Source organism: Geodermatophilus obscurus, from assembly GCF_900115395.1.
GTDB lineage: Bacteria > Actinomycetota > Actinomycetes > Mycobacteriales > Geodermatophilaceae > Geodermatophilus > Geodermatophilus obscurus_B.
Genome location: NZ_FOWE01000003.1, coordinates 287,434 through 399,301, shown reverse-complemented (window position 1 = coordinate 399,301; position 111,868 = coordinate 287,434). Strand labels below are relative to the sequence as shown.

General features: G+C 76.6%; 117 protein-coding genes, 1 tRNA gene, 1 pseudogene and 2 riboswitches (2 of these 121 running past the window's edge). Of the genes and pseudogenes, 70 read left to right on the top strand and 49 right to left on the bottom strand.

What is annotated here, in order from left to right:
- A protein-coding gene (locus BM165_RS07990) for a DEAD/DEAH box helicase (RefSeq protein ID WP_075012964.1) crosses the window boundary here: on the top strand, window positions 1-385 show its end. The gene continues 2,063 nt to the left of window position 1, outside the view; 385 of the gene's 2,448 nt are visible here — the last part of the coding sequence; its start codon lies off the left edge, out of view; it ends in the stop codon at window positions 383-385.
- Between the two features lie 48 nt (window positions 386-433).
- On the opposite strand, the pseudogene BM165_RS26290 reads toward BM165_RS07990, so the two are convergent.
- From BM165_RS26290 to BM165_RS23785, 3 genes and pseudogenes are all read right to left on the bottom strand, one after another.
- Window positions 434-763, bottom strand: a pseudogene (locus BM165_RS26290) (Rv3654c family TadE-like protein); the annotation flags it as partial.
- Window positions 760-1,092 carry a TadE family type IV pilus minor pilin gene (locus tag BM165_RS07980; RefSeq protein WP_083427158.1) on the bottom strand — a complete coding sequence of 111 codons (333 nt, stop codon included), beginning with the start codon at window positions 1,090-1,092 and terminating at the stop codon, window positions 760-762. The gene BM165_RS07980 and the pseudogene BM165_RS26290, both read right to left, overlap by 4 nt.
- Window positions 1,093-1,127: 35 nt before the next feature.
- On the bottom strand, window positions 1,128-1,397 hold the full coding sequence (locus BM165_RS23785) for a DUF4244 domain-containing protein (protein WP_083427157.1): 270 nt from the start codon (window positions 1,395-1,397) through the stop codon (window positions 1,128-1,130).
- A gap of 232 nt (window positions 1,398-1,629) precedes the next feature.
- Between BM165_RS23785 and BM165_RS07970 the strand changes: the two genes are divergently transcribed.
- The 7 genes from BM165_RS07970 (at window position 1,630) to BM165_RS07940 (ending at window position 8,795) form a co-directional block, all read left to right on the top strand.
- Window positions 1,630-3,051, top strand: a complete 1,422-nt coding sequence (locus tag BM165_RS07970) for a glycosyltransferase family 2 protein (protein WP_075012963.1) — start codon at window positions 1,630-1,632, stop codon at window positions 3,049-3,051.
- Window positions 3,048-4,292, top strand: coding sequence for an exosortase/archaeosortase family protein (locus BM165_RS26030; protein WP_075012962.1), 1,245 nt, complete (start codon window positions 3,048-3,050; stop codon window positions 4,290-4,292). The genes BM165_RS07970 and BM165_RS26030 overlap by 4 nt, the downstream gene beginning before the upstream one ends.
- A complete protein-coding gene (locus BM165_RS07960; protein WP_075012961.1) occupies window positions 4,289-5,356 on the top strand; it encodes an ATP-grasp domain-containing protein in 1,068 nt (355 codons plus the stop codon). The genes BM165_RS26030 and BM165_RS07960 overlap by 4 nt, the downstream gene beginning before the upstream one ends.
- A complete protein-coding gene (wecB, locus tag BM165_RS07955; RefSeq protein ID WP_075012960.1) occupies window positions 5,353-6,504 on the top strand; it encodes a non-hydrolyzing UDP-N-acetylglucosamine 2-epimerase in 1,152 nt (383 codons plus the stop codon). The genes BM165_RS07960 and wecB overlap by 4 nt, the downstream gene beginning before the upstream one ends.
- Window positions 6,501-7,238 (top strand): HAD family hydrolase, encoded by a 738-nt coding sequence (locus tag BM165_RS07950; protein WP_075013106.1) that lies wholly within the window; start codon window positions 6,501-6,503, stop codon window positions 7,236-7,238. The genes wecB and BM165_RS07950 overlap by 4 nt, the downstream gene beginning before the upstream one ends.
- A 168-nt stretch (window positions 7,239-7,406) precedes the next feature.
- Entirely contained in the window at window positions 7,407-7,901 is a 495-nt protein-coding gene (locus tag BM165_RS07945; protein WP_143108078.1) for a hypothetical protein, read from the top strand.
- Window positions 7,902-8,030: 129 nt separating this feature from the next.
- The gene (locus BM165_RS07940) at window positions 8,031-8,795 is read left to right on the top strand and encodes a PIG-L deacetylase family protein (RefSeq protein ID WP_075012958.1); all 765 of its coding nucleotides are present in this window, start codon (window positions 8,031-8,033) and stop codon (window positions 8,793-8,795) included.
- Between the two features lie 18 nt (window positions 8,796-8,813).
- Here the strand turns inward: BM165_RS07940 and BM165_RS07935 are convergent, their stop codons facing one another.
- The 4 genes from BM165_RS07935 to ssd are packed head-to-tail and all read right to left on the bottom strand — an operon-like array spanning window position 8,814 to window position 12,578.
- A complete protein-coding gene (locus tag BM165_RS07935; protein ID WP_075012957.1) occupies window positions 8,814-9,527 on the bottom strand; it encodes a type II secretion system F family protein in 714 nt (237 codons plus the stop codon).
- Entirely contained in the window at window positions 9,524-10,348 is an 825-nt protein-coding gene (locus BM165_RS07930) for a type II secretion system F family protein (RefSeq protein WP_075012956.1), read from the bottom strand. The genes BM165_RS07935 and BM165_RS07930 overlap by 4 nt, the downstream gene beginning before the upstream one ends.
- Window positions 10,345-11,487: a TadA family conjugal transfer-associated ATPase gene (locus BM165_RS07925; protein WP_075012955.1), complete on the bottom strand. Its 1,143-nt coding sequence runs from the start codon at window positions 11,485-11,487 to the stop codon at window positions 10,345-10,347. Before BM165_RS07925 ends, BM165_RS07930 begins: the two co-directional genes overlap by 4 nt.
- Window positions 11,484-12,578 carry a septum site-determining protein Ssd gene (gene ssd, locus BM165_RS07920; RefSeq protein WP_075012954.1) on the bottom strand — a complete coding sequence of 365 codons (1,095 nt, stop codon included), beginning with the start codon at window positions 12,576-12,578 and terminating at the stop codon, window positions 11,484-11,486. The genes BM165_RS07925 and ssd overlap by 4 nt, the downstream gene beginning before the upstream one ends.
- A 127-nt stretch (window positions 12,579-12,705) precedes the next feature.
- On the opposite strand from ssd, the gene BM165_RS07915 reads away from it, so the two are divergent.
- Window positions 12,706-13,575 carry an HAD family hydrolase gene (locus BM165_RS07915; RefSeq protein WP_075012953.1) on the top strand — a complete coding sequence of 290 codons (870 nt, stop codon included), beginning with the start codon at window positions 12,706-12,708 and terminating at the stop codon, window positions 13,573-13,575.
- Window positions 13,576-13,577: 2 nt separating this feature from the next.
- Here BM165_RS07915 and BM165_RS07910 read toward each other — a convergent pair whose 3' ends face one another.
- The gene (locus tag BM165_RS07910) at window positions 13,578-14,546 is read right to left on the bottom strand and encodes an aldo/keto reductase (RefSeq protein ID WP_075012952.1); all 969 of its coding nucleotides are present in this window, start codon (window positions 14,544-14,546) and stop codon (window positions 13,578-13,580) included.
- A gap of 42 nt (window positions 14,547-14,588) precedes the next feature.
- Window positions 14,589-15,377, bottom strand: coding sequence for a Fic family protein (locus BM165_RS07905; protein ID WP_075012951.1), 789 nt, complete (start codon window positions 15,375-15,377; stop codon window positions 14,589-14,591).
- A 64-nt stretch (window positions 15,378-15,441) separates the two neighbouring features.
- On the opposite strand from BM165_RS07905, the gene BM165_RS07900 reads away from it, so the two are divergent.
- Genes BM165_RS07900 through BM165_RS07890 form a run of 3 tightly spaced genes read left to right on the top strand, consistent with a single transcriptional unit; the run spans window position 15,442 to window position 17,301 of the window.
- Window positions 15,442-15,999, top strand: a complete 558-nt coding sequence (locus BM165_RS07900; RefSeq protein WP_075012950.1) for a histidine phosphatase family protein — start codon at window positions 15,442-15,444, stop codon at window positions 15,997-15,999.
- Window positions 15,996-16,517, top strand: a complete 522-nt coding sequence (gene cobU / locus BM165_RS07895; protein WP_075012949.1) for a bifunctional adenosylcobinamide kinase/adenosylcobinamide-phosphate guanylyltransferase — start codon at window positions 15,996-15,998, stop codon at window positions 16,515-16,517. The genes BM165_RS07900 and cobU overlap by 4 nt, the downstream gene beginning before the upstream one ends.
- Before the next feature lie 10 nt (window positions 16,518-16,527).
- Complete coding sequence (locus tag BM165_RS07890; RefSeq protein WP_075012948.1) at window positions 16,528-17,301, top strand: adenosylcobinamide-GDP ribazoletransferase; 774 nt, start codon at window positions 16,528-16,530, stop codon at window positions 17,299-17,301.
- Between the two features lie 89 nt (window positions 17,302-17,390).
- Here the strand turns inward: BM165_RS07890 and BM165_RS25585 are convergent, their stop codons facing one another.
- The 3 genes from BM165_RS25585 to BM165_RS07875 all read right to left on the bottom strand — a co-directional run bounded on the left by BM165_RS25585 (window position 17,391) and on the right by BM165_RS07875 (window position 22,087).
- Complete coding sequence (locus BM165_RS25585) at window positions 17,391-17,546, bottom strand: hypothetical protein (RefSeq protein ID WP_244274121.1); 156 nt, start codon at window positions 17,544-17,546, stop codon at window positions 17,391-17,393.
- 169 nt (window positions 17,547-17,715) lie between these two features.
- Window positions 17,716-21,345 carry a cobaltochelatase subunit CobN gene (gene cobN, locus BM165_RS07880; RefSeq protein WP_075012946.1) on the bottom strand — a complete coding sequence of 1,210 codons (3,630 nt, stop codon included), beginning with the start codon at window positions 21,343-21,345 and terminating at the stop codon, window positions 17,716-17,718.
- 52 nt (window positions 21,346-21,397) lie between these two features.
- Window positions 21,398-21,465: riboswitch (cobalamin riboswitch) on the bottom strand.
- 58 nt (window positions 21,466-21,523) lie between these two features.
- Complete coding sequence (locus tag BM165_RS07875; RefSeq protein ID WP_075012945.1) at window positions 21,524-22,087, bottom strand: FKBP-type peptidyl-prolyl cis-trans isomerase; 564 nt, start codon at window positions 22,085-22,087, stop codon at window positions 21,524-21,526.
- A gap of 153 nt (window positions 22,088-22,240) precedes the next feature.
- Between BM165_RS07875 and BM165_RS25140 the strand changes: the two genes are divergently transcribed.
- Window positions 22,241-22,678: a DUF1731 domain-containing protein gene (locus tag BM165_RS25140; protein ID WP_075012944.1), complete on the top strand. Its 438-nt coding sequence runs from the start codon at window positions 22,241-22,243 to the stop codon at window positions 22,676-22,678.
- Here BM165_RS25140 and BM165_RS07865 read toward each other — a convergent pair.
- Window positions 22,675-24,540, bottom strand: a complete 1,866-nt coding sequence (locus BM165_RS07865; protein WP_208976688.1) for an ABC transporter ATP-binding protein — start codon at window positions 24,538-24,540, stop codon at window positions 22,675-22,677. The genes BM165_RS25140 and BM165_RS07865 overlap by 4 nt on opposite strands.
- Window positions 24,541-24,624: 84 nt before the next feature.
- Entirely contained in the window at window positions 24,625-24,954 is a 330-nt protein-coding gene (locus BM165_RS07860; protein WP_075012942.1) for a tetratricopeptide repeat protein, read from the bottom strand.
- Between the two features lie 150 nt (window positions 24,955-25,104).
- Here BM165_RS07860 and BM165_RS07855 point away from each other — a divergent pair, with 150 nt between their 5' ends.
- The 3 genes from BM165_RS07855 to cobG are packed head-to-tail and all read left to right on the top strand — an operon-like array spanning window position 25,105 to window position 27,970.
- Complete coding sequence (locus BM165_RS07855) at window positions 25,105-25,839, top strand: DUF4383 domain-containing protein (RefSeq protein WP_075012941.1); 735 nt, start codon at window positions 25,105-25,107, stop codon at window positions 25,837-25,839.
- Window positions 25,840-25,863: 24 nt separating this feature from the next.
- Window positions 25,864-26,805 (top strand): pyridoxal-phosphate dependent enzyme, encoded by a 942-nt coding sequence (locus tag BM165_RS07850; protein ID WP_075012940.1) that lies wholly within the window; start codon window positions 25,864-25,866, stop codon window positions 26,803-26,805.
- A gap of 13 nt (window positions 26,806-26,818) precedes the next feature.
- Window positions 26,819-27,970 (top strand): precorrin-3B synthase, encoded by a 1,152-nt coding sequence (gene cobG, locus BM165_RS07845; protein WP_075012939.1) that lies wholly within the window; start codon window positions 26,819-26,821, stop codon window positions 27,968-27,970.
- Here the strand turns inward: cobG and BM165_RS07840 are convergent.
- Window positions 27,946-29,124: a glucose-1-phosphate adenylyltransferase family protein gene (locus BM165_RS07840; RefSeq protein ID WP_075012938.1), complete on the bottom strand. Its 1,179-nt coding sequence runs from the start codon at window positions 29,122-29,124 to the stop codon at window positions 27,946-27,948. The two genes, cobG and BM165_RS07840, sit on opposite strands and share 25 nt — an antisense overlap.
- Window positions 29,125-29,168: 44 nt before the next feature.
- Between BM165_RS07840 and BM165_RS07835 the strand changes: the two genes are divergently transcribed.
- From BM165_RS07835 to BM165_RS07815, 5 genes are all read left to right on the top strand, one after another.
- On the top strand, window positions 29,169-29,789 hold the full coding sequence (locus BM165_RS07835; RefSeq protein WP_075012937.1) for a precorrin-8X methylmutase: 621 nt from the start codon (window positions 29,169-29,171) through the stop codon (window positions 29,787-29,789).
- A complete protein-coding gene (locus BM165_RS07830) occupies window positions 29,786-31,279 on the top strand; it encodes a precorrin-2 C(20)-methyltransferase (RefSeq protein WP_075012936.1) in 1,494 nt (497 codons plus the stop codon). The genes BM165_RS07835 and BM165_RS07830 overlap by 4 nt, the downstream gene beginning before the upstream one ends.
- 37 nt (window positions 31,280-31,316) lie before the next feature.
- Entirely contained in the window at window positions 31,317-32,540 is a 1,224-nt protein-coding gene (locus BM165_RS07825; protein ID WP_244274120.1) for an MFS transporter, read from the top strand.
- 925 nt (window positions 32,541-33,465) lie between these two features.
- Window positions 33,466-34,764 (top strand): HNH endonuclease signature motif containing protein, encoded by a 1,299-nt coding sequence (locus BM165_RS07820; protein ID WP_244274119.1) that lies wholly within the window; start codon window positions 33,466-33,468, stop codon window positions 34,762-34,764.
- Between the two features lie 323 nt (window positions 34,765-35,087).
- A complete protein-coding gene (locus tag BM165_RS07815; protein ID WP_177225145.1) occupies window positions 35,088-35,573 on the top strand; it encodes a nuclear transport factor 2 family protein in 486 nt (161 codons plus the stop codon).
- Between the two features lie 169 nt (window positions 35,574-35,742).
- Here the strand turns inward: BM165_RS07815 and BM165_RS24705 are convergent, their stop codons facing one another.
- Window positions 35,743-35,979, bottom strand: a complete 237-nt coding sequence (locus BM165_RS24705) for a hypothetical protein (protein WP_177225144.1) — start codon at window positions 35,977-35,979, stop codon at window positions 35,743-35,745.
- Between the two features lie 99 nt (window positions 35,980-36,078).
- On the opposite strand from BM165_RS24705, the gene BM165_RS07805 reads away from it, so the two are divergent.
- Window positions 36,079-36,660 carry a dihydrofolate reductase family protein gene (locus BM165_RS07805; protein WP_075012933.1) on the top strand — a complete coding sequence of 194 codons (582 nt, stop codon included), beginning with the start codon at window positions 36,079-36,081 and terminating at the stop codon, window positions 36,658-36,660.
- A gap of 120 nt (window positions 36,661-36,780) precedes the next feature.
- Here BM165_RS07805 and BM165_RS07800 read toward each other — a convergent pair whose 3' ends face one another.
- From BM165_RS07800 to BM165_RS07790, 4 genes are all read right to left on the bottom strand, one after another.
- Window positions 36,781-37,146 (bottom strand): hypothetical protein, encoded by a 366-nt coding sequence (locus BM165_RS07800; RefSeq protein ID WP_075012932.1) that lies wholly within the window; start codon window positions 37,144-37,146, stop codon window positions 36,781-36,783.
- A gap of 378 nt (window positions 37,147-37,524) precedes the next feature.
- Window positions 37,525-37,653, bottom strand: a complete 129-nt coding sequence (locus tag BM165_RS26025) for a hypothetical protein (RefSeq protein WP_280140691.1) — start codon at window positions 37,651-37,653, stop codon at window positions 37,525-37,527.
- A 261-nt stretch (window positions 37,654-37,914) separates the two neighbouring features.
- Window positions 37,915-39,498 carry a YfjP family GTPase gene (locus BM165_RS07795; RefSeq protein WP_075012931.1) on the bottom strand — a complete coding sequence of 528 codons (1,584 nt, stop codon included), beginning with the start codon at window positions 39,496-39,498 and terminating at the stop codon, window positions 37,915-37,917.
- A complete protein-coding gene (locus BM165_RS07790) occupies window positions 39,495-41,195 on the bottom strand; it encodes a GTPase family protein (protein WP_075012930.1) in 1,701 nt (566 codons plus the stop codon). The genes BM165_RS07795 and BM165_RS07790 overlap by 4 nt, the downstream gene beginning before the upstream one ends.
- 402 nt (window positions 41,196-41,597) lie before the next feature.
- On the opposite strand from BM165_RS07790, the gene BM165_RS07785 reads away from it, so the two are divergent.
- The 3 genes from BM165_RS07785 to BM165_RS07775 all read left to right on the top strand — a co-directional run bounded on the left by BM165_RS07785 (window position 41,598) and on the right by BM165_RS07775 (window position 46,402).
- Entirely contained in the window at window positions 41,598-43,325 is a 1,728-nt protein-coding gene (locus BM165_RS07785; protein WP_143108076.1) for a DUF4331 domain-containing protein, read from the top strand.
- A 153-nt stretch (window positions 43,326-43,478) separates the two neighbouring features.
- Window positions 43,479-44,789, top strand: a complete 1,311-nt coding sequence (locus BM165_RS07780; protein WP_177225143.1) for a tetratricopeptide repeat protein — start codon at window positions 43,479-43,481, stop codon at window positions 44,787-44,789.
- Window positions 44,786-46,402: a nickel/cobalt transporter gene (locus BM165_RS07775; protein WP_208976679.1), complete on the top strand. Its 1,617-nt coding sequence runs from the start codon at window positions 44,786-44,788 to the stop codon at window positions 46,400-46,402. The genes BM165_RS07780 and BM165_RS07775 overlap by 4 nt, the downstream gene beginning before the upstream one ends.
- Before the next feature lie 3 nt (window positions 46,403-46,405).
- On the opposite strand, the gene BM165_RS07770 is transcribed toward BM165_RS07775, so the two are convergent.
- The 3 genes from BM165_RS07770 to BM165_RS07760 all read right to left on the bottom strand — a co-directional run bounded on the left by BM165_RS07770 (window position 46,406) and on the right by BM165_RS07760 (window position 48,338).
- Window positions 46,406-46,939 carry a hypothetical protein gene (locus BM165_RS07770; RefSeq protein WP_075012927.1) on the bottom strand — a complete coding sequence of 178 codons (534 nt, stop codon included), beginning with the start codon at window positions 46,937-46,939 and terminating at the stop codon, window positions 46,406-46,408.
- 124 nt (window positions 46,940-47,063) lie between these two features.
- Window positions 47,064-47,552 carry an FBP domain-containing protein gene (locus tag BM165_RS07765; RefSeq protein WP_244274133.1) on the bottom strand — a complete coding sequence of 163 codons (489 nt, stop codon included), beginning with the start codon at window positions 47,550-47,552 and terminating at the stop codon, window positions 47,064-47,066.
- A gap of 51 nt (window positions 47,553-47,603) precedes the next feature.
- Window positions 47,604-48,338, bottom strand: coding sequence for a cobalt-precorrin-6A reductase (locus BM165_RS07760; protein ID WP_075012925.1), 735 nt, complete (start codon window positions 48,336-48,338; stop codon window positions 47,604-47,606).
- A 26-nt stretch (window positions 48,339-48,364) separates the two neighbouring features.
- Between BM165_RS07760 and BM165_RS07755 the strand changes: the two genes are divergently transcribed.
- Window positions 48,365-49,447, top strand: coding sequence for a cobalt-precorrin-5B (C(1))-methyltransferase (locus tag BM165_RS07755; protein ID WP_075012924.1), 1,083 nt, complete (start codon window positions 48,365-48,367; stop codon window positions 49,445-49,447).
- Here the strand turns inward: BM165_RS07755 and cobM are convergent.
- The 3 genes from cobM to def are packed head-to-tail and all read right to left on the bottom strand — an operon-like array spanning window position 49,438 to window position 52,009.
- Window positions 49,438-50,184: a precorrin-4 C(11)-methyltransferase gene (cobM, locus tag BM165_RS07750; protein ID WP_075012923.1), complete on the bottom strand. Its 747-nt coding sequence runs from the start codon at window positions 50,182-50,184 to the stop codon at window positions 49,438-49,440. The two genes, BM165_RS07755 and cobM, sit on opposite strands and share 10 nt — an antisense overlap.
- 29 nt (window positions 50,185-50,213) lie before the next feature.
- Window positions 50,214-51,455 (bottom strand): precorrin-6y C5,15-methyltransferase (decarboxylating) subunit CbiE, encoded by a 1,242-nt coding sequence (cbiE, locus tag BM165_RS07745; RefSeq protein ID WP_075012922.1) that lies wholly within the window; start codon window positions 51,453-51,455, stop codon window positions 50,214-50,216.
- Window positions 51,452-52,009 carry a peptide deformylase gene (gene def, locus BM165_RS07740; protein WP_075012921.1) on the bottom strand — a complete coding sequence of 186 codons (558 nt, stop codon included), beginning with the start codon at window positions 52,007-52,009 and terminating at the stop codon, window positions 51,452-51,454. Before def ends, cbiE begins: the two co-directional genes overlap by 4 nt.
- A gap of 30 nt (window positions 52,010-52,039) precedes the next feature.
- On the opposite strand from def, the gene BM165_RS07735 reads away from it, so the two are divergent.
- The 7 genes from BM165_RS07735 (at window position 52,040) to BM165_RS07705 (ending at window position 59,444) form a co-directional block, all read left to right on the top strand.
- Window positions 52,040-53,014, top strand: coding sequence for a cobalamin biosynthesis protein (locus BM165_RS07735; protein ID WP_075012920.1), 975 nt, complete (start codon window positions 52,040-52,042; stop codon window positions 53,012-53,014).
- A gap of 259 nt (window positions 53,015-53,273) precedes the next feature.
- On the top strand, window positions 53,274-54,722 hold the full coding sequence (locus BM165_RS07730; protein ID WP_075013104.1) for a MocR-like transcription factor YczR: 1,449 nt from the start codon (window positions 53,274-53,276) through the stop codon (window positions 54,720-54,722).
- 159 nt (window positions 54,723-54,881) lie between these two features.
- Window positions 54,882-55,610 (top strand): PAS and ANTAR domain-containing protein, encoded by a 729-nt coding sequence (locus tag BM165_RS07725; RefSeq protein ID WP_075012919.1) that lies wholly within the window; start codon window positions 54,882-54,884, stop codon window positions 55,608-55,610.
- 97 nt (window positions 55,611-55,707) lie between these two features.
- A complete protein-coding gene (locus tag BM165_RS07720) occupies window positions 55,708-56,367 on the top strand; it encodes a lysophospholipid acyltransferase family protein (RefSeq protein WP_075012918.1) in 660 nt (219 codons plus the stop codon).
- Complete coding sequence (locus tag BM165_RS07715) at window positions 56,364-57,869, top strand: cobyric acid synthase (RefSeq protein ID WP_075012917.1); 1,506 nt, start codon at window positions 56,364-56,366, stop codon at window positions 57,867-57,869. The genes BM165_RS07720 and BM165_RS07715 overlap by 4 nt, the downstream gene beginning before the upstream one ends.
- Window positions 57,870-57,957: 88 nt before the next feature.
- Window positions 57,958-58,680: a class I SAM-dependent methyltransferase gene (locus BM165_RS07710; protein WP_075012916.1), complete on the top strand. Its 723-nt coding sequence runs from the start codon at window positions 57,958-57,960 to the stop codon at window positions 58,678-58,680.
- A 185-nt stretch (window positions 58,681-58,865) separates the two neighbouring features.
- Complete coding sequence (locus tag BM165_RS07705; protein ID WP_208976678.1) at window positions 58,866-59,444, top strand: P-loop nucleotide/nucleoside kinase family protein; 579 nt, start codon at window positions 58,866-58,868, stop codon at window positions 59,442-59,444.
- A gap of 52 nt (window positions 59,445-59,496) precedes the next feature.
- Here BM165_RS07705 and BM165_RS07700 read toward each other — a convergent pair whose 3' ends face one another.
- The gene (locus BM165_RS07700) at window positions 59,497-59,883 is read right to left on the bottom strand and encodes an acyl-CoA thioesterase (protein WP_075012915.1); all 387 of its coding nucleotides are present in this window, start codon (window positions 59,881-59,883) and stop codon (window positions 59,497-59,499) included.
- Window positions 59,884-59,933: 50 nt separating this feature from the next.
- Between BM165_RS07700 and BM165_RS07695 the strand changes: the two genes are divergently transcribed.
- Window positions 59,934-60,548 carry an MSMEG_1061 family FMN-dependent PPOX-type flavoprotein gene (locus BM165_RS07695; protein WP_075012914.1) on the top strand — a complete coding sequence of 205 codons (615 nt, stop codon included), beginning with the start codon at window positions 59,934-59,936 and terminating at the stop codon, window positions 60,546-60,548.
- A gap of 31 nt (window positions 60,549-60,579) precedes the next feature.
- Complete coding sequence (locus BM165_RS07690; RefSeq protein ID WP_075012913.1) at window positions 60,580-61,005, top strand: VOC family protein; 426 nt, start codon at window positions 60,580-60,582, stop codon at window positions 61,003-61,005.
- 34 nt (window positions 61,006-61,039) lie between these two features.
- Here BM165_RS07690 and BM165_RS07685 read toward each other — a convergent pair whose 3' ends face one another.
- Window positions 61,040-61,240, bottom strand: coding sequence for a hypothetical protein (locus BM165_RS07685; protein WP_075012912.1), 201 nt, complete (start codon window positions 61,238-61,240; stop codon window positions 61,040-61,042).
- Between the two features lie 151 nt (window positions 61,241-61,391).
- Between BM165_RS07685 and BM165_RS07680 the strand changes: the two genes are divergently transcribed.
- Window positions 61,392-61,892 (top strand): type II toxin-antitoxin system PemK/MazF family toxin, encoded by a 501-nt coding sequence (locus BM165_RS07680; RefSeq protein ID WP_083427154.1) that lies wholly within the window; start codon window positions 61,392-61,394, stop codon window positions 61,890-61,892.
- Between the two features lie 4 nt (window positions 61,893-61,896).
- On the opposite strand, the gene BM165_RS07675 is transcribed toward BM165_RS07680, so the two are convergent.
- The gene (locus BM165_RS07675; RefSeq protein ID WP_075012911.1) at window positions 61,897-62,328 is read right to left on the bottom strand and encodes a hypothetical protein; all 432 of its coding nucleotides are present in this window, start codon (window positions 62,326-62,328) and stop codon (window positions 61,897-61,899) included.
- Between the two features lie 69 nt (window positions 62,329-62,397).
- Window positions 62,398-62,682, bottom strand: a complete 285-nt coding sequence (locus BM165_RS07670) for an Lrp/AsnC family transcriptional regulator (protein ID WP_177225142.1) — start codon at window positions 62,680-62,682, stop codon at window positions 62,398-62,400.
- Here BM165_RS07670 and BM165_RS07665 point away from each other — a divergent pair.
- The gene (locus BM165_RS07665; protein ID WP_075012909.1) at window positions 62,645-63,688 is read left to right on the top strand and encodes an MFS transporter; all 1,044 of its coding nucleotides are present in this window, start codon (window positions 62,645-62,647) and stop codon (window positions 63,686-63,688) included. The two genes, BM165_RS07670 and BM165_RS07665, sit on opposite strands and share 38 nt — an antisense overlap.
- A 7-nt stretch (window positions 63,689-63,695) precedes the next feature.
- Here the strand turns inward: BM165_RS07665 and BM165_RS25580 are convergent, their stop codons facing one another.
- Genes BM165_RS25580 through BM165_RS07640 form a run of 5 tightly spaced genes read right to left on the bottom strand, consistent with a single transcriptional unit; the run spans window position 63,696 to window position 66,373 of the window.
- Window positions 63,696-64,070 carry a hypothetical protein gene (locus tag BM165_RS25580; protein ID WP_244274116.1) on the bottom strand — a complete coding sequence of 125 codons (375 nt, stop codon included), beginning with the start codon at window positions 64,068-64,070 and terminating at the stop codon, window positions 63,696-63,698.
- A gap of 44 nt (window positions 64,071-64,114) precedes the next feature.
- Window positions 64,115-65,179 carry an AbrB family transcriptional regulator gene (locus BM165_RS07655; protein WP_075012908.1) on the bottom strand — a complete coding sequence of 355 codons (1,065 nt, stop codon included), beginning with the start codon at window positions 65,177-65,179 and terminating at the stop codon, window positions 64,115-64,117.
- Entirely contained in the window at window positions 65,176-65,469 is a 294-nt protein-coding gene (locus tag BM165_RS07650) for a transcriptional regulator (protein ID WP_075012907.1), read from the bottom strand. Before BM165_RS07650 ends, BM165_RS07655 begins: the two co-directional genes overlap by 4 nt.
- Window positions 65,466-65,915 carry a hypothetical protein gene (locus tag BM165_RS07645; protein ID WP_075012906.1) on the bottom strand — a complete coding sequence of 150 codons (450 nt, stop codon included), beginning with the start codon at window positions 65,913-65,915 and terminating at the stop codon, window positions 65,466-65,468. Before BM165_RS07645 ends, BM165_RS07650 begins: the two co-directional genes overlap by 4 nt.
- Window positions 65,912-66,373 (bottom strand): hypothetical protein, encoded by a 462-nt coding sequence (locus BM165_RS07640; RefSeq protein WP_075012905.1) that lies wholly within the window; start codon window positions 66,371-66,373, stop codon window positions 65,912-65,914. Before BM165_RS07640 ends, BM165_RS07645 begins: the two co-directional genes overlap by 4 nt.
- A gap of 105 nt (window positions 66,374-66,478) precedes the next feature.
- Window positions 66,479-66,561: riboswitch (cobalamin riboswitch) on the top strand.
- Window positions 66,562-66,634: 73 nt separating this feature from the next.
- Here BM165_RS07640 and BM165_RS07635 point away from each other — a divergent pair.
- The 13 genes from BM165_RS07635 to BM165_RS07575 all read left to right on the top strand — a co-directional run bounded on the left by BM165_RS07635 (window position 66,635) and on the right by BM165_RS07575 (window position 78,376).
- Window positions 66,635-68,689 (top strand): putative cobaltochelatase, encoded by a 2,055-nt coding sequence (locus tag BM165_RS07635; RefSeq protein WP_075012904.1) that lies wholly within the window; start codon window positions 66,635-66,637, stop codon window positions 68,687-68,689.
- A 2-nt stretch (window positions 68,690-68,691) separates the two neighbouring features.
- Window positions 68,692-69,306: a cob(I)yrinic acid a,c-diamide adenosyltransferase gene (cobO, locus tag BM165_RS07630; protein ID WP_075012903.1), complete on the top strand. Its 615-nt coding sequence runs from the start codon at window positions 68,692-68,694 to the stop codon at window positions 69,304-69,306.
- Between the two features lie 109 nt (window positions 69,307-69,415).
- On the top strand, window positions 69,416-70,798 hold the full coding sequence (locus tag BM165_RS07625; protein WP_075013101.1) for a cobyrinic acid a,c-diamide synthase CobB: 1,383 nt from the start codon (window positions 69,416-69,418) through the stop codon (window positions 70,796-70,798).
- Window positions 70,785-71,480, top strand: a complete 696-nt coding sequence (locus tag BM165_RS07620) for an energy-coupling factor ABC transporter permease (protein ID WP_075012902.1) — start codon at window positions 70,785-70,787, stop codon at window positions 71,478-71,480. The genes BM165_RS07625 and BM165_RS07620 overlap by 14 nt, the downstream gene beginning before the upstream one ends.
- On the top strand, window positions 71,477-71,788 hold the full coding sequence (locus BM165_RS07615) for an energy-coupling factor ABC transporter substrate-binding protein (protein WP_075012901.1): 312 nt from the start codon (window positions 71,477-71,479) through the stop codon (window positions 71,786-71,788). Before BM165_RS07620 ends, BM165_RS07615 begins: the two co-directional genes overlap by 4 nt.
- Window positions 71,785-72,522, top strand: a complete 738-nt coding sequence (gene cbiQ, locus BM165_RS07610; protein WP_075012900.1) for a cobalt ECF transporter T component CbiQ — start codon at window positions 71,785-71,787, stop codon at window positions 72,520-72,522. Before BM165_RS07615 ends, cbiQ begins: the two co-directional genes overlap by 4 nt.
- The gene (locus BM165_RS07605; RefSeq protein WP_075012899.1) at window positions 72,519-73,373 is read left to right on the top strand and encodes an energy-coupling factor ABC transporter ATP-binding protein; all 855 of its coding nucleotides are present in this window, start codon (window positions 72,519-72,521) and stop codon (window positions 73,371-73,373) included. Before cbiQ ends, BM165_RS07605 begins: the two co-directional genes overlap by 4 nt.
- Complete coding sequence (locus BM165_RS07600) at window positions 73,364-73,711, top strand: cobalamin biosynthesis protein (RefSeq protein WP_244274115.1); 348 nt, start codon at window positions 73,364-73,366, stop codon at window positions 73,709-73,711. The genes BM165_RS07605 and BM165_RS07600 overlap by 10 nt, the downstream gene beginning before the upstream one ends.
- Entirely contained in the window at window positions 73,708-74,781 is a 1,074-nt protein-coding gene (gene cobC / locus BM165_RS07595) for an Rv2231c family histidinol phosphate aminotransferase CobC (RefSeq protein ID WP_075012898.1), read from the top strand. Before BM165_RS07600 ends, cobC begins: the two co-directional genes overlap by 4 nt.
- The gene (gene cobA, locus BM165_RS07590) at window positions 74,778-76,025 is read left to right on the top strand and encodes a uroporphyrinogen-III C-methyltransferase (RefSeq protein WP_075012897.1); all 1,248 of its coding nucleotides are present in this window, start codon (window positions 74,778-74,780) and stop codon (window positions 76,023-76,025) included. The genes cobC and cobA overlap by 4 nt, the downstream gene beginning before the upstream one ends.
- 243 nt (window positions 76,026-76,268) lie before the next feature.
- Window positions 76,269-77,204: an ABC transporter ATP-binding protein gene (locus BM165_RS07585; RefSeq protein ID WP_075012896.1), complete on the top strand. Its 936-nt coding sequence runs from the start codon at window positions 76,269-76,271 to the stop codon at window positions 77,202-77,204.
- On the top strand, window positions 77,201-78,055 hold the full coding sequence (locus BM165_RS07580; RefSeq protein ID WP_075012895.1) for an ABC transporter permease: 855 nt from the start codon (window positions 77,201-77,203) through the stop codon (window positions 78,053-78,055). Before BM165_RS07585 ends, BM165_RS07580 begins: the two co-directional genes overlap by 4 nt.
- Window positions 78,056-78,085: 30 nt before the next feature.
- A complete protein-coding gene (locus BM165_RS07575; protein ID WP_075012894.1) occupies window positions 78,086-78,376 on the top strand; it encodes a helix-turn-helix transcriptional regulator in 291 nt (96 codons plus the stop codon).
- 6 nt (window positions 78,377-78,382) lie between these two features.
- Here BM165_RS07575 and soxR read toward each other — a convergent pair whose 3' ends face one another.
- Window positions 78,383-78,868, bottom strand: a complete 486-nt coding sequence (gene soxR / locus BM165_RS07570; RefSeq protein WP_244274113.1) for a redox-sensitive transcriptional activator SoxR — start codon at window positions 78,866-78,868, stop codon at window positions 78,383-78,385.
- A gap of 46 nt (window positions 78,869-78,914) precedes the next feature.
- Between soxR and BM165_RS07565 the strand changes: the two genes are divergently transcribed.
- The 3 genes from BM165_RS07565 (at window position 78,915) to hflX (ending at window position 81,910) form a co-directional block, all read left to right on the top strand.
- Window positions 78,915-79,607 carry an SDR family NAD(P)-dependent oxidoreductase gene (locus BM165_RS07565; protein WP_075012892.1) on the top strand — a complete coding sequence of 231 codons (693 nt, stop codon included), beginning with the start codon at window positions 78,915-78,917 and terminating at the stop codon, window positions 79,605-79,607.
- Window positions 79,604-80,629 carry an S-adenosylmethionine:tRNA ribosyltransferase-isomerase gene (locus BM165_RS07560; RefSeq protein ID WP_075012891.1) on the top strand — a complete coding sequence of 342 codons (1,026 nt, stop codon included), beginning with the start codon at window positions 79,604-79,606 and terminating at the stop codon, window positions 80,627-80,629. Before BM165_RS07565 ends, BM165_RS07560 begins: the two co-directional genes overlap by 4 nt.
- Window positions 80,630-80,725: 96 nt before the next feature.
- Window positions 80,726-81,910, top strand: coding sequence for a GTPase HflX (gene hflX, locus BM165_RS07555; protein ID WP_075012890.1), 1,185 nt, complete (start codon window positions 80,726-80,728; stop codon window positions 81,908-81,910).
- A gap of 9 nt (window positions 81,911-81,919) precedes the next feature.
- Here the strand turns inward: hflX and BM165_RS07550 are convergent, their stop codons facing one another.
- On the bottom strand, window positions 81,920-82,621 hold the full coding sequence (locus BM165_RS07550) for a (2Fe-2S)-binding protein (protein WP_244274112.1): 702 nt from the start codon (window positions 82,619-82,621) through the stop codon (window positions 81,920-81,922).
- A 120-nt stretch (window positions 82,622-82,741) separates the two neighbouring features.
- Between BM165_RS07550 and acs the strand changes: the two genes are divergently transcribed.
- The 3 genes from acs (at window position 82,742) to BM165_RS07535 (ending at window position 86,342) form a co-directional block, all read left to right on the top strand.
- Entirely contained in the window at window positions 82,742-84,694 is a 1,953-nt protein-coding gene (acs, locus tag BM165_RS07545; protein ID WP_075012889.1) for an acetate--CoA ligase, read from the top strand.
- A gap of 191 nt (window positions 84,695-84,885) precedes the next feature.
- Complete coding sequence (locus tag BM165_RS07540) at window positions 84,886-85,389, top strand: phage holin family protein (RefSeq protein ID WP_075012888.1); 504 nt, start codon at window positions 84,886-84,888, stop codon at window positions 85,387-85,389.
- 149 nt (window positions 85,390-85,538) lie between these two features.
- Window positions 85,539-86,342 carry an alpha/beta fold hydrolase gene (locus tag BM165_RS07535; protein WP_244274111.1) on the top strand — a complete coding sequence of 268 codons (804 nt, stop codon included), beginning with the start codon at window positions 85,539-85,541 and terminating at the stop codon, window positions 86,340-86,342.
- Window positions 86,343-86,415: 73 nt separating this feature from the next.
- Here the strand turns inward: BM165_RS07535 and BM165_RS07530 are convergent, their stop codons facing one another.
- Genes BM165_RS07530 through nth form a run of 5 tightly spaced genes read right to left on the bottom strand, consistent with a single transcriptional unit; the run spans window position 86,416 to window position 90,228 of the window.
- Window positions 86,416-87,597 (bottom strand): MarP family serine protease, encoded by a 1,182-nt coding sequence (locus BM165_RS07530; RefSeq protein WP_075012886.1) that lies wholly within the window; start codon window positions 87,595-87,597, stop codon window positions 86,416-86,418.
- A 3-nt stretch (window positions 87,598-87,600) separates the two neighbouring features.
- Complete coding sequence (locus BM165_RS07525) at window positions 87,601-88,071, bottom strand: cupredoxin domain-containing protein (RefSeq protein WP_075012885.1); 471 nt, start codon at window positions 88,069-88,071, stop codon at window positions 87,601-87,603.
- Window positions 88,072-88,082: 11 nt separating this feature from the next.
- Window positions 88,083-88,865, bottom strand: a complete 783-nt coding sequence (locus BM165_RS07520) for an NUDIX hydrolase (RefSeq protein ID WP_244274110.1) — start codon at window positions 88,863-88,865, stop codon at window positions 88,083-88,085.
- Window positions 88,862-89,449 carry a TlpA family protein disulfide reductase gene (locus BM165_RS07515; protein ID WP_075012884.1) on the bottom strand — a complete coding sequence of 196 codons (588 nt, stop codon included), beginning with the start codon at window positions 89,447-89,449 and terminating at the stop codon, window positions 88,862-88,864. Before BM165_RS07515 ends, BM165_RS07520 begins: the two co-directional genes overlap by 4 nt.
- Window positions 89,446-90,228, bottom strand: a complete 783-nt coding sequence (gene nth / locus BM165_RS07510; protein ID WP_075012883.1) for an endonuclease III — start codon at window positions 90,226-90,228, stop codon at window positions 89,446-89,448. The genes BM165_RS07515 and nth overlap by 4 nt, the downstream gene beginning before the upstream one ends.
- Window positions 90,229-90,316: 88 nt before the next feature.
- Between nth and BM165_RS07505 the strand changes: the two genes are divergently transcribed.
- Window positions 90,317-90,562, top strand: coding sequence for a hypothetical protein (locus tag BM165_RS07505; protein ID WP_244274109.1), 246 nt, complete (start codon window positions 90,317-90,319; stop codon window positions 90,560-90,562).
- A gap of 150 nt (window positions 90,563-90,712) precedes the next feature.
- The gene (locus tag BM165_RS07500) at window positions 90,713-91,387 is read left to right on the top strand and encodes a Crp/Fnr family transcriptional regulator (protein ID WP_075012882.1); all 675 of its coding nucleotides are present in this window, start codon (window positions 90,713-90,715) and stop codon (window positions 91,385-91,387) included.
- 168 nt (window positions 91,388-91,555) lie between these two features.
- On the opposite strand, the gene BM165_RS07495 is transcribed toward BM165_RS07500, so the two are convergent.
- From BM165_RS07495 to BM165_RS24700, 3 genes are all read right to left on the bottom strand, one after another.
- Entirely contained in the window at window positions 91,556-92,353 is a 798-nt protein-coding gene (locus tag BM165_RS07495) for an NUDIX hydrolase (protein WP_075012881.1), read from the bottom strand.
- 124 nt (window positions 92,354-92,477) lie between these two features.
- The gene (locus BM165_RS07490) at window positions 92,478-92,960 is read right to left on the bottom strand and encodes a RidA family protein (protein ID WP_075012880.1); all 483 of its coding nucleotides are present in this window, start codon (window positions 92,958-92,960) and stop codon (window positions 92,478-92,480) included.
- 10 nt (window positions 92,961-92,970) lie between these two features.
- On the bottom strand, window positions 92,971-93,144 hold the full coding sequence (locus BM165_RS24700; RefSeq protein ID WP_177225141.1) for a Sp36 family protein: 174 nt from the start codon (window positions 93,142-93,144) through the stop codon (window positions 92,971-92,973).
- A gap of 108 nt (window positions 93,145-93,252) precedes the next feature.
- Between BM165_RS24700 and BM165_RS07485 the strand changes: the two genes are divergently transcribed.
- From BM165_RS07485 to BM165_RS07475, 3 genes are read left to right on the top strand one after another with little or no spacing between them, the layout of a single operon-like run.
- Complete coding sequence (locus BM165_RS07485) at window positions 93,253-94,242, top strand: ATPase BagA (protein WP_075013096.1); 990 nt, start codon at window positions 93,253-93,255, stop codon at window positions 94,240-94,242.
- Window positions 94,239-95,477, top strand: a complete 1,239-nt coding sequence (locus BM165_RS07480) for an ATPase BagB (protein ID WP_075012879.1) — start codon at window positions 94,239-94,241, stop codon at window positions 95,475-95,477. The genes BM165_RS07485 and BM165_RS07480 overlap by 4 nt, the downstream gene beginning before the upstream one ends.
- Window positions 95,478-95,518: 41 nt before the next feature.
- Window positions 95,519-97,684, top strand: a complete 2,166-nt coding sequence (locus tag BM165_RS07475; RefSeq protein WP_083427182.1) for a transglycosylase domain-containing protein — start codon at window positions 95,519-95,521, stop codon at window positions 97,682-97,684.
- Window positions 97,685-97,702: 18 nt separating this feature from the next.
- Here the strand turns inward: BM165_RS07475 and BM165_RS07470 are convergent, their stop codons facing one another.
- Window positions 97,703-98,155 (bottom strand): GatB/YqeY domain-containing protein, encoded by a 453-nt coding sequence (locus tag BM165_RS07470; protein WP_075012877.1) that lies wholly within the window; start codon window positions 98,153-98,155, stop codon window positions 97,703-97,705.
- A 71-nt stretch (window positions 98,156-98,226) separates the two neighbouring features.
- Here BM165_RS07470 and BM165_RS07465 point away from each other — a divergent pair, with 71 nt between their 5' ends.
- The 6 genes from BM165_RS07465 to BM165_RS07440 all read left to right on the top strand — a co-directional run bounded on the left by BM165_RS07465 (window position 98,227) and on the right by BM165_RS07440 (window position 104,655).
- A complete protein-coding gene (locus BM165_RS07465) occupies window positions 98,227-99,138 on the top strand; it encodes a metallophosphoesterase (protein WP_075012876.1) in 912 nt (303 codons plus the stop codon).
- 50 nt (window positions 99,139-99,188) lie between these two features.
- Window positions 99,189-99,262: transfer RNA gene (locus tag BM165_RS07460), tRNA-Pro, on the top strand.
- 93 nt (window positions 99,263-99,355) lie between these two features.
- A complete protein-coding gene (locus BM165_RS07455) occupies window positions 99,356-100,711 on the top strand; it encodes a hemolysin family protein (RefSeq protein WP_075012875.1) in 1,356 nt (451 codons plus the stop codon).
- Window positions 100,708-101,838: a hemolysin family protein gene (locus BM165_RS07450; protein WP_075012874.1), complete on the top strand. Its 1,131-nt coding sequence runs from the start codon at window positions 100,708-100,710 to the stop codon at window positions 101,836-101,838. The genes BM165_RS07455 and BM165_RS07450 overlap by 4 nt, the downstream gene beginning before the upstream one ends.
- A gap of 93 nt (window positions 101,839-101,931) precedes the next feature.
- A complete protein-coding gene (locus BM165_RS07445) occupies window positions 101,932-102,798 on the top strand; it encodes a phytanoyl-CoA dioxygenase family protein (protein ID WP_083427152.1) in 867 nt (288 codons plus the stop codon).
- Between the two features lie 48 nt (window positions 102,799-102,846).
- Window positions 102,847-104,655, top strand: coding sequence for a S9 family peptidase (locus tag BM165_RS07440; protein ID WP_075012873.1), 1,809 nt, complete (start codon window positions 102,847-102,849; stop codon window positions 104,653-104,655).
- Here the strand turns inward: BM165_RS07440 and BM165_RS07435 are convergent.
- The 3 genes from BM165_RS07435 to BM165_RS07425 are packed head-to-tail and all read right to left on the bottom strand — an operon-like array spanning window position 104,588 to window position 108,194.
- Window positions 104,588-105,859, bottom strand: coding sequence for a glycosyltransferase 87 family protein (locus BM165_RS07435; protein ID WP_075012872.1), 1,272 nt, complete (start codon window positions 105,857-105,859; stop codon window positions 104,588-104,590). The two genes, BM165_RS07440 and BM165_RS07435, sit on opposite strands and share 68 nt — an antisense overlap.
- A gap of 20 nt (window positions 105,860-105,879) precedes the next feature.
- Complete coding sequence (locus tag BM165_RS07430; RefSeq protein WP_075012871.1) at window positions 105,880-106,929, bottom strand: aspartate-semialdehyde dehydrogenase; 1,050 nt, start codon at window positions 106,927-106,929, stop codon at window positions 105,880-105,882.
- Complete coding sequence (locus BM165_RS07425) at window positions 106,926-108,194, bottom strand: aspartate kinase (protein WP_075012870.1); 1,269 nt, start codon at window positions 108,192-108,194, stop codon at window positions 106,926-106,928. Before BM165_RS07425 ends, BM165_RS07430 begins: the two co-directional genes overlap by 4 nt.
- Before the next feature lie 93 nt (window positions 108,195-108,287).
- On the opposite strand from BM165_RS07425, the gene BM165_RS07420 reads away from it, so the two are divergent.
- From BM165_RS07420 to leuA, 3 genes are all read left to right on the top strand, one after another.
- Complete coding sequence (locus BM165_RS07420; protein WP_075012869.1) at window positions 108,288-109,880, top strand: phospholipase D family protein; 1,593 nt, start codon at window positions 108,288-108,290, stop codon at window positions 109,878-109,880.
- A 237-nt stretch (window positions 109,881-110,117) separates the two neighbouring features.
- Window positions 110,118-110,756 carry a helix-turn-helix domain-containing protein gene (locus BM165_RS07415; protein WP_143108074.1) on the top strand — a complete coding sequence of 213 codons (639 nt, stop codon included), beginning with the start codon at window positions 110,118-110,120 and terminating at the stop codon, window positions 110,754-110,756.
- A gap of 179 nt (window positions 110,757-110,935) precedes the next feature.
- Window positions 110,936-111,868, top strand: partial view of a 2-isopropylmalate synthase gene (leuA, locus tag BM165_RS07410; RefSeq protein WP_083427151.1) — the 5' portion only. The gene runs 807 nt beyond the window's last position; only the first 933 of its 1,740 coding nucleotides appear in the window; its start codon is at window positions 110,936-110,938; its stop codon lies beyond the right edge, outside the window.

Genomic DNA, 111,868 nt, shown 5'->3' with positions numbered 1-111,868 from the left:
CGCCACGGTGTTCGTCTACGACGGGCACCCCGGTGGCGCCGGCTTCGCCGAGCGGGGCTTCGCGGCCCTGCGGCGCTGGCTGCGCGCCACCCGCGCCACCGTGGCCAGCTGCGAGTGCGAGAGCGGCTGCCCCTCGTGCGTGCAGTCGCCCAAGTGCGGCAACGGCAACGACCCGCTGGACAAGGCCGGCGCCGTGCGGGTGCTCGACGTCGTCCTGGACGAGCTGGCCGCGGCCGACGAGGCCGGGACCGGGGCGATCGAGGTGCTCCCCGCGGTGCCGGCCGAGGTCGCGCCCCGGGCCGAGGGGACCGGCGAGCCCCCCGGGGGAGCCGTCGAGGACGCCGACCGGGCGGTCCGGCCCGCCGAGGACGACCTGGTCTTCTGAGAGGGCCCCGGCGGCGGGCAGCGCGTCCGGCGGCACGGGGCCGGCGCGCGCGGTGGCCCGCGCGCTCCGGGTGCCCAGCGGCCCCAGCCGGACGCCCACCTCGGTGGTCACCTCGACGACCGCGCCCGTGACCACGGCGCAGGCGGCCAGGGAGGCCCCGTTGTCCCGCGCGACCTCGGCGGCGGCGGTGCAGGCGGCCGGGTCACCGGTCAACGCCCGGGCGGCCGCCGCCAGCGCCGCGAGGTCGGCCGCGGTGCCGGCGCGGTGGCGGGCGACGGCCGCCGCACCGACGAGCACGGCGGCGGTCCCCACGGCCGCCAGCACCGCGGCCAGGGCGACGGTCCACACGGTCGCCGACCCCCGCTCGGGCGCGGTCACCCGGCGACGCCGGGCTCGAGCCGGGCGACCGCGGTGGCCCCGACGCCGACCTCCAGGCGCACCGGCCCCAGCGGCGTGACCTCGGCGCGCACGGTCACCCGCACCTCACCGCCGCCGACGGCGACCGCGGTGGCCGCTCCCTCGGGCGCGACCTGCGCGACCATGGCCTGCACGGTGGCCGCGTCCTCGCCCCGGGCGGCGGCCCGGGCTCCCTCGCGCGCGGCGTCGACGCAGCGCAGCTGCGCCCCGACCACCACGACGGCCGCGACGACCGCCGCCAGCACGAGGAGCAGGACCGGCAGCACGACGGCCGTCTCGGCCGTGACCATGCCCGCCTCGCCGTCCCGCCGACGGGGCCGGCGGCTCAGGACAGCACCTGGAGGGCCGAGGACACCAGGTCGCCGAGGGCGGTGACGACCGACCCGCCGGTCACCACCCGGTAGAGCACGGCGGCGAACGCGCAGGCGGCCACGGTGCCGACCGCGTACTCCGCGGTGCTCATGCCGGCCTCGGGGTCGGCGTGCAGCAGCGCCCACCGGGCCGCCGGGCCGCGACGCCCCGCGCGGCCACCGGGCGGCTCGGCCCCGGTGTCGAGCGGATCGGCAGGGGTCGTCTCGGGCGGGACGGTGGTCATCGCGGGTCCTCCTCGGGTCGGTGGCCCCGGCGCGGGGCGCGGCCCGACCCTCGCCGCGCGCGCCGCACCGGCTCCACGCCCGCGACGGACCTGTGGAGGAGGCGGCCCCTGTGGAGGACGGGGTCGGCCGTGTCGGCCCGGGCGCTTCCACTTCAGGACGACAGCGCGACTGCCGATCCAGCGACGAGGGGGCGCAGCCGCACCGCCGCGCACGTCGTGGGAGGAGGGATCCGTGGCATCCGGCACCGACCGTCCCGAGGGCCGTCCGCTGGTCCTCGTCGCCTACGTCCTCGTCCTCGGTGCCGCGCTCGCGCTCTTCGGCGTCGGCCCCACCCTCGGCGTCGTCGCCGGCGCGCTCAACGTCGTCTTCGGCGTCTACTTCTGCCGGCACCTGGCCTTCGCCGTCGCCGCGGCGCGCTGGGCCGAGCGGGACCTGCTGGCCGCCGACGTCGGGCTGGACAGCTACACCCCCACGGTCGCCGTCCTCGTCGGGTGCAAGGACGAGGAGCTCGTCGTCGACGGCATGGTCGCGGCGCTGCTGGCGCTGGACTACCCCTCCGACCGGCTCACCCTCGTCGTCGTCGACGACGGCTCGGCCGACGCGACCGGCGCCAAGCTCGACGCCTGGTCGGTCCGCGACCCCCGGCTGCGCGTGCTGCACCGGCCGCCGGGCGCCGGAGGGGGCAAGTCGGGTGCCCTGAACGAGGCGCTGGCCCTCGTCGACGCCGAGGTCGTGCTGGTCTTCGACGCCGACCACGAGCCCGAGCCGACCGCGCTGCGCCGGCTGGTGCGGCACTTCCGCGACCCGGTCGTCGGTGCGGTCATGGGCCGCTGCGTCATCCGCAACGGCCAGGACAGCACCATGGCCAACACCGTCTTCGTCGACTACCTCTCCGGCTACCTCGTCAACGAGTACGGCCGACAGGCGCTCTTCGAGCTGCCCGCCTACGGCGGCGCCAACTGCGCCGTGCGGACCTCGACGCTGCGCGCGCTCGGCGGCTGGAACCCCGAGACGGTCACCGAGGACACCGACCTGACCCTGCGCATCCTGCTGATGGGCCAGCGGGTGCGCTACGACGTGTCGGCCATCGACTTCGAGGAGGCGGTGGTCAGCGCGCACCGCTTCTGGAAGCAGCGGTACCGCTGGGCCCGGGGCCACCAGAAGTGCCTGCGCGACTACTGGCGCCCGCTCATGCGCTCACCGCACCTGTCGCTGCTGGAGAAGGTCGAGACGACGCTGTTCCTCGGCGTCTACCACGTGCCGGTGCTCAGCGGCCTGGGTCTGCTGCTCACCGTGCTGCGGGCCCTGGGCGTCGGTGACCTGCCGGTCGTGGGCCTGCTGCCGCTGTCGATGCTGCTGTTCATCGGCCCGCTCGCCGAGCTGTGCGTCGGCCTGCTCGTGGGCCGCGTGGAGCGCCGCTCGGCCTGGCGGCTGCTGGGCTTCCTGCCCGCCTTCGCGCTGTCGATCTGGATCACCTCCCGCGCCTACGTCGACGGGATGCTCGGCCGTCCCTACAGCTGGGTGAAGACGTCGCGCTCGGGTGCCACGTCCACGGTGCCGCGCTCGGCCGCGCCCGCACCCGTCGGGGCCGGCACGACGGGGAGCGATCCGCGGCCGCGGTCGTTCGCGCTCCCCCCGGAGGAGGACCGGTGACCACCGCACCCGCCGTCGGCCGGCGACGGCTCTCCCGGGGGACGACGCAGCGGCTGCTCCCGGTCCTGTTCGACCTCGCGCTGGCCGCCGTCATCTGCGTCGTCGGCTTCGCCACCCTCTCGGGACCTCTGCAGGTGCTCGAGGCCCGCGCGGTCGCCCTGGTGCTCGGGTGGCTCGACCCCACGTGGTCCTCCGGCGTCCTGCCCGGTCACGTGCTGCTCTTCCGCGGCGACGACGAGATCATCGACGCGGTCGTGACGGCATCGTGCTCGTCGGTGCTGTCGGTCCTCGGCCTGGTCGCCCTGACGGCGGTCATCCTGCGTGGCCGCAAGCTGCACGCGCTCGGCGGCCTGGTGGTCGCCGTCGCCGCCGTCGTGGCGCTCAACCACGGCCGGCTGCTGCTGTCCGCGCTGGCCGGCCTGCACTGGGGCGAGGGGGCGCTGGTCCTCTTCCACGACTGGGTCGGCACCCTGTGGAACCTGGTCGCCACCCTCGGCGGCTTCCTCGTCATGGTCTGGGTGACCCTCCCGGCCGCCGAGCGCGCCGAGCAGGACGTCGACGGCCGGCACACCGCCCGCCGCCCCGACAGCTGGGCCCGGCCGGGACTGGGGTACCGCGCCACCGAGGAGGTGGAGGCCGCGGTCCGCCGGCGCCGCACGACGGTGACCGGACTGCTGCACCGCCACGTCCTGCCGCGCCGGGTCTCCGCCCGGCTGGCCGCCCGCCGGGAGGCCGCCCGCGTGGACTACCGGCTCGGGCACCTGCCGGCCCTCCGGCGGGCCGAGCGCGTCCGCCAGCTCGCCGCCGACGGCCTCGGCGCGCACAGCGCCTCGCTGGTCGCCGTGGCCACCTACGACGTGGACCCCCTCGTCCTCGACGCCCTCGCCGACGCCGTCGCCGCCCGGCAGTGGGAGCCGGTGACCGACCACCGGGTGACCGCGCTGCGGCTGTGGGCGCGGGGCTGGCTGCTGGCCCGCCCGGTTCCCCCGGCCACCCCGCACGGTCCGGTCGGGGGCGACGGCTCCGACGACGGCTCCGGGGACGACGGCTCCGGGGGCGACGGCTCGAGGGACGACGGCGCCGCGGTGGCGGTCGCCCGGATCCCGGTGCCGCCGGCACCCGGGGCCACCCGGCCGCCCGGGACCGCACCGGCGCGACGTCCTTCCGCCTCGCGTTCCACCGCGCCCCACAGCTTCGCCCGCCCGTCCACTCCTCCCCCGCCCCCGGAGACGCCCCGGTGACCTCGACCCTGCCGAACCGGCCCACCGCACCCGTGCCCCCGCTCCCCGACGATCGGTACGGGCGTCCCGGGGGGCCCGCCGTGCTCGTCACCGGCGCCGGCGGCCCGGCCGGGGTCGCCGTCGTCCGCCGCCTGGTGGCGCTGGGCCACCGCGTGGTCGGGGTGGACGCCGACGCGACCGCCGCCGGTGCGGCGCTGGCCACCGTCGGCGCCGTCGTCCCCCGCGCCGACCACGTGCGCTTCGTCGACGCCCTCGTGGCCCTGGCCACAGCGCACGGCGCCGACGCGCTCATCGGCACCGTCGCCGAGGAGCTGCCCGCGCTCGCCGCGGGTGCCGACCGGCTCGCCGCGGCCGGTGTGGCCACCTGGCTGCCCGACCCGGAAGCCGTCGAGGTCTGCTGCGACAAGGCGGCCTTCGCCCGCGCCATGCGCGTCGCCGGCGTGCCGCACCCCGCGACCACCGACACCGCCGCCGGCCTCGTCACCGTCCCCGGCCCCTGGCTGGTCAAGCCCCGCTCCGGCCGGGGCAGCCGCGGCGTGCGCGCACTCGACGCCCGGGCCGAGGTCGTCGGGGCGATGCGTGCCGACGCGTCGCTCATGGCCCAGACCCGGTTGTCGGGCCGCGAGTTCACCGCCGACGCGCTGGTGGGCCGCGACGGCGAGCTGGTCACGGTGGTGCCGCGCTGGCGGGACGACACCCGCGCCGGCATCTCGGTGAAGGGCACCACCTTCGACTCCACCGAGGTCACCGCGGTCGTGGCCGCCGCCCTCGAGGCGGTGCGGCTCACCGGCCCGGCCAACGTCCAGGGCTTCGTCGCCGACGACGGCCGGGCGACCGTCGTCGAGATCAACCCGCGCTTCTCCGGCGGGCTGCCGCTGACCCTCGCCGCCGGCGCCGACGTGGTCAGCGCCCACCTGACCGGCATCCGCGAGCCGGGCACCCGCCTGCCGCACCTGTGGTTCACGCCCGGGGTCCGGATGAGCCGCTACTTCGCCGAGACCTACAGCGGCGAGGACGGCAGCCCGGTGGCCGACCCCTGCGTCGCGACGGCGGTGCGGTCGTGACCCGCACCCGGCACGTCCTGGTGCCCTTCGGCACCCGGCCCGAGGTCGTGAAGCTGGCACCGGTGGTGCGGGCGCTGACCGCCGCGGGACACCGGGTCGACGTCGTCGACACCGGCCAGCACACCGATCCCGACCTCTCCACCCGCCTGCAGGAGACCCTCGGACTGGCACCCACCTGGCGCTTCGGGCTGCCGGCCGACGACCCGGCCGCGCGGTACGGCGCGCTGCACGCCGACGCGGCGCGCGCGGTCGCCCGGTTCCGGCCCGACGTCGTCCTGGCGCTCGGGGACACCCACACCGTCCCCGCGTACGCCCTGGCCGCGCGCGGCGCCGGGGTGCCGTTCGCGCACCTGGAGGCCGGGCTGCGCAGCCTCAACCCGCGCAGCGTCGAGGAGGTCAACCGGCGGGTCGCCGCGGCCGTCGCCGCCCTGCACCTGGCGCCCACGCGCCGGGCCGCGGCGTTCCTGGCCGCCGAGGGGGTGCCGGCCGAGCGGGTGTTCGTCGTCGGCAACCCGGTGGTCGACACCCTGGTGGCCCGGGGCGTGCGCCCGGTCCCGGTGGCCGAACGTCGCGGCGTCCTGGTGACCGCGCACCGTCCGACCAACGTCGACGACCCGGTGCGGCTGAAGCGGCTGGTGGGGATCGTCCGGGCGCTGGCCGACGACGTCGGCCCGGTGACCTTCCCGGTGCACCCGCGCACCGCCGCGCGGCTGGCCGCGACCGGCCTGGGTGGCGAGCTCGACCACCCGGCGATCACCCTGAGCGGACCGGTCGGCTACGACAGCCTGCTGGCCGCCCTGGCCTCGGCGCGGCTCGCCGTCACCGACTCCGGCGGTATCCAGGAGGAGGCGGCGTTCCTCGGGGTGCCCGTTGTCGTGCTGCGCGGCTCGACCCCGCGGTGGGAGGGCGTCGAGGCCGGCACCACCACCCTGGCCGGTCTCGCCGACGACTCCGCCGCCGACGCCGTCCTCGCCGCCGCGGTCCGCCACACCGGCGCGGAGGGACAGGCCCGCGCGGCCGCCCTCCCCTGCCCCTACGGCGACGGCACCACCGGTGTCCGGGTGGCCGCGCTGCTCGCCGACGAGGCGACCGACGCGCTCCTGGCCCTCGACGAGCCGGACTTCACCGACGGCCGGCTGCCGTGGTGACGAGCGCGCCGCCCTGGGACGGCCCGCCGCCGCTGGCGGTGGTGGTCGACCTCGACGACACGCTGTACCCGCAGGCCGCCTACCTGGCCGGCGCGGCGGCCGACGTCGGTCTCGCCGCCACCGAGGCGGGCCTGGACGGCGCCCGCGTGCACGCCGCGCTCGTCCGCGAGCTGGCGGCCGGCTCCGACCGCGGCGGCACCGTCGACCGTGCGCTGCTGGCCGCCGGCGTGCCGGCCGGGGACCTGCCCGGGCTGGTGCCGCCGCTGGTGGCCGCCTTCACCGCCCACGCGCCGTCGTCCCTCCCGCCCTACCCGGGCGCCGCGGAGGCACTGGCGGCCCTCGGCGACGTGGTCCCCGTCGGCTGCCTCACCGACGGCAACCCCGCCATCCAGGCCGCCAAGCTCGCCGCGACCGGCCTGCTGCCGCTCCTGACCGAGGTGCTGGTCACCGACACGCTCGGCGGCCGGGCGGCACGCAAGCCGTCCCCCGAGGGCCTGCGGGTGCTGGCCGGCCGCCTCGGGGTGCCCGCCGACCGGGTGCTCGTCATCGGGGACCGGCCGGGCAAGGACGTCGCCGTCGCCGCCGCCGTGGGCGCACGGGCGATCCGCGTGCGGCAGGGCGAGTACGCCGCCGCCCCCGACGACCCCGCCGCCTGGGCGGTCGCCGGCGACTTCCCCTCCGCCGCCGTCCTGGCGCTGTCCGCCGTCCGCGCAGCGGTGCCGGCGGCGGGCTGAACCGCCCCGGCCCCTCCTCCGGGTGAGGGGCCCGGAGACCGCCTGCACCCGTGCCCGCCGCGGGCCGATGGCCTCCCGGTGGGGCCGGGCGAGCCCCGATCGGGAGGCGTCGACATGGCAGGCGGGACGGGACGGCGCCGGGCGTCACGCGGGACGCGGCTGGGAGTGGTGGCCGCGATCGCGCTCGCGGTGGTCCTCGGGACCCCGGGTGCGGCGAGCGCCCACTACGGCTGGGTCAAGCCGCTGGTCACCTGCGTCACCCCGGTGCAGGACGGTTCCTGGACGGCGGCGTTCGGCTACACGAACACCACGTCGTCGGCGTTCTCGGTGGCCCGGGGCAGGAACAACGACATGGTCCCCGACTCCTTCGACGGGCAGCAGACCACGCGCTTCGAGGCGGGGACGCGGCAGGCCGTCTTCACCGTCCGCGTGCCCGCGTCGGTGAAGGAGGTGCAGTGGCAGGTCCTCGGGGTCTACGGCATCGCCCGCAGGGACACGAGCTCGCGCTGCCCGTCCTCCACTCCCCTGCCTGCCGACGGCAACGGCCTCGGGATGGTCATCGTCCTGGTGGCCTCCGGCACGGTCGCCGGCGGCTCGGCGTGGGTCGCACGCCGGCGCCGTGAGCGCGGCGCGCAGCCCGTCGCCGCGGCGGCCGCGGGCTGATCGATCGTGCACGACCGGATCTCCCCCCGACGGGGGAGGTGCCGGTCGTCGCGGTGGAGGGGGCGGCTCCGGCCGCCGATGGAGAGGCATCGGGCGGGAGGACCGCCCCGGACAGACGGGACGGCGGCGATGGACGGCGCGGGCACGCGGAGCACGGGACGCAGCGTCCTCGCCATCGGGGCGCACCCCGACGACGTCGAGCTCGGCTGCGGCGGCGCCCTGCTGGCGCACGTCGCGGCCGGTGACACGGTGACCGTGCTCGTGATGACCGGCGGCGAGAACGGCCCCGGCGACGACACCCAGGTGGTCGGCCGCCGCGCCGAGCAGGAGCGGGCCGCCGCCACCCTCGGCGCCACCCTCCTCTGGGGCGGCCTGCGCGACTGCGAGGTCGTGGCCGACGCAGCGGCGATCCGCCGGATCGAGCAGGCGCTGCGGGCCACGGCGGCCGACCTCGTCTACGTGCACGCCCCCGACGACAGCCACCAGGACCACCGCGCCGTCGCGGCGGCCACCCTGGGCGCGGCCCGCCGCCTGCCCCGGGTGCTGCACTACCAGAGCCCCTCGACGCTGACCTTCACGCCGACGGTCTACGTGGACGTCACGGCGCACCTCAGCGGCAAGCTGGCCGCCCTCGCCGCCCACGCCTCGCAGGTGGAGCGGTCGGCGATGGTCGAGCCCGACGCGATCGTCGCCTCCGCCCGGCACTGGGGTGCGCAGGCCCGCATCGGGTACGCGGAGGCCTTCCAGCCGACCCGCATGGTGCTCGACCTCGGTCCGGTCGGCGGCCCGGTGCCCTCGGCGGTGCCGGCCGCGTGGTCCCTCGCGCCCTCCTTCACCGCGCACCCGTCCTCCTCGGCCCACCCGGCGTCCGCGGTCCCCACCGGCCCGCGCTGACCCACGGGGACCGGCCGGTCACCCGAAGACCTGCCCGGCGATGCCGATGACCATCGGCGCGATCCCGAGGCAGACGAAGGCCGGCAGGAAGCAGGCGCCCAGCGGGGCGAGCACCCACACCCCGGCCCGCCGCACCGCCGCCTCCGCGTCGCTGCGGGCGGCCTGACGCGCGTCGGCCGCCAGCACGCGCAGCGCGGGGACCGCCGCCGCACCGGACTCCCCCGCGCGCACCAGCACCCGGCCCAGGCCGGCCAGCCCGGTGGGCACCCCGGTCCAGGCCGCCCGCGGCGCGGCGCCCAGGCGCATGCGTCCCGCGACCACGGCCAGGGCGTCGCCGGTCGGCCCGGGCAGCGCCGTCGCGACCGCCGCCAGCGCCCCGCCGACGGGCAGGCCGGCAGCCAGGCAGACCGCCAGCAGGTCACAGGCGACCGGCACCTCCTCTCCCGCGGCCCGCTGCGCCGCGTCCGCGGGTCGCGTCCGTCCCACCAGCCGGTCGGCGAGCACCCCGGCCAGCACCCCGAGCACCGCACCCAGCGGCCCGCCGACCAGCAGCGCGACGGCGATCCCCGCCGCCCCCGGGAGCACCAGCCGGCGGGCGCCACCCGCCGACGGCACCCGCGGTGGAGGCGTGCCGGGAGCCCCGGTGACCGACCGCACCCGCGCCGCGCGACGGGCAGCCGGGGAGGGCCAGGCCAGGAGGGCCCCGGCCAGCAGGACCAGCGCGGGACTCACGCCGCCGCGCTCCCCACCGCCCGGCGCACCAGCCGCGCCGACCAGGCCAGCCCCGCGGCCTCCAGGCAGACCCCGGCGACGAGCAGCACCTGCCCCGCCGCCGTCGTGGTGAGCACCGCCCACGGATCGGCGCCGATGCCGCTGCCCATGGCCAGGGCCAGCAGCGGCAGCCCGGCGAGCAGCGCGGCGCTGGCCCGCGGGCCGGCGGTCACCGACCGCAGCTCCTGCCGCTGCCGGCGGCGGGCCCGCAGGTCGTCCTCCACCGCCCCGACGACCGCGGCCAGCGAGCAGCCGGTGCGCCCGCTGAGCAGCACGGCCGCGGCCACCCGCCCCAGGGCGACGCCGAGGTCGGTGCCCGGCGTCGCCGATGCCGCCGCGGGTGCCCGCAGCGCCCGGGCCAGGCCCTGCGCGAGGTCGCCGTCCGGGCAGCCGGCCAGAGCCGACGTGGTGGCGGCCTCGAGCGGCCGGCCGCCCCGCAGCTCCGCGGCGACGGCGCCGAGCGCGTCGGCGAGCCCGTCGAGCCGCACCTGGTCGCGGTGGCGGGCCCGGGCGCGGGCCAGGCTGCGCGCCGCAGCGGCCGCTGCAGCAGCGGCGAGGACGCCGACGAGCGGTGTGCCCACCACGGCCCCTCCCAGCCCGGCGAGCGCCGCTGTAGGCAGCGGCCAGGCCGACGGCGGCAGCGCCGACAGGGACACGGCCGGGGTCCGGGGACCGGCGGATGGGGGCCGCCGGGTCAGCCGGCGCAGCCGACGCCGGCGTTCGGCCGCGACACCCGGCCACGCCAGCAGCGCCGCCGCCACCAGGACCAGGGCCGCGCTCACGCCGGACCGCCGCGGCCGAGGAGGGCGTGCAGCCGGGCGGCGGCCGGGCACGGGCCGCCGTCGGCACGCCAGCCCGGCTCGACGACCACCCAGTCCCCGTCGCGGCGCACCACCCCGATCTCCTCGACGCGCCGTCCCGCCGGGGTGCGGCGCAGGTGCACGACGACGGACAGCGCGGCCGCGGCCTGGCTGTGCACCGCCCGGCGGTCCAGGCCCGCGGCCACCCCGAGCGCCTCCAGCCGTGCGGGCACCTCCCCGGGCCGGTTGGCGTGCAGGGTGCCGCAGCCGCCGTCGTGGCCGGTGTTCAGTGCGGCGAGCAGGTCGGTGACCTCCGCGCCGCGCACCTCGCCGACCACCAGCCGGTCGGGCCGCATGCGCAGCGCCTGGCGCACCAGGTCGCGGAGTCCGACGCTGCCGGCACCCTCCACGTTGGCCGGCCGGGTGAGCAGCCGGACGACGTGCGGGTGCGCCGGCGCCAGCTCCGGGGCGTCCTCGCAGAGCACCAGGCGCTCCCCGGCGGGCAGCTCACCCAGCAGCGCGGCGAGGAGGGTGGTCTTGCCCGAGCCGGTGCCGCCGGTGACCAGGAAGGCCAGCCGCGCCCGCAGCACCGCCCGCAGGAGGCCGGCGCACTCCCCGGGCAGCGTGCCGCGGGCCGCGAGGTCGTCGAGGCCGAGGCGGGCCCGGCGCAGCACCCGCAGGGACAGGCAGGTGGCGCCGTCCGACACCGGCGGGAGCACGGCGTGCAGGCGGGTGCCGTCGGGCAGGCCGGCGTCGACCCACGGTGCGGCGTCGTCGAGCCGGCGGCCTGCGCTCGCCGCCAGCCGGACCGCCAGCCTGCGGACGGCGTCCTCGTCGGGGAACCGCACGGCGGCGCGCTCCAGCCCGGCACCGCGGTCGACGTAGACCGACGACGGCCCGTTCACCAGGACGTCGGTGACGCCGGGCTCGCGCAGCAGCGGCTCCAGCGGCCCGGCACCGGCCAGCTCGGCCACCGCGTCCCGCACCGCGTCGAGCACCTCGTCGTCGCCGACCAGGCCCGCCTCGTCGCGGACGAGGGCGGCCACGGCGGCGCGGCTGGGCGGGCCCGGCTCCAGGGCCAGGCGGGCCCGGACCCGCTCGACCAGCGGCAGGCCGTTCACGCCGCACGCTCCGCGAGGGCCAGCGCGCCGAGCAACCGGCCGGTGACCGCACCCAGCGGGCTGCGGGGGGTCACCGACGGCGGCTCGCCGCGCTCCCCGCGGGCCACGGCGCCGCGGTCGTGGCCCAGCGCGGCCAGGACGGGCCGGCCGGTCACCGCGGCGACCTCCGCCGCCGACAGGCCACCGGCGGTCTCGCGGACCACCAGCCGGGCGGAGCCCCACGGCGCGGGCTCCCCGGGGGTACCGGTCAGCAGCGACCGCGCCGCCGACGCCGCCCGCAGCCGGGCGGGCACGACCAGCACCGCCAGGTCGGCCTCGGCGAGCACCGCGGCCGCGGCCGCGTCGTCGGGACCGGCCGGCCGGGACAGGTCGACCACCACGGGCCGGCCACAGGCGCGGGCCGCCTCGACGACGGCCGTCAGCGCGGCGGCCGGGACCGCCACCGGGTCCTCGCGTGCGGCGGCCAGGACCCGGACGCCGCCGATCCCGGGCAGGGCGCTCAGGAGCGCCTCCCCCGCGACCCGGCCACGGACCCCGCACAGTGCCGGCCAGCGCAGCCCGTCGACGTCCTCGGCGCCCAGCAGCAGGTCCAGCCCGCCGCCCCACGGGTCGGCGTCGACGAGCAGGACCTCGTCGCCCGACCCCGCGGCGGCCAGCGCCAGCGCGGTGGCGAGGGTGCTGGCCCCCGCACCGCCGCAGCTGCCGCCGACCACGGCCAGCCACCCGCGCTCGACCGGGGCGCGCACCGCCTCGGCGGCCCGGGCGGCCAGCCACGCCTCGTCGTCGGGCAGGACGGCGACCCGCTCGGCCCCGAGCTCGACCGCCGCCGCCCAGGCCGCGGACGTCAGGGCGGCGCCGGCCACGACGACGACCCCGGGGCGACGGGGCAGCGCCCGCACCGCCGGGACGTCGAGCACGTCGGAGCCGAGCAGGACCAGGCCCGCGTCGCGGTGCGCGCGGCGCAGCGCCGGGCCGCCGGTGGCGACCTCGGGCTCGGTGCCGGCGGCGGCGAGCACGCGCAGCACGTCGTCGAGGAGGTCCTCGTCGGCACTGACGACGAGCGGACGGGGAGGGGGGACGAACGGGGGCACGCGGCCGAGCCCACCGCAGGGAGTGACCGCGGGGGCCCCGGCCGGGCGACCTGTGGACGACCCGGAAGGGTGTGGACAGGACGCGGGTCACCGTCAGACCGCCACCGTCCGCTTACAGTCGTGAACCGTGACCCGCGCTGCGGCGTTCTTCGACCTGGACAAGACGGTCATCGCCAAGTCCAGCACCCTGGCCTTCGGCCGGCCCTTCTTCGCCGGCGGGCTGATCAACCGCCGCGCCGTGCTCAAGGGCGCCTACGCGCAGTTCGTCTTCTCCCTCGCCGGCGCGGACGCACAGCAGATGGAGCGGATGCGCGCGCAGATCACCCGCATGGCCACCGGCTGGGACGTCGCGACCGTGCACGAGATCGTCCACGAGACGCTGCACGAGGTCGTCGACCCGCTGGTCTACGCCGAGGCCGCCGACCTGATCGAGTTCCACCGGGCTGCCGGCCACGAGATCGTGATCGTCTCCAGCAGCGGTGCGGAGATGGTGGAGCCGATCGGCGAGATGCTCGGGGCCGACCGCGTGGTGGCCACCCGGATGGTGCGCGCCGACGGCCGCTACACGGGGGAGATCGACTTCTACGCCTACGGCGAGAACAAGGCCGAGGCGATGCGCGAGGTGGCCGCCGAGGGCGGCTACCACCTGGCCGACTGCTACGCCTACAGCGACTCGGTCACCGACCTGCCCATGCTCGCCGCCGTCGGGCACCCGACGGCGGTCAACCCCGACCGGGCGCTGCGCAGGGCGGCCACCGAGCGTGGCTGGCCGGTGCGGGAGTTCACCCGGCCGGTGTCGATGCGCAGCCGGTTCGCGGCTCCTCCGGGGCCGGTGGTCACGGGCGCGGCGATGAGCGTGGGCGCGGCAGTGGCCGGGCTGGCCTGGTACGCGCGGCGGCGGGCGCTGCGCGTCGTCGCGGTCGTACCGATCCCCCGGGCCCCGGTGGCGGCACCGGCCGCCGTCCCTGCCGGGCGACGGCGGCGCCGCGGCGCCTGAGGTCAGACGCCGAGCCGCTCCCGCACGCCGTCGACGAGGGTGCGTGCCGCCGAGACCGGGCTGAACGCCCGCGCCGCCGCGGTCAGCGCCGCCACCTCGTCCCCGCGCAGCTCGAGGTCGCCGGCCGCCGCGTTCGCCTCCACCTGCTCCACGCTCGACGCTCCGGGGATCACCACGACCTGCGGCAGCGAGACCAGCCAGGCCAGCGCGACCGTCCCGGGGCGCACGTCGTGGGCGTCGGCGACCTCGCGGAGGACGTCGAGCAGCGGCCGGGCACGGCGCAGGTTCTCGGTGCCGAAGAGCGGGTTGGCGGCGCGCACCCGGCCGGGCCGGTTGCCGACGTCGTAGCGGCCACCCAGCAGCCCCTGCGCCAGCGGGCTGTAGGCGATGACCACCCGGCCCTCGCGCTCGGCGAAGGGCACCAGGTCCTCCAGCGCGCCGGGGTGGGCCAGGGAGAAGTGCACCTGGTTGCTGATGACCGGCCGGCCCAGCGCCGCGTCGGCCGACCGCCAGCGCGCCAGCGAGTAGTTGGAGACGCCGACCGCGCCGATCCGGTCGTCGTCGAGCAGCCGGCGCATACCGGGCATGGTCACGCTGTCGGGCACGACGGGGTTGGGCTGGTGGACCTGGTACAGCGGCACCCGGTCGAGCCCCAGCCGGCGGGCGCTACCCGCCAGCCGGGAGCGGACGACCGGCGGGAACGGCGCCACCGGGAAGACCTTCGAGGCGACGACGACCCGGGCGCGCTCGTCGCCGAGGGCCTCGCCGAGGATCCGCTCGCTGCGGCCGAAGCCGTAGACCTCGGCGGTGTCGAACAGGGTGACGCCCAGCTCGCGGGCACGGCGCACGATGTCGCGCGCGGCGCCGGAGGCGTAGCCCTCGCCGTAGCCCCACTCGCGGGAGCCGAACTGCCAGGTGCCCAGGCCGATCCGGCTGACCGGGCCGAGCCCGTCGACGTCGAGGGTGCGCATGCCGTCACTGTCCCCCGCGGCCCGGCGGGACGCAGGCGGAGGTCAGCCCCGCAGGATCGCCTCGGCGATGGCCAGGCCCTCGCGGGCGCCGAGCTCGGCGGCCCGGCAGCAGTGCACCAGCCAGGCGGCGACGCCGTCGGGACCGCCGGAGGCGTAACCGGCCAGCCGCTCGCGGTAGGCCTCGGCACCGAGCTCGAGGAAGCCGACCTCGGGCACGGAGACGGCCTTGGGGTCCAGTCCGCGGCCGATGACGGTGAGCCGCCCGGCCGCCCGGGCGACGACGCCGTCAGCGGTGCCGAAGGGCGCCAGCGCCGCCAGCTCGCCGTGGACCAGCCCGGCGACGAGCACCGCCGGCACGGTCGAGGTCCCGGTGACCACCTGGAACAGGCCGCCCAGGCGCGGGCCGGCGTGTGGCGCGGGGCGGCCGAGGTCGCCACGGTCGGCGAGGTCCGCGGCGGCCAGGACGTGCAGCCGGGCCAGCACCTGCCCGGGGGCGCGCGCCCAGGTGTCGACCATCGCGCCGAGCCCGACCGAGACCCGCAGCGACCCCTGCACCACCGGGTCCTCGACCGAGCCGGCGCGCAGGTCGGCCAACGCGACGTCGACCCCGTCGAGGGCCGCGGACGCGCGGGCGCCCCGCAGCGCCGACTCGGAGCTGACCTCCGCCGACCGGTTGCGCATCAGCCGGTGGGCGAGCAACCGGTCGATGCCGGTCCGGGCGGACTCGGCGGCCTCGCGGACACCGGGCAGGTCCAGCAGCGGGGTCAGCGGGTCGGGACCGGCGGGCCGGGCGGCCGGGCGGCCGGCGCCGGGACGGACGGGGAGGGTCACGCACCGACGGTACGAGCACCGGCGCCGGCCCCTCCCGCCGCCTGTCCTACGCTCGGCGACCACCATGGCGCGCCCGCTCACCCTCCTCCTCGTCCGCCACGGCCAGAGCGAGTGGAACGCCGCCGGGCTGATGCAGGGCCAGACCGCGCACGTGCCGCTCACCCCACTCGGGCACGAGCAGGCCGAGGGCGCCGCCCGCGAGCTGGCCGGCCTGGCTCCGGAGGCGATGCTGTCGAGTGACCTGCGCCGGGCGGTGCAGACCGCCGAGCACTGTGCCCGCGCCACCGGCCTGCCGTTCACGACGACCCCGGCGCTGCGCGAGCAGGGCTACGGCGCGCTCGAGGGGCGGCCGTCGCGGGAGCTGTGGGACGTCGTCGACTGGACCGATCCGCACTGGTCGGCCGAGGGCGGGGAGAGCCTGGCGCAGCTGCACGGCCGGGTCGCGGACCTCCTGGCGGCGCTGGCCGCGGAGCCGCCGGCCGACGTGGTCGCGCTGGTCACCCACGGCGACACGATCCGGGCCGCGCAGGCGGTCGCGGCGGGGCTGGGCCCGGCCGACATGCCTGCGGTGACGCCGCACAACGGCACGGTGACCCGCCTCGAGCTGGGAGCGACGCCGTGAGCCGGGTGCTGGTGCTCGGCGGCTCGCGGTCGGGCAAGTCCGCGCACGCCGAGTCGCTCCTGTCCGGCCGGGGCGACGTCGTCTACCTGGCGACGTCGGCACCCGCGGCGGACGACGCCGACTGGGCGCAGCGGGTCGCCGCGCACCGGGCCCGGCGGCCGGCGGGCTGGACGACCCTGGAGACGACGGCGCCCAGCGAGCTGCTGCGCGGGGGGACCCTGCTCGTCGACAGCGTCACCACGTGGGTGGCGGCCCTGATGGACGAGACCGGTGTGTGGGCGGCGGAGCCGGGGGCGCACGACCGCCTCGCCGATCGCGTGGACGCCCTCGTCAACGCCTGGGCCATGACGCCCGCGCACGTGGTGGCGGTCAGCGACGAGGTCGGGCTCGGCGTGGTGCCGGAGACCCGCGCGGGGCGGCTGTTCCGCGACACCCTCGGCGAGGTCAACCAGCGGCTGGCCGGCACCGCCGACGAGGTCTGGTTCGTCGTCGCCGGGCTGCCGCAGCGGCTGCGATGAGGCGGGCGCGGTGAGCCGCCCCCGCTGGGCCGGTCCGCTGGAGTCGGTCGCCCTGCTGACGGTGGTCCGCGTGCCCGCCGCCGGGACGACGTCGACCCGCGGGGTGCTGCCGTGGGCACCGCTGGTCGGCCTGGCGCTGGGCGGGGTGGCGGCCGGTGTCGGCGTCCTCGGTGCGGCCCTGGTCTCCCCGCTGGCGGGGTCGGTGCTGGCGCTGGCGGCGCTGGCCGCGCTGACCCGGGCGCTGCACCTCGACGGGCTGGCCGACACCGCCGACGGGCTCGGTCCGCTGCGCGGCCGGGAGCGGGCGCTGCAGGTGATGCACCAGGGCGACGTCGGCCCCTTCGGCGTGGTGGCGCTCGTGCTCGTCCTGCTGCTGCAGGCGGCGGCCGGGGCGGCACTGCTGGCGGCCGACGGCGGCTGGCTCGCGCTATGGACGGCGGTGGCGGTGGCGCGGCTGGCGATGGCCCGCGCCGGGCTGCCCGGCGTGCCGACCGCCGAGGGGTCCTCGCTGGGGCGAGCGGTCGCCGGCACGGTGTCGGCGCTCTGGCTGGCCGGGTGGGTCGTGCTGGTGCTCACCGGGGCGGCCGCCGCGGGGTGGGCCGCCGGCGGCGCGGGCACCGCGGCGACGCTGACCGGCGCAGGTGTGGCGGGACTGGCCGCCGCCGAGGCCGTGCGGGCACGCGCGAGCGCCCGCCTCGGCGGGGTTACCGGGGACGTGATGGGGGCCATGGGCGAGGCGGCGGCGACCGTCGTGCTGCTGGTCGCCGCCGCCTCGCTGCCCTAGCGCCGCCGCATCGGCAACGTGGTGGAACGGCCCCCTCGCAGGGTCCCGGCACGAGCGCAGCGAGTGGCGGGGGGCGAGGGGGTCCTTCCTCAGCGGCGGCCGGTGAGCGAGCCGAGCAGGCGGCCCAGCCCGCCGGAGGCCGCGGTGGTCGGTGCGCCACGGCCGTAGCGGCGGGTCGGGGTCCCGCTCGCCATGCGGTTGCGGCCCATGCCCCGCCCGGCCGCCATGCCCCGACCGGTCGCCATGCCCCGGCCGGTGCCTGCACGTCCAGCGGCGCGGCCACCGGCGGCGCCACGGCGAGCGGTGGTCTCAGCAGTGCCCAGGAGTCGGTTCAGGATGCCCATGCAGCGTGGAGTACCCCTTGATCCACCGCGTGAACCTGGACCTCGGCCGGCCCTGCGGGAGGGTCCTCCGTCAGGCGGGCGCCCCGGACTGGGCCGGGGTCTCCCCGCCCTCGAGGTCGCCCTCCGTGTCGAGGTAGGCCTGCCGCAGCTCGGCCAGCAGCGAGGGGTCCGGCTCGGCCCACATCCCGCGGTCGACCGCCTCGAGCAGCCGCTCGGCGATCCCGTGCAGCGCCCAGGGGTTGGACCGCTCCATGAACTCGCGGTTCTCCGGGTCGAGCACGTAGGTCTGGGTGAGCTTCTCGTACATCCAGTCGGCCACCACGCCCGTCGTGGCGTCGTAGCCGAACAGGTAGTCCACGGTCGCCGCCAGCTCGAACGCGCCCTTGTAGCCGTGCCGGCGCATCGCCTGCAGCCACTTCGGGTTGACCACCCGCGCCCGGAACACCCGCGAGGTCTCCTCGGTCAGCGACCGGGTGCGCACCGACTCCGGCCGGGTCGAGTCGCCGATGTAGGCGCGCGGCGCCGACCCGGTCAGCGCGCGGACGGTCGCCACCATCCCGCCGTGGTACTGGAAGTAGTCGTCGGAGTCGGCGATGTCGTGCTCGCGGGTGTCGACGTTCTTGGCCGCCACCGCGATCCGCCGGTAGGCCGCCTCCATGTCCGGCCGCGCCTGCACGCCGTCGAGGTCGCGGCCGTAGGCGTAGCCGCCCCACACCGCGTAGACCTCGGCGAGGTCGGCGTCGCCGCGCCAGTCGCGCGAGTCGATCAGTGACAGCAGCCCCGCCCCGTAGGCGCCGGGCTTGGACCCGAACACCCGCGTGGTCGCCCGCCGCCGGTCGCCGTGCCCGGCCACGTCGGCCTCCACGTGCGCCCGCACGAAGTTGCGGTCGGCAGGCTCGTCGAGCCCCGCCACCAGCGTCACCGCGTCGTCGAGCATGGTCACCACGTGCGGGAAGGCGTCCCGGAAGAAGCCGGAGATCCGCACGGTGACGTCGATCCGCGGCCGGCCGAGCTCCTCCAGCGGCACCGGCTCCAGCGCGGTCACCCGCCGCGACGCGTCGTCCCACACCGGCCGCACGCCGAGCAGCGCCAGCACCTCGGCGACGTCGTCCCCGGAGGTCCGCATCGCCGACGTCCCCCACACCGACAGCCCCACCGACGGCGGGTACTCCCCCGTGTCGGCCAGGTACCGCTCGAGCAGCGAGTCGGCCATCGCCTGCCCGGTCTCCCAGGCCAGCCGCGACGGCACCGCGCGGGGATCGACCGAGTAGAAGTTGCGCCCGGTGGGGAGCACGTTGACCAGCCCGCGCAGCGGCGAGCCCGACGGCCCGGCCGGCACGTAGCCGCCCTCGAGCGCGTGCAGGGTGGCGTCGAGCTCGTCGGTGGTGCGCTCCAGGCGCGGCACCACCTCGTCGACGGCGAACCGCAGCACCTCGGCGACGGCGTCGTCCTCGCGCCCCAGCACCTCCCGCACGACCGGGCCGACCGCGCCGATCGTCCAGCCGGCGTCCTCCATGCCGGACACGAGCGCCTCGGCCAGCGCCTCGACGGCGTCGGTGGCGTGCAGCCCCGCGGTGCCGTCCTCGGTCAGCCCGAGCGCCTCGCGCAGCCCGGGCAGCGCCACCGAACCGCCCCAGATCTGCCGGGCGCGCAGCATCGCCAGCACCAGGCCGACCCGGTCGGACCCGGTCGGCGGGGTCCCGAGCACGTGCAGGCCGTCGCGGATTTGGGAGTCCTTGATCTCGCAGAGCCAGCCGTCGACGTGCAGGATCATCTCGTCGAAGTGGTCGTCCTCCGGCCGCTCGGCCAGCCCGAGGTCGTGGTCGAGCTTCGCGGCCTGCAGCAGCGTCCAGATCTGCGCGCGCACCGCCGGCAGCTTGGCCGGGTCCATCGCGGCGACGTTGGCGTGCTCGTCCAGGAGCTGCTCCAGGCGGGCGATGTCGCCGTAGGTCTCCGCGCGGGCCATCGGCGGCACCATGTGGTCGACCAGCGTGGCGTGCGCCCGCCGCTTGGCCTGCGAGCCCTCGCCCGGGTCGTTGACCAGGAACGGGTAGACCAGCGGCAGGTCGCCGATCGCGGCGTCGGGCCCGCAGGAGGCCGACAGGCCGACCGTCTTGCCCGGCAGCCACTCCATGTTGCCGTGCTTGCCGACGTGCACGAGCGCGTGCGCGCCGAAGACCGTCCGCAGCCACCAGTAGGCGGCCAGGTAGTGGTGCGACGGCGGCAGGTCGGGGTCGTGGTAGATCGCGATCGGGTTCTCGCCGAAGCCGCGCGGCGGCTGCACCATCACGACGACGTTGCCGGCGCGCAGGGCCGCGAAGACGACGGCGGGGCGGGCGGGGTCGGAGTCGTCGACGAACAGCGAGCCCGGGGCCTCGCCCCAGTGCTCGGTCATCGCCGCGCGGAGGTCGTCGGGCAGCGTGTCGAAGAAGCGCCGGTACTCCGCGGCCGGGATGCGCACCGGGTTGCCCGCCAGCTGCTCCTCGGTGAGCCAGTCGGCGTCCTGCCCGCCGGCGGCGATGAGGGCGTGCACCAGCGCGTCGCCGTCGAGGTCGGCCACGCCGGGCAGCGCGTCCGGGCCGTCGAACGGGCCGATGTCGTAGCCGGCCCCGTGCATCGCGGCCAGCAGCCGCACGACCGACGCGGGGGTGTCCAGGCCGACGGCGTTGCCGATCCGCGCGTGCTTGGTGGGGTAGGCGCTGAGCATCACCACGATGCGGCGGTCCCCGGGCGGGGTGTGCCGGAGCCGGGCGTGTGCCACCGCGGTCCCGGCCACCCGGGCGGCGCGCTCGGGGTCGGCGACGTAGCGGGTCAGGCCGTCGGCGTCGGTCTCCTTGAACGAGAACGGCACGCTGATCAGCCGGCCGTCGAACTCCGGGATCGCGACCTGGTTGCCGACGTCGAGCGGGGAGAGTCCGTCGTCGTCGGCGAGCCAGTCGGCACGCGAGCGGGTCAGGCACAGCCCCTGGATCACCGGCACGTCGAGGGAGGCGAGCTGGCCGACGTCCCACGCGCCGTCGTCGCCACCCGCCTGGGCCGTGGCCGGACGGGAGCCGCCGGCGGCGAGCACGGTGACGACGAGCGCGTCGGCGGTGCGCAGCACGTCGAGCAGCTCGTCGGGGACGCTGCGCAGCGAGCTGACGAACACCGGCAGCGCCTGTCCGCCGGCGTCCTCGACGGCGCGGCAGAGGTCCTCGACGAACGCCGTGTTCCCCGCCAGGTGGTGCGCCCGGTAGTACAGGACGGCGATCCGCGGGCCACCCGTCGTGCGCGCGACCCGCTCCAGCAGCCCCCAGTCCGGCGCCACCGACGGCGGCTCGAACCCCTCGCCGGTGAGCAGCACCGTGTCGGAGAGGAAGCGGTGCAGCTGGACGAGGTTGTCCGGCCCGCCCTGCGCCAGGTAGCCGTGGGCCTCGGTGGCCACGCCCATCGGGACGGTGGACAGCTCCATGAGCTCGGCGTCGGGCACCTGCTCCCCGCCGAGGACCACGACCGGCACCGGGCCCGCCAGCAGCGGCGCGAGCATCTCCTCGTACTGCCGCCGCACCCCGAGGATGCGGACGACGACGAGGTCGGCGCCCGCGGTCAGGGCCGCCATGCCGTCGGCACCGAGCCGGACCGGGTTGCCCGGCCGCCAGTCGGCGCCGCTGGCGCGGGCGGAGAGCAGGTCGGTGTCGCTGGTGGAGAGCAGGACGAACACGCTGTGTCCTCACTCGGGGTCCGCGCCCCGGGTCGTCGGGCACGGCAGCCGGAGTGTCTGGCTCCCCCGGTGCTCCGGGGTCACAGTGGCGGGACCGCGCCGGGCTCGCACCGGCTTCCTGCGCGCACTGCCGTGGTGACCCTGACGCTACCGCCTGGCCCGGGCGCGTCCCCGGGGGTCAGCCGGCCGAGACCAGGTCCAGGACGAAGACGAGGGTCGCCCCGCCGGGGATGGGTCCCTGCCCCTGCGGGCCGTAGGCGAGGTCGCTGGGGATGGTGACCATCCGCCGGCCACCGACCCGCATGCCGGCGATGCCCTGCTCGAACCCGGGGATGACCCGCCCCTGCCCGAGGGTGACCGGCAGCGTCTCGTCGGCCCCGCGGCTCCACGAGGAGTCGAACTGCTCGCCGGTCTCGTAGAAGGCGCCGACGTACTTGACCGCGACCGGGGACCCCGCGACCGCCTCGGGACCGGTCCCGACGACGACGTCGCCGGTCACCAGCCCGCACGGGGGCGGCGTGTCCGATGCGGGCACCTCCGGGGCGACGGCCAGGTCGGTCGACACCCCGGCCGGGGGCTCGGCGGTGGCCGGCCGGCTCTCGCAGGCCGGCGTCGCGGCCGCGGTGCCCGACCCGCCGGTCGCGGAGCCGCCGGTCTCCTGCGGGGTGCTCTCGCCGCACGCGGCCAGGGTGAGGGCGAGGGCGGCTGTCACCAGCAGACGGCGCGGGGTGCGGCGGGGCATCGGGCGGTCTCCAGGGCGGTCGGGTGCTCGGGGCGAGGGCACGGTCCTCGGCGGGCGCGGTCCCAGGGGACCACGAGGAGGGCCGGCGCCCTCACCCGGCGTCGGGGCCGAGCGCACGCACCACCGCGTCCCGCAGCGCCAGGTACCCAGGTCGTGCTGCGCACCAGCGTGGTGTTCGAGCGGGGCACGCCGGCGCTCGACCAGCTCACCGGCCTGGTCCGCTGGGGCCTGGGCGGGCGGATCGCCGACGGCCGCCAGTGGATCAGCTGGATCCACGTCGCCGACTGGCTGCGCATCACCCGCTGGTGCCTCGGCGACGACGACGTCGTCGCCGCGCCGCCGCCGTCCGGGCCGCTGCTGGCCACCGCACCGAGCCCGGTCCGCAACGCCGAGCTGATGGCCGCGCTGAGGAGGGCGCTGCACCGGCCGCCCACGCCCGCGCCGCTCGTGCGGCTGGGCGCCGTCCTGCTGCGCACCGACCCGGCGCTGGCCCTCACCGGCCGGCGGGCGGTCTCGCGCGTGCTGGCCGAGGCCGGCTTCGGGTTCCGCTTCCCGCGGCTGGAGGACGCGCTCGCCGACCTCCTGCGCTAGACCGCCACCGGCTGCCCGAACTGGGTGCGGTGCAGCTCGGCGTAGCGGCCGCCGAGGGCGAGCAGCTCCTCGTGCCGGCCGCGCTCGACCACCCGGCCGTCCTCCAGCACGAGGATGCAGTCGGCCGCGCGCACGGTCGACAGCCGGTGCGCGATGACGATCGCCGTCCGGCCCTCGAGCGCCTCGTCGAGGGCCTCCTGCACGGCGACCTCGCTCGTGGCGTCGAGGTGGGCGGTCGCCTCGTCGAGCAGCACCACCCGCGGGCGGGCCAGCAGCAGCCGGGCGATGGTCAGCCGCTGCCGCTCGCCGCCGGAGAACCGGTAGCCGCGCTCGCCGACGACGGTGTCCAGCCCGTCGGGCAGCGCGCGCACGACGTCGGCCAGCCGGGCGCGGGCGAGCGCGTCCCACAGCTCGGCGTCGGTGGCGTCGGGCGCGGCGAGCAGCAGGTTGTCGCGCAGCGACTCGTGGAACAGGTGACCGTCCTGGGTGACCAGCCCGATGGTGCGGCGGATCGAGGCGGCGGTCAGGTCGCGGACGTCGACGCCGCCCAGCCGCACCGCGCCCTCGTCGACGTCGTAGAGGCGCGGCAGCAGCGAGGCGATCGTGGACTTGCCCGCGCCCGACGACCCGACGATCGCCAGCACCTCCCCGGGTCGGACGGTGAAGGAGACGTCGTGCAGGACGTCGACCCCGCCGCGGCCGTCGAGGCGGGCGACGTCCTCCAGCGAGGCGAGCGAGACGCGGTCGGCCGACGGGTAGGCGAAGGTGACGCCGTCGAGCTCGACCGACACCGGGCCGTCGGGCAGCTCGCGGGCGTCGGGGCGCTCGCGGACCAGCGGCACGAGGTCGAGCACCTCGAAGACCCGCTCGAAGCTGACCACGGCCGAGGCGATGTCGACGCGGGCGCTGGCCAGCGCGGTGAGCGGTGAGTAGAGCCGGGTGAGCAGCAGGGCGAGGGCGACGACGGCGCCCGGCTCCAGCGAGCCGGCCAGCGCGTACGTGCCACCCAGGCCGTAGACGAGCGACAGCGCCAGTGCCGACACCAGCGTGAGCGCGCTGATGAAGGTCCACTGCACCATCGCCGTCCGGACGCCGACGTCGCGGACCGCCCGCGCCCGGGCGGCGAAGCGGGCCGACTCGGCCTCGGGGCGGCCGTAGAGCTTGACCAGCGTGGCGCCGGGCGCGGAGAAGCGCTCGGTCGTCTGCCCGGTCATCGCCGCGTTGGACTCCGCGGCCACCCGCTGCAGCCCGGCCAACTGGCGGCCGATGCGGCGCGCGGGCAGCAGGAACACCGGGAGCAGGAGCAGCGCCAGGAGCGTCACCTGCCACGACAGCGTGAGCATCGCGGTGAGGGCGAGCAGCAGCGTGACGGTGTTGCTGACGATCCCCGACAGCGTGTCGCTGAAGGCGCGCTGGGCCCCCAGGACGTCGTTGTCGAGGCGGGACACCAGCGCGCCCGTGCGCGTGCGGGTGAAGAAGGCCACCGGCATCCGCTGCACGTGGTCGAAGACGGCGGTGCGCAGGTCGAGGATGAGCCCCTCGCCGAGCGTCGCCGACAGCCACCGGCCGAGCAGGCCCAGCGCGGTCCCCGCGAGGGCGAGCCCGGCGATGAGGACGGCGAGGCCGACGACGGTCGAGGTGCTCCCGTCCCCGACGATCTCGTTCACCACCAGGCCGGCCAGCAGCGGGACGGCGACCGCGACCACCGCCTCGACGACGCCGACGGCCACGAACGCGCCGATGCGGGCGCGGTGCGGCCGGGCGTACACCAGGACCCGCCGCAGGGTCGCGCGGGAGATCCCGCGACGGTCGTCACGGGCGTGCGTGGCCCGCGAGAGCGCCGACCACGCCGTCATCTCCATGCTCACGACCGGGACGCTAGGACCTCCTGCCGACAGGAGGTCAACGTCCGCGCCGGAACAGCAAGGACGGTCGGGCCGGGCGCGTCACCCGGCGCCGAGCGCGTCGGCCACGCGGTGGTGGGCGACGGCGTCGTCGTGGCGGCTCTGCCGCTCGAGCGTGCGGGCCAGCGCGCGGCGCGCCCACCCGTTGGCGGGCGCCAGGTCGACCAGGCGGCGCAGCGCGTCCTCCGCCCGCTGCAGCTGCGCCGAGCCGAAGTAGGCGCGGGCCAGGAGCTCCAGCGCCGCCTCGTTGCCCGGCTCGGCCGCCAGGAGCGGCTCCAGCAGGCGCGCGGCCTCGACCGGCTGCCCCATGGAGAAGAACAGGTCGGCGCGCAGGTACTCGGAGTGCAGGTCGGTGTCGAAGCGCTGTGTCACGCCCGCTGAACCGCGGACCGGCGCCCGCTCTTCCCGGCCCGACACGCCCGACGTGCAGCCGGGACGAGGAAGTCCGGAACGAACTGCATCCCGACGCCACTAGATCGGGAACAACCGGAGTCAGCACCACTCGACACGAGGGAGCACGCCGTGGCCTTGTCCCTGCACCGCAACCGGACGGCCGACCGCACGCGGGCGGCCACCACCTCGACCGGCGCACCCGACGCCGGCCGCCGCCCGGAGGGCGCCAGCCGCGTCTACCGGGTCCAGCGCATCGGCGCGTTCGCCGTCGCGGGCGTCATCGCCGTCTTCGGCGTGCTCGGACTGCTCAACGGCCTGGCCTTCTTCTCCACCGCCGGCGAGCGCGTCCTCGGCCTGTCGTCCAACGGCCTGCTGTCGACGATCTCGCTGGTCACCGCCGCGGTGCTGGTCTACTCGGCCTTCCGCAGCGCCCGCACGGCCTCCACGGTCATGATCGTGATCGGCGTGCTGTTCCTGGTGTCGGCGCTGGCCAACCTGGCGGTGCTCAACACCGACTGGAACTTCCTGGCGTTCGGCCTGAGCAACGTCGGCTTCTCCGTCGTCGCCGGCCTGGTGCTGCTCCTGCTCGGCGCCTACGGGCGGGTCAGCGGCAACCTGCCGGCCGACAGCCCCTACGCCCGGGAGTCCGCCGACGGCGCACCGACCCCCACCGCCGACGAGTTCCCGTCGACGCCGGCCGAGTTCGCCGCCGAGCGCGCCATGCGCGACGCCGAGGTCGCCGTCGTGCAGCACGTCGCCTCGGCCGAGCAGCGCCGCCGGGTCGCCGCGATGGCGCAGGTGACCAGCCGCAAGGAGCGCCGCGAGGTGTGGATGTCCTTCGACCGGGCCCGCCGCACCGCCTGATCCCCGGAGCGGGACGATCACCCGGTGACCGTCCCGCTCTCGCACTGGCCCACCCCGCTGGACCGGGCGCCGCGCCTCGCCGCGGCGCTCGGCCTGCGCGCGGACGACCTGGTGGTCAAGCGCGACGACCTGACCGACCTCGGCGGGGGCAACAAGGTCCGCAAGCTCGAGCACCTGGCCGCCGAGGCGGTCGCCGCCGGCGCCACCGTCCTGGTCACCTCGGGCGGCGTGCAGAGCAACCACGCCCGGATGACCGCCGCGGCCGCCGCCCGCCTGGGGCTGCGCGCCGTGCTGGTGCTCGGCGGGTCGCCGTCGGTCGAGCGCCCGGGCAACCTCGCGCTCGAGGCGGCACTGGGCGCGCGGGTGGTCCTCGTGCCCGACCCGGCCGACGTCGACGCACGGGTGGCCGCGCTCGCCGAGGACCTGCGTGCCGACGGTGAGGTGCCCGCCGTCCTGCCGCTGGGCGGCTCGTCGGTGACCGGGGCGCGCGGCTACCTCGCGTGCGCCGCCGAACTGGAGGACCAGGTCCCCGACGCCCGGCACGTCGTGGTGGCCGTCGGGTCGGGCGGCACCATGGCCGGCCTGGTGGCGGGGCTGGGGGCCGACCGGGTGCTCGGCGTGGACACCGGCGCGGTGCCGGACCCGGCGGAGCCGGTGGCCGCCCTGGCCGCCGCGCTCGGCGGCGCCGCCGACGGCCTGCGGCTGCGGCGCGACCAGGTGGGCGACGGCTACGGCGTCCTCACCCCCGCCGCGTCGGCCGCGCTCCGCACGGCGGCCCGCACCGAGGGACTGCTGCTCGACCCCGTCTACACGGCCAAGGCGCTCGCCGGGCTGGCCGCCGCGGTGGCCGACGGCTCGATCCGGCCCGGCGAGCGGACGGTCTTCGTGCACACCGGCGGGCTCCCGGGACTCTTCGGCCACCCCCTGGCCGCCGAGCTCGCCGGCGAGCTGCTGGCGGGGTCGTAGCCTCGCGGGCGCCATGACGTCTCCCCGTGCCCGCGCCGACGCCTGCCCCGGCGCCCTGCAGACGCACTCCGCGGCCGACGGCGAGCTGGCCCGGGTGCGCGTGCCCGGCGGCCTGCTCACCGCCGGGCAGCTGCGCGTCCTGGCCACCGCCGCCCGCGACCTGGGCGACGGCGCCCTGGAGATGACCAGCCGGGGCAACCTGCAGCTGCGCGGGCTCACGCCGGGCGCCGCGCAGGACCTCGGGGAGCGGCTGGCGGCGGGCGGCCTGCTGCCCAGCGAGACGCACGAGCGGGTGCGCAACGTGCTGGCCAGCGCGCTCACCGGCCGCGCGGGCGGGCACCTCGACGCCCGGCCGTGGGCGTCCGCGCTCGACGCCGGCCTGTGCGCCGACCCCGCTCTGGCGGACCTGCCCGGCCGCTTCCTCGCCACCCTCGACGACGGCCGCGGCGACGTGAGCGGGCTCGGCGGCGACGTCGGCCTGCTCGCCCTCGCGCCCGGCGACGTGGCGCTGCTGCTGGCCGGGCGCGACAGCGGGCTGCGCGCCGCGCCGGCCGGTGCGGTCGACCTCCTGCTCGCCGCCACCCGGGCGTTCCTCGCCGAGCGCGCGGCGCACGGCGGCACCGCCTGGCGGCTGGCCGAGCTCGACGACGGGCCCGCCCGGGTCGCCGACCGGCTGCCCGCGCCCCGCGTGCCGCCGGTCGGGGTCCCGCCCGCCCCGGCGAGCGGTCCGGTCGGGGCCGAGACCCAGGCCGACGGGCGGACGGCGCTGGTCGGCGTCGTCCCCCTCGGGAGGCTGACCGCGGGGCAGGCCGACCTGCTGGCGTCGCTGGCCGCCGAGGTGCAGCTGACCCCGTGGCGCAGCGTCGTCGTGCCCGACCTCGCCGAGGACCGGGTCGACGACGCCGCGGTCGACCTGCACCGGACCGGCGTCGTGTTCGACGCCGGCAGCCCGTGGACGCGGGTCACCGCCTGCGCCGGCCGGCCGGGCTGCGCGAGGTCGCTGGCCGACGTGCGCGCCGACGCCGCGGCGGCGGTCGCGTCCGGGGTCCTGCCCGCCGGCCGGGTGCACTGGGCCGGCTGCGGGCGCCGCTGCGGCCGCCCCCGCGGCGAGGTCGTCGACGTCGTGGCGACGCCGGCGGGCTACGACGTCTCGTCGTCGGGGTAGCGGGCGCCGGCCGGGACCTCGGTGCCCTCCGCCAGCTGCGCCCCGAGGCCGAGCAGGGTGATCGCGCCCTCGCCGCCGACCGAGCAGCCGCGGCCGATGCCCACGCCGTCGTCGACCACCGAGCGCGTCACCGTCGCCCCCGCCTCCACCCGCACCCCGGGCAGCAGAACGGAGTCCAGGACGGTGGCGCCGGCCTCGACCACCACCCCGGGCGAGAGCACCGACCCGCGCACGTTCCCGGAGACGCGGACCCCGCCGGAGAGCAGGCTGTTCTCGATCTGGCCGTCGTCGAGGACCCGCGCGGCGCTGTGCCGGCCACCGCGGGTGTGGATCGGCCAGCGGGGGTCGTCGAGGTCGATGGGCGGCTCGGGCGACAGGAACTCCTGGTGCGCCTCCCAGTAGGAGTCCACCGTGCCGACGTCGCGCCAGTAGCCCTTCAGCGGGTACGCCCGGGCCAGGCCGTCGCGGGTCTGCGCCGGCAGCAGGTGGCTGCCGAGGTCCTCCAGCCCCTCCTCGCCCACCTCCGACCGCAGCTGCTCGAGCCGGTCGAGGGTCGGCCCGGGCGTGAAGACGAAGACCTCGTTGGTGGCGGTGGTGGTCGCCGGCTCGTCGGGCTTGTAGGCGTAGCCGGTCACCCGGTCGCCGTCGACCTCGACGATCCCGTAGCGGGCGGCGTCGTCGGCGGCGACCTCGGTGGTCACCATCGTGACCTCCGCGCCCGACTGCAGGTGCGCGTCGGCCACCTCCCGGTAGTCGAGCTCGTAGACGGCGTCGGCGCTGACGACGACGAGCGCGTCGGCGCCGAAGGCCCGGATCAGCTCGGCCTGCCGCCACAGCGAGTTCGCCGTCCCCGTGCTGAACCCGGCGCGCTCGGTGCCCTGGGACGGCGGGAGCGTCAGCAGCCCGCCGGTGGTGCGGTCGAGGTCCCACGGCCGGCCGTTGGCGAGGTGCTCGGCCAGCGACGCCGGGTGCTGCTGGATCGACACCCAGACGTCGGCGACGTGCGAGTGCTCGCAGTTGCTCAGCGGGAAGTCGATGAGCCGGTAGACGCCGGCGAAGGGCACCGCCGGCTTGGCTCGGTCGGCGGTGAGCAGCTGGAGGCGGCCGCCGGCGCCACCGGCCAGGACGAGGACGAGTACACGGGGAAGGGCCATGTGCCCGCGCTACCCCCTCCGGCCGGGCCGTAGCCTCGCGGGCGATGTACGACTACGAGAAGGACGGCGCCGAGATCTACCGGCGGTCGTTCGCGACGATCCGCGCCGAGGCGGACCTGACCGGCCTGCCCGACGACGTCGCCCGCGCCGTCGTGCGGATGATCCACGCCTGCGGCCAGGTCGACCTGGTCGCCGACGTCGCGTACAGCCCCGACGTCGTCCGGCGCGCCCGCGAGGCCCTCGACGGCGGCGCGCCGGTGCTGTGCGACGCGAAGATGGTCGCCTCGGGTGTCACCCGGCGCCGGCTGCCGAAGGACAACGAGGTCGTCTGCACGCTGGACGACCCGCGGGTGCCGTCGCTGGCGGCCGAGCTCGGCACCACCCGCACCGCCGCCGCGCTGGAGCTGTGGGGCGAGCGCCTCGACGGCGCCGTCGTGGCGATCGGCAACGCCCCCACCGCGCTGTTCCACCTGCTGGAGATGGTGGCCGCGGGCGCGCCCCGCCCGGCCGCCGTCCTGGGCATCCCGGTCGGCTTCATCGGCGCCGCCGAGTCCAAGGAGGCGCTCGCCGCCTCCGACCTGGAGTTCCTGGTGGTGCGCGGCCGCCGCGGGGGCAGCGCGATGACCGCCGCCGCGGTCAACGCGATCGCGAGCGACGTCGAGTGACGGGCCGGCTGTACGGCGTGGGGCTCGGTCCCGGCGACCCCGAGCTCGTCACGGTGAAGGCGGCCCGGCTCGTCGCCGCGGCCGACGTCGTCGCCTTCCACGCCGCCCGCCACGGCCGCTCGGTGGCCCGCGCCCTGGCCGAGCCCTACCTGCGCGCGGGGCAGGTGGAGGAGCTGCTGGTCTACCCGGTGACCACCGAGGGCACCGACCACCCCGGCGGCTACCAGGGCGCGATCGACGAGTTCTACGAGGCGGCCGCCGCCCGGCTGGCCGCGCACCTCGACGCCGGCCGCGACGTCGTCGTGCTGGCCGAGGGCGACCCGTTCTTCTACGGCTCCTACATGCACATGCACAAGCGGCTCGCGCACCGCTACCCGACCGAGGTCGTGCCCGGGGTGACCAGCGTCAGCGCCGCCGCGGCGGTCGTCGGCCGTCCGCTGGTCGAGCGCGACGAGGTGCTGACCGTGCTGCCCGGCACGCTGCCCGCCGACGAGCTCGCCGAGTGGCTGGCCACCACCGACTCCGCCGCGGTCATGAAGCTCGGCCGCACGTTCGGGCAGGTGCGGGAGGCGTTCGAGGCGGCCGGCGTGCTGGACCGGGCGTTCTACGTCGAGCGGGCCACCACCGACCGCCAGCGCACGCTGCCGCTGGCCGACGTCGACCCCTCGACCGTCCCGTACTTCTCGCTGGCGTTGCTGCCCAGCCCGCTGACCGGGCCGGGGAACGACCCCGCGCGTCCGGACGACGGGGCCCGCACGGGCGAGGTCGTCGTCGTGGGCCTCGGCCCCGGCGCCCGCGGCTGGACGACGCCCGAGGCCGCCGACGCGGTCGCCTGCGCCGACGACCTGGTCGGCTACGGCCCCTACCTCGACCGCGTGCCGGCCAACCCGCGCCAGACCCGCCACCCCAGCGACAACCGCGTGGAGGCCGAGCGGGCGGCGCACGCCCTGGCGCTCGCCCGGTCGGGACGGCGGGTCGCGGTGGTCTCCAGCGGCGACCCCGGCGTGTTCGCCATGGCCGCCGCGGTGCTCGAGGTGGCCGCCCGTCCCGAGCACGCCGGCGTCGCGGTGCGGGTGCTGCCGGGCGTGACCGCCGCGCAGGCCGTCGCGTCGCGGGTGGGTGCCCCGCTGGGCCACGACTTCGCCGTCATCAGCCTCTCCGACGTGCTCAAGCCGCTCGACGTCGTCCTCGACCGGCTGCGCGCGGCCGCCGGGGCCGACCTGGTCCTCGCCCTCTACAACCCGCGGTCGAGGGCCCGGCCGCACCAGCTGGCGAAGGCCCTCGACGTGCTGCGCGAGGTGCGCGAGCCGGGGACGGTCGTCGTGGTGGGGCGCGACGTCGGCGGGCCGGAGGAGGAGGTCCGGGTGACGACGCTCGGCGACCTCGACCCCGAGACGGTCGACATGCGCTGCCTGCTGCTCGTCGGCTCCTCGCAGACCCGGGTGACGCCGTCCGGGCAGGTCTTCACGCCACGCCGCCACCCCGGGTAGGGGAATGCCCGGCACACGGGTGTCCTTGGCAACGGTCGTGCCCCGACTCCCCCGTCCTGCCGCGTTCTGGTCGGTGGCCGCGCTGCTCGTGCTCGTGCTCGCCGCCTCCGGCGTGCCGTCGCCGCTCTACCGCGTCTACCAGGAGGAGTTCGGCTTCGGAGCCGGCGTCCTCACGCTGGTCTTCGGCATCTACGCGTTCGCGCTGCTGGCGGCGCTGCTGGTGGTCGGGAGCCTGTCCGACCACGTCGGCCGGCGGCCGGTGCTGGCCGGCGGGCTGCTGCTGCAGGCGGTCGCCATGGCGGCCTTCCTCACCGCCGACGGGGTGGGCTGGCTGCTGGCCGCCCGGGTGCTGCAGGGCCTGTCCACCGGCGCGCTCACCGGGTCGCTGGGCGCCACCCTGCTCGACCTGCAGCGCGGCGGTCCCCGCCCGCTCGGCGCGCTGCTCAACACCGTCTCCCCGGGTCTGGGGCTCGCGCTCGGCGCGGTCGGCGCGGGCCTGGCCATCGAGGGTCTCGCCGAGCCGACGCCGTGGGTGTTCGGGGTGCTCACCGTCGTCTTCGTGCTCGGCGCCGGCCTCGCGCTGGCCCTCCCGGAGTCCTCGCCGCGGCTGCCCGGCGCACTGGCCTCGCTGCGCCCGCGGGTGGCGGTGCCCCCGGCGCAGCGCCGGGCGTTCGCCGTCGCGGTCCCCTGCCTGGTGGCGCTGTGGGCCATGGGCGGGCTGGTGCTCTCCCTCGGGCCGTCGCTGACCGCCGGCGTCTTCGGCGCCACCGACCACCTCGTCGGCAGCCTGCTCATCGGCTGCATGCAGGGCTCGGCGGTGGTCGGTGCCCTGGTCGCCCGCGACCTGCCGCCGCGCCGGGCCATGGGCGGCGGCTGCCTGGTCTTCGCGGCCGCGGTGGGCGGGCTCGTCGTCGCGCTGGCCAGCGGGACCCTGTGGCTGTTCTTCGTCACCGCGGGCGTCGCCGGCCTGGGCTTCGGCGCCGCCTTCCTCGGCGCGGTGGCCACGGCGACCGCCGGGGTCGCGCCCGGCAACCGCGCGGGGCTGCTGTCGAGCGTCTTCGTCGTCGGCTACCTGGCGTTCAGCGTCCCGGCCATCGTCGCGGGCGTCGCCTCCGGGTCGGTCGGGCTGCGGGTCGTCGCCGAGGTCTACGGCGCCGTCGTCATCGTGCTGGCGCTCGGCGCGGCGGTGGGGCTGCGACTGTCGGCCCGCCGCTCCCCCGCCGTCGCGGCCGACGAGCCGGCGGAGCCGGTCGCGGCCTGACCGCTCGGTACGCGACGTGACCCGGCGGGGTGGCGTCCTCGTCGGGGGCCACGCGCCGCACCTGCAGGCGCGGGTGCGCGGCGAACCGGTGGACGAGCGCGGCCGGCCCGCCCAGGCAGCGCCAGGTATCGTCCCACAGCCGCGACAGCAGCCACGACCGGTCGGCCGCTGCGCCACCGCGCCGCCTCGGCCGGTCCGGCCTGCCTGGGGACGTACGGCCAGTGCGAGTAGAGGCTCACCCGGGGTGCGCCGGGGAAGGCGGGGTCGTCGAAGCCGGTGTCGAGGTGGCCCAGCCACCACGGCAGGCCGGGCGACTGCTCGGTGAGCAGACCCAGGACGACGGCGACGTCCTCGGCCCGCCCCTCGTCCTCGTCCGGGACGACGATCGTCGCGTACGCCTCGAACACCGGCGGGATCGCGGACGTGATGGTCCGGCCGATGGGGGTCGACTCCCGGATCCACGCCACGTCGGCCCGGGTGCCGATGCGCCACTCCCGGCCGTCCCTGGGGCGGGTGCTGGTCGGCGTCCCGCGTCCCTCGCTCACGGGCCCAGCGTGCACCGGCCGGGTTCATGGCCGCACCGGGCTCTCCGTCCTGCACCGCCCTGAGCTGCGGTTTCTGTCGTACCCCGTGCGTAGGTTGGGTGTCGTGCAGGAGGTCGCCGTCCACGGGTCGCGCTTCGAGCGTGCGCTGGTCGGTCTCCTGGTCGAGACGCCGGCGCCGTTGCGCCGGCTGCCGGTGTCGTTGCTGTCGCGGGAGCAGAAGGCCGCCGAGCTGGCGCGGGTGCAGGCGGTGCGGGCGCGGACCGCCGCCTACGAGGCCGAACTCGTGCTCGGCCTGGCCGATGACTCACCCGATGACGACGACCCGCCGCCCGGCACGCCTGGTGCGCGGTCGTGGAAGCCGGATCCCGAGCTGCCCGGGGGTGTCGGAGTTCTCCACCGCCGAGCTGGCGTTGGTGCTCAACTGCGGGCGGGTGGCGGCGTCGAAGCTGGCCCATCGGGCCTGGACGTTGCGGGAGTCCCTGCCCGCCACGTGGGCGGCGCTGGCCGCGGGGGTGCTGGACGAGTACCGGGCCCGGATCCTGGTCGAGGTCCTGGAGTACACCGACCCGGGGCTGGCGCGGCGGGTGGAGGCCCGGCTGCTGCCCGAGGCCGCGACCCTGACGGCGGGGAAGCTGAAGAAGCGCGCGCTGGAGCTGCTGCTCGAGTTGGACCCCGACGCGGGTGAGCGCCGCCGGGAGCAGGCGCAGCGCCACGCCGACGTCCGCCTCGAGCCCTCTCCCGAGGAGGGCATGGCGAGGCTGACCGCCGACCTGCCGGCCGAGGTGGCCGCGGCCTGCCACGCGGTCATCGACGCACTCGCGGCGATACTCAAGGCCGACGGCGACCCCCGCCCGATCGGGCAGCTGCGCACCCAGGTGGCCGCCGACCTGATCCTGCGCCCCTGGGACGACAGCCGCCCGCCGGTGACCGCGCACCTGCAGATCACCGCCACCCTCGCCTCGCTGGCCGGAGCCTCGACCGGGTGCGGTGCGGTCAACGGGCTGCCGATCACCGCCGCACACCTGCGCGACCTGCTCGCCCGGCTCGACGCCCTCGGCCTGCAGGCCCCCGACGGCGGATCGGTCACCGTGGCGGTCACCGACGACGACGGCACCCTGCGCGCCACCGGCACCCTCGACCAGCTGCGCCGGATCGCCGCCCGCGGCTGCCCCAATCACCCTGAGGCCGGCACCGGCAGCAACGGCACCGGCATGCACACCAGCAGCGACATCGAAACGGACAGCGGCACGGGCACCGACAGTGGCACCGACTGTGGCTGCCCGGTGCTCGACCGGCCCGGCCGGGTGAACCGCTACACCCCCTCCGCCGCCCAGCAGGCGTTCATACGCACCCGCGACCGCACCTGCCGCTTCCCCACCTGCGGCCAACGCGTCGGCTGGGCCGACACCGACCACGTCATCCCGCACGCCTCCGGCGGGACCACCGACTGCGCCAACCTGTGCTGCCTGTGCCGCTCCCACCACCGGCTGAAGACCTTCGCCCACGGCTGGCGCTTCACCATGACCCCCGACGGGACCCTCACCGTCACCACACCGTCGGGCATCACCCGCACCACCCGCCCACCCGGCATGCGACCACCACCGGCGGCACCCGACCCGCCACCCGAGGCGGCCGCGCCACCACCGACCGACCCGGACGACGACCCGCCGCCGTTCTGACTGAGACGCTGTCCCTGAAGGCGGCCCCAGAGTCACGTCCCGCCGCGAAGAACTCGTTCGGCAAGGCGCCGCCCATGCCACCGCCATGCGGAAATCGGCACGGTGCGAGCGCGCATCGATGGACACAGCTCCTCGGCCCCTGATCCATGGTGTATCCCCCGGCTGCGTCCCGAAGGCGAAGCGGTGTCCCTGACTGGGTCGCTCGGGACAAGAAGGCGGCATCTGGAGACGTGATGACCCACCCCGGGCCGAAGGACCGCTGTGCTCCCCGCGTGATGGCACCACCATGGTCCCCACCGCACGGGGGCGAGAAGGGATCAGCCATGACCGCCAGCACCGGACGCGCAGGCATGACGACCGGAAACGCCGCGACCGTCGTTGAGCTGTACGACGCCTTCGGCCAGGGCGACGTCCCAGCCTTCCTCGCGCGACTCGCCGACAACGTCGCCTGGGAGGACTGGCGGGACAACTGGGCCCAGCGGGCCGGCATCCCCACCATGACGCGACGCACCGGCCCGGCCGAGGTGGCCGACTTCTTCGCCATCGTAGGCACCTGGACGCTGCACGACTTCAGCGTGCTCGACGTCATCGGCGACGGGCGTCAGGTCGTCGCCGAGGTGCGAGTGGAGTTCACCCTGCCGAACGGCGGGCGCTTCGCGGACGAGGAGGTCCACCTGTGGACCTTTGACGAGTCCGGTCAGGTGATCCGTCTCCGGCACTACCTCGACACGGCCAAGCACATCGCGGCCAGCCACGGCGAGGACACGACAACGCGCCGATCGAGCCGCCGGGGGGCGCGAGGTCAGTAACCGCGCACCTGCGCGGACGCTTCCCCCATGGGCAGCCGGTGGGAGTGATGCTTGCACGGGCGGGTCACACCCTTGTGCGGCCGAACGAGGCTGTCCCTGAGTGGGCCGTTTGGGGACACCGGCCGGCTCGCCGCGAGGGCGGCTCAGGGACACGCCGCGGTCCTACGGATCAGCCGGGTTCCTCGAGGCGTTCAACGGTGACGAAGTGGCTCGCCCGCACCGACCGCTTCGCCGCCACCATGGCCACGATCAACCCCCCGGACCGATCGACTGGGGCGACCTGGCCGGTGGCGCAGGCTGCTTTGACCAGGGTCACCTCGGCCACGAACACCGGGCGATCACCGAGCTGACGCCGGCCCGGTACGTCGAGGTCCGGCGGCGATCTGTGCGCGAGCATCCCGGCCATGCGCTGGGCAGCCGGCCGCTGCCCGGCCCGTCGCTCTCTTGCAGGAGCGACAGCTGACGACCCGCTAACTTTGGCCGCCCTGCAGCAGAGGAGAGCCCCGTGGGCAACGTGGTCATGTACAGCTCGGTGTCGGTGGACGGCTTCATCGCGGACGAGAACGACCAGCCCGGACCGCTGTTCGACTGGCTCCTCAGCGGTGACGTGCCGTTGGACGAGAGCGGCGCGTTGAAGGTGTCGCAGGCGTCCTACGAACACACCCGCGCGTACTGGGACCAGATCGGGGTGACGATCTGCGGCCGCCACGTCTTCGACCTGACGGACGGCTGGCACGGGAAGCCTCCGAGCGGGATCGACCACGTGGTCGTCGTGACGCACCGTCCCCAGCCCGAGGGCTGGGACCCCGAGGCGCCGTTCCACTTCGTCGACGGCGTCGAGGCAGCCGTGGCCAAGGCGCAGGAGCTCGCGGGTGACCGCTTGATCGAGGTCGCCGCCGGCGAGGTCGGTGGTCAGGTGCTTGCCGCAGGTCTGGTCGACGAGGTGCGCATGGACGTCGTACCCGTCGTGTTCGGGTCCGGCAAGCGCTTCTTCGGGTCGGTCCACGCCCAGCACCTGTTGGAGGATCCTGACGTGGTGACCCAGGGCAACCGGGTGCTCCACCTGCGCTATCGGATGTGCCGCTGACCTGTCTGCGCGGGTACGCGGGGAGGTCATCGCCTGGCCATCGCACGGGACAGCTCCGGACCCCCGCTGTCCGGGCGGGCGGCCTCGGTCGCTCGGCTGTACGTCTCGGCGCTGCGGACCTCACTCGCCCTGACGGCCGGGTAGCCGCAGGGCGAGGACGAAGCACCCCACGAGGAGCGCGAGAGGAACCACCCCGAGCACGAGCTGGAGGTCTCGGGCGACCGCGCCCGTGACCGCGGCAACCAGCCAGACACCCCAGCCGACCATGCAGGCCCGACCCATCGCCTTCGCGGTCGACGTGCTCGCGGACGCGGCCAGCCTGTCCGCTGCCCGGATCGACAGCACGATCGCCAGGAGCCCGAGCGCTCCGGCTCCGATGTCGGCCCCGTCGCTGGGCTCGGCTGTCACCAGCGCGGAGCCGACGACGCCCCACAGCAGGAGTCCGAGGCCAGCGCAGATGGCCGTTCCCCGCTCCGCGTACGTCACAGGTGCGTTCCTAGTGCACCGGAGCCCGAAGCCGCCCTGATGTCGGTCCGCTGGGTGACGGGGTGATGCGGGCCAGCGCGCCTCCAGCGCCCTGGACGACCGTCCCTGAGTGGGCCGCTCGGGGACGGCCCACCACCGGGTGCACCAGCGGTGCCGCCCGTGCGCCAGGACCTGTCGGTCGGGTCGTGGCACGTCGTCGGGACCGGAGAGCCGACCCCTCCGACGGGGACACGCACCGCCGCCGGACGACCCGGGTCGTCCGGCACGACCGGACGGACGCCGTGGAGGCGTGGGAGCGCGCGGACGGTGACGAGCCGCTCGCCCTGACCCGACCTCACCGAGCCCTCCCGATCGTCGGGTCCGGCGGCCGCCGGGCGGTCAGCGGCCGGGGTAGGGCTGCGCCTTCAGCGCGTGAGCCAGGTGGGCGGCGTTCTCGGCCAGCGTCCTCGTGGTGGAGGCGACCGCCTCGGGAGTCTCGTCGAGGTCCAGGTGGTCGCGGCCGCCCATCGCCTCGTCGTTCCAGGATGACGGGCCACGCGTCGCCCTCCCCCGTGTCCACCTCCACGCCTGGCTTCACGTCGTGCTCGACGACCCGGACGACGTCGGAGGTGGAGCCGTGCTCCCCCAGCACGTCGAGGACCTGGCGGGCCAGGAGGTCGCTGGAGGACGGCGCGGGCGAGGGCTCGAGGCTGCACACGAGGGCGAGGGCACGGGGTGACACGGTCTCGGTCATGCGGGTGACCTGTCCCGTCGCAGGCAGGTGTCACATCAGGATCGTGCGCGACCGACCGCGGCGCAGAACCGGTCGTGCTCGGCGCGGGCCGCGGTCAGCGGCGCGAGCACCTCGTCGTCGGCCACCTCGGCCACCCGTGCGGTCAGTCGGCGCCGGGCGGTCCGGGCACGTCTTCGCGCGCCCGCGGCGACCAGTGGCCGGCAGAGCACCGCCAGCAGCACCCCGGCGAGCAGGCCGAGCACCAGCAGCAGCGTGGGCAGCGGGATCCCCTGCACCCGCGGCAGCGGGACGACGTCGTCGAGCTGCAGCAGCCCCAGCACGACCAGGCCGATCAGCCACAGCGCCCCGGCCAGGGCGACGAGCGCGAGCAGCCACTGCAGCCCGCCGACCCCGCGCTGCCACAGCGGCGTGCGGTCCGGGCCGAGGTCGGTGCCGGCGACGGCGCGGTCGAGCCGGTCGGGCAGCCGCTCGCCGGTGTCCTCGGCGGTACGCCGCAGCTCGTCGCGCCAGGCCGGGGGCAGCCCACGGCCGGCGTCGTCGCGGGCCCGGCGCAGCGCGGCGTCCATGCCGGCCCGCTGCACCGCCCCGGCCTGGGGCAGCGACGTCCGGGACCGCTCGTCGCCCAGGTGCAGCCGGCCCAGCGGGTCGGCCCGCAGCTTCCGCGTCCACCGCAGCAGCGGCCAGCCGGTGTGGGCGGTGCCGTTGCGCCGCGCCGACCGCTCGACGGCGGCCACCACCGCGGGCACTCCGGCCGCGTCGGCCAGCGCCCCGGCCAGCTCCTCGCGAGCGGCCTTCCCCGGTCCGCGGTCGCGACCGAGGTCGGGCGCGCAGTGGGTGGCCAGCGCCGTGGCCACGCCCCGGGCGTCGGCGGTGAGCCGGTCGGTGGCGGCCTTCCGCGCCCCGACCCGGCGGGCGAGCTCGGTGCGCAGCTCCGGCAGGCCGAGCCCGGTGCGGGCCGCGGTGGGCAGCACCGGCGTCCCGGCCAGGCCCTCCTCGTCGAGCAGGCGGCGCAGGTCGGCCAGGCACGCGACGGCCGCCGCCTCGTCGAGCCGGTCGACCTGGTTGAGCACCACCAGCAGCACGCCGGCGTGCCCGGCCAGCGGCGCCAGGTAGCGGGTGTGGACGGCGTCGTCGGCGTACTTCTGCGGGTCGAGCACCCACACCAGGACGTCGACGAGCTGCACCAGCCGGTCGACCTCCAGCCGGTTCTCCAGCCGCACGCTGTCGTGGTCGGGCAGGTCGAGCAGCACCAGCCCGTCGAGCGCCGGGTCGGGGTCGGTCACCCGGTGCCGCCGAGGCACCTCCAGCCAGTCGAGCAGCCGGTCGGCGCCGTGCTCTCCCCACACGGTCGCGTGGGCCACCCCGGTGGTCGGCCGCCGCACGCCCGGCGTGCTCACCTCCGCACCCGACAGCGCGTTGAACAGCGTCGACTTGCCGCTGCCGGTGGCCCCGGCCAGCGCGACGACGGTCGCGTCGCCCAGCGCCTCCCGCGCGCCCGCCTTCGCCAGCAGTGACCGCGCGGTGCCCACCTCCGGGACCTCCAGCCGCCCCTCGGCCACCCCGACCGCCTCGCGCAGCGCCGCCAGCCGGTCGGCCAGTGACAGCTCGCGCCCCCTCACGCGGCCACCCCCCGGGACGCGGCCAGCACGGCGACCGCGGCGCGCAGCCGGTCGGCCGCCGCCGGCGCGTCCGCCGCGGGAGCCAGCAGCTCGTCGAAGCGGTCCTGCTCGGAGCGCAGCAGCCGGTCGGCGCGGGCGTCGAGGTCGGCGCGGGCGCGGGCGGCCAGCGACCGCACCGCGGCGTCGCCGAACACCGCCTCGAGCACCCGCTGCCCGACCGCCGTCGTGCCACCGGCGATCGCCAGCTCCGCGCCCGACAGCCCCGCCGTCGACGCGAAGACGGCGACCATCACGACCGCACCGGCCCCGTTGACGCCCCACGACAGCACCCGCGCCCGCGAGCGCTTGCCCGCCCCCTCCTCCCGGACCAGGTCGAGCACGTAACCCTGCCAGTCGCGCACCTCCTCGGCGGCGGCCGGCGCGAGGTCCGGCGACGAGGTGGCCAGCGACTCCTCCCGCCCGGCCACGAGCGCCCCGCCGCCGGGCAGCGAGCGCCACGCGGTGACCGCGCGCTCGGCGGCGCGGTCGGCCTCGGCGCGCAGCAGCGTCTCGACGCCGGACTCCAGCGCCCCCGACAGGGAGTCGGCGGTCGTCGGCCGCCCGGTGAGCGCCGCGCCGAGCCGGTCCCGCAGCCGCCCCACCTGGTTCTGCAGCGAGCGCATCCACTCCCCGGTGCCGACGAAGTCCTGCCACCGCGCGAGCACCTCGCCGCGCAGCAGGCTGCCGTTGCCCACGCCCTCACCGACGGCGTCCCGGGCCCCGTCGTAGGCGGCGTCGGCGGCGTCGGCCAGCGCGTGTGCGGCCGCGGCCTGCTCGTCCACGCCGGCGGCCACGGCCGACACCCGCGCGTCGAGGCTCTCCAGCGCCCCGGCCAGGGTCTGCCGGACGACAGCGGCGCGCTGCTCCTGGTCGGCGGCCAGGCCGTGCAGCCAGTCGCGCAGCTGGGCGACCTGGCCCTCGGGCAGGAAGCCGTCGGTCAGGGGCCGCTCCTCGACGACGAACAGCCGCGCGCTGCCCAGCCCGCCGCGCTCCAGCATCGCGGCGAGGTCGGCGGCCACCTCGGTCACCGCCTCGGGCGGCGTGCGGTCGAGGACGACGGCGAGTGCGGTGCCGCGCTCCTGCGCGGTGCGCAGCAGGTCCCACGGCACCGCGTCGGCGTAGCGGGCCGCCGTCGTCACGAAGACCCACAGGTCGGCGGCCGACAGCAGCTGGCCGGCGAGGTCGCGGTTGGCCTCCACCACCGAGTCGACGTCGGGGGCGTCGACGAGCGCCAGCCCCGGCGGGAGCGCCTCGGTGACCACCAGCTGAAGACCGCCGGCGACGTCCCCCTGCCCGGTGGTGCGGGCCAGGTGCGGCAGCACGCGGTCACCGGAGAAGGCGGCACGGTCGGCCGGGGAGCACACCAGCACCGGCGCGCGGGTGGTCGGGCGGAGCACGCCGGGCACGGTGACCCGCGTGCCGAGCACGCTGTTGACCAGCGTGGACTTGCCCGCGCCGGTGGAGCCGCCGACCACGGCGAGGAGCGGGGCGTCGAGGTCGCGCAGCCGGGGCAGCAGGTAGTCGTCGACCTGGTCGACCACCGCCCGCGCGGTGCGGGCGGTGGTCTCGCGGCCGGGCGTGGCCAGGCCGAGCGGTGCATCCGCGACGGCGTCACGGAGCTCCTGCAGCGCGTCGGTCAGCGGAACGGGACCGGTCATGTCCGGTACCTAGCCCGGACGGCGCCCGGCTACCCCTCCGGGGCCGCCCTCGCGGAGTCCCTGCAGGTCAGGCCCACGGACGACGGGGACCGCCGACCCGGGGCAGACCGGGTCGTACCGGAACCCGTGATGCACGATCCGCTGGGGCACGATCAGGTGTCATCCGTCCGTGATGCGTGACACAGCGCATCCGCCGGGCCGTGCGCACGGAGGAAGTCGCAGGTCACGACGGCGTTTCGCCGGGACGCCCCATACGTTGCCGTCGTCGCGGCAGGACACGGGGGTCCCAGTGCGCACCACCACGAAGACCGTCTCCCCGGCGGAGCCGGTGAGGTCATCTCACCGGTCGGCTGCGACGTCACGACGGGGATCGCCGGTCAGGCGATCGTGGAGAGGATGCACATGAGCGGTTCGGTACGACTCCTGCAGGGACGACGTGGCCGTGCCACGGCCCTGATCGCGGCCGGCGGCCTGCTCGGCGGATCGGCGGTGATCGGGCTGCTGCCCGGCACGGCCGGTGCGTCGAGCCACCGCGAGGCGCCGCTGCTGCTCAACGACCCGGCGGTGGACAACACCGACGTGTACGCGTTCTCCAGCCCGGAGAACGAGGACAACGTCGTGCTGATCGCCAACTGGCAGCCCTTCGAGGAGCCCGACGGCGGCCCGAACTTCTACCCCTGGGCCGAGGACGCCGAGTACCTGGTCAACGTCGACAACGACGGTGACGCCATCGCGGACCTGGTCTACCGCTGGCGGTTCACCACCCAGGACCAGCGCGGCACGGACACGTTCCTCTACAACAACGGCCCGGTCACCTCGCTCGACGACGAGAACCTGCTGTTCCGCCAGTCGTTCATGCTCGACGTGAGCACCGACGGCGGGCACAGCTACGGGCACCCGGTCGCGGAGGGCCCGGTCGCCCCCTCCTATGTCGGGCCGGCGGGCATGGGCACGGCGGAGGACTACGTCGCCAACCTGCGCGACCCCGCCGTCACGGACGTCCACGGTGGCGGCCGCACGCTCGCGACCCAGACCGAGGACCCGTTCTTCCTCGACCTGCGGGTCTTCGACCTGCTCTACGGCGGGGACCTGTCCGAGACCGGCCAGGACACCCTTGCCGGGTACAACGTCAACAGCATCGTGCTCGAGGTGCCGAAGTCCGAGGTGGCCATCCACCACGACGCCGCGAACAACCCGGTCATCGGCGTGTGGAGCACCACCACCCGGCCCACGCTGCGCAACGCCGACGGCACCGCGGCCAGCGACGACTACACGCAGGTGTCCCGCCTGGGTCAGCCGCTGGTCAACGAGGTCGTCGTCCCCACGGGTCTCAAGGACGCCTTCAACGCCATCAGCCCCGACATGGACGCGGCGGCCGCCGACGGCGCCGTCGTCGACCGGGTGCTGCAGCCGGAGGTGCCCGCGCTGATCGAGGGGATCTACGGCGTCCCGGCGCCCGCGGGCCCGCGGTTCGACATCTTCGAGGTGTTCCTGACCGGCGTGGTCTCCAGCGGCGTCGTCGACGTCGACGGCGACCCGGCCACGCCCAACCCCATCGACGTCGACCTCAACTCGCAGGCGCTCAACGCGGGCGCGGACCCGGCGGCGTTCCAGCCCTCGGAGATGCTGCGGCTGAACATGGCCATCACCGGACCCACCGGCCTGGACATGCAGCCCCTCGAGGAGGCCAGCCGCCTCGGCGTCATCGGCGGCGACATCCAGGGGTTCCCGAACGGCCGCCGGCTCGCCGACGACGTCGTCGACATCGAGCTGCTCGCGCTCGAGGGCATCTACGACGTCTCGAACGTGCCGGCCGACCGGCAGGCCGCGTTCGACGCGCTGAAGGCCGGTGACGGGGTCGACGTCAACGACCGTGAGTTCAGCGAGGTCTTCCCCTACGTCGCGGCGCCGCACACGGACGCCGTCAACGTGACCGACAACGGCAACGGCAACGGCAGCGGCAACGGCAACGGCGCCGTGATGCCGGGGGGCACGGGCGGAGGGTCCGGCGGCGGCATGCTGATGCCGGCCGTCACCGGTGCCGCCGCGATGGTCCTGCTCGCCGCGGGCGGCCTGTCGCTGCTCCGGGACCGCCTGCCCGTCCGGGGACGCCGGGCCGCGCAGGCCTGACACCACCGGCCTGACACCGCTCCGCGGCCGTGGGGTGCGGCACCCGCCGCACCCCACGGCCGTCGGCCGCTCTCCGAGGAGGACCGACGTGACGCTGATGGACGCCGCCCTGCGCCGGGCACCCGGGTGCGGTCCGCTGCGGAGTACCCGACCGTGAGCCGGCGGAGGGCACTCGGCGCCGTCGTCGCCGGCCTGGTGCTGCTGCTCGTGGCCGGCGCGACGCTGAGCGCGGGGTGGCGCGACGACCGCCCGGCACCCGGCACTTCTGCGCCGGCGGCCGCCCCGGCCGATCCGCTGGCGCAGGCGATCAGCACCGCGCAGGACCGGCTGGCCGAGCTGCCGGGTGACTGGACGACGTGGGCGCAGCTCGGCGCGGCCTACGTCGAGCAGGCCCGGGTCACCGCCGACCCGTCGTACTACGGCCGGGCCGAGGGGGCGCTCCAGCAGTCGCTGGCGCTCCGCCCGGAGGGCAACGAGCCGGCCCTGACCGGGCTGGGCGCCCTGGCCAACGCCCGGCACGACTTCCGGGCCGCCGCCGACCTGGCCGGCCGGGCCCTGGACGTGAACCCCTTCAGTGCCGCCGCCCTCGGCGTGCTGGTCGACGCCCGGCACCAGCTCGGCGACCACGCCGGCGCCACCGAGGCGCTGGGCCGCATGCTCGAGCTCCAGCCGGGGGTCGCCTCGTTCACCCGGGCGTCCTACGACGCCGAGCTCCGCGGGGACGACCCCGCTGCGGTGACCGCGCTGGAGCAGGCTCTGGACCTCGCGGCGACGCCGTCGGACGAGGCGTTCTGCCGCACGCAGCTCGGCGCTCTCGCCTTCTCGACGGGGGACCTGGCCGAGGCCGAGCGCCAGTTCACCGCCGGCCTGGCCGTGCGGCCCGGCGACGCCGGGCTCCTGCTCGGCCAGAGCCGGGTGCTCGCCGCCCGCGGGGACGAGGGAGCCGCGGTGGAGACCTACCGGTCGCTGGTCGCGGCCCGCCCCCTGCCCGAGCACCTCGTCGAGTACGGCGAGTACCTGCTCTCCCTGGGGCGCGAGGCCGAGGCACGGGAGCAGTTCGCGGTGGTGGGGACGATCCGCGCGCTGTTCGCCGACAGCGGGGTCCGCGACGACCTCGGCGTCGCGCTGTTCGAGGCCGACCACGGCGACCCGGCGGCGGCGGTCGCCGCGGCCGAGGCCGAGTTCGCCGGCCGGCAGAACCCCGACGCGCACGACGCCCTGGCGTGGGCGCTGCACAGCGCCGGCCGGGACGCGGAGGCGCTCGTACACGCGCAGGCGGCGACCGCGCTCGGCGGCGCGCCCGCGCTCTTCCTGTACCACCGCGGGGTCATCGAGGCGGCACTCGGCCAGACCGACCGGGCCCGCGCCACCCTGACCGGGGTCCTCGACACCCAGCCCACCTTCTCGGCGTGGCACGCGCCCCGTGCGCAGGCGCTGCTCGACTCCCTCGGCGGCCCCCTGTGACCGCGGGCCGGCGGCTGGCGGCGGCCCTGCTCGTCGCGTGCGGTCTGACGCTCCTGCCCGCGGGGAGCGCCTCGGCGCACCCGCTGGGCAACTTCAGCGTCAACCACCACGACACCCTGGCGCTGCGGCCCGACGGGGTGTCGCTGACGGCCGTCGTCGACCGGGCCGAGGTCCCCACGGCGCAGCTCCTGCCGCGGCTCACCGACGGCGAGGTGCCGACCGGCGAGGAGCTGGACCGGGCCGCCGTCGGCGAGTGCGCCGCCCTCGCGCAGGCCGTGACCGTGTCGGTGGACGGTGAGCGGCTGAGCTGGACACCCGGGGGCGCGGCCCTCGAGGTGGTGCCCGGCGCCGCCGGGCTGCCGACCCTGCGCGCGACCTGCGAGCTGCGGGCCGATGCCCGGCTCGACCGGGCCGCGACGGTCGCCTTCCGGAACGACCACCTGCCCGGCCAGGTGGGCTGGCGGGAGATCACCGCGGACGGCGACGGCGTCCGGCTGCTCGACCCACCGGTGCCGGTCGACAGCATCAGCGACGAGCTGCGCAGCTACCCGGAGGACCTGCTGTCCTCGCCGCTGGACGTCCGCGGGTTCGAGGTGGCCACCGAGCCCGGCGAGAACTCCGGCGGGGCGGCGCCGGCCACGGGGTCCGGCGACCCCTTCGGCAGCGCGATGGCCGCGCTCGACCGGCACCTGCAGGCGCTGGTGGGCGACCGCGGACTGACCCCGCTGGTGGGTGCGGGCGCGCTGCTCCTGGCCGTGCTGCTCGGCTCCGGCCACGCGCTGCTGCCCGGTCACGGCAAGACGATGATGGCCGCCTACCTGGCCGGCCGCCGCGGGCGGCCGCGGGACGCGCTGACCGTGGGCGCCACCGTGACCGTCACCCACACCGCCGGTGTCCTGCTGCTGGGACTGGCGGTGTCGCTCTCCAGCACGCTGGCCGGGGACCAGGTGCTGCGCTGGCTCGGGGTGGTCAGCGGCGTGCTCGTGGCGGTGATCGGCGCCGTGATGGTGCGCGGGGCGCTGCGCACCCGGCGCACGGACGCGCTCGCCGCACACCTGCCGGAACCGGCACGGGCGGCCGGTGTCCCCGCGCTCGCGGGCGCCGGGACCGGCACCGCGGCCCCCGCCCACCACGACCACGACCACCACGACCACCACGGCCACGACCACGGCCACGACCACCACGGCCACGACCACCACGGCCCAGGTCACGGGCACGCGCACGGCCCCGGGCACGCGCACGGCCCCGGGCACGCGCACGGCCCCGGCCACCACCACGGACCCGGCCGCGGTGGGCTGCTCGGCATGGGCATCGCGGGCGGACTCGTCCCCAGTCCCTCGGCGCTGATCGTGCTGCTGGCGTCCGTCGCGCTGGGCCGCACGGTCTTCGGCGTCGTCCTCGTGTTCGCCTACGGCCTGGGCATGGCGGGCACCCTGACCGCGGTCGGGCTCACCCTCGTGCGGGTCCGCGACCGGTTCGCCCGGCGCCTGGCCGACCCGGCGCTGGGCCGGTGGGCGCGGCGGATCACCCGGACCGTGCCGGTGCTCACCGCGGCACTCGTCCTCCTGGTGGGACTCGCGCTCGTGGTCCGCGGGACCGTCGGCGTCGCGTAGCGATCAGGCGGCGACCGGCTCCCGGGAGGAACGACGGCGCAGGACGACCGCACCCACCGCGCCGGCGAGGACGAGGGCGACTAGGATGCCCGTCCCGTTGCCGTCGGCCGGCATCTGCGTGGCGGGCGGACAGGCGGTGCCGCCCTTGCGCGCGGCCACGTTGGTCCGGCCCAGGTGCCACATCGGCCCGCCGCCGGAGGTCACCGTCACGGAGAACACCCCGTGGCGGACGCCCGGCTGGAAGGTGGTCGGCTGCGCGCCGTCGTAGCGCGGCGGGGTGACCTGGTTGGCCGGCCCCTCGGGGATCTCGACCCGGGCGCCGGTGCGGTTGTCGTAGCCGAACACGGCGGTCCAGGAGCCGTCGCTGTGGGTGATCGTGCAGTCCAGCAGCGGGACGACGTCCGGCGGCGCCGAGCGATTCGCCCCCGGCGCCGCGCCGGCGGCCGTGGGCGCGAGGGCGAGCAGGAGCGCCAGCACGACGACGGCGGCGGCGCGCGCCGCGCGCGACCTCCGGGGTGCCCTGCCGGGTCCGCTCATGGCGTTGGGTGTCCTGTCCTGTCGACGGCGCGGGAGGTGGTGCACCTCCCCCATCGGCCGGCTCGGGCGCGGGCGCGAGCCGAACCCGACGGACACCACCCGGGCGGGTGACCCGCAGGCCGGGTCACCCGGACCGCAGGACGGCCTCCAGGAACTCCTCCACCCGCGCGCGCAGCTCCGCGACCCGCTCCTCCCCCACCGCGACCGGGTCGCGGTCCTGCAGCCACGGCGGGATCTCGGTCCGGGTGCGGGCGGCACAACCGAGGTCGGCACAGACGTAGGTGCCGACCGTGTTCCCGTTGCGCCCGGCCTCCCCGGCGCGGCGGGCGGTAAACAGCGAGACCGCGTCCCCCGACTGCGTGGACCGGCAGAGCAGGCACATGACGCTGCGGCGGGCCGACATGCGCGACTCCGCCGCCCGCAGGGCGATGCCGACCGGCCGGCCCTCGCGCTGGACGACGAGGTAGCCGCGCAGCGGCGCCTTCGGGTCACGCCAGCCGAGCAGCTCGAGCCCGTCCCAGGGCAGGTCGGCCAGGTCGCGCGGGAGGGTGGCGGCGTTCGCCTCGCCCTTCGAGCAGTTCACGAAGGAGCGCCGCACCTGCTGCTCGGTCATCGGTTCCACGAGGCGCCATCCTGCGTTCCGGCACCGTGGCGTCTCAACCGGTTATCCGGGTCCGGCCACCCAGGCCACCGCCTCCTCCACGGTGGTCACGACGTCGACCCCCTCGGGCAGCGGCGGGCGGCGGACCAGCACCACCGGCAGCCCCAGCCGCCGGGCCGCCACGAGCTTGGCCTCGGTCATGTGCCCGCCGGAGTCCTTGGTGACGACGACGTCGACGCGGTGCCCGCGCATCAGCTCGACCTCCTCGTCGACGGTGAACGGCCCGCGCGCGAGCAGCAGCACCGCACCGTCCGGCAGCGGGTCGTCGGGCGGGTCGACCGCGCGCACCAGCACCCGCCCGGGCAGCGCGGCGAACGCGCCCACGCCCTGCCGGCCGGTGGTGACGAACACCGTGCCGGCGCCGCGCACCGCCCCGGCCGCGGCGGCCAGCGAGTCCACGTACCGCCAGTCGTCGCCCGGGCCGGGGGTCCACCCCGGGCGCTGCAGGCGCAGCAGCGGGGTGCCGTGTCGGGCCGCCGCGGCCGCGGCGGAGGCGGTGATGCGGGCGGCGAAGGGGTGGGTGGCGTCGACGACGGCGCGCGGCCGGTGCGTGGCCAGCCAGGCGGCGAGCCCGTCGGCGCCGCCGAAGCCGCCCACCCGCACCCGGCCCTCGGGCAGCAGCGGGTCGGCCACCCGCCCGGCCAGGCTGGACAGGACGTCGACGCCTCCGTCGGCCAGCGCCGCGGCCAACCGCCGCGCCTCACCGGTGCCGCCGAGCACGAGCACCTGCCCGGTCATGCCGGCCGGCCGGGGATCATGGGCCCGTGAGCAGGGACGGCGCCCCCGGGCTGCGGCACGGCTGGACCACCGGCGCGTGCGCGACGGCGGCCACCACCGCGGCCTACACCGCGCTGCTCACCGGCGAGTTCCCCGACCCGGTGACCATCGACCTGCCCAACGACCGGCACCCCTCGTTCGCGCTCGCGAAGGAGTCGCTCGAGCCCGGCGCGGCGACGGTCGGCGTCGTCAAGGACGCCGGCGACGACCCCGACGTCACCCACGGCGCGCTGGTCAGCGTGCGGGTGACGCTCGGAGAGCCGGGCAGCGGCGTGGTCTTCCGCGCCGGCGAGGGCGTGGGCACGGTGACCAAGCCGGGCCTGCCCCTGGCGGTCGGCGAGCCGGCGATCAACCCGATGCCGCGGCGGTTCATCGCTGCGCACGTGGCCATGGTGGCGCACCGGTACGGCGGCAGCGGCGACGTCGTCGTCGAGGTCTCGATCGAGGACGGCGCGGAGCTGGCCCGGAAGACGTGGAACCCGCGGCTGGGCATCCTCGGCGGGCTGTCGGTGCTCGGGACGACGGGTGTCGTCGTGCCCTACTCGTGCTCGTCGTGGATCGACTCGATCCGCCGCGGCATCGACGTCGCCCGCGCCGCCGGCCGGGAGCACGTGGCCGGGTGCACCGGCTCGACCAGCGAGCGGACGGTGCAGGAGCTGTACGGCCTGCCCGAGGACGCGCTGCTGGACATGGGCGACTTCGCCGGCGCGGTGCTCAAGTACCTGCGCCGCCACCCCGTGCCGCGGCTCACCGTCGCCGGCGGCATCGGCAAGCTGGCCAAGCTCGCCGACGGCCACCTCGACCTGCACTCGGGCCGCTCGCAGGTGTCGTTCGCGTCGCTGGCCGACCGGGTGGCCGGCGCCGGCGCGTCGCCGGACCTGGTCGCGGGCGTGCGCGGCGCGAACACCGCGCTCGACGCGCTGCGGCAGTGCCAGGCGGCCGGGCTGCCGCTGGGCGACCTGGTGGCCGCGGGCGCCCGGGAGACCGCGCTCGGCGTGCTCCGCGGCGCCCCGGTCGCGGTCGACGTCGTGGTCATCGACCGCGCGGGGACGGTCGTGGGTCAGGCCTGACGGCACCTCCCTGTCGAGTAGAGGTGGCTGTCGGGGAACTGCTCCGCGGTCAGCACCGGGCCCACGACGACGACCGCCGTCCGCCGCACGCCCGCCGCCTCGACCTGGCCGGCGATGTCGGCGAGCGTGCCGCGCAGCACCAGCTCGTCGTCGCGGCTGGCCCGGGCGACGACGGCGACCGGGCCGTCGTCGCCGTAGTGCTCGGCCAGCTGCGGCGCGAGCTCGGCGATGCGCTGGACGGCCAGGTGCAGGACGAGCGTGGCGCCGGTGGCGGCGTAGGCGGCCAGCTCCTCCCCCGGCGGCATCGGTGTCGACCGGGCGCTGGTCCGCGTCAGCACGACCGTCTGGCCCACCCCGGGCACGGTCAGCTCGCGCTTGAGCGACGCGGCCGCGGCCGCGAACGCGGGCACCCCCGGGACGACGTCGTAGGGCACGCCGGCCGCGTCGAGGCGGCGCATCTGCTCGGCCATCGCGCTGTAGACCGACGGGTCGCCGGAGTGCAGCCGGGCGACGTCGAGGCCGGCCTCGTGCGCCGCGACGAGCTCGGCGGTGATCTGGTCGAGGTCGAGGTCGGCGGTGTCGACCAGGCGGGCGCCGGGCGGGGCGGTGTCGAGCAGCTCGCGGGGCACCAGCGCGCCGGCGTAGAGGCAGACGGGGGCGGACGCGATGAGCCGCGCCGCCCGCAGCGTGACGAGGTCGGCCGCACCCGGCCCGGCCCCGATGAAGTGGACCGTCACGAACGAGCCCTCTCAGCGCTGATGGCTGCTCACCACCGGGTCACCGACCAGATCGTCACGGGCATCGCGGGCTTCCAGCCGGTGAACGACCCCACCGGCTCGGCGCGCTGCACCTCCACCCGCACCAGGTCCCCGCCCACCCGCGCGTGCCACTGGGCGAGCACCGCCTCGCTCTCGACCGTCACCGCGTTGGCCACCAGGCGGCCGCCCGGCGGGAGCGCGTCCCAGCAGGTGTCGACCAGCAGCGGCGTGGTCAGCCCGCCGCCGATGAACACCGCGTCGGGTGCGCCGAGGCGGGGGAGCACGTCCGGCGCGTGCCCGTGCACCACCCGCAGGTAGGGCACCCCGAGCCGGGCCGCGTTGCGGGCGATGCGCTCGGCGCGCTCGGCGGAGGCCTCGATGGCGACGGCGCGGCAGGTCGGGTGAGCGCGCATCCACTCGATGCCGATCGACCCCGAGCCCGCGCCGACGTCCCACAGCCGCTGGCCGGGCACCGCCGCGAGCCGGGACAGCGTCACCGCACGGACCTCCGACCGGGTCAGCTGCCCGTCGGACTCGTAGGCGCCGTCGGGCAGGCCGGGCGTCGTGGGCAGCGGCACGGTGCCGCGGTCGGCCCGGCACTCGACGGCCGTGACCACCAGCGCCGGGGCCGGCTGCGACCAGGTGGCCGCGGTGCCGGTGCGCACCTCCTCGTCGGGGCCGCCCAGCCCGCCGAGCACGGTGACCAGGCTCTGCCCGTAGCCGCGGCCGGCCAGCAGCGCGGCCACCTGCGCCGGGGTGCCGCCGTCGGACCCCAGCACCAGCAGCCGCCGGCCGGGCTGCACGTGCGGGTGCAGCAGCTCGATCGGGCGGCCGACCAGCGTGACCACCTCGGTCTCCTCCACCGCCCAGCCCAGCCGGGCACAGGCCAGCGACACCGACGACGGCGCCGGCAGCACCCGCACCCGGTCGGCGCCGAGCAGCCGCGTGAGCGTGGTGCCGATGCCCGACAGCATCGGGTCACCGCTGGCCAGGACCACGACCGCGCGGCCGGCGTGCGCCTCGACCACCCCGGGCAGCGCCTCGGTGAGCGGCGAGGGCCAGGGCACCCGCCGGGCGGGCACCTCCGGCGGCACGAGGTCCAGCTGGCGGGCGCTGCCGAGGAGCACCTCGGCGCGCTCCACCTCCGCCCGCGACGTCGGCGCCAGCCCCGCCCAGCCGTCGGCGCCGATGCCGACGACGACGACCGGGGTCACCGGCGCCTCCCCGAGGGGCTGCACGGCGACGCTCACGCGGGCAGCTCCCCACCCGGACCGGCGGCCTCGGCCAGCAGCCGCTCGCGCTCCTCCTGCGGCAGCCGGTCGACGTAGACGACGCCGTCGAGGTGGTCGACCTCGTGCTGCAGGCACCGCGCGGCCATGCCGGTGGCCTCGATCGACACCGGCCTGCCCTTCACGTCCACGCCGTCCACCCGGGCCCGGAAGGCGCGGGGCAGCTCGGCGTAGGGGCCGGGCACCGACAGGCAGCCCTCCTCGGTGACCTCCTCGGCCGGCTCGTCCCCGGCCGGCTCCACGAGGGTCAGCGACGGGTTGACGACGTAGCCGACGACGTCCTCGCCGTCGGCGTCGGGGCAGTCGATGACGAACACCCGCGCGTCGACGCCGATCTGGTTGGCCGCCAGCCCCACGCCGTCGGCCTCGCGCATCGAGGCGAACATGTCGAGCACGAGCCGCCGCAGCCTCTCGTCGAACTCGGTCACGGGCGCGGTCGGGCGGTGCAGGACCTCGTTGCTGCCGTAGGTGACGATCGGCCGGGCGACGCCGTCGTAACGGCCGGGCAGGCGCATGCGGCGATCCTAGGAACCGCCCTGGGCAGGATGGTCGCCGTGCCGTCCCGGAGCGACCTCCCCACCGCGCTCGGCCTCGCGCTGGGCGCCGCGGCCGACCTGCTGCTCGCCGACCCCGCGCGCCGGCACCCGGTCGCCGGCTTCGGCACGCTCGCCGCGGCACTGGAGCGCCGGGTCTGGCGGGACTCCCGCGCGGCCGGCGCCGGGTACGCCGCGGTGCTGGTCGGCGCCGCCGCGGGCCTGGGGACGGCGGCGGACCGGGCAACCCGCGAGCACCCGGCGGCGCGGACGGCCGCGGTCGCCGTCGCCACGTGGACGGTGCTCGGGGGCACGTCGCTCGGCCGGGCGGCCGCGGCGATGGCCGCCGCGCTGGAGGCCGGCGACCTGCCCACCGCCCGGGCGCTGCTGCCCACGCTCGCCGGGCGCGACCCGAGCACCCTCGACGCCGCGGAGCTGGCCCGCGCCACGGTCGAGTCGGTCGCGGAGAACACCTCCGACGCCGCCGTCGCCCCGCTGGTGTGGGGTGCGCTCGCGGGCCTGCCCGGGCTGCTCGGCTATCGCGCCGTGAACACCCTCGACGCGATGGTGGGCCACCGCTCGCCGCGGTACGCCCGGTTCGGCTGGGCCGCCGCGCGCACCGACGACGTCGCCAACTGGCTGCCCGCCCGGCTCACCGCGGCGCTCACCGTCGCCGTCGCCCCGGTGGCCGGCGGCTCGCCGCGCGACGCCCTGCGGGTGTGGCGGCGCGACGGGGCCGCCCACCCCAGCCCCAACGCCGGCCGCTGCGAGGCCGCGGCGGCCGGCGCGCTGGGGCTGCGGCTGGGCGGCCGCAACGTCTACGGCAGCCGGGTGGAGGACCGGCCGGTGCTCGGCGACGGCCGGGCGCCGGCCAGCAGCGACGTCGTGCGGTCGGTGCGCCTCTCGCGCGCGGTGTGGCTGGCCGCCGCGGCGCTGGCCGCCGCGGCCCGCCTCACCGCACGGAGCCGGCCGGCCGCGCGGGGCTGACCGGCCCGCGGGCCGCGCCGGTGCAGGGCGCCGCGCGGCGCGGGGAGCACGGGGAACCCCGCGGGGTCGGCGCGGAGGTGGCTGGCCGGCGGGTCGGCCGGGCCGCGCCCGCCGCGCACCGCGACGACGAGCGTGCCGGCGGCCAGGCCACCGAGCGCCAGCAGGAACAGCAGCAGGAGGACCGCACCGGGAGTCATGGCACAGACGGTGGCACCATCCGACCTGGACGGAATGGGTCCAATCCGGCATGGTGGCCTGCATGCCACTGGGCGAGGACCGGTCCACTGCCGCGGAACTGGCCCGGCTAGTCGGGCCACTGGACGACGTCGCCGGGCCCCGGTACGCCGGCCTGGCGCGCCGGATCGGCGAACTCGTCGCGCTGGGGCAGCTCCCGCCGGGCACCCGGCTGCCGGCCGAGCGGGACCTGGCCGCGGCACTGACGGTCAGCCGCGTCACCGTGGCCTCGGCCTACCGGCTCCTGCGGGAGGAGGGCCGCGCGAGGACCCGGCACGGCGCGGGCACGGTCCTGGAGGCCCCGGCCGCCGACGCGGTGTGGACCGCCCCCGCCACCGACCCGGGCGTCCTCGACCTCGCGCACGCCGCCCCGGAGGCCGCACCCGAGCTCGCGCCGGCCTACCGGCAGGCCCTGTCCCGGCTGCCCTCGCTCACCGCCGGCCACGGCTACGCACCGGGCGGGCTGCCCGAGCTCCGCGCGGCCATCGCCGACCGCTACACCGCCCGCGGCCTGCCCACCGACCCCGAGCAGGTGGTGGTCACCGCCGGCACCGGCGACGCCACGGCGCTGGTGGTCGAGGCGCTGCTGCAGCCCGGCGACCGGGTGCTGGTCGAGCACCCCACCTACCCCGGCGCGCTCGGCATGGTGACGGCCGCGGGCGGGCGGTGCGTGCCGGTCGCCCTCGACGCCGCCGACCCCGACGCCGTCGTGGGCGCCGCGCACCTCGCCGTCCGGCAGAGCAGCCCCCGGCTGGCCTTCCTCATGCCCGACTTCTCCAACCCCAGCGGCGCGCGGCTGTCGGCGGCCGGCCGTCGGCGGCTGGCCGCCACGCTGTGGCAGCAGGGCGTGCTCGCGGTCGTCGACGAGGTCACCGCGGAGCTGTGGCTCGACGACGAGGGCCCGCTCCCGCCCTACGCCGCCGGCCTCCCCGACGCCGCCACGGTGACCGTCGGCGGCCTGTCCAAGGCGGTGTGGGGCGGGCTGCGGGTCGGCTGGCTGCGCACCGACGCCGCGCTGGCCGCCTCCCTCGGCTCGACCCTGGGCCGCCGGCAGCTGTCGGTGAGCCCCCTCGACCAGCTCGCCGCCACCGCCCTGGTGCGCGACCTCGACGCGGTGCTGGCCGGCCGCCGGGCGCTGCTGCGCGAGCGCCGCGACGTGCTGCTCGCCGAGCTGGCCGCCCGCCTGCCGCACTGGAGCGCGCCCCGCCCCGGCGGCGGGCTCTCGGCGTGGTGTGTCCTGCCGCCGGGCACCGGCTCGGCCGCGCTCACCGCCGCCGCGGCGCCGCTGGGGCTGCTGCTGGCCGAGGGCCGCGTGTTCGGCACCGGGACGGCCTTCGACGACCACCTGCGGCTGCCCTTCACGCTGCCGCCGGACCGGCTGCGCACCGCGATCGCCACCCTGGCCTCGGTCGACGCCGCCCTGCGCAGTGGACCGGTCGCCCGCCATCCAGTACGTCCCGTCACGGTGGTGTGACACGCAGCACCTGCGCCGCTCGCGGGCACCGGATCCAGCGGCTACGGTTGCCCGTACCGAGCGACCGGGGTCACCTCCCCGGCTCCCGCGGACGGTCGAACAGGCGGCTGCGCGGTGCCCCCCCGGGCTTCCTCCCCGGGCCGCCTCCCGGAGCACTCCATGACGTCGATCCAGTTCCGCCCCGTCACCGCCCACCGTGCGCCCGCCTCGCCGGCGCCGCCCGCCGCAGCACTGCCCCGCCCTCCGGTGCCCTCCCCGCCGGCCGAGCGCCGCACCCGCCTGTCCGGCCGCTGGCGCTACGACCGGCGCACCGGTGCGTGGGACTGGTCGGAGGTGGCGACCGCCCTCCTCGGCCTGCCCGCCGACGGCGCCGGCACCGAGGAGCTGATCGCCGTCCAGCACCCCGACGACCGGCCGCGGACGATCGACGCGCTGTCGGCCGCGGTCAGCGGCGCACAGGCCTTCTCCCTCGAGGTGCGGATCGGCACCGGCGCCGGGGAGCACAGCACCGTGGTCCTGGTCGGCGAGCCCCGGTTCGACGGGGAGGGCCGGGTGGCCGGCGTCGAGGGACTGGTCGTGGCCGCCCCGCGGCCGGCCGCCGCCGACGACGACCGGGCCGCGCTCCTGGAGGTCGAGGTCGCGCAGCTGCGGACCGCGATGGTCACCCGGGCGCCGATCGAGCAGGCCAAGGGCGTGCTGATGCTGCTCACCGGCTGCGACGAGCAGCGGGCCTTCGACCTGCTGGCGCACATCTCCAGCCACACCCACCGCAAGGTCCGCGACGTCGCCGTGGACCTGGTGGCCTCGGCCTCGGGCCGCCGGCCGCTGTCGGCGGCGGTCAAGGAGATCCTGCGCGACGCCTGCCCGCCGGAGCCCGGCGGGCACTGACCGGTTCCGCCCTGCCGCCGTCCTCCTCCCGGCGGCAGGGGAGGATGCCCCGGGGCCCGGCGGGCGGTGCCGGGCCCCGCCCGAGGGAGGAGACGGCGTGTTCTACCTCGTCGCGCGGCTGGTGCTGCGGCCGGTGTTCTGGATCCTGTTCCGGCCGAGGGTGCGGGGGCGGGCCAACGTCCCGGCCACCGGGGCCTTCATCATCGCCAGCAACCACCTGTCCTTCATCGACAGCATGGCCATCCCCCTGTCGGCGCCCCGGCGCGTGGGCTACCTGGCCAAGGCCGAGTACTTCACGACGCCCGGCGTCGGCGGCTGGCTCACCCGCACGCTGTTCACCGCGCTCGGCGCCCTGCCGGTGCAGCGGCAGACCTCCCGGGCGGCCCAGGAGGCGCTCGACACCGCGCTCGGCGTGCTGCGCGCCGGGGGCGGCTTCGGCATCTACCCCGAGGGCACCCGGTCCCGCGACGGCCGGCTGGCCCGCGGGAAGACCGGCGTCGCCTGGCTGGCACTGACCGCCGACTGCCCCGTCGTCCCGGTCGGCATCACCGGCACCGACCGGATCCAGCCGCCGGGTGCGACGTGGCCGCGGCCGCACCGCTTCACCGTCGTCTTCGGCGAGCCGATGACCTTCCCCGAGCACGCCGGGCAGGCCGGCAGCAACCGCGCCCGCCGCGAGGTCACCGACCGGATCATGGAGCAGATCGCCCTCCTGTCCGGACAGGAGAAGGCCGGCTGGGGGCAGCCGGCGGCATGAGCGGCGCCCTCCTCGTCGCCGGGACGACGTCGGACGCCGGCAAGTCCGTCGTCACCGCCGGCATCTGCCGGTGGCTGGCCCGCCAGGGCGTGCGGGTGGCCCCGTTCAAGGCGCAGAACATGAGCAACAACTCGATGGTGACCGCCGACGGCGCCGAGATCGGCCGGGCCCAGGTCATGCAGGCCGCCGCCGCCCGCGTCGAGCCCGAGGCCGCGATGAACCCGGTGCTGCTCAAGCCCGGCGGCGACGACGCCAGCCAGGTCGTCGTCCTGGGCCGGCCGGTGGCCGAGGTGACGGCGCTGTCCTACCGGCCGATGAAGGCCGCGTTGCTCGAGCAGGTGCTGGCCAGCCTGGCCGACCTGCGGTCGCGGTTCGACGTCGTCGTCTGCGAGGGCGCCGGCTCCCCCACCGAGATCAACCTGCGCGCCGACGACATCGCCAACATGGGCCTGGCCACCGCGGCGCACCTGCCGGTGGTCGTCGTCGGCGACATCGACCGGGGCGGGGTCTTCCCCGCCCTCTACGGCACCGTCGCGCTGATGCCGCCGGCCGACCAGCGGCTCGTGGCCGGGTTCCTGGTCAACAAGTTCCGCGGCGACGTCCGGCTGCTGCGCCCCGGCCTCGAGCAGCTCACCGCGCTCACCGGCCGGCCCACCCTCGGTGTCCTGCCGTGGCTGCCCGGCGCGGCGGTCGACGTCGAGGACTCCCTCGGCGTGCCCACCGGCGTCTCCTCGGCCGGCCCGCCGCACGGGGAGGACGTGCTGCGCGTGTCGGTGGCCCGGCTGCCGCGGCTGTCGAACTTCACCGACCTCGACGCGCTGGCCGCCGAGCCCGGGGTGCTCGTCCGCTACGCCACCCGGCCCGAGGAGCTCGCCGACGCCGACCTCGTCGTGCTGCCGGGCACCCGCTCCACCGTCGCCGACCTGGCCTGGCTCCGCTCGACCGGGCTGGCCGGCGCGGTGGCCCGCCGCGCCGCCGAGGGGCGGCCGGTGCTCGGCATCTGCGGGGGGCACCAGATGCTCGCCCGCACCATCACCGACGACGTCGAGTCGCGCGCCGGCACCGTCGCCGGGCTCGGGCTGCTGCCGGCCGACGTCGCCTTCGCCCGGGACAAGACGCTCGGCCGCCCGTCGGGCGAGGCGCTCGGCCACCCGGTGCGCGGCTACGAGATCCACCACGGCGTCGTCACGTACTCCGGCGCAGCGGAGGCCTTCCTCGACGGCGGCCGGGTCGGGGCGACGTGGGGCACCACGTGGCACGGGGCGCTGGAGAACGACGGCTTCCGCCGGGCGTTCCTCGCCGAGGTCGCACGGGCGGCCGGGCGGCGGTTCGTCCCGGCGCCGGACACCTCCTTCGCCGCGGTGCGCGAGCAGCGCCTCGACGCGCTCGGCGACCTGGTGGCCGAGCACGCCGACACCGGCGCGCTGTGGCGGCTGCTCGAGGAGGGACCACCGGCGGAGCTGCCGCTGCTGCCGCCGGGGGACGCGTCGGGCCCGCGGTGAGGACGGCCGACGGGGACGACGCCGACGCCTCGACCGGCGTCTGCCCCCGAGGGGGACGGGCGTCCTCCCGGTCCGCGGCGGCGCGGCCGTGACCGACGCGGTCTTCGGCGACCCGCGGCTGGCCGCGGTCTACGACACGTTCGACGGTGACCGTGCGGACCTCGACCCCTACCTGTCCCTGGTCGAGGAGCTCGGGGCGCGCACCGTCCTCGACGTCGGGTGCGGGACCGGCAGCTTCGCCTGCCTGCTGGCCGAGCGCGGGGTGCAGGCGGTCGGCGTCGACCCGGCGGCGGCCTCGCTCGACGTGGCCCGCCGCAAGCCCCGTGCGGACGAGGTGCGGTGGCTGCTCGGCGACGCAGGGTCGCTGCCACCGCTGCAGGTGGACCTGGCGACGATGACGGGGAACGTGGCCCAGGTGTTCCTCACCGACGAGGAGTGGGCGGCGACCCTGGGTGCGATCCGGGCGGCGCTGCGCCCAGGGGGCCGGCTGGTGTTCGAGAGCCGGCGGCCGGAGCGGCAGGCGTGGCGGGAGTGGACCCGGGAGCGGTCGTGGACCCGCGCCGTCGTCCCGGAGGTCGGGCCCGTGGAGACCTGGGTGGAGGTCACCGACGTGCGGGGCAGCCTGGTCTCGTTCCGGTGGAGCTTCGTCTTCGGGAGCGACGGCGCGGAGCTGACGTCGGACTCGACACTGCGGTTCCGCAGCCGCGAGGAGCTCGGGGACTCGCTGGCGACCGCGGGCTTCTCGGTGCAGGACGTGCGGGACGCCCCCGACCGGCCGGGACACGAGCTCGTGTTCATCGCCCGGCGGTGAGCACGGGGGCCGGGGGTGGTGGACGGGTCCGGTGCCCGGGCGCGCCCGGTACGTCCGGCACACCCGGTGGGACGACGCCGGCCGGACCGACCGGTGCGCGACCCTGGGCCGGCTGACCGCCGGTCCCGCCGGCAGCCACCCGCGGATCCACCCCGCGCTGCCCCTCCGTCCTGCTCAGGGGAGTCATGTCCGAGTCGCGTCCGCAGCACGGGGAGCCACCCGCGCGCCCGCCCACCGCCACGATGATCCTGGTGGTCGGGCTCCCGGCGGCCGGGAAGACCACCCGGGCCGTGGAGCTGGCCGCGGCACACCGGGCGCTGCGACTGACCCCGGACCACTGGATGGTCCCGCTGTTCGGCGACCCGATGGCCGACGGCAGGCGCTTCGTGCTTGAGGGACGGCTCATCTCGGTCGCCCTGCAGGCGCTGCGGCTGGGTACCGGCGTCGTGCTCGACTTCGGGCTCCGGGACCGCGACGAACGGTCGGCCCTGCGCTGGCCGGCCCGGTCGACCGGGGCGGCCTGCCGGGTGGTCTACCTGCCCGTGGACGAGGACGTCCAACTCGCCCGGATCGCGCACCGCCAGGAGATGGCACCGCACCGGACGTTCCCGATGACCGCGGCCGACGTCGAGCTGTGGCGGGAGCAGCTCCGGGTGCCGGACGCCACCGAGCTCGGCGACGGCGACGTCCCCGGTCCGCCGGCGGGGTGGCCGGGCCGGCCGGAGTGGGCAGCGGACCACTGGCCCTCCTGCGCGGACGGCTGACCTGGTCGCGGGACCGCCACGTCGGACCACCCCGTCACCCCGTGGGCCGTGGTCAGCCGGCGGTGAGCCGCGCCCGGACGTCGTCGGGCCAGGGCACGGAGACGCCGCCCGCGGTGCCCACGTAGGTGTTCCGGACGACGCAGCACACCCGCTCGCCCACGCGGACGGTGAAGCGCACCGTCACGCTGGTGCGGCCCACCCGCTCGCTCTCGGCGTCGACCTCGACGACGTCCCCCCAGCGCGCCGACGACGACCACTCCAGCGAGCTGGCCTTGACCACCGGGTCGGCCCGCGCGGCGATCTCGTCCCACGGCAGGCCGAGCGAGGCCCACCAGAGGTTGCTGGCCTCGTCGGCCCAGACCAGGTAGTGCGCGTTGAAGACGACGCCCTGCTGGTCGCACTCGACGAAGCGGACCGGGGAGCTCCAGGTGACCGGCACGGGGCGCCACGCTAGCCGGACCCGTCGGCCCGCCGGGCTACCGTCGTCCCATGCCCGACGACGGTGCGCCCGCCCCCGACCCCGTGCTCGCGGGGTACCGCCCGCCCTCGCAGCTGGTGCTGGACAAGGAGATCGACCACCTCGACGTCCACTGCCGGTCCCTCATCGGGCTCTCGCCGTTCCTCACGATGGCGACGGCCGACGCCGACGGCTGGCCGGAGGTCTCCCCGCGCGGCGGCGACCCGGGCTTCGTCAAGGTGCTCGACGAGCACCGCCTGGCCCTGCCCGACCGCCAGGGCAACAACCGGCTCGACAGCCTCCGGAAGGTGGCGGTCAACCCGCGGGTGGCGCTGCTGTTCTTCGTGCCCGGCGTCGAGGAGACCCTGAAGGTGTACGGCACGGGCGAGCTGCTGCCCGCCGACACCCTCGACGTCGACCTGACCGAGTTCGGCAGGGCGCCGCGCTCGGTGCTGCTGGTGACCGTGCAGCGCGCCTACCTGCAGTGCGCCAAGGCCGTCATGCGCTCCGGGCTGTGGGACCCGGCCGCGCGCGTCGACCGGTCGGCCCTGCCGCCGTTCGGCACGATGATCCGCGACCACTGCCGGCTGGAGACCCCGCTCCCCGACGACGCGACCATCCGCGCGGAGCTCGCCCTCGAGCTCTGAGCCTGTCGGTGGGAGCTGCCAGTCTGCGGGCATGGCGACCGACATCCAGGTGACGATCGACTCCACCGACCCGCACACCCAGGCCGACTGGTGGGCCGAGGCGCTGGGCTGGCAGGTGGAGCCCCAGGACGAGGCGTTCATCCGGCGGATGGTCGACGCCGGGCACGCCACCGAGGCCGACACCACGACGCACCGCGGCGCGCTGGTGTGGGCCCTCGGCGCGGCGATCACCTCGCCCGACCCCGGCCGCCCGCGGGTGCTCTTCCAGCGGGTGCCCGAGCCGAGGACGGGCAAGAACCGCCTGCACCTCGACGTGCACGTGGGCGCCGAGCGGCGCGAGGCCGAGGTGTCCCGCCTGGTCGAGCTGGGCGCCACCGAGCTCTGGCGCTCCGCGCAGGGGCCGCTGGAGTGGGTGACGCTCGCCGACCCGGAGGGCAACGAGTTCTGCGTCGCGTGAGGGAGGACCCCGTCGCCCCCGTGTGGGGCCGGGCTCAGGGAGTACGCAGGTCCCGGGCCAGGCGGCGGTAGGCGACGGTGCGCTCGGCGTGGCGCCGGAGGAGGACGCGCCGCCGGGGTCTGCGCTCGGTGCCCAGGTACCGGGCGTCCTCGACGAGCTGGAAGGCGGCGAGCACGCTGGCGCGCGGCTCGCGGACCAGCGGAACGGTGGCGACGACGGGCTGGGCCGAGGTCATGGGAGCCCCCCTCTCCCGGAACACGCTGGCAGCGCGCCCCGTCTCCCCATGGTGCCCGCGATCAGCCGGGGAGAACCAGAACCGGCCTGAATTGGTACCGGAGTGACGGATGTGACGGCCGTGGCGCCGCGGTCGCGCCTACGGTGCGCCCATGAGCCGACCGCGCCGCCTCGTGGCCGCCGCCCTGTCCCTCGTGCGCGCCGCCGTCGCGCCGGCCGGCCGCCGCCCCGTCCCGCGCCGGGAGCCGCCGCCCCGGCGGGTGCCGGCCGGCGTCGACGCGGAGTACCGCCCGCGGGCCGACGGCCGCCCCGACCCCGGCGAGGTGGTGTGGGCCTGGGTGCCCTACGACGAGGGCGACGGGCGGGGCAAGGACCGGCCGGTGCTGGTCGTCGGACGGCAGGGCACCGACCTGGTCGGCCTGCAGCTGAGCAGCCAGGACCACGACCGCGACGCCGCCGACGAGGCCCGGCACGGGCGGACGTGGATGGACGTCGGCCGCGGGGGCTGGGACCGGCAGGGCCGCCCGAGCGAGGTCCGGCTCGACCGTCTCCTCGTGCTGGACCCCGCCGGGGTGCGGCGCGAGGGCGCGGCGATGGACCGGGCCGTCTTCGACCGGGTCGTGGCCGCCGCCGGGCGGGTCCAGGGCTGGTGAGCGCTCAGGCGGGCACGGCCGCGACCAGGCGCCGCTTGGCCAGCGCGATCGGCACCTGACCCACCAGCGCGGGCAGCACCCAGGCCAGCGGGTGCTGGGTCTGCGCGACCAGCAGGCCGGTGGTCAGCGCGACGTAGGAGCCGCCCAGCAGGTGCGGCTGCAGCGTGCGCCAGTGCGGCCACCCTCGCCGCCGGGCCAGCGCGCCGGTGGCCGCGAGGACGACGCTCAGCGCCCCGAACCCGACCAGCCAGGCCAGGCCCGGGGTGAGCAGCGCCAGAGCCGCCCCGGTAGCGGCCACCCCGGCGACCGCCGCCTGGTAGGCGGCCGCCGCGCCGGTGCCCGCCCGGCCGCGCAGCCGGGCGACCAGCCACAGCGGGCCGAGCAGCAGGCCGGCCGTGCCGGCGGCGACGTGGAGGAGGAGCAGCGTCTCGCGCACGTCCCGACCGTGGCAGCGGCGGCCCCGGTCCCGGCAGTGCCGGCCGTCACCGGCCGGTGGTGACGGACGTCAGCGGGCCGGTGACGGCGCCGCCGGGCTCGGCCCGCGCTCGACGTAGGTCTGCAGCACGACGCGCGTGCGGGTGTTGCGGACACCGGTCACGGCGTACAGGTCGCGCAGCAGGTCCTGCAGCTCGCCGGCCCCGCCGACCCGCACCTTGACGAGGAAGTGGGTGTCGCCGGCCACCGAGTGCAGCTCCTCGACGCGCGGGTCCTGCCGGACCGCGTCCGCCAGCGGCTCCGTCGCCCAGCCCACGGTGTCGAGCTCGACGAAGGCGAGCAGGTGGCGTCCCACCGCGGCGGCGTCCAGGCTCGCGCTCGGGCAGCGGGTCGACCGGTTGCCGCGGCGGACCGTGCTGCGCGGCGCCGCGCTGGGCCTGTCGGCCGGGCTGCTGCTGTCCGCGGGCGCACCGCACTGGGCGAGGCTGGCGGCGGGCCAGGCCGTCGCGGGAACCGCCGCGGGCGTGTCGCTGCCCGTCGCGTACGCCACCGCGGGGGAGCTGGCACCGGCGGACGCCCAGACCCGCGCGCTGGGCCGGGTCCTGCTCGGCTGGTCGGTGGCCATGGTGGTCGCCGTGCCGCTGGCCGCCGCGGCCGGCGGCGTCGTGGGGTGGCGTGGCGCCCTCGCCGGGCTCGCCGGGCTGGCCCTGGTGCTCGTCGGGCTGCTCGGCCGGCTGCCGGAGCCGCGGACCACGCGGCCGGCCGGAGTGGGCGGCGGCTACGCCCCGGCCCTGCGCCGGCCCTGGGTGCGGCCGCTGCTGCTGGTCGTCGTGGCCTTCATGGGCGCCTTCTACGCGACCTACGCCTACCTGGGTCACCACGTCCGCGCGGAGGAGGGCGCCGGCGCGGCCACGGCCGGTCCGCTCGCCCTGGCCTACGGCGTGGGCTTCGGCGTCGCGGGGATCCTCGACGGCCGGGTCGACCGGATCGGCCCGTCCCGCCTGCTCGTCCCGGCCGTCCTCGCGCTGGTCGCCGTCTACGGCCTGGAGCCCCCGGCCGCCGGCTCGCTGTGGACCGTGCTGGTGCTGGCCGTGGCGTGGGGACTGGTCAACCACCTCGGGCTGAGCCTGCTGGTCGGGCTGCTGTCCGGGGCGGGCGGGCCGGCGCGCGGCCCGGTGATGTCGCTCTACAGCGGGGTGACCTACCTGGCCGCGTCGCTGGGGACGGCGGGCCTGGGACCGCTCCACGAGCGCCACGGGCTGCCCGTCGTCGCCCTCGTCTCGGCCGCGGCCCTCCTGCTGGCGGTGCTGCCCGCCGCGCGCGTACGCGGGACCGCCCCCGCGACTCGAGCGGGTCCCTGACCCGGCCTCAGTCGGCCGCGGACCCCTGGCGACCGGGCTGCTGGCGGCCGGGCTCCTGACAGCCGGGCTCCTGGCGGCCGGGCTCCTGGCGGCCGGGCTGCTGGCGGCCGGGCTGCGGCGACCGCGGGCGGAGGTGGTAGACGCCGGCCTGGCCGGGCAGCGGCTGCAGGTCGTAGCGGGAGACGACCTTGGGCCCGTCGTGCAGGTGCACGTGGGTGACGGTGGGCAGCGGGTCCCCGTGGCGCGCGGCGCGGATCTCCACCCGCCCGTCGAGCGGACCGCCCACGAACAGCAGGACGGCGTCCTGCCCGTCCGCTGCGGCGTCCACCAGCGCAGTCTCCACGTCGGACAGCTCCGTCTCCTCCCTCGGCGCTCGGCTCACCCGGTCGAGGGTAGGCGTGCCGCGCCACCCCGTCGGGCTCCCGGTCAGCCCGGCCGGGGGCGCAGCCGCCGGGCCACGACGGGCGCGGCCAGCAGCATCACGAACAGCCGGAGCACCTGGACGGCGAGCACGAAGGTGGCGTCCGCGCCGCTGCCGGTGGCCGTGGCGAGGACCGCGTAGAGGCCGCCCGGCGTGGTCGCGAGGTAGGCGTCGAGCCCGCTCACGCCGGTGGCCGCGGCCAGCACCGCGCCGAGGCCGGCGCAGGCGGCGATCAGCCCGGCGATCAGCGTCAGGGCCAGCGGCAGCGCCCGGCCGACGGTGCGCAGGCTCGCCGCGGTGAAGCGCACGCCCACCGCCAGGCCGACGACCAGGAACGTCGCCGCCTCGACCCCCGCGGGCACGTCCGCGCCGCCGGAGAGCCCGGACGGGTCGGCCGCGGCGGCCACGAGCAGCGGCCCGAGCAGCGCCGGCACCGGCAGCCGCACCAGGCGCGCCAGCGGGAACCCGACCAGCACGCACGCGGCGGTGAACGCGAGGCCCACCGGCCAGCCGGGCCCGGTCGGCTCCGCGACATCGCCCGGGCCGGTGTCGGCGCCGTAGACCGTCGTCGCCACGACCGGCATGAGGACGACGATCAGCACCACCCGCAGGTACTGCAGGACGGCGACCATCCGGTCGTCGGCGCCGAGGTCGCGGGCCATCGCGGTGATCCCCGACGCGCCGCCGGCGATCATCGCGAAGGCGCCGGTCACCGGGCTGATGCCGGGCTGCAGCCGGAGCAGCAGCCCGGCGGCGACGGTGAGCAGCAGCGTCGCCACGGTGACCAGCAGGACCGGCAGCCAGTCCTCGCCGATGGCGGCGAGGGTGTCGGGGTCGACCAGCGCGCCGATGGAGACCCCGATGACCGCCTGCGCGGCCGCCAGGCCCGGGCGGGGCACGTCGAGCGGGGTGCGGCCGGCCAGCCCCCGCACCAGCCCGGCCAGCAGCCCGCCGAACAGGGCCGGGGAGGGCACGCCGGCGAGGTCGAGCAGGACGGCGGCGCCGACGGCACCGGCGAGCACCAGGGCGCCGTCGGCGAGTCCCCGCGGGTCGGGCCGCCCCGGCCTCACAGGCCGGCGATGCGGCGCAGCTCGGCGACGTGGGCGTCGAACGCCCGCCGCCCGTCCCGGGTGAGCGCCAGGCTGGTGCGCTGGCGGGAGGCCACGGTGGCCTTGCTGACCTGCACGTACCCGGCCTCCTCCAGATGCCTGACGTGCTTGGACAGCACCGAGTCGCTCACGCCCACCTGGTCGCGAACGGTGGCGAACTCCATGGTGTCGACGGCGGCCAGCAGCCCGCAGATCTGCAGGCGTGGCGGGGGGTGGATGACCGCGTCGAAGTGCGGCGCGACCGCGGTCACAGCCCGCGCCCGTCCCGCAGCTCGGCCACCCACCGGCGGCCCCACACCCGGCTGAGCACGCCCGCGGCGACGCCGAGGACCGCTCCCGCCACCACCATCACCCAGTGCCGGTCGTAGCCCTCCGCCAGCACGAACGCCGGCACCAGGACGACCAGGACGAGCGCACCCCACGCGGCCATCACCCGGGGAGGCGTGTCGACCCAGACCCCGGTGATCCGCCGGTAGGCCGCGACCAGCGCACCGAGGCCGGCGGCGAAGACGAGGAGCGCGGGGAAGGTCACCCACAGCGAGTCGAGGGCGTAGGACGCCAGGAAGCCGAAGAGGAGCAGCCCCAGGGCGACGTCGTACCACCACGGCTGCAGCACCCGGTCGGCCAGCGCCACCCGGTCGGCCCGCAGGGCGGCGAGCTGGGCGACGGCGGCGTCGCGGTCCTGGTCGGCGGTCACGACAGGCCCCGCAGCTCGCGCACGTACAGGTGGCCTGCCCACCGGCTGGTCACCGCGGCCGTCACGCCCGCCACCGCACCCGCGGCCACCAGGGCCCACGACCGGTCGAACCCGAGGGCCAGCACCAGCGCCGGGACGACGACGAGGACGTAGACGACCAGGTAGACCGACGACGCCCTGCGCATGGCGCCCCGCCGGAACCCGTCGACCCAGAACCCCGTGCGCCGGCGGTAGGTGGAGACGAGCCACCCGAGCCCGGCGGAGAACAGCGCCACACCGGCGAGGGTCGCGAAGACGTTGCCCGCCGCCACCACGGACAGCAGGCCGAAGACCGCCATGCCCAGCAGCACGTCGTACCACCACGGCTGCAGCGCCCGGTCGGCGAGCGCCACCCGGTCGGCCTGCAGCGCGGCGAGCTGGGCGACGGCGGTGTCGGGGTCGACGGCGTCGTTTTCCATGTCGGAAAGTGTGGCCCGTTTCTTTCCGATGCGTCAAGTGACCGGGCCGGGGTGTCGTCCGCCCGGGCCGTCGTGGTCGAATGACGCCGCCACGCGACGGCAGTGGAGGAAGCCCGGTGCGACTCCGGCGCGGTCCCGCCACTGTGAGCCGGCACCTCGACCAGGAGGCGCCGGGAAGTCAGGAACTCCCGCCGTCGCCTCCTGCCACCTCCGGGCGTGGACACCCGGGGAGAGGACCCCAGCCGTGCGCGGTCGAACCGCATGACCTACCCGTTCGGCGCCGTCGTCGGCATGGACGACATGCGCCTGGCGCTCCTGCTCAACGCCGTCTCGCCCGCGGTGGGGGGCGTCCTGGTGCGCGGCGAGAAGGGCACCGCCAAGTCGACGACGGTGCGCGCGCTGGCCGCCGTCCTCCCGCCGGTCGCGGTCGTCCCCGGCTGCCGCTTCGCCTGCGACCCCGCCGCACCCGACCCCGCCTGCCCCGACGGCCCGCACGACGCCGTGCCGGGGCACACCCGCCCCGCGCGGCTGGTCGAGCTGCCGGTGGGCGCCTCGGAGGACCGCGTCGTCGGGTCGCTGGACCTCGAGCGGGCGCTCACCGAGGGCGTGAAGGCGTTCGAGCCCGGGTTGCTGGCCGCCGCGCACCGCGGCGTGCTCTACGTCGACGAGGTCAACCTGCTGCACGACCACCTCGTCGACCTGCTCCTCGACGCCGCCGCGCTCGGCACCGCCTACGTCGAGCGGGAGGGCGTGTCGGTGCGGCACGCCGCACGGTTCCTGCTGGTCGGCACGATGAACCCCGAGGAGGGGGAGCTGCGCCCGCAGCTGCTCGACCGGTTCGGGCTGACCGTGGAGGTCGCCGCGCCGCGCGACCCGGCCGAGCGTGCCGAGGTGGTCCGCCGCCGGTTCGCTTACGACGCCGACCCGGCCGGCTTCGCCGCCGCCTGGGCCGGCGAGGAGGGCGCGCTGGCGCAGCGGATCGCCGCCGCGCGCGCCCGGCTGCCGCACGTCGTCCTCTCCGACGGCGCGCTGCGGCAGGTGACCGCCGTGTGCGCCGCCTTCGACGTCGACGGCCTGCGCGCCGACCTGGTCACCGCCCGCGCCGCGATGGCGCACGCCGCCTGGTGCGGCCGCGACGAGGTCACCGAGGACGACATCCGGGTGGCCGCCCGCCTGGCGCTCCCCCACCGCCGCCGGCGCAACCCCTTCGACGCGCCCGGTCTCGACGACGACACCCTGGAGCAGGCGCTGCAGGACAGCCGCCCGGAGGAGGGCCCCGACGACGACCCGCCGTCTCCCCCGGACGGCCCCGACGGCGGCGACCCACCACCCCCGGCGAGTTCCCGTGATCTCGACGGCGGCCCCGCGGACGACGCGTCGAGATCGCGCGATCTCGACGAGCAGGGCGGTACGGAGACCCCCGGTGCGGAGACCCCCGGTGCGGAGACCCCCGGCGAGGGCGGCGCGACGGGGCAGGCGCGGGAGAAGGCGGCCGCGGCGCCGTCGGAGCCCTTCCGCGCGCGCCGGCTCGAGGTCCCCGGCATCGGTGCCGGTGCGGCCGGCCGCCGGTCGCGGGCACGCGCCGAGCGGGGGCGGGTCGTGGGGTCGGTCCGCCCGTCGGGCCCGGTGACGCGCCTGCACCTGGTCGACACCGTGCTCGCCGCCGCGCCGCACCAGGTCGCCCGCGGGCGCACCGGCCCGGGGCTGCGCGTGACCCGCGAGGACCTGCGCCAGGCCACGCTCGAGGGCCGCGAGGGCAACCTCGTCCTGTTCGTCGTCGACGCCAGCGGCTCGATGGGCTCGCGGGCGCGGATGGGCGCGGTCAAGGGCGCGGTGCTGTCCCTGCTGCTCGACGCCTACCAGCGCCGCGACAAGGTCGGCCTGGTCACCTTCCGCGGCGGCGACGCCGTGCTCGCGCTGCCGCCCACCTGGTCGGTCGAGGCCGCCGCGGCCCGGCTGCGCGAACTGCCCACCGGCGGGCGCACGCCGCTGGCGGCCGGCCTGCTGCGCGCGGAGGAGGTGCTCCGCGTCGAGCACGTCCGCGACCCGCGGCGGCGCCCGCTGCTCGTCGTCGTCACCGACGGCCGGGCCACGGGCGCGCGCGGGTCCGACGCCCTCGGGACGGCGCACGCGGCCGCGCGGCGGCTGGCCGCGGCGGGGACGGCGGCCGTCGTCGTCGACTGCGAGTCCGGGCCGGTCCGGCTGGGCCTCGCCGGCGCGCTCGGGGTGCACCTGGGCGCGCAGACGCTGCGGCTGGAGGAGCTGGCGGCCGAGTCGCTGGCCGCCACCGTCCGCTCGGCGCGAGAGGCGGCCTAGGCATGCCCCAGGGACAGGTCGCCGTCACGCCGCAGGACGGGCTGACGACGCGGCAGCGCCGCAACCGCCCGCTGCTCGCCGTGCACACCGGCGAGATGAAGGGCAAGTCCACCGCCGCGTTCGGCATGGCCATGCGGGCGTGGAACCAGGGGTGGCCGATCGCGGTCTACCAGTTCGTCAAGAGCGCGAAGTGGCGGGTCGGCGAGGAGAACGCGCTCACCGCGCTGGGCCGGCTGCACGAGCAGACCGGCGAGGGGGGGCCGGTGGTCTGGCACAAGATGGGCTCGGGCTGGTCGTGGTCGCGCCGGCAGGGCACCGAGGTCGACCACGCCGCCGACGCCGCCGAGGGCTGGGCCCAGATCAAGCGCGACCTCGCCGCCGAGGCGCACCGCTTCTACGTCCTCGACGAGTTCACCTACCCGCTGAAGTGGGGCTGGGTCGACGTCGACGACGTCGTCGGGACGCTGGCGGACCGCCCGGGCACCCAGCACGTCGTGATCACCGGCCGGGACGCGCCGCCGGCGCTGGTCGCCGCCGCCGACCTGGTGGTGGAGATGACCAAGGTCAAGCACCCGATGGACGCCGGCCAGAAGGGCCAGCGGGGGATCGAGTGGTGACGGCGGACGCCGCCGACCGGACCGACCGTGCAGTTGCGGTCGCCGGGGACGGCGTGTGCGCACGTGTCGGCGACCGCAACTGCCCACTCGGGGTGGGGGGACGGCGGTGGTGAGCCTCCCGCGCGTGGTCGTCGCCGCGCCGAGCAGCAACGCGGGCAAGACGTCGGTCACGACCGGCCTGGTCGCCGCGCTGACCGCCCGCGGGTCCGCCGTCTCCCCGCACAAGGTCGGCCCCGACTACATCGACCCGGGTTACGCGGGCCTCGCCGCCGGGCGCCCGGGACGCAACCTCGACCCCTGGCTGTGCGGCGAGGAGCGGATCGCACCGCTGTTCCTGCACGGCGCCCGCGGGGCCGACGTCGCCGTCGTCGAGGGGGTCATGGGCCTCTTCGACGGCGCCACGCACCCCACCGTCGAGCCCGGCTTCGCCTCGACGGCGCACGTCGCCGGGCTGCTGCAGGCGCCGGTGCTGCTGGTCGTCGACGCGTCCTCGCAGGCCCGCAGCGTCGCCGCGCTGGTGCACGGGTTCGCCACCTTCGACCCGGCGGTGCGCATCGGCGGCGTGGTGCTCAACCGCGTGGGCAGCGACCGGCACGAGGCGATCCTGCGCGAGGCGCTGGGCGCCGCCGGGGTGCCGGTGCTCGGCGCGCTGCGGCGGATGAAGGCGCTGGCCACGCCGTCGCGGCACCTCGGTCTGGTGCCGGCCGCCGAGCGCTCGGCCGAGGCGCTGGCCACCGTCCGGCGCCTCGGCGAGGTGGTCGCCGCCGGCGTCGACCTCGACGCCGTCCTGCGGCTGGCCCGCACCGCACCCGACCTGCCCGCGACGCCGTGGGAGCCGGCCGCCGAGGTGACCCCGGTCCCCGGGCGGCCGCGGATCGCCGTCGCCGGGGGTGCGGCGTTCTCCTTCACCTACCGGGAGAGCGTCGAGCTGCTGGAGGCGGCCGGCGCCGAGGTGGTGACCGTCGACCCGCTGCGCGACGAGGCGCTGCCCGAGGGCACCGCCGGGCTGGTCGTCGGCGGCGGGTTCCCCGAGGTCTACGCGGACGCGCTGTCGGCCAACGAGACGCTGCGCGCCGACGTCGCCGCGCTCGCCGCCCGCGGCGGGCCGGTGGCCGCCGAGTGCGCGGGCCTGCTGTACCTGTCCCGCGAGCTCGACGGCGCCCCGATGTGCGGCGTGCTCGACGTCGCCACGCGGATGACGCCGCGGCTGACCCTGGGCTACCGCGCGGCCGTCGCGGTCACCGACAGCGTGCTGGCCCCGGCGGGCACGCGGGTCCGCGGGCACGAGTTCCACCGCACGACCGCGCTGCCCGCGGCCGGCCCCACCCCGGCCTGGCAGTGGTCGGCGGCCGGCCCGGAGGGGTTCGTCGCGGGCTCCGTGCACGCGTCCTACCTGCACCTGAACTGGGCCGGCAGCCCCGCGCTCGCCGAACGGCTCGTGGCCGCCTGCGCGGCGGCCGTCCCGGAGGAGGCACGCCGTGCACATCGCTGAGGGCTTCCTGCCGGCCGGCCACGCCGTCGGCTGGACGGTCGCCGCCGCCCCCTTCGTCGTGCACGGCGCCCGGGCGGTGGTGCGCGAGGTCCGGGAGAACCCGGAGTCCACGCTGCTGCTCGGCGCGGCCGGCGCGTTCACCTTCGTGCTCAGCGCGATCAAGCTGCCCTCGGTCACCGGCAGCTCCAGCCACCCGACGGGCACCGGCCCCGGGGCGATCCTCTTCCGCCCGCCGGTGATGGCGCTGCTCGGCACCGTGGTGCTGCTGTTCCAGGCCCTGCTGCTCGCCCACGGCGGCCTCACCACCCTCGGCGCCAACGCCGTCGCGTTCGCGGTGGTGGGCCCCTGGGCCGGCTACGGCGCCTACCGGCTCAGCCGAGCGGCCGGGGGCGGGCTGCTGCCCGGTGTCTTCGCCGGCGTCGCGGTGGCCGACCTCGCCACCTACGTCACGACGTCGCTGCAGCTGGCCCTCGCCTTCCCCGACGCGACCGGCGGCCTGGCCGGCGCGCTGGTCAAGTTCCTCGGCGTCTTCGCCCTCACCCAGGTGCCCCTGGCCATCGGCGAGGGCCTGCTCGGCGTGCTGCTGTTCCGGGTGCTGACGGTCAACGCGCGCCCCGAGCTCGAGCGCCTCGGCCTGCTGCGCCCGGCCGCCACGGAGCAGCCGACGGAGGAAGCGCGGTGACCCGCCGGCACCTGGTCACCGCGCTGCTCGTGCTCGCGGTGGTCGCACTGTTCGCCCTGCCGCTGCTGCTCGACGGCGGCACGTCGGACTACGCCGGCACCGACGCGGCCGTCACCGAGGAGCTCGAGGCCGGCGGCTACACGCCCTGGTTCGAGTCGGTGTTCAGCCCCGCGGGCGAGGTCGAGTCCGGGCTGTTCGCGCTGCAGGCGGCCCTGGGCGGCGGCGTCCTCGGCTACGTCCTGGGCCGCCTCCGCGGCCGGCGCGCCACCGCCGCCCGGCCCGGGGCCGAGCGCGCGGACGACGCATGACCGGCCTGGCGGTCGACGACGCCGCCTGGGCCAGCGCCTGGCGCACCCGCTCGCCGCTGGACAAGCTGCTGCTCTGCGGCGGCCTGGTGGGATGCGCGCTCGCCCTGCCGGTGTGGCCCGGCGGGGTGCTGGTGGCACTGGCGGCGGTCGTCCTCGCACTGGGTCCGGCCCGGGTGCCGGCCCGCACGTTCGGCCGGGCGGTGCGCTGGCCCCTGGCCTTCGTCGCCGTCGGGGCGCTCACCGCCGTCGTCACCGTCGACGGCGGTGGCCTCGGCTGGGCGCCCGGTGCCGGGGTGCGCGCCGGTGAGCTGGTCGGGCACTCGGTCGCCGGGGGTGCGGCGGTGCTCCTGCTGGCCACCACCACGCCGATGACCGACCTGCTCGACGCGCTGCGCCGGCTGCGCGTGCCGGCGGCCGTCGTCGACGTGGCGGGGGTGACGTACCGGATGCTGTTCGTGCTGCTGCAGAGCCTGCGCACCATCCGCGAGGCGCAGACCGCCCGCATGGGTCACTCGACCTGGCGGCTCTCCTACCGGTCGTCGGGGATGCTCGCCGCCGCCGTGCTGACCCGCTCCTGGGACCGCGCCCGCCGGCTGCAGGAGGGCCTGGCCGGGCGCGGGATGGAGGCCGGCCTGCAGGTCCTGCCGGAGGCGCGGCCCTCCTCCCCCGGGTTCCTGGCCGCGACCGCGGCCGGCCTGGCCGCGCTGGTCGCCGCCGGGGTGCTGGGCGCGTGAGTCACCGGACGATCACCGCCGAGCGCCTGGTGGTCGGCTACGGACGCGGCCGCCGGGTGCTCGACGGCGCCTCGCTCACCGTCCCCGCCGGCCGGCGCCTCGCCGTCCTCGGCGCCAACGGCTCGGGCAAGACCACCCTGCTGCGCTGCCTGTCCGGCGCGCTGCGGCCCGACTCCGGCGCGGTCGCCGTCGACGGGGCGCTGCTGCGGCACACCCGCGGCGGCCTGCGCGCGCACCGGCAGGAGGTCCAGCTCGTCCTGCAGGACCCCGACGACCAGCTGTTCAGCGCCTCGGTGGCCCAGGACGTGTCCTTCGGCCCGCTCAACCTGGGGCTGACCGCGGAGCAGGTGCGCGAGCGGGTCGCCGAGGCCCTCGCGCTGCTCGCCGTCGACGGCCTCGCCGACCGGCCCACCCACCAGCTGTCCTACGGCGAGCGCAAGCGGGTGGCCATCGCCGGCGCGGTCGCCATGCGCCCGTGCGTGCTGCTGCTCGACGAGCCCACCGCCGGCCTCGACCCCTCCGCCGTCGCCGAGGCGCTGGCCGCCCTCGACCGGCTGCGGGCGTCGGGCTCCACGGTGGTCATGAGCACCCACGACGTCGACCTCGCGCTGCGCTGGGCCGACGAGGTGGCCGTCGTCGTCGACCGGCGGGTGGTGCAGGGCCTGCCCGAGCAGCTCCTCGCCGACGACGACCTGCTCGCCCGCGCCCGGCTCGACCGGCCGTGGGCGCTGACCGTCGGCACGCGGCTGCGTGCGCTCGGCCTGCTGCCCGACGACGGCCCGCTCCCCCGCGACGCCCCGGCGCTGCTCGCCGCCCTGCCCGACCGGCCCGGCGTCTCCCCGTGGACGTGACCGTCGGCGTCGGCGCGGTCTCCGGGGTGTCGGTGGCGGAGGTGCTGGCCGCCGTCGACGCCGTCCTGCCCGCCGGTGCCCGGGTGGCGCGGCTGGCCACCCTGGAGGCCCGCGCCGCCGAGCCCGGGGTGCGGGACGCCGCCGCCGCCCGCGGCTGGCCGCTGACCGGGCACCCCGCGGCGGTCCTGGCCGGCGTGGCGGTCCCGTCCCCGTCGGCCCGGGTGGCCGCCGCGGTGGGCACGCCGTCGGTGGCCGAGGCCGCCGCGCTCCTGCACGGGGCGCGGCTGGTGGTGGGCAGGACGGTCCGCGGCCGGGTCACCGTGGCGGTGTCGGAGTGACCGAGGACGTCGACCTCGACCACCACGGCGACCTCGACCTGGCGCCCGGCCTGGTCGACCTCGCCGTCAACGTCCGCGCCGGCACGCCGCCGCCGTGGCTGCGGGAGGTCCTGGCCGCGTCCCTCGCCGACGTCGCCGCCTACCCCGACCTCCGCCCGGCCCGCGCCGCGGTGGCCGCCGCGCACGGCCGCGACCCCGCCGAGGTGCTGCCCACCGCGGGCGCCGCCGAGGCGTTCGTGCTGCTCGCGCGGGCGCTGCGGCCGCGCCGCGCGGTCGTCGTCCACCCGTCGTTCACCGAGCCGGAGGCGGCGCTGCGGGCGGCCGGTCACCCCGTCGAGCGGCTGCTGCTCGCCCCGCCCGCGCACCGGCTGGACCCGGCCGCCGTGCCCGACGACGCCGACCTCGTCGTCCTCGGCAACCCGACCAACCCCACCTCGGTGCTGCACCCGCACCGTGACGTCGCCGCGCTCGCCCGGCCCGGGCGGGTGCTGGTGGTCGACGAGGCGTTCGCCGACACCGTGCCCGGCGAGCCCGAGTCGCTCGCGGCGCGCACCGACCTGCCGGGCCTGGTGGTGGTCCGCAGCCTGACCAAGACGTGGGGGCTGGCGGGTGTGCGCGTCGGCTACGCGCTCGGGCCGGCACCGGTGGTCGCCGCTATGGCCGCCGCGCAGCCACACTGGCCGCTGTCGACCCCGGCGCTCGCGGCGCTGGCCGCCTGCACCACGCCGCAGGCCCGCGCGGAGGCCGGCGCCGCGGCCCGCGGGCTGGTCGCGCACCGGGCGGCGCTCCTGGCCGCCCTGCCGCCCGGGCTCGTCGTCGGGGAGCCGCGGTCGTCGTTCGTGCTGCTGCGCGTGCCCGGCGGCGCGCGGGTCCGCGCGGCGCTGCGGGAGCGGGGCTGGGCGGTGCGCCGCGGGGACACCTTCCCCGGCCTGTCCCCCGACCACCTGCGGGTGGCCGTCCGCGACCCGGCGACCTCGCGTGCGTTCGCCGCGGACCTCACTGCGATCCTTGACGGCGACATGCCGACGACGACGTCGCAGCAGGCCGCCGTCCCGGAGGAGCACCGCTGAGCGCCACGCCCGTCGACCCCGCGAGCGGGGTCGTCTACCCCGTCGGCCTGCGCCTGCTCGACCGCTCCGTGGTCGTGGTCGGCGGCGGCTCGGTCGCCCACCGCCGGGTGGCCGGGCTGCTCGAGGCGCGCGCCCGGGTCACCGTGGTCAGCCCCGAGGTCACCCCGGCGCTGGAGGCGCTGGTCGAGCCCGGCTCGCTGACCTGGGTGGCCCGCCGCTACCAGCCCGGCGACCTCGACGGCGCCTGGTACGCGGTCGCGGCCACCGACGACCCCGCCGTGAACGCCGCCGTGGCCGAGGAGGCCGAGCGGCTGAGGGTGTTCTGCGCCCGCGCCGACGACCGCTCGGCCTCCAGCGTGTGGACGCCCGCCGTCGGCCGACAGGGCGACCTCGTCGTCGGCGTGCACGGGGGCGGTGACCCGCAGCGGGCGGTCGGCGTCCGCGACGCCGTCGTCGCCGGGCTCACCGACGGCAGCATCCGCGACCGCGCCGCCCGCTCCCCCGAGGGCGGGCGCGCCGGCAGCGTGGTCCTGGTCGGCGGCGGCCCCGGCGACCCCGGGCTGGTCACCGTCCGCGGGCAGCAGGCGGTGGCGCAGGCCGACGTCGTCCTGGCCGACCACCTCGCGCCCCAGTCGCTGCTGGCCTCGCTGCCGCCGGAGGTCGAGGTCATCGACGCCTCGAAGCTGCCGCGCGGGCGGTCGATGGCGCAGGAGCAGATCAACGCGCTGCTGGTCGAGCGCGCGCTGGCCGGCAAGCGGGTGGTGCGGCTCAAGGGCGGGGACCCGTTCGTGTTCGGCCGCGGCATGGAGGAGCTCGAGGCGTGCGTCGCCGCGGGCGTGCCGGTCGAGGTGGTCCCCGGCGTGACCAGCGCGATCGGCGTCCCCGGGCTCGCCGGCATCCCGGTCACCCACCGCGGGCTGACCCACGAGTTCGTCGTCGTCTCCGGGCACGTGCCGCCCGGCCACCCGCAGTCGCTGGTCGACTGGACCGCGCTCGGCCGGCTGCGCGGCACCGTCGTGGTGCTCATGGGCGTCGACACCGCGGGGGCGATCGCGGCGGCGCTGGTCGAGCACGGCCGCGCCCCGCAGACCCCGGTGGCCGTCATCGCCGACGGCTCCACGCCCACCCAGCGCGTCGTGCGCACCACGCTGACCGGCCTGGCCGCGACGCTCGCCGACGAGGGCATCCGCCCGCCGGCCGTCTGGGTGGTCGGCGACGTCGTCGGCCTGGCACCGCAGCTCTAGCCGGCCACGACGGTCCGATCCGGCTCCGGCCCGGGCGCTCCTCCCAGCCCAGGCCCGGGCGCCGACCCGGGCGCCGTCCCCCCGCGATCATGGCGCCGGCGTGGTGACACGCCGCGCCGCCCCCGCGTGTCGCCACCGGACCTCCACGATCGCCGCCGAAGAACCAGCGGGGATAGCACTGGCGCTGCGGATGTAGCACTCCTACTATCTGCAGCATCCGACGGCGTCCCCCCGGAGGCGACGATGCCCCGTTCCGCTCCCCCGTCCGACGACCCGGTCATCGAGGTCCGCGACCTGCGGATGACCTACGGCACCACCGAGGTCCTCACCGGCGTCGACCTGACCGTCGACGCGGGCGAGGTCGTCTGCCTGCTCGGCCCCAACGGGGCGGGCAAGACCACCACCATCGAGATCCTCGAGGGCTTCCGGCTGCCGTCGGCGGGCGAGGTCCGCGTGCTCGGCGAGGACCCGGCGCACGCCGGGGACGCCTGGCGGGCGCGGGTCGGCGTCGTGCTGCAGTCGTGGCGCGACCACGCCCGGTGGACCCCGCGCCGGCTGCTCGACCAGCTCGGCGGCTACTACGCCGCCTACGGCACACCCGAGCGGCCCCGGCCCTACGCCGTCGACTGGTTGCTCGAGGTGGTCGGGATGGCCGAGTTCGCCGACCGGAAGATCGGCACTCTGTCGGGCGGCCAGCGGCGCCGGCTCGACGTGGCCGTCGGCATCATCGGCCGCCCGGAGCTGCTGTTCCTCGACGAGCCGACGGCCGGGTTCGACCCGCAGGCCCGCCGGGACTTCCACGACCTGGTGCACCGGCTCTCCGACCTCGAGGGCACGAGCATCCTGCTCACCACCCACGACCTCGACGAGGCCGAGAAGCTGGCCGACCGCATCCTGATCCTGGCCGACGGGCGCATCGTCGCCGACGGCAGCCCCGACGCGCTGGCCCGGCAGGTGGCGGGCACCTCGGAGGTGCGCTGGGCGTGCGGGCGGGAGCGGTACGTGCACGGCACCGACGACGTCGTCGCGTTCGTCCGGGGGCTGTTCGAGCAGCACGGCGACGAGCTGACCGATCTCGAGGTCCGCCACGCCAGCCTCGAGGACACCTACCTGGCGATGGTGCAGCGGTCCGAGACCGGCGCACCGGCCGCGCCGGCGCTGGTGGAGGTGACCCGGTGAACGCCACCCGCAACGCGCTCGCGCTCGGCGTCCGCCGCGGCTGGACGGAGTTCCTGCTCAGCCTCCGCAGCCCCCAGGACCAGGGCTTCTACCTGTTCATGGGCCTCGGCACCCTGCTCTACCTGTGGTTCAACCGGGACGAGCAGATCGACGGCACCGGCATCTCGGTGGTGGCCTACAGCCTGCCCGGCATCCTCGCCGCACTCCTGGCCTTCGGCGTGGTCATCGGCCCGGCCTTCTCCCTGGCCATGGAGCGGGAGGACGGGACGCTGCTGCGGCACAAGGCGGTGCCCCACGGCATGCAGGGGTACGTGACCGGCCAGGTCGTCCTGCACTCGCTCGGGTTGGTGCCCCTGCTCCTGGTCATCCTCGTGCCGAGCTTCCTGCTCTTCGACGGCGTGATGGACCGCGGCGCCGCGGGCTGGCTCACCGTGACCTGGGTGGTCGTGCTGGGGCTGCTCGCGACCCTGCCGCTGGGCATGGTGATCGGCTCGCTGGTGCCGAGCACGCAGAAGGTCACCACCTGGGGGATGCTCCCGGTCATCGTGGTCACGGCGATCTCCGGGGTCTTCTTCCCGGTCCAGGCGCTGTGGGGCTGGGTGCAGGCGGTCGCCCAGGTGTTCCCGACCTACTGGATCGGCCTGGGCATGCGCTCGGCGTTCCTCCCCGACGCGGCCGCCGCCGTGGAGCTCGGCGACTCCTGGCGCACGGGGACGACGGTGCTCGTGCTGGCGGCGTGGGCGGTGGCGGGCCTGCTGCTCACCCCGCGGGTGCTGCGGCGGATGGCCCGCCGGCAGTCCGGCTCCTCGGTGGCGGCGGCGCGCGACCAGGCGGCGCAGTGGGTCCGGTGACCCGGTGGGTCGGGTGACCCGGTGGCTCCGGTGAGCGGCGACAGGGACGCGGTCTACAACCGGATCGCGATCCTGCGCGCCGAGCAGGGCGTGACCCGGCGGGAGCTGGCCGATGCGCTCGGCGTCCACTACCAGACGGTGGGCTACCTCGAGCGCGGCGAGTACAACCCGAGCCTGAACCTCGCGCTGCGCATCGCGGAGTTCTTCGGGCTGCCGGTGGAGGTCGTCTTCTCCACCCGGCCGTTCCCGCGGATCAGCGACGCCACCCGGCCGGCCCCGGGCGAGCCGGACGGGCAGGCGGACGGTCTCGCGGCGGGCTGAGGAGCGTCAGCCCCGGCCGGCCGGTCCCCCGACCCGGCCGGCCGGGGGCAGCCGGCGCAGCAGCGGCGACAGCCGCCGCGCCCCCGGACCCTCGGCGGCCGCGGCGTCGCCGGGGTTGGACAGGCCGCACGAGGTGAGCGACAGGCAGCCGCAGCCGATGCACGACGACAGCCCGTCGCGCAGCTGCACCAGGGCGGCGATCTGCTCGTCGAGCCGGTCCCGCCACCCCCGCGAGAGCCGCTCCCAGTCGCGGGCCGACGGCGTCCGGCCGTCGGGCAGCGAGGCCAGCGCCTGCCGGATCTCCGGTAGCGACAGGCCCACGTTCTGCGCCGCGCGGACGAAGGCGAGCCGCCGCAGCACCGAGCGCGGGTAGCGCCGCGCGCCGCCCGCCGTCCGCTCGGGCGCCAGCAGCCCCTCGGCCTCGTAGTGCCGCAGGGCCGACGGCGTCAGGCCCGCGCGCGCCGCCACCTCCCCGATCGCCAGCAGCTCCACGCCGCCCCCTTGACCTCGAGTCGACTTCAGGTCGCAGCGTAGCCCCATGACACCCACCGCCCTGGTGACCGGCGCCTCCCGCGGCCTCGGTCTCGCCCTCGCCACCGAGCTGTCCCGCCGCGGATGGCGCCTCGTCGTCGACGCCCGCGATCCCGCCCGGCTGGCCGCCGCCGTCGCCTCCCTCCCCCGTCCCGACCTGGTCACCGCGCTGCCCGGTGACGTCGCCGACGCCGACCACCGCGCCGCGCTGGCCGCCGCGGCCGGCGACTCCCTCGACCTGCTCGTCGCCAACGCCTCCGCGCTCGGCCCGACGCCGCTGCCCCGGCTGGCCGACCTCGCCGCTGCCACGCTGGAGGACCTGCTGCGGGTCAACACCGTCGCCCCGCTGGCGCTGGTGCAGGCGGTGCTGCCCGCGCTGGAGCGGTCCGGCGGCACCGTCGTCACGATCACGAGCGACGCCGCCGTCGAGGCCTACGAAGGCTGGGGCGGGTACGGCGCCAGCAAGGCCGCGCTGGACCTGCTGACCGCCGTCCTCGCCGTGGAGCACCCGCGGCTGCGCGTCCTCGCCGTCGACCCCGGCGACATGGCCACCGACATGCACGCGGCCGCCGACCCCGGCGCCGACCCGGCCGGCCTGGCCGCCCCCGAGGACGTCGCCCCGGCACTGCTGCGGGTGCTCGACGGCGGCGTCCCCGGTCCGCGCGTGCGGGTGACCGACCTGGCGGAGGTGGCCCGGTGACCGCCCTGACCGTCCCCGTGGGCGCGGCGGCCACCGTCCCGCCGGAGCGGCGCGGCCTGGCCCGCGACGGCGTGCGGCTGATGGCGGTCCGGCCGCACGTCCTCACGTCCGCGCGCTTCTCCGACCTCCCCGACCTGCTCGAGCCCGGCGACCTGGTGGTGGTCAACACCTCGGGCACGCTCCCGGCACGGCTGACGGCCCGGCGGACCGACGGCGCGACCACCCCCGTGCACGTCTCGACGACGCTCGACGACGGCGCCTGGGTGGTCGAGGTGCGCCGCCCGACCGACGACGGGCCCGAGACCGGCGTCGAGCCCGGCACGGCGCTGGACCTCCCCGGCGGCGTCCGGCTGGTCCTGCGCGCCGGCTTCCCCGACCCGGGCCGCCCCGGCCGGCTGTGGCGGGCGCACGCCTCACCCGCGGTGTCGGTGCCGGGGTACCTGGCCCGGTACGGCCGGCCGGTGCGCTACGGGCACCTCGGCGCCGCTGTGGACCTCGCCGACGTGCAGAACGTCTACGCCACCGAGCCCGGCAGCGCGGAAAACGCCAGCGCCGGCCGGCCCTTCACCGAGCGGCTGCTCGTGCGGCTGGTGGCCCGGGGCGTGCCGGTGGTCCCGCTCGTCCTGCACGCGGGCGTGTCCAGCCCGGAGCTGCACGAGCCCCCGGCACCGGAGCGCTACCGGGTCCCGGAGGTCACCGCCCGGCTGGTCACCGCGACGCGGGCCGCCGGACGGCGGGTGGTCGCCGTCGGCACCACGGTCACCCGGGCGCTGGAGACGGTGACCGGCGAGGACGGCGTCACCCGGCCCGGCGAGGGCTGGACCGACCTGGTCCTCGGCCCGGACCGGCCGGCCCGTGCGGTGACCGGCCTGGTCACCGGCCTGCACGAGCCCGAGGCCAGCCACCTGCTGCTGCTGCAGGCGGTGGCCGGCCCCGACCTGGTCGCCCGCGCCTACGACGCCGCCGTCGCCGGCGGGTACCTGTGGCACGAGTTCGGCGACTCGATGCTGTTCCTCCCCTGAGCGGTGGCGCGCGGGCGTCCCCGCGGCGAGGCTGGGAGCGCCGGACGACCGGGCCAGCACGGCCCGACTCACCGGCCGGACACCCCGGAGGCCGGGATGCCAGGCGCGTGGCTGCTGGGATCGGCACAGGACGCGACGACCACCGGGCGGGCGGCCGGGGACGGCGGCGGGCGGCCGTCCGACGGGGAGCCGCCGCGGGCGGTGCTGCTGGGCCTGCGCCCGCAGGACGCCGGCGGCGACCCGGCGGACCCGCTCGACGAGCTGGAGCGCCTGGCGCAGACCGACGGCGTCACCGTCGTCGGGCGGATGGTGCAGGCTCGCGAGCGGCCCGACCCGGCCACCTACCTCGGCTCGGGCAAGGTGGCCGAGCTCGCCGCCCTGGTCGACGAGGAGGGCGCCGCGCTGGTCATCGCCGACGGCGACCTCTCCCCGGGGCAGGTGCGCAACCTCGAGGACCGGGTCGGCGCCCGCGTGGTGGACCGGACCGCGCTGATCCTCGACGTCTTCGCCCAGCACGCACGCAGCAGCGAGGGCCGGGCGCAGGTGGAGCTCGCCCAGCTGGCCTACCAGCTGCCCCGGCTGCAGGGGCAGGGGACGGCCCTGTCGCGCATCGGCGGTGGCCGGACCGCCGGAGGCGCGGGGGCCGGCGTCCGCGGGCCGGGCGAGCAGCGCCTGGAGACCCAGCGCCGCCACCTGCGCCGCCGCATCACCCTCCTGCGGCGCCAGGTGCAGCAGACCGCGGCGCGGCGGCAGCGGACACGCATCCGCCGCCGGTCCGCCCGGGTCCCGTCGGTGGCGCTGACCGGGTACACCAACGCCGGGAAGTCCGCGCTGCTCAACCGGCTGACCGGCGCCGACGTCCTGGTGCAGGACGCGCTGTTCGCGACCCTGGACCCGACGGTCCGCCAGGCCCGCACCCCCGACGGCGGGCCCTTCACGCTCACCGACACCGTGGGCTTCGTCCGCCACCTCCCCCACCAGCTGGTCGACGCCTTCCGGGCCACGCTGGAGGAGGTGGTCGAGGCCGACCTCGTGCTGCACGTCGTCGACGCCTCCGCGCCCGACGCCATGGCCCAGGTGACGGCGGTGCGCGGCGTCCTCCACGAGATCGGCGCACGCGACCACCCCGAGCTGCTGGCGCTCAACAAGGTCGACGTCGCGCCGGACGGGTGGCTCGCCGGACTGCGCAGCGCCTACCCCGACGCGGTGGCGGTCTCGGCCGTCACCGGTGAGGGGATCGAGGACCTGCGGGCCGCGATCGCCCGCGCGCTCGCCCGCTGAGCCGCCTCCTCACAGGCCCGCGGCGGCCTCGAGCAGCACCTGCCGGTGCGCCGGCGGGCGGCCGGGGCAGGCGGTGCACATCCCCTCGCCGGGGAGCCGGTAGAGCAGGCAGCAGGAGGCGCGGCGGACGAATCGGGTGCCGCCGACGTCGGTGAAGCGCGGCGCCGGCAGCGGGTCGCCGACCGCGGCGGCCACCGGTGCGGCCAGCGCGGTCACGGTGGCGACGTCGCCCAGCGCCCGTCCCACGGCCAGCAGCCGTCCGGCCAGCGAGTCGGTGGCCACCGCCCACAGCGGCCGCTCGCGCAACCCGCCCGCCGCGGCGACCGCGCCGATCGCCGCGGCCAGCGCCGCGCGGAGGTCCGCCGCCGGGTCGGGACCCGAGGGAGCGGCCGAGACCCCCGCCAGCAGGGTGCCGCCGACCTCGTACAGCGTCGTGTCGGCCAGCCGCGCCGACAGCGGCCGCGCGGTCGCCAGCCCGGCCGCCACGGGGGTCAGCAGCACCGCCGAGGCCGAGTACCACCAGACCGTGGCGAGCACCCGGCGGTCGGTGCTGCGGTACCGGCGGCCCAGCCCCGTCACCCGCTCCGCCGTCCAGTCGGCGTCGGCGAGCAGGGCCGCCGGGAACGGGCGGGCCGAGGGCGGGGCGAGCAGGCCGAGGCCGGCCGCGCCGGGCACCCGGGCCGCCACGGCCGCCTGCGGTCCGCCGTCCACCGGCCCAGTCTGCGGCAGCCCGTCCCGGTGACCTGACCCGCGGGCCGCCGGGGCCCTACGGTGTGTGCTGGGACACGCCGCCGGCCGGCGGCGGACGATCCGAGACGGAGGGAGCCCCGCGTGAGCGAGTCGAACGGGTCGGAGGGCCGCCGCTTCCCGGCGCCGCAGCAGCTGGCCGCGTCCGCGAACGTGGGCCCGGACGTGTACGCGCGGGCCGAGGCCGACCGCCTGGCGTTCTGGGCGGAGGCCGCGCGCCGGCTGACCTGGACCCGGGAGTGGGACGAGGTCCTCGACTGGAGCAACCCGCCGTTCGCCAAGTGGTTCGTCGGCGGGAAGCTCAACGTCGCCTACAACTGCGTCGACCGGCACGTCGAGGACGGCCACGGCGAGCAGGTCGCCTACCACTGGGAGGGCGAGCCGGGCGACACCCGCACGATCACCTACGCCCAGCTCAAGGACGACGTCTGCCGGGCCGCCAACGCGCTGGTCGAGCTCGGCGTGCAGGCCGGCGACCGCGTGGCGATCTACATGCCGATGATCCCCGAGACGATCGTCGCGATGCTCGCCTGCGCCCGCATCGGCGCCGTCCACATGGTGGTCTTCGGCGGCTTCTCCGCCGACGCGCTGGCCAGTCGCCTGGACGACGCCGGCGCCGTCCTGGTGGTCACCGCCGACGGCGGCTACCGCCGCGGCGCCCCCAGCGCGCTCAAGCCGGCGGTGGACGACGCCGTGGGCCGGAGCCCCGGCGTGCGCAACGTGGTGGTCGTTCGGCGGACCGAGCAGGACGTCGAGTGGACCGAGGGTCGCGACCTGTGGTGGCACGACGTCGTCGACCGCCAGCCGGCCGAGCACGAGCCCGAGTCCTTCGACGCCGAGCACCCGCTCTACATCATGTACACGTCCGGGACGACGGCGAAGCCGAAGGGGATCCTGCACACCTCCGGCGGCTACCTGACCCAGGTCGCCTACACGCACTGGGCGACCTTCGACCTCAAGCCGGACGACGACGTCTACTGGACCGCCGCCGACGTCGGCTGGGTCACCGGCCACAGCTACATCGTCTACGGCCCGCTGGCCAACCGGGCGACGTCGGTGATGTACGAGGGGACGCCGGAGACGCCGCACCGCGGCCGCTGGTTCGAGCTGATCGAGAAGTACCGCGTCTCGATCCTCTACACCGCACCCACGGTGATCCGGACGTTCATGAAGTGGGGCGAGGACATCCCGGCCGGCTTCGACCTCACCTCCCTGCGCCTCCTCGGCTCGGTCGGCGAGCCGATCAACCCCGAGGCGTGGCTCTGGTACCACCAGAACATCGGCGGCGGGCGCTGCCCGATCGTCGACACCTGGTGGCAGACCGAGACCGGCGCGCACATGATCACCCCACTGCCGGGCGTGACCTCGGGGAAGCCCGGGTCGGCGCAGACGCCGTTCCCCGGCATCTCGGTGAAGGTCGTCGACGACGAGGGCAACGAGCTCGGCGACGACTCCTCCGGCCTGCTGGTGCTCACTGCACCGTGGCCGTCGATGCTGCGCACCATCTGGGGCGACGACGACCGCTACGTCGACACCTACTGGTCGCGCTTCGGCAAGGAGGTCTACTTCGCCGGCGACGGGGCGAAGAAGGACGCCGACGGCGACATCTGGCTGCTCGGCCGCGTCGACGACGTGATGAACGTGTCGGGGCACCGCATCTCCACCACCGAGGTGGAGTCGTCACTGGTGGGCCACCCGACGGTGGCCGAGGCGGCGGTCGTCGGCGCGAGCGACCCGACCACCGGGCAGGGCATCGTCGCGTTCGTCATCCTGCGCGGGAACGCCGAGGACTCCGGCGACGAGCTGGTGAAGGCGCTGAAGGCGCACGTCGCGAAGGACATCGGCCCGATCGCCAAGCCGCGCCAGATCATGGTCGTGCAGGAGCTGCCCAAGACCCGCTCCGGCAAGATCATGCGGCGGCTGCTGCGCGACATCGCCGAGAACCGCGAGCTCGGCGACGTCACCACCCTGACCGACTCCTCGGTCATGAACCTGATCAAGGACAAGCTCCCCGCGAGCAGCGGCTCCGAGGACTGACGAAGCACCTCGCTGCCCCCAGCCCTGGTTCCGCTCGCGCCGGGGCCCTGCAGCGAGGCCGTTCCAGCCCGTCACCGGCGTCCCCCACGCGCACCCGCGGGGGACGCCGGGGCGCGCGTCCGGCGATCATGGGGGACGATCACCCGAGGCCGCTCCCAGCGGCCGCCGAGCCCGACCAGGGAGGAGCCCCCGTGGCCCACAGCGCGTCGTCCACCCAGCCCACCGGGCGGCATGCCGGCAGCGACGACCCCTCGATGGGGACGCTGGTGCAGAGCGCCATGGCCGACGTGTCCACGCTGATCCGCGCGGAGATCGAGCTGGCCAAGGCCGAGATCGGCCGCTCGGCGAAGAAGGCCGGCGTGAGCGTCGGGCTGTTCGCCGTCGCGGGCGTCCTGGCCGCCTTCGCCGGCATCTACCTGTTCGTCACGCTCGCCGAGCTGTTCACCTGGCTGGGCCTGCCGCGCTGGGTGTCCTACCTGATCGTCACCGTCGGCCTGCTCGTCGTGGCCGCCGTCGCCGGGCTCGTCGGCTTCCGGATGCTGAAGAAGATCGACAAGCCCGAGCGGACGATGGAGTCGCTGCGCGAGCTGCCCGACGTCATGCACCGCGAGGCGCCCGGCACCCGCCGCCGTGCCCTGCCGACGGTGAGCAACGGGCGCGTCGAGCGGCGCTCCCCCGACACCTACCTGGTCTGAGCGCCCGGACACCGGGGCGGGGCGGGGGCGTCCCCGCCGACCTGCGGCCCGACGCCACCAGCGTCCTGCTCCCCGGCCCCTGGCTGCACCGCGACGCCTCGGCCAACGGCGTCCGGCTGCACCTGGCCGAGGCCGGCCAGGGTCCGCTGGTGCTGCTCCTGCACGGGTTCCCGCAGTACTGGTGGACCTGGCGCGCCCAGCTGCCGCTCCTCGCCGACGCCGGCTTCCGCGCCGTCGCGCCCGACCTGCGCGGCTACGGCGCCAGCGACAAACCGCCGCGCGGGTACGACCTGCCGACGGCGGCCAGCGACGTCGCCGCCCTCGTCCGGGCGCTCGGGGAGAAGGACGCCGTCGTGGTCGGGCACGACTGGGGCGGGCTGGTGGCCTGGACGATGGCCGCGCTGCACCCGCGGGTGGTGCGCCGGCTGGTCGTCGTCTCGATGGCCCACCCGCGGCTGCTGCGCGCCGGGCTGCGCGACCGGGCGCAGCGGCGGGCCCTGCGGCACGTCCTGGGCTTCCAGCTGCCGCGGCTGCCCGAGTGGCGGCTGACCCGCGCCGACGACGACCCGGTGGCCGACTTCCTGCGCCGCTGGGCCGGTGCGGACTGGACGGCCACCCCCGACTTCGCCGAGGCGGTGGAGCGCTACCGGTCGGCCGCGCGCATCCCGCAGGCCGCGTACGGGTCGATGGAGTACTTCCGCTGGGCCGGCCGCTCGCAGGTGCGGCCCGACGGGCTGCGGTACGCCCGCCGGATGGCCGCCCCGGTCACCGCGCCGACACTGCAGTTGCACGGCGCGCTGGACCCGCTGGTCCTGCCGCGCACCGCGCGCGGGTCGGGCCGCTACGTCGCCGGTGCCTACGAGTGGCGGGAGCTGCCCGGCATCGGCCACTTCCCGCCCGAGGAGGCCGCCACCGAGGTCGGCACCGCCATCGTCACGTGGGCCACCTCCTGAGGCGAGGCGCTGGAACGGCCCCGCTGCAGGGTCCCACCCTGAGCCTGGGAAGGGCCGGGGGCACTGGGGTCCTTCATTCGCAGGGACCGGTGTCGGCGGGGGCGGTGGCGACCGCGCCGGCCTCCGCCGCCGGGGCCACCTGCTGCGCGGTGAGGGCGTAGCCCGTGGCCGGGTCGTCGATCGCCGAGGCGAAGACGACGCCGATCACCTGCCCCGCGGGGTCGAACAGCGGGCCCCCGGAGTTGCCGGCGCGGACGTCGCCGCGGAGCGCGTAGACGTCGCGCTGCACGGTCTGGCTGCTGCGGAAGTCGGGGCCGCTGATCGGGCCCTGGTCGCGGATGCGCGCGGGGCCCACGAAGAACGGGCCGCCACCGGGGTAGCCCATGATGATCGCGTCGTCGTCGGTGTCGGACACGACCCCGGAGAAGGCCAGCGGCACCTGCGGCAGGCCGGGGACCGCGAGCACCGCGACGTCGACCTCCTCGTCGACGAACACCGGCGTCGCCTCGTACTCCTCGCCCTCGGCCTCCACGACGGGGTCGCTCACGCCCGCCAGCACGTGTGCGTTGGTCATGACGCGGCCGGGTGCGTAGACGAAGCCGGACCCGTCGATCTGCCGCGAGCACGACGGCGCGATCCCGCGGATCTTCACCACCGAGCCGCTCACCCGGCCGACGACGGGGCTGGCGGCCAGGGCCTGGTCGGGCGCCTCGACCTCGCGGGCACGGGTGGGGGTGAGCGGGTCGAGGACGTCGGGCAGGCCGCGGCGGTCGATCGCCTGCCGCAGCGAGTCGTAGACCGCACGGACGCCGTCGGGCACCGCCCGGTCCACGGCCGCGACCAGCGCGGACTCCCGGACCTGCCCGGCCAGCTGGGGGAAGGGCGCGGTGGCCAGCGGTGAGGCCACCATCCACGCGACCAGCAGCACGGCGACCGCGGACACCACCGCCCCCGCCACGGAGTCGAAGACCTCGGCGGGCTCCCAGGTCAGCCGGCTGCGCACCGCCCGCCCGACGGCCCCGGCGAGCAGCTGACCGAGCAGCGCACCGGCGAGGACGACGACGAGCGCGGCGAACACCCGGGTGACCGGCGTGCTGTCGAGCCGGTCGGCGACGGGCCCGGACAGCTGGGCGCCGAGCACCGCGCCGCCGAGGAAGCCCAGGAACGACGTCGCCGACACCAGCAGGCCCTGCCGGAAGCCGGTGAAGGCGAAGACGAGCGCGAGCGCGATGAGCGCGAGGTCGACCAGCGACATGGCTCAGCCGCGCACCGTCATCACGCCCACCTGGCCGAGCTGGGTGTGGAAGCTGCACTCGAAGGGGTGCTCGCCGGGGAGGGTGACCTCGAACTCGATCGTCTCGGTCTGCCCCGCGGCGAGCAGCGGGATCTCCTCGGAGATCTCCTCGACGCCGGCGCCCGGGGTGAAGCGGAAGTTGTGGGTGGCCTGCGACGCGGTGCTCTGCACGGTCAGCCGGACCCGGCCCGGCGCCACGGTGAAGGTCTCGGGGAGGAAGACGTAGTCGTCGGGCGTCTGGATGGTGACCTCCTGGACGCCGTCCTCGGCGACCGTCACCGTGCCCAGCGACGGGTCGGACGACGACGGAGCCGCCGTCCCGCCGCCGGTCCCCCCGCCGGAGCCACCGTCGGAGCCGCAGCCGGCGAGCACGCCGGCCGCGAGCACGGCACCGGTGACCGCCGCCGGCAGCCGGCGCGTCCACATCCCGCTCATCGCCGTCCTCCTCATCGGCGCGGAACGGTACGCGCGGCGGGCCCACCGGACGCGCCGTCGACGACCGTCGGCGCGGCGGCGTCCTCGGTGCCGCCCTCCCCCAGCGAACCGGGTGCCGCGGCCGGCCGCGTCCCCGTGACCTCCAGGGGCCGCACGTCGCGGGCGTCCCAGGGCCGGGTCAGGCCCGCGGCGTCGAGGACCGCGTCGAGCAGGGCCGCGGTGAAGCCCCAGACGACCATGCCGGCGACCCCGAACGCCGGGCCGACGTAGCCGACCGGGTGGCGCACCCGGAACCGGTTGGCGGGGTCGGTGAGGTCGGCCAGCGGCACCCGTGCCACCCGCGCCACCTCCCGCGGGTCGCCGACCTCGACGTCGGCGGGGTCGTCCCACCAGGCCACCACGGGGACGACGAGGTTGTCCGACGGGCCGAGGAACAGCTCGGGCAGGGTCGCGAGGACCCGCACGCCGGCCGGGTCGACCCCGGCCTCCTCCTGCGCCTCGCGCAGCGCCGTGCCGACCGGGTAGTCCTCGCCGGGGTCGGCGCCGCCGCCGGGGAAGGCCGGCTGCCCGGCGTGCGTGCGCAGCCGCGCCGACTTCTCGATGAGCAGGACGTCGGCGCCGCGCGGGCCCTCGCCGAAGAGGATCAGCACCGCCGAGCGGCGGGCGGTGCCGGTGGCCGGCTGGAGGCGGTGGCGCAGCGGCAGGTCGGCGGAGGCGGCCAGCAGCCGCCGCAGGTACCCCGGCAGGCCGCCGGTGTCGACGCCGGGCAGCGGGCCCGGCAGCGGGCCGGTCACAGCTGCACCCCGAGGTGCTCGGCGACCAGCGCGCGCAGCTCGTCGACCGAGGCGACCGGGCCCACCTCCGTGTGCACGAGCGCGCCGTCGGCGTCGACGAGGTAGGTGAAGGGCAGGACGTTGACCCCCAGCTCGTCCATCAGCTCCCCGCCGCGGTCGTAGGCGCTGGGGAAGGTGACCCCGGCGTCGGTGGCGAACGAGTCGGCCTGCGGCACGCCGTCCTTGCTGATCACACCGACCACGGCGACCCGGCCGGCGGCGGCGTCGGCGAGGTCCTGCACCAGCGGGAGCTCCTCGCGGCAGGGGGCGCACCAGCTCGCCCACAGGTTCACCACGGTGGGCACGCCCGGGGCGCGGCCGAGGTCCAGCTCGCCGCCGCCCGGACAGGGCAGCGCCACCGGCGGCAGCGTCTGCGGCCCCGCCGCCGGCTCGTCGGGCTGCTCGGGGCAGGCCTGCAGCGGCGCGCTCCACGTGGTCGTGGCGGCCGCCGGGGCCCCGCCCGCGTCGGCGTCACCGGCCGCGGTGCAGGCCGACGTGAGGAGCCCGAGCCCGAGCAGGAGCGCCGCCGCGCGCCGGGCGCTCACTCGGTGTCCGACGCCGCCGGCGTCTTGACCAGCTTCAGAGCAGCCTCCGGGTCGGTGGGGCCGATGCCGTAGGACGGGCACCAGCGGGCCAGCCCGCACGCGCCGCAGGCGGCCTTCTTGGCGTGGCAGACCCGGCGGCCGTGGAAGATCACGCGGTGGCTGAACATGGTCCAGTCGCGCTTGGGCACCAGCTCGGCGATCTCGGCCTCGACCTTGACCGGGTCCTCCTCGGCGGTCCAGCCGAAGCGGCGGACCAGCCGGCCGAAGTGGGTGTCGACGGTCAGCCCCGGCACGTCGAAGGCGTTGCCCAGGACGACGTTCGCCGTCTTGCGGCCCACGCCCGGCAGCGTCACGAGGTCGGCCATCCGGCCGGGGACCTCGCCGTCGAACCGCTCGACCAGCGCTCGGGCCAGGCCGAGCACGGAGTTCGCCTTGGCGCGGAAGAAGCCGGTGGGCTTGAGGATCTCCTCCAGCTCGGCCCGGTCGGCGCCGGCGAGCGCGGCCGGGTCCGGGTACCGGGCGAACAGCCGCGGCGTGACCTTGTTCACCGTCTTGTCGGTGGTCTGCGCCGAGAGCACGGTGGCCACGAGCAGCTCGAAGGCATCGGTGAAGTCCAGCTCGCAGTGCGCGTCGGGGTGGATGACGGCGAGCTCGCGGGCCATCCGGCGGGCGCGGCGGGTGCGGGCCAGCGGCGTCTCGTCGGGGTCGAAGGGGACGGCCGCCGGGCGGCGGGCGGGAGCGCGACGCGCCGCGGGGCGCGCGTAGGCCGGCGAGGACACGCGATCGAGCGTAGGCGTCACCGGCGACGGTCCCGGACGCGTGTCATCATCGCGACGACAGGCCCGCACGCCGCGACCGGAACGAGAGGTGACCGTGGTCGCACTCATCGTCATCCTCTTCCCGCCCATGGTGATCGCGTTCCTGCTGGTGATGGAGCGCGTCGAGGAGCCCCTCCGCCGGCCGACGTCGCCGCGCGAGGTCGTCGAGTTCCTCGAGTCGGCCACCCAGGGCGAGGTCGACACGCTGGCCGCCTCCGGCATCCGCCGGGCCATGGCGCGCTGGCGCCGTCGCCGCCGCTCACGGGCGCAGCAGCGCAGCGAGACGCTGGTCTAGCCGGTCGTCCCGGCCGGTCCGCCCCTCCCCCTCCCGGGGCACCGCACGATCACCGAACGGGTGACGACGGGCACAGCCGCCTAGACTCCCCCTGGATGCGGGCGCCCATGCCCCGCAGGCAGACGCGAACGGTGGGGTGGGGAACACGTGGTGGACGAGGTGCTGGCCCAGTCCGGGCTCTTCCAGGGGCTCTCGGAGGAGGCCGTCGACCCGGTCGCCAGCCGTCTGGAGACGCTCACCCTCCCCCGCGGACGGGTGGTGTTCAACGAGGGCGAGCCCGGCGACAGCCTCTACATCGTGCTGAGCGGGAAGATCAAGCTCTCCCGCCGCTCCCCCGACGGCCGCGAGAACGTCCTGGCCGTCATGGGCCCCTCCGACCAGTTCGGCGAGCTGTCGGTGTTCGACCCCGGCCCGCGCACCGCCACGGCCACGGCGGTGACCGACGTGAAGCTGGCGAAGATGCCGCAGTCGGTGCTGCGCCCCTGGATCGAGGCGCACCCGGAGGTCGGTGAGCGGCTGCTGCACGTGCTCGCGCGCCGGCTGCGCCGGACCAACGACTCCGTGGCCGACCTGATCTTCACCGACGTCCCCGGCCGCGTGGCCAAGGCGCTGCTGCAGATGGCCGACCGCTTCGGCAGCCGCGAGGCCGACGGCCTGCGCGTCAAGCACGACCTCACGCAGGAGGAGCTGGCCCAGCTCGTCGGTGCCTCGCGCGAGACGGTGAACAAGGCGCTGGCCGACTTCGTGCACCGCGGCTGGATCCAGCTGCAGGGCAAGTCGGTCGTCGTCCTCGACGAGGACCGCCTCCGCCGCCGCGCGCGATGACACCGCGGTCCTCCCGGACCGCCACGGTTTGCGGGCCCGCGCGTCCACTGCTGTCGTCGCGGCAGCGGTGTCGTGGCCGGTGGTGGGCCCGGAGGGTCCCCGGCGGACGCGACGGTGGGGCTCGGTGCGGGTCGGGGAGGGCACCTGGCCGCGGTGTGACCCGGAGGGTCACGAAGGCAACGGCACGACCATGCCGATGCGGGTGCCGTCGGGCAGCTCGGCGTAACGCCCCTCGGGGGTCGTCCGCAGCTCCGGCATGATCGGCACGAGCGGCTCCGGCGGGCTGCCGGCCAGCGCCGACGCGACGTCGGGGAAGGCGGCGAGCTGGCCGAGCGTGTGGATGGTCGGCGGCAGCATCGGCCGGGTCCCGGCGCTCATCTCCGCGAGCGCGGCGGCCGGCGTCAGCCAGCCGGCCTCGTCGGCCTCACCGGAGACGTCGCGCGCCTCCTGCCCCGCCGGCAGGCCCGCGGCGAAGAACCGGGTGTCGTACCGCCGGGTCTCCTGCGGCGGTGTGATCCAGTGCGCGAACGGCCGCAGCAGGTCCGAGCGCAGCACCAGCCCGCGGCCGGCCAGCAGCTCGGCCAGCGACAGGTCCCGGGTGAGCAGGGCCTGCCGCTGGGCCTCCCACTCGTCGCCGGAGACGTCCGGCACGACGTCGGGGCCGTCGGGCGGGCCGGCCAGCAGCACGCCGGCCTCCTCGAAGGTCTCCCGCACCGCGGCGCACACCAGCTCCCGCGCGACCCGCTCCTCGCAGCCCAGTGACGCCGCCCACTCCGCCGGCGCCGGCCCGGCCCAGGCGACGTCGACGTCGCCGTCGCGGGGGTCCACCCCGCCACCGGGGTAGGCGGTCATCCCGCCCGCGAACGGCATGCCCCGGGTGCGCCGCAGCAGGTGGACCTCCAGGCCCGCCTCGCCGTCGCGCAGCAGCAGGACCGTCGCCGCCGGGCGGACCGCCGCACCCGTCACGGCACGACGCAGTCGTCGGCGGCCCCATCGCAGGGGCCGGAGGCTCCCCGACCGGGACGCCGGGTGCGGCCCGGTGCGCCGTGACCGGGCACGTGGCCGCGGTCGGAGCCCGGTGGGGCGACCATCAGCGGAGCTCGACGGTGAGCTCGATCTCGACCGGGGCGCCCAGCGGCAGCTCGGCGACGCCGACCGCGCTGCGGGCGTGCCGGCCGGCCTCGCCGAACACCTTGCCGAGCAGCTCGCTGGCGCCGTTGACCACGCGCGGCTGGCCGCTGAAGCCCTCGGCGCTGGCCACGTAGCCGACCACCCGCACCACCCGGGCCACCTGGTCGAGGCCGACGAGCTCGTCGACGGCGGCCAGCGCGTTGAGCGCGCACAGCTTCGCGTCGGCGGCGGCGTCCTCGGGGTCGACCGAGCCGCCGACCTTGCCGGTGCGCCGCAGCCCGCCGTCGACGAACGGCAGCTGGCCGCTGGTGAACACCAGCTGCCCGGAGCGCACGGCCGGCACGTACGAGGCCACCGGCGCGGCTACCGGGGGCAGCCGGATGCCGAGCTCGGCGAGCCGGGCGTGCCAGCTCTGCGCCTGGGCCCCCTGTCCGGAGGTCATCGCGACGCCCTCAGCCGATCGGGCGCTTGAGGTAGGCGACCGGCTGCTCGGACCCGCCCGGGCCCGGCAGCACCGTCACCAGCTCCCAGCCGTCGGTCCCCCACGAGTCGAGGATCGCCTTGGTGTTGTGGATCAGCAGCGGGATGGTGGCGTACTCCCACCTGCGACGGGCCGGTTCGCTCATGGGGGACGACGCTAGCGCAGGACCCGGCACCGCCCATCGGCCCCGCTGCAGGGCCCCGCGCCGAGCGCGCGAGGCGTGGGGGGCAGCGGGGTCCCTACCCTGGTGCGGGTGAGCCCTGACCTCCCCGTGCGCTGCCACGTCGTGACCGGGAAGGGCGGGACCGGCAAGACGACGGTCGCCGCGGCCCTCGCCCTGGCCCTGGCCTCCGAGGGGCACACCGTCCTGCTCGTCGAGTGCGAGGGCCGCCAGGGCATCGCCCAGCTCTTCGACACCCCGCCGCTGCCCTACGAGGAGCGCCGGGTCGCCGTCACCCGCGGCGGTGGGGAGGTGCGGGCCCTCGCGATCGACGTCGAGGAGGCCCTGCTGGAGTACCTCGAGATGTTCTACAACCTCCGCCGCGCCGGCCGGGCGCTGCGCCGCATGGGCGCCGTCGACTTCGCGACCACCATCGCGCCGGGCCTGCGCGACGTGCTGATCACCGGCAAGGTCAAGGAGGCGGTCACCCGCCGGGTCGACGGCCGCCGCGTGTACGACGCCGTCGTCGTCGACGCCCCGCCCACCGGCCGGATCACCCGGTTCCTCAACGTGACCAGCGAGATGGCCGGCCTCGCCCGCTCCGGCCCGATCAAGACCCAGAGCGACGGCGTCATGGCCGTCATCCGCTCGCCGCAGACGGCGGTGCACCTGGTCACCCTCCTCGAGGACATGCCGGTGCAGGAGACCGCCGACGCCATCGCCGAGCTGACCGCGGCCGGCCTGCCGGTCGGGTCGGTGCTGGTCAACATGGCCACCGAGCCCGAGCTCCCGGCCGCCGAGCTGGTGCGCGCCGCCGAGGGCCGGCTCACCGGTGCCGACCTCGCGCCCGGCCTGACGGCGGCGGGCCTGCCCGAGGACGCCGAGCTGGCCGACGCGCTGGCCGCCGAGGTGGTCGAGCACGCGCAGCGGTGGGCCGCCCAGGACGCGCTGCGCGCCCGTGTGCACTCCCTCGGCCGGCCGACGGTGGAGCTGCCCCTGCTGCCGGGGCCCATGGACCTCGGCTGCCTGTTCGAGCTCGCCGGCCGCCTCGAGGACCACCTCGGCGCGGAGGTGGCGGCGTGACCGCGGCCGCCGACGGCGCGACGCCCCGTCCGGCCCGCCCGGCGCGGCAGGCGCCGCCCGTGGACCTCGCCGCCCTGATCGCCGACCCCGACACGCGCATCATCGTCTGCTGCGGCTCCGGCGGGGTGGGCAAGACGACGACGTCGGCGGCGCTCGCGCTGGCCGCCGCGGAGGCCGGCCGCCGGGTCGTCGTCCTCACCATCGACCCCGCGCGCCGCCTGGCCCAGTCCCTCGGCCTGGAGGAGCTCGACAACGAGCCGCGGGAGGTCGACGTCCCGGGGATCCCGGGCCGCCTCGACGCGATGATGCTGGACATGAAGCGCACGTTCGACGACATCGTCGTGGCGCACTCGACACCCGAGCGGGCCGAGCAGATCCTGGCCAACCCCTTCTACCAGACCCTGTCCTCGTCCTTCGCCGGGACGCAGGAGTACATGGCGATGGAGAAGCTCGGGCAGCTGCGCACCGCCGAGCGGTGGGACCTGATCGTCGTCGACACGCCCCCGTCCCGGTCGGCGCTGGACTTCCTCGACGCGCCCAACCGCATGAGCCGGTTCCTCGACGGGACGATGATCCGGGTGCTCACCGCGCCGGCGCGGGCCGGCGGGCGGGCCGGGTTCAAGTTCGCCAGCGCCGGCTTCCTGATCTTCACCCGGATCATCTCCAAGGTCCTCGGCGGCCAGCTGCTCCGCGACATCTCCGCGTTCGTCTCCGCCCTCGACACGATGTTCGGGGGCTTCCGCGAGCGGGCCACCGCCACCTACGAGCTGCTGCGCCGGCCGGGGACCTGGTTCGTCGTCGTCGCCACCCCGGAGCCGGACGCCCTGCGCGAGGCGTCCTACTTCGTCGACCGGCTCTCGGCCGAGGGCATGCCCCTGGCCGGGCTGGTGCTCAACCGCACCCACCCGCCGGCGAGCACCCGGCTGTCGGCCACCCGGGCCGAGGCCGCCGCGGAGGCCGCCGCCGAGGCCGACGACGGGTCCCCGGCCGCCCTCGTCGCCGGCGCGCTGCGCGTGCACGCCGACCGCATGACGCTCGCGGCGCGCGAGCAGCGGCTGGCCGACCGGTTCACCAGCGCCCACCCCGAGGTGGGCATGCGCGCGGTCCCGGCGGCCGCCGGCGACGTCCACGACCTCGAGGGGCTGCGGGTGATGGCCGAGGCGCTGACCGGTCCCGACGGCGACACGCCGACGGGTGTGCCCCGGACACGCGTCCTGCCCGCGCGCCGCGCCTGACGGGACGCCCGGGGCCCCCGCGCGCCGTACATTCGCAGGTGATGTCTGCTCGCTCCCGCGCCAGGGTCCTGGCCAAGCTCGTCGCGATGATCGTCGTGGCCGGTGCGCTCGTCGCCGGCATGCTGCTGCCCTTCATCGGGGGCACGGGAGTGGTGGCACGCAACTCCGCGTCCCTGCTCGACGCGCTCCCGGTGGAGCTCACCGACGCCACCCCGGCGGGCAACTCCCGGGTGCTGGCCGCCGACGGCTCGCTGATCACGAACTTCTACACCAACAACCGCACGGTCGTGACCTCCGACCAGATCGCCGACGTCATGAAGCAGGCGCTGGTCGACATCGAGGACTCGCGGTTCTACGACCACAACGGCCTGGACGTGCAGGGCACGCTGCGCGCCGCGGTGACCAACCTGTCGGCCGGGTCGGTGCAGGAGGGTGGCTCGACGATCACCCAGCAGCTGGTCAAGCAGACGCTGCTGGAGACCGCCGACACCGCCGAGGAGCGGACCGCCGCCGTCGAGCAGGACGGCGTCGAGGGCCTGTCGCGCAAGCTGCGCGAGGCCCGCCTGGCCCTCGCGCTCGAGGAGACGTACGCGAAGGACGAGATCCTCACCCGGTACCTCAACATCGTGTACTTCGGGCGGGGCGCCTACGGGATCCAGGCCGCCGCCCAGCGCTACTTCAGCGTGAACGCGAGCGACCTCACCCTGCCGCAGGCCGCCACGCTGGCCGGGCTGGTGCAGAGCCCGGGCCAGGACGACCCGATCACCAACCCGGAGCGGGCGCAGAACCGCCGCAACCAGGTGCTGCAGCGGATGTTCGACCTCGGCCACGTCAGCGAGGCCGAGCTGACCGAGATCTCCGCCCAGCCGGTGCAGGTGGCCGAGGGCGGCAACGCGCCCAACGGCTGCATCGACGCCGTCGTCGGCGGCTTCTTCTGCTCCTTCATGCAGGCCTACCTGACCGGCACCCTGGGCATCCCCCAGGAGCAGCTCGACAACGGCGGGCTGACCATCCAGACGACGCTGGACCCGCAGCTGCAGGTCTACGGCGACCAGTCCGTGCTGCAGACGCTGCCGATGGGTGCCGAGCTCGCCGGCATGTTCACCGCCGTGCAGCCGGGCACGGGCAACGTCCTGGCGATGAGCGTCAACCGGCGCTTCGGCTGTTCCGACCCCGACTGCGAGTCCGTCGTGCTGCACGCGGCGGCCAGCAAGGGCGCCGGCTCGACCTACAAGGTCTTCACGGCCGCGGCGGCGCTCGAGGCCGGCATCGGGGCCGGCACCGTGATCAGCACGCCGGGCAACCGGTACACCTCCCGGGTCTTCCGGGGCCCCTCCTGCGGCGGTGACCGCAACTCGTCCAACGGCTTCTACTGCGTCCAGAACGCCGGCAACTACCCCGACACCATCGACATGGTGGGCGCGCTGGTCCGCTCCTCCAACACCTACTTCCTGGCGCTGGAGGACCGCCTCGGCAGCGTCGAGGGGCCGGTGCGCATGGCCGAGCGGATGGGCATGGAGTTCGACCAGCCCAACCAGACCCCGGCCGACCAGATCATCGCGGAGAACCGCGGCTCGTTCACCCTCGGTGCGGAGGCCACCAGCCCGCTGGACCTGGTCACCGCCTACGCCACGCTCGGCGCCCAGGGCACCCAGTGCGACCCGGTGCCGGTGACGCAGGTCCTCGACCGCGACGGCCAGCCGCTCACCCGCGACGGCCAGCCCGTGCTGCCCGAGCCCGGCGGCAACTGCACGCGGGACGCGATCCCGCCGAACGTCGCCAACACGCTGGCGAGCATCCTCGTCGGCGACACCGCCCGCCCCGAGGGCACCGGCACCCGGGCCGCCATCCCCGGCCACCAGATCGCCGGCAAGACCGGCACCGCGCAGGGCCGGGACTCGGTGGCCTTCGTCGGCGTCATGCCCGAGTACGCGGCCAGCGTCATGGTCTTCAACCCCAAGGCCCAGCAGGACGTCGGCGGCTTCGGCGGCAACATGCCCGCGACCATCTGGCGCAACGCGTTCGCGCCCTACCTCGCCGACAAGCCGACGTCGGCCTTCCCGCCCGTCGACCCGGCGCTCATGGGCGGCGCACCGGCCCCGCCCACCGGGAACCAGGGCGGCGGCGGCAACGGCGGCGGCAACGGCGGCGGGGACGACGACGACGGGCGCGGCAACGGCCGCGGCAACCGGGGCAACGGCGGCTAGCGGCGCCCCCGGACCGCCTCAGCCCAGCTGGCGGCGGACCTCCGCGGCCACCCGGCCGCCCTCGGCGCGCCCGGCGACCACCGCGTTGGCCGCGCCCATGACGCGGCCCATCTCCTTCATGCCGGTGGCCCCGGTCCGGGTGACGACGTCGGCGACGATCGCGGCGAGGTCGGCGTCGTCGAGCTGCGCGGGCAGGTAACCGGCCACCACCTCGCCCTCGGCGCGCTCGCGGCCGGCCTGCTCGGCCCGGCCGGCGGTGTCGAAGGCCTCGGCGGCCTCCCGCCGCCGCTTGGCCTCCCGCCGCAGCACGCCGAGCACGTCGTCGTCGGACAGCTCGCGGGCCTCCTTGCCGGCGACCTCCTCCGCGCTGACGGCGGCCAGCACCATGCGCAGCGTCGCGGTGCGCAGCTCGTCGCGGGACTTCATGGCGGTGGTGAGGTCGGCGCGCAGCCGGTCCTTGAGCTCGGACACGCCCTCCAGCCTGGCACGACGTCGCAAGCACGATCCGCGCCGGGCGCAGCCGCGACGTAGGCTCGTCGACCGTGCGCTGGTACACCGCCCTGCCCACGGCCGCCGTCGCCACCGGCACCGCGACCGTGGCCTACGCCTCCCTCTACGAGCGCACCCGCTGGACGCTGCGCCGCTTCGACGTCCCGGTGCTCGCGCCGGGCTCGGCGCCGCTGACCGTCCTGCACCTGTCGGACCTGCACATGACCGCCGGCCAGCGGTCCAAGCAGGACTGGGTCGCCGCGCTCGACGGCCTCGAGCCCGACCTGGTCGTCGACACCGGGGACAACCTCGCCGGCACCGACGCCGTCCCGGCGGTGCTGCGCGCGCTGGACCCGCTGCTGGAGCGGCCGGGGGTCTTCGTCACCTCGTCCAACGACTACTTCGGGCCGCGGCCGAAGAACCCGGTCAGCTACCTCACCCGCAGCGAGAAGCGGGTGCACGGCGAGGAGCTGCCCTGGCGCGACATGCGCGACGCGTTCACCGGCCGGGGGTGGCTGGACCTCACCAACGCCCGCGGCGAGCTCACGGTCGCCGGGCGGCGCATCTCCTTCGCCGGCCTGGACGACCCCCACCTCAAGCGGGACCGCTACGACGACGTCTCCGGCCCCGCCGACGCCACCGCGGACCTGCGCATCGGCGTCGTCCACTCCCCCGAGCCGCGGGTGCTCGACCGGTTCGTCGCCGACGGCTACGACCTGCTGCTGTGCGGGCACACGCACGGCGGGCAGCTGCGGGTGCCGTTCTACGGCGCGCTGGTGACCAACTGCGGCATCGACCGCGACCGCGCGCGCTGGCTGCACCGCTGGGCCGGGCCGTCGCCGGAGCGCCCGGCGGGCACCTGGCTGCACGTCTCCGCGGGCCTGGGCACCAGCCCCTACGCCCCGGCCCGGTTCGCCTGCCCGCCGGAGGCGACGCTGCTCACGCTGACCGCGCGCGCAGCCTGACCCGGCGCCGGACCGGCCTGCCGGCTCGGCTACAGTGGACCAGTCACACCCGGGGTGTGGCGCAGCTTGGTAGCGCGCGTCGTTCGGGACGACGAGGCCGCAGGTTCAAATCCTGTCACCCCGACTCACTACCCAGGGGCCGCCGGAAGGCGGCCCCTGGGTGCGTTCCGGCCCCGTTCCGGTTGAGCGCCGTCCGCAGCGGGCACCGACGGCCCTGATGACCGAGTGGTTGCTCCTCCTCGCTGCCGTGGTGCTCACGGCGTTCACCGGCTTCTTCGTGGCGGCCGAGTTCTCCCTGACCACGGTCGACCGCGGCCGCGTCGAGGAGGCCGCCCGGGCCGGCGACGCCGGCGCCGGCGGCGTCGTCACGGCGCTCAAGACGCTGTCCACCCAGCTGTCGGCGGCGCAGCTGGGCATCACGCTGACCACCCTCGTCGTCGGCTACCTCGCCCAGCCGGCGATCGGGGAGCTGGTGCGCGGCCCGCTGGAGGCCCTCGGCCTGTCGCAGGGCGCGTCCACGGGGGTCTCCTACGGCCTGGCGCTGGCCCTGGCGACGACGCTGCAGATGCTGCTCGGCGAGCTCGGCCCGAAGAACCTCGCCATCGCCAACCCGATCGGCGTCGCCCGCTGGGTTGCGCCGGGCATGCGCGCGTTCACCGCGGTCACGGGCCCCCTGCTCAACGCCTTCCAGCGGCTGGCCAACGCCATCGTGCGGCGGCTGGGCTTCGAGCCCCGTGAGGAGCTCGACTCCGCCCGTGGCGCCGACGAGCTGGCCTCTGTCGCCCGCCGCTCCGCGGAGGAGGGCGATCTCTCCCCCGTCGCCGCGCGGCTGCTGCAGCGCTCGCTGGGCCTGCGCGCCAAGTACGCCACCGACGTCATGACCCCGCGCACCCGGCTGTGGACGCTGCGCGCCAGCGCCACCGCCGCCGACGTCATCACCGCGGCCACCGAGTCGGGCAACTCCCGCTTCCCCGTCTACGGCTCCGACCTCGACGAGGTCACCGGCGTCGTGCACGTGAAGCGCGCCGTCGCGGTGCCGGAGGCCGAGCGGATCCACCGCACCGCCGGGGAGCTGGCCGACCCGGTGCTCGCCGTCCCCTCGTCGCTGCGGCTGGAGCGGCTGATGGACCTGCTGCGGGAACAGGGCCTGCAGATCGCGCTGGTCGTCGACGAGTGGGGCGCCACGCACGGGGTGGTGACGCTGGAGGACATCGTCGAGGAGCTGGTCGGCGAGATCACCGACGAGACCGACCGACCGCTGCGCACCCTGCGCCGCCTCGGCGACCGGGAGTGGCTGCTCTCGGGCCTGCTGCGCCCGGACGAGGTGCTCGAGCGCACCGGCATCGCGGTGCCGGAGGGGCGCTACGAGACGCTGGCCGGGTTCCTCGCCGAGCACCTGCAGCGGCTGCCCGAGGAGGGTGACACCGTGGAGCTCGAGCAGGCGCGGCTGACCGTGGAGTCCCTCGACGGCCGGCGGATCGCGCGGGTGCGGGCCGAGCGGACGGTCGTCCTGCCGGCGGGGGCCACCGCATCGGCCCGGCAGCGCGCGGAGCAGAAGGTGGCGGCGGCGTGAGCGACGTCGTCAGCCTGCTGGTCCTGGTCGCGCTGCTCCTGGGCAACGCCTTCTTCGTGGCCGCGGAGTTCGCGCTGGTGTCGGCCCGGGTCGACCAGATCGAGCCGCGCGCGGCGACCGGTGCGCCCCGGGCGGTGAAGACCCTGGCCGCGATGCGCAACGTCTCGCAGAACATGGCCGGCGCGCAGCTGGGCATCACCCTGTGCTCGCTCGGGCTGGGCGCGGTCGGCGAGCCCGCCGTCGCGCACCTCATCGAGGTGCCGCTGCACGCCCTGCACGTGCCCGACGCGCTGCTGCACCCGATCGCGCTGGTCATCGCCCTGTCGATCGTGACCGTGCTGCACATGGTGCTCGGCGAGATGGTGCCGAAGAACATCACCCTCGCCGGGCCCGACCGGGCCGCGCTCGTGCTCGGCCCCGCGCTGGCGGGGTTCACCCGGCTGCTCAAGCCGGTCATCTGGTTCTTCAACACCACCGCCAACGTCTTCGTGCGGCTGTTCGGGGCGACCCCCACCGACGAGGTCGCGGCGAGCTTCGACGAGGCCGAGATCCGGTCGATGATCACCCAGTCGCGGCGCGAGGGGCTGCTGGGCAGCGAGGTCAGCCAGCTGGCCGCCGGCGCGCTGACCTTCGAGCAGCACCGCGTCGAGGACGTGCTGCTGCCGATGGACACCGTGGTCACCGTGCCGCGCTCGACCACGCCGCGGCAGCTCGAGGCCGTCGTCGCCGAGCACGGCTTCAGCCGCTACCCGGTGCAGGGCGACGACGGCACCCTGGTCGGCTTCGTCCACGTCAAGGACGCGCTCGGCGTCGCGGCCGCCGACCGCGACCGGCCGATCGCCGACGACCTCGTCACGCCCCTGGTGCCGCTGGCACCGCGCACGCAGTTGCCCGAGGTGCTGTCGGAGATGCGCGCCCAGGGCGCGCACCTGGGCGGCGTGGTGGACGGCGGCGGGGGCGAGCGGCGGACCGTCGGCCTCGTGGCGCTGGAGGACGTGCTGGAGCTGCTCATCGGCGACGTCCGCGACGCCGCGGCCGAGCACACGCGGGTGGTGGCCGACCGGGCCCGGCGCGCGTCGGGCCGCCTGGCCGGGGCGCAGACCGGGGCGGGCGCCGGGGGCCGCTGACGGCACCTCCTCCTCCCGGCCGTTCCCCGGGGGCGCGGGCGCTCCGGAGGTCGCATCATCGGTGACGTACACCACAGCGACGAGGGGACGGCCATGAGCACCGACGCATCGACCGGGACCGGGGACCGCACCGCCGTCGACGGCGGCACCGACGGCGGCTTCGACGGGGCCGCCATCCGTGAGGTGCTGTACACCGACGGCATCACCGCGCTCAAGGGCGCCTTCCCGCGCGCGTGGGCCCAGCAGCTGCGCGAGGACGTCGACGCCGCGTTCGAGGAGGCACGGGGCCGCGAGGGCGGCGCCGTCGGGCGGGGTCCCCAGCGCTGGTACGTGGAGATCCACCCGGAGGCGCTGCGCGGGTTCGTGGACCTGGTCGACCACCCGTGGGTGCGGACGACCTGCGAGGCCGTCCTCGGACCGGAGTACACCATCGTCGAGGTCGGCTTCGACACCCCCTTCCCCGGTGCGAAGGACCAGCCGTGGCACCGGGACTTCCCCAGCCCGCACGAGACGCGGGAGGAGCGGCGGCTGACGTCGCTGGCCTTCAACGTGACCACGGTCGACACCACGGAGGACATGGGCCCCTTCGAGGTGGCGCCCGGGACGCAGTGGGAGACCGGCGAGGACTTCGACCACGGGATGTTCCCGCCGGAGAGCGAGTACCCGCGCTACGCGGCGCTCGCCGTCCGCAAGTACCCGCAGATGGGCGACATCTCGGTCCGGTCGGCCCTGACGCTGCACCGCGGGACGGAGAACCACTCGCAGCTCTCCCGCCCGGTGCTGGTCCTGGGCGTCGACGCACCCGGCGCCGGCAACGACGAGCACCACGACCTCGCGGTGACCCGCGGCTACTGGGAGCGGCTCCCCCAGCGGGTGCGGGACCACCTGCGCTGCCCCGTCGTCGACGAGCTCACGCCGATCACCCAGAAGCACACGATCGAGGGCCTGGTGATGGGCTGAGGCCGACACCCCGGCGACGCCCTGCGGGGGTGCGGGCACGATGGGCCGGTGACCGCCGAGCAGACCGCCCCGCTCCTCCCGCCCGACGTCACCGCCCGCTGGCAGGCCCGCTTCCGGGCCCCACGGGTGAGCCTGCCCGACTGGGCGCTGCACGCCCCGCACCGCTGCCTCTACGCCTCCGACGTCAGCGGCGTCGTCGAGCAGTACGCCTGGGACCGCACCACCGACGCCCACCGGCAGGTCACCGACCGGCCCAACGGCACGCTCATCGGCACGCTGTCGCCCGACGGCGAGCAGATCTGGTGGTTCGCCGACACCGACGGCGACGAGTTCGGCGTCTGGATGGTGCAGCCCTTCTCCGGTGGCGAGGACCGCGTCGCCGTCCCGGAGGTCGGGCCGGCCTACCCCGCCGGGCTGGAGATCGGCGCCTCGCTCGTGGCGATCGGCCGCTCCACCGACGACGGCAGCGAGCTGTGGCTCGCCCCGGCCGGCGGCACCCCGCGGGTGGTCTACCGGCACGAGGACCCGGCGTCGGTGGACGCCCTCACCCTCGACGACGAGCTGCTGGTGATCTCGCACTCCGAGCACGGCGACCCGCGCTACCCGGCGCTGCGGGTGCTCCGCACGGCGGACACCACCGAGGACGCGCCGGCGGTCGTCGCGGACAAGTGGGACGGCGAGGGCCGCGGCCTGCACGCGCTGGAGTTCGCCCCGCTGCCCGGGGACCGGCGGCTGCTGGTCGGCCACGAGCGCCGCGGCCGCGAGGAGCTGCTGGTGTGGGACGTCGCCACCGGCACCGAGACCGAGATCGTGCTCGACCTGCCCGGCGACGTCACCGCCGGCTGGTACCCTGACGGGTCGGCGCTGCTGGTCGGCCACGACCACGCGGCCCGCAGCGAGCTGTACCGCTACGACCTCGGCAGCGGGGCGCTGGAGCGGCTGGACACCCCGACCGGCGTCGTCCGCGGCGCCACGGCCCGGCCCGACGGCACGGTGGAGCTGGCCTGGTCGTCGTCGGAGCGCCCGCCGGTGATCCGCCGCGCCGACGGCCCCGTCGTGCTGGCCGCGCCGGGTGAGGAGCCGCCGGCCGCCCACCCGGTCGAGGACCGCTGGGTGCCCGGACCGGGCGGAGACGTGCACGCCCTCGTCGTCCGGCCGGCCGGGGAGCCGCCGTACGCGACCGCGTTCCTCGTCCACGGCGGGCCGGAGTCGGCCGACGACGACAGCTACCGCGCCCGCCGCGCGGCCTACGTCGACGCCGGGTACGCCGTCGTGCACGTCAACTACCGCGGCTCCACCGGCTACGGCAGCGCCTGGCGTGACGCGCTGACCGGCCGGCCGGGGCCCAGCGAGCTCGAGGACGTGGCCGCCGTCTACGACGCGCTGGTGGCCGAGGGGTTCCTCGACCTGTCGCGGGCGCTGATCACCGGCGGCTCGTGGGGCGGTTTCCTCACCCTGCTGGGCCTGGGCACCCAGCCCGGGCGCTGGGCGGCAGGCATCGCCGAGGTGCCGGTGGCCGACTACCTGGCCGCCTACGAGGACGAGATGGAGGGGCTGCGCGCCTACGACCGGGCGCTGTTCGGCGGCTCGCCGGACGAGGTGCGCGAGCGCTACGTGGAGTCCTCGCCGATCACCCACGTCGAGCAGGTGCGCGCGCCGGTGCTGGTGGTGGCCGGCGCCAACGACCCGCGCTGCCCGATCCGGCAGATCGAGAACTACCTGGGGCGCCTGGGGGAGCTCGGCAAGCCGCACGAGGTGTACCGGTTCGACGCCGGCCACGGCTCGCTGGTCATCGAGGAGACGATCCGCCAGGTGGAGACGGCGCTGTCGTTCGCGCTGCGCCACGTGCGGCCGTGACCGCCCTGGCGGGGAGCAGGGCCACGACGGCCAGCGTCACCAGCAGGTAGAGGTCCTCGACGACGATCCCGGCCACGCCGAGGTCGTGGTGGGCGCCCGGCCGTGCCTCGGCGAACCAGATGGACGACGACGCCAGCACCAGCGCGGTGACGCCGGCCAGCGCGCCGGCGAGCACGCACGGCCGGCGCGGGGTGCCCGGCGCGGTCGGCGCACCGGCGGCGACGTCGACCAGCACCACCAGGGCCGGCACCAGCCAGACGAGGTGGTGCGACCAGGTGACCGGGCTGACCAGGCAGGCGGCCAGGCCGGTCAGCGTGACGCCGGCCAGGTCGTCCCCGGCGCGGGTGGCGCGCACCGCCCGGGTCAGCACGAACACGAGCGCCCCGGCGGCCAGGACCGCCCACACGATGCGCGACGGGTCGCCGGGATCGGCCAGCCGGGCCAGCGCGCCCAGCAGCGACTGGTTGGACGTCTTGTCCAGCCGGCCGACGCGCTCGGTCTGCCACAGCGCCTCGGTCCAGAACCGCCACGACGTCGCCGGGACCACCGCGAACGCCAGCAGGGTCGCCGCGGCGGCGGTGCCGACGGCCACCTGCGCCGCGCGCCACCGCCGGGTGAGCAGCAGCCACACCACGAACAGGCCCGGGGTCAGCTTCACCGCCGCGGCCAGCCCGATGCCCACCCCCGCCCAGCGCGAGCCGCGGCGCAGCGCCACGACGTCGGCCAGCACGAGCGCCAGCAGGAACAGGTTGACCTGCCCGAACCCGATCGTCTCCCGCACCGGCTCGACGAGGAAGACCAGCGGCAGCGCCCACAGCCACGCCCACGGCAGCGGCCACCCGTGCCGGCGGGCGAGCGGCACGACCAGCCACCGCGTCAGCCCGGCGAGGACCACGACGTTGAGCAGCACGTGCCCGGCCGCGACCACCGGGTAGGGCAGCAGCCCCATCGGCAGGACCAGGAGCGCGGCGAACGGCGGGTAGGTGAACCCGTAGGGGCTGCGGCCGTAGGTGAAGTCGTAGAGCTCCCGCCCGTCCAGCCACGACGCGACGGCGCCGCGGTACACCCGCAGGTCGAAGAAGTCGTGCCACGGGTCGTTGGGCACGACCACCGACGCGCCCGCCACCGCGGCCACGAGGGCGAGCAGGACCCCGGTGCGCACCGCGACGCGGCGGCCGGCCGTGCGCGTCGCGGTGCCGGTCACGGGACGCAGCGCCCGGTGCGCTAGCGGCGGGCGAGGAGCAGCTCGGCGATCTGGACGGTGTTGAGGGCCGCACCCTTGCGCAGGTTGTCGTTGCTGACGAACAGCACCAGGCCGCGGTCGCCGTCGACGCCCCGGTCCTGCCGGATGCGGCCGACGAAGCTGGGGTCCTGGCCGGCCGCCTGGAGCGGGGTCGGGACGTCGGTGAGCTGCACACCCGGGGCGCCGTCGAGGAGCTCGGTGGCCCGCGCGACGGTCAGCGGCCGGGCGAACTCGACGTTGAGCGACAGCGAGTGCCCGGTGAAGACCGGCACCCGTACGCAGGTCCCGGACACCCGCAGGTCGGGGATGCCGAGGATCTTGCGGCTCTCGTTGCGGAGCTTCTGCTCCTCGTCGGTCTCGAACGAGCCGTCGTCGACGACGCTGCCGGCCATCGGGAGGACGTTGTAGGCGATCGGCCGCACGTACTTCCGCGGCTCCGGGAACGCCACGGCCGACCCGTCGTGGGTCAGCTCCGCGGCCTTGTCGACGACCGCCTTGACCTGCCCGTCGAGCTCCTCGACGCCGGCCACCCCGCTGCCCGAGACCGCCTGGTAGGTGCTCGCCACGATGCGGACCAGCTGCGCCTCGTCGTGCAGCGGCTTGAGCACCGGCATCGCGGCCATGGTGGTGCAGTTCGGGTTGGCGATGATCCCGCGCGGGACGTCGTCGAGCGCCTTCGGGTTCACCTCGGCGACGACGAGCGGCACGTCGGCGTCGCGCCGGAAGGCCGAGCTGTTGTCGACGACGGTCACGCCGGCCGCGGCGAAGCGCGGGGCCTGGGCCCGTGAGGTGCTGGCGCCGGCCGAGAACAGGGCGACGTCGAGGCCGGTGGGGTCGGCGGTGGCGGCGTCCTCGACGGTGATCTCGCCGTCCCCCCAGGGCAGGGTGCTGCCGGCGGAGCGCGCGGAGGCGAAGAACCGCAGCTCGGCCAGCGGGAAGCGGCGCTCGGCGAGGACCTGGCGCATCACGGCGCCGACCTGGCCGGTGGCGCCGACGATCCCGACGCGGAGCCCGTCACTGGTGAAGGTCATCGTCCGGTCCCTCCGTAGACCACGGCCTGCTCCTCGTCGGTACCGAGGTCGAAGGCGTCGTGCACCGCGCGGACGGCGAGGTCGACGTCGCTGTCGCGGCAGACCACGGAGATGCGGATCTCCGAGGTGCTGATGAGCTCGAGGTTGACGCCGGCGTCGGCCAGGGCGCCGAAGAAGCGGGCCGAGACGCCGGGGTGGCTGCGCATGCCGGCGCCGACCAGGCTCACCTTGCCGATGTGCTGGTCGAACCGGACGTCGCTGTAGCCGACGGTGTGCTTGACGGCCTCCAGCGCGGCGATCGCCGTCGGGCCGTCGCTCTTGGGCAGCGTGAAGGAGATGTCGGCGATCTTGCTGCCCTCGGCCGACACGTTCTGCACGATCATGTCGATGTTGATCTCGGCATCGGCGAGCACCCGGAAGATCTGGGCCGCCTCGCCGGGCCGGTCCGGGACCCCGTAGACGGTGATCTTGCCCTCGCTGCGGTCGTGCGCGACGCCGGTGATGATCGCCTGTTCCACGCTGAGGTCCTCCATCGAGCCGGCGACCACGGTGCCGGGGAGCTGTGAGTAGGAGCTGCGGACGTGCACCGGGATGCCGTACCGGCGGGCGTACTCGACGCAGCGGAGCATCAGCACCTTCGCGCCGGAGGCCGCCAGCTCGAGCATCTCCTCGTAGGTGATCGTCTCCAGGCGCCGCGCGTTGGGGACGATCCGCGGGTCGGCGGTGAAGACGCCGTCGACGTCGGTGTAGATCTCGCACACGTCGGCCCGCAGCGCGGCGGCGACGGCGACGGCGGTGGTGTCCGAGCCGCCGCGGCCGAGGGTGGTGACGTCCTTGGTGTCCTGGCTGACGCCCTGGAAGCCGGCGACGATGACGATCGAACCGTCGTCGAGCGCCGAGCGCAGCCGGCCGGGGGTGACGTCGATGATCCGCGCCCGGCCGTGGCTGCTGGTGGTGATCACCCCGGCCTGCGAGCCGGTGAAGGACCGTGCCTCGTAGCCGTGGGTGCTGATCGCGATGGCCAGCAGCGCCATGGAGATGCGCTCGCCCGCCGTGAGCAGCATGTCCAGCTCGCGGCCGGGCGGCTCGTCGGTGATCTGCGCGGCCTGGTCGAGCAGTTCGTCGGTCGTGTCCCCCATCGCCGAGACGACCACGACGACGTCGTTGCCGGCCTTCTTCTCCGCGACGATGCGCTCGGCCACGCGCTTGATGTGGGCGGCGGAGGCCACGGAGGAGCCACCGTACTTCTGCACGACGAGGGCCACGGGTCCACAGGCTACCGATGCCGGGCACCTCGTCCGGGATCCAGGCCGGTCCCCTCCCTTGCGCCCCCTCGGCGGGCGGTATGTGATCACCGGGTGACCGACCCCGCGGAGTGGCTGCTCAGCCCCGAGGAACGGGGCAACACGGCCACCGACCTGCCAGCGTGGACCGAGGGCAACCTCGCGGTGCCACTGGTGCACGGCACCGCCTACTTCGACGCGCTGGTGTCGGCCGTGGAGGTCCTCGACGAGGACGACCACCTCTTCTTCACCGACTGGCGCGGCGATCCCGACGAGGAGCTGCGGCCGGGCGGGCCGACGGTGGCCGAGCTGTTCACCGCGGCGGTGGGCCGCGGGGTGACGGTGCGCGGGCTGGTGTGGCGCTCGCACGTGGACTGGTTGTCGTTCAGCGCCCGGGAGAACCGAGCGCTGGACCGCGAGGTGGAGGACGGCGGCGGCCTGGTGGTGCTCGACCAGCGGGTGCGGCGCGGGGGCAGCCACCACCAGAAGCTCGTCGTGTGCCGGCACGACCAGGACGCGACGAAGGACGTCGCCTTCGTCGGCGGCATCGACCTGTGCCACAGCCGCCGCGACGACGCCGAGCACCGCGGCGACCCCCAGGCGGTGCCCATGGCCCCGGCCTACGGGCCGACGCCGCCGTGGCACGACGTGCAGCTGATGATCCGTGGGCCCGCCGTCGCGGCGCTGGACACGGTGTTCCGCGAGCGGTGGGACGACCCGACGGACCCCGACCAGGGCAACCCGATCGCGCACGTCATCGACCGGCTTTCGCGCAGCCGCATGTACGCCGACCGGCTGGCTCCCCAGCTGCCGCCGCCACCGCCGGCCGGGCCGCACCTGGTGCAGAACCTGCGGACCTATCCGGCGGTCCGCCCGCCGTACCGGTTCGCGCCGGACGGCGAGCGCTCCGTGGCGCGCGGCTACTCGAAGGCGATCAAGCGGGCGCGGCGGCTGATCTACCTCGAGGACCAGTACATGTGGTCGGGCGAGGTGGCCCAGCTCTTCGCCGACGCGCTCCGCGAGCACCCCGACCTGCACCTGGTCGTCGTCGTGCCGCGCGTGCCCGACCAGGAGGGTGCGCTGGCGTCGCGGCCGCAGTTCGTCGGCCGGTGGCAGGCGCTGCAGATGGTCCGCCGGGCCGGCCGGGACCGGGTGCACGTGTACGACGTCGAGAACCACGACGGCACCCCGGTGTACGTGCACGCCAAGGTGTGCGTCGTCGACGACGTGTGGGCCAGCGTCGGCAGCGACAACTTCAACCGCCGGTCCTGGACCCACGACAGCGAGCTGTCCAGCGCCGTCCTCGACACCACGCTCGACCCCCGCGAGCCGCGCGACCCGGCCGGCACCGGCGACGGCGCCCGGACCTTCGCCCGCGACCTGCGGCTGGTGCTCGCCCGCGAGCACACCGACCGGGCCGGGGGCGGCAGCGAGGACGAGGACCTGCTCGACCCCGAGGCGTTCGTCGCCACCCTCGACGCGCAGGCCACGGAGCTCGACGCCTGGCACGAGGACGGCCGCCGCGGGCCGCGCCCGCGCGGCCGGCTGCGCCACCACCAGCCGGAGCGGCTTTCCGTGCTCACCCGGCTGTGGGCGACGCCGGTCTACCGGCTGGTCGACGACCCCGACGGCCGCCCGCTCCGCCTCCGCCGCCGCGGCGAGTTCTGACCGGCCGTCCGGCCGGTCACCGGAGCATCCGGACCGATCTCGTGCCGGACCCGGCCCAGCCACCGGTGTCCGTGAGCTGAGTAGTGCTCTGCACGCCACCGTGTGCAGAGCACGAGCCAGCGCGAAGCCCTACCACGCTCCTTCCTCGTGCTCTGCACACGGCTGTGTGCAGAACACGACTGTCCCCAGGAAGGCTGAGAGCCCCCCGACGCCCGCGTGGACGGTGACCCTGCGGACATGTCCGCGATCGACCTCCCGGGCCTGCTGCGCCGAATCCGGCGTACGGCTGATCTGTCGCAGCGGGACCTGGCAGGGGCTACAGGGGTTCCGTGCGGCACGATCTCCGCCGTCGAGGCGGGGACGCGAGGGCTTGACGTCCGCGTCCTCGCCCGGTTGGCCGCAGCGGCAGGACTGCGGCTGGCGCTCCTGGACGGCGAGGGCCGGGAGGTCGCGCCCATGGACGACGCGGCCGTGCGGGACGAGGCCGGACGGCACTTCCCGGCGCACCTGGACACCCGGCACGGCGACGACGGCTGGTGGCACGGCCCGCACCGGTACGACCGCGAGCCGGTCACCTACACCTTCACCCGCGACCGGCGGCACCGCGACGCCCGGCGCCTGGCCCGCGGCGGCATCCCGGACGACCACCAGCGCCCGCAGCCCGGTGACGGCCTTGCCGACCGGGCGGCCGCCCGGCGCGACGCGGCCCGGCGCGCCCGGGAGGACGAGCGGCGCCGGCGCCTCGATGCGGGCGAGATCCCCCCGCCCGACCTGCGCTTCCCCTGCGAGTGCCCACCGGCGTGCGACGACCTCGACGACCGGTCGGGCCCGCCGAGGCACGCCGAGGCCTGCGCGTGTGGCTGCGACCTCGGCTGACCCGCTGCTACCGTGACCCCGTGCGCGGCGACCTCCTGCTTACCCGCCGCGGCGAGGCCCTCTCCTAGGTCGGCCCCCTCGCCGCGGGGACCCGCCGCGACGTGAACGCGTCCCTCGGCGCCTGCTGACCGCCCACCAGGAGCGACAGTCCAGCCCCGCGCCAGAGGAGTCAGACCACCGTGAGCAGCCCGCAGCACCCGCACGCCCGCAACCCGCAGCGCCCCTCGGGGATGCCGATCTCCCGCTACGCCCCGTTCCAGCAGGTCGACCTGCCCGACCGCACGTGGCCCGACACGGTCACCAACGCCGCGCCGCGCTGGTGCGCCGTCGACCTGCGCGACGGCAACCAGGCCCTCATCGACCCGATGTCACCGGACCGCAAGCGGCGCATGTTCGACCTGCTCGTCCGCATGGGCTACAAGGAGATCGAGGTCGGCTTCCCGGCCGCCAGCCAGACCGACTTCGACTTCGTCCGCCAGCTCGTCGAGGAGGACCTGGTCCCCGACGACGTCACGATCCAGGTCCTCACCCAGGCCCGTGACGAGCTGATCGAGCGCACCTTCGAGTCCCTGCGCGGCTCCCGCCAGGCGATCGTGCACCTGTACAACTCGACCTCCACACTGCAGCGCCGCGTGGTGTTCGGCTCCGACCGCGCCGGCATCGTCGACATCGCCGTCCACGGCGCCCGGTTGGTCCGCAAGCTGGCCGAGCAGCTGCGCGGGACCGAGGTCCGCTTCGAGTACAGCCCCGAGTCCTTCACCGGCACCGAGCTCGACTTCGCCGTCGAGATCTGCGACGCGGTGACCGACGTCTGGGAGCCCACGCCCGACCGGCCGACGATCCTCAACCTGCCGGCCACCGTCGAGATGGCCGAGCCCACCGTCTACGCCGACCAGGTCGAGTGGATGCACCGCAACCTGGGCCGCCGCGACGCCGTCGTGCTCAGCCTGCACCCGCACAACGACCGCGGCACCGCCGTCGCCGCCGCCGAGCTCGGCTACCGCGCCGGCGCCGACCGCATCGAGGGCTGCCTGTTCGGCAACGGCGAGCGCACCGGCAACGTCGACCTGGTCACCCTCGGCCTGAACCTGTTCAGCCAGGGCATCGACCCG

Coding starts and splice junctions, on each gene's coding strand:
- hflX (WP_075012890.1), top strand. CDS start 80,726: ATGCCAGGCGCGTGGCTGCTGGGATCGGCACAGGACGCGACGACCACC.
- BM165_RS07640 (WP_075012905.1), bottom strand. CDS start 66,373: ATGGAAAACGACGCCGTCGACCCCGACACCGCCGTCGCCCAGCTCGCC.
- BM165_RS07765 (WP_244274133.1), bottom strand. CDS start 47,552: ATGACCGAGCAGCAGGTGCGGCGCTCCTTCGTGAACTGCTCGAAGGGC.
- def (WP_075012921.1), bottom strand. CDS start 52,009: ATGCGCCTGCCCGGCCGTTACGACGGCGTCGCCCGGCCGATCGTCACC.
- BM165_RS07430 (WP_075012871.1), bottom strand. CDS start 106,929: ATGACCTTCACCAGTGACGGGCTCCGCGTCGGGATCGTCGGCGCCACC.
- BM165_RS26025 (WP_280140691.1), bottom strand. CDS start 37,653: ATGGGCGGCCGCGACCACCTGGACCTCGACGAGACTCCCGAGGCGGTC.
- BM165_RS07840 (WP_075012938.1), bottom strand. CDS start 29,124: ATGGCCCTTCCCCGTGTACTCGTCCTCGTCCTGGCCGGTGGCGCCGGC.
- cbiQ (WP_075012900.1), top strand. CDS start 71,785: ATGACCGGCCTGGCGGTCGACGACGCCGCCTGGGCCAGCGCCTGGCGC.
- BM165_RS07635 (WP_075012904.1), top strand. CDS start 66,635: ATGACCTACCCGTTCGGCGCCGTCGTCGGCATGGACGACATGCGCCTG.
- BM165_RS07680 (WP_083427154.1), top strand. CDS start 61,392: ATGAGCCGACCGCGCCGCCTCGTGGCCGCCGCCCTGTCCCTCGTGCGC.
- BM165_RS07900 (WP_075012950.1), top strand. CDS start 15,442: ATGGCGCGCCCGCTCACCCTCCTCCTCGTCCGCCACGGCCAGAGCGAG.
- BM165_RS07760 (WP_075012925.1), bottom strand. CDS start 48,338: ATGACCGGGCAGGTGCTCGTGCTCGGCGGCACCGGTGAGGCGCGGCGG.
- BM165_RS07785 (WP_143108076.1), top strand. CDS start 41,598: ATGAGCGGTTCGGTACGACTCCTGCAGGGACGACGTGGCCGTGCCACG.
- BM165_RS07415 (WP_143108074.1), top strand. CDS start 110,118: ATGTCCGCGATCGACCTCCCGGGCCTGCTGCGCCGAATCCGGCGTACG.
- cobG (WP_075012939.1), top strand. CDS start 26,819: ATGACGTCTCCCCGTGCCCGCGCCGACGCCTGCCCCGGCGCCCTGCAG.
- BM165_RS24705 (WP_177225144.1), bottom strand. CDS start 35,979: ATGGCCGGGATGCTCGCGCACAGATCGCCGCCGGACCTCGACGTACCG.
- BM165_RS07690 (WP_075012913.1), top strand. CDS start 60,580: ATGGCGACCGACATCCAGGTGACGATCGACTCCACCGACCCGCACACC.
- BM165_RS07815 (WP_177225145.1), top strand. CDS start 35,088: ATGACCGCCAGCACCGGACGCGCAGGCATGACGACCGGAAACGCCGCG.
- BM165_RS07910 (WP_075012952.1), bottom strand. CDS start 14,546: ATGCGCACCCTCGACGTCGACGGGCTCGGCCCGGTCAGCCGGATCGGC.
- BM165_RS07585 (WP_075012896.1), top strand. CDS start 76,269: ATGCCCCGTTCCGCTCCCCCGTCCGACGACCCGGTCATCGAGGTCCGC.
- BM165_RS07455 (WP_075012875.1), top strand. CDS start 99,356: ATGACCGAGTGGTTGCTCCTCCTCGCTGCCGTGGTGCTCACGGCGTTC.
- BM165_RS24700 (WP_177225141.1), bottom strand. CDS start 93,144: ATGAGCGAACCGGCCCGTCGCAGGTGGGAGTACGCCACCATCCCGCTG.
- BM165_RS07565 (WP_075012892.1), top strand. CDS start 78,915: ATGACACCCACCGCCCTGGTGACCGGCGCCTCCCGCGGCCTCGGTCTC.
- BM165_RS07695 (WP_075012914.1), top strand. CDS start 59,934: ATGCCCGACGACGGTGCGCCCGCCCCCGACCCCGTGCTCGCGGGGTAC.
- BM165_RS07835 (WP_075012937.1), top strand. CDS start 29,169: ATGTACGACTACGAGAAGGACGGCGCCGAGATCTACCGGCGGTCGTTC.
- BM165_RS25585 (WP_244274121.1), bottom strand. CDS start 17,546: ATGGCGACCGGTCGGGGCATGGCGGCCGGGCGGGGCATGGGCCGCAAC.
- BM165_RS07530 (WP_075012886.1), bottom strand. CDS start 87,597: ATGTCGCTGGTCGACCTCGCGCTCATCGCGCTCGCGCTCGTCTTCGCC.
- BM165_RS07770 (WP_075012927.1), bottom strand. CDS start 46,939: ATGAGCGGACCCGGCAGGGCACCCCGGAGGTCGCGCGCGGCGCGCGCC.
- BM165_RS07705 (WP_208976678.1), top strand. CDS start 58,866: ATGTCCGAGTCGCGTCCGCAGCACGGGGAGCCACCCGCGCGCCCGCCC.
- BM165_RS07730 (WP_075013104.1), top strand. CDS start 53,274: ATGCCACTGGGCGAGGACCGGTCCACTGCCGCGGAACTGGCCCGGCTA.
- BM165_RS07940 (WP_075012958.1), top strand. CDS start 8,031: ATGGACGGCGCGGGCACGCGGAGCACGGGACGCAGCGTCCTCGCCATC.
- BM165_RS07875 (WP_075012945.1), bottom strand. CDS start 22,087: ATGCCCCGCCGCACCCCGCGCCGTCTGCTGGTGACAGCCGCCCTCGCC.
- BM165_RS07715 (WP_075012917.1), top strand. CDS start 56,364: ATGAGCGGCGCCCTCCTCGTCGCCGGGACGACGTCGGACGCCGGCAAG.
- BM165_RS07525 (WP_075012885.1), bottom strand. CDS start 88,071: ATGAGCGGGATGTGGACGCGCCGGCTGCCGGCGGCGGTCACCGGTGCC.
- BM165_RS07790 (WP_075012930.1), bottom strand. CDS start 41,195: ATGACCGGTCCCGTTCCGCTGACCGACGCGCTGCAGGAGCTCCGTGAC.
- BM165_RS07725 (WP_075012919.1), top strand. CDS start 54,882: ATGACGTCGATCCAGTTCCGCCCCGTCACCGCCCACCGTGCGCCCGCC.
- BM165_RS07685 (WP_075012912.1), bottom strand. CDS start 61,240: ATGACCTCGGCCCAGCCCGTCGTCGCCACCGTTCCGCTGGTCCGCGAG.
- BM165_RS07445 (WP_083427152.1), top strand. CDS start 101,932: ATGAGCACCGACGCATCGACCGGGACCGGGGACCGCACCGCCGTCGAC.
- BM165_RS07735 (WP_075012920.1), top strand. CDS start 52,040: ATGGTCGCCGTGCCGTCCCGGAGCGACCTCCCCACCGCGCTCGGCCTC.
- BM165_RS07980 (WP_083427158.1), bottom strand. CDS start 1,092: ATGGTCACGGCCGAGACGGCCGTCGTGCTGCCGGTCCTGCTCCTCGTG.
- BM165_RS07490 (WP_075012880.1), bottom strand. CDS start 92,960: ATGACCTCCGGACAGGGGGCCCAGGCGCAGAGCTGGCACGCCCGGCTC.
- cobO (WP_075012903.1), top strand. CDS start 68,692: ATGCCCCAGGGACAGGTCGCCGTCACGCCGCAGGACGGGCTGACGACG.
- BM165_RS07475 (WP_083427182.1), top strand. CDS start 95,519: ATGTCTGCTCGCTCCCGCGCCAGGGTCCTGGCCAAGCTCGTCGCGATG.
- BM165_RS23785 (WP_083427157.1), bottom strand. CDS start 1,397: ATGACCACCGTCCCGCCCGAGACGACCCCTGCCGATCCGCTCGACACC.
- BM165_RS07865 (WP_208976688.1), bottom strand. CDS start 24,540: ATGGAGATGACGGCGTGGTCGGCGCTCTCGCGGGCCACGCACGCCCGT.